Origin of the sequence: Mesorhizobium sp. M4B.F.Ca.ET.143.01.1.1 (assembly GCF_004792275.1) — a bacterium.
Lineage (GTDB): Bacteria > Pseudomonadota > Alphaproteobacteria > Rhizobiales > Rhizobiaceae > Mesorhizobium > Mesorhizobium abyssinicae.
Genome location: NZ_SRSR01000007.1, coordinates 280,235 through 392,914, shown reverse-complemented (window position 1 = coordinate 392,914; position 112,680 = coordinate 280,235). Strand labels below are relative to the sequence as shown.

Genomic DNA, 112,680 nt, shown 5'->3' with positions numbered 1-112,680 from the left:
CGATCGGCGTCGCCGCCGCCAACGCCGTGCTCGACGTCATCGAGGAGGAAAAGCTTTGCGACCGCGCCAATGCGCTGGGCAGCAGGCTGAAGCAGCGGCTGCAGTCGATCCGCGAGGACGTGCCGGAGATCGTCGACATCAGGGGGCCCGGCTTCATGAACGCGGTCGAGTTCAACGATGTGAAAAAGGGCCTGCCTTCGGCCGAAATGGCCAATGCGGTGCGCCTCAAGGCGCTCGACAAGGGCCTGATCCTGCTCACCTGCGGCGTCTACGGCAACGTCATCCGCTTCCTGTCGCCGATCACCATCCAGGATAGCGTCATGAACGAGGCGCTCGACATTCTGGAAAGCTCGATCCGCGAGGCGCGCGCCGCGTAGCGCCAACCCTGCCTCCCCCTTGTGGGGAGGTCGGACCGAAGGTCCGGGTGGGGCTGATGCCCCCCGTCGCTTCGCAGCGACCCTTCCACGGGGAGAGGTTGGAGCGTCTAGCCTGCAGCCCTGGCGGGCTCCTCCTGGAAGGCGGCAAGCGCCGCCTTCAGCGCATCGGGCCCGCCGGCAACGGCCTGCGGCGTCGGCGAGAAGCCGGCGCCGAGCATCTTGCGGCCAAGCATATGGTCGCCGGGGCGGTTGACGGATTCGATGCCGAGCAGCCGGCTGCCCGCATAGTGGTAGATCGAGAACTTGTTCTCGGCCAGGTCGCCCAGCACCACATGGCTGTCGCCGCCCGAGGTCAGCCCGACCATCTGCAGCTTCATGTCGCCGATATCCGACCAGAACCAGGGTACTGCCGAATAGGCGTCCGCGTGGTTAAGGATGGTGCGCGCGGCAAGCCGCGCCTGGTCGGTGGCGTTCTGCACCGATTCCAGCCGCACATCGGCGCCGGTGAACCAGTGCCGGTAGGAGGCGGCGTCGCCGATGGCGAGGATATCCGGTACCGAGCTGCGCATCTGCTGGTCGACGCGGATGCCGTTGGCGATCGCGATGCCGGCGGACTCGGCCAGTTCGACATTCGGCACCACGCCGATGCCGATGATGACCATCTGCGCCGGCAGCCTTTCGCCGCCGGATGTGATCGCGGCCGAGACACGGCCGCCTTCGCCTTCCAGGCCGGCAACGGTGGTGCCGGTAAGAATCCGCACGCCGATCGCTTCCAGGCGCTGCCTGACATGACTGGCGATGACCGGCGCCACCGCCCGCCCGAGCAGCCGGTCGACGGCTTCGACGACGGTGACATTGCGCCCTGCCGCCCTGAGCGTGGCGGCGATCTCGAGGCCGATGAAGCCGCCGCCGAGGATGACGACATCCTCGCTTTGGGCGCTGAACTCGCGGATCAGCCGCGCATCGGCCAGCGATCGCAGCGACACCACGCCGGAAAGCTCCGAGCCTTGCAGCTTGAGCAGGCGCGGCCGGGCGCCGGTCGCCAGGACAAGGTGATCGAAGGCGAGCGATCCGCCGCCCGATAGGTCCAGCCTCCGGGCGCCGGCATCGATGGCCTCGATGCGGACGCCCGGCCGGTAGTCGATGGCGCTGCCCGAATAGAAGGCTTCGCCGCGCAGGGGCTGCGGCTTTGCGTTCGGGTCCTTGATGAAGGTCTTCGACAGCGGCGGCTTGTGGTAGGGCAGTTCGCTCTCGTCGCCGATCAGGATGACCGGGCCGTCGTAACCTTCCTCGCGCAGGCTCGCCGCCGCTTGCACGCCAGCGTGACCCGCACCAACAATGACCACCCCGTTCTTCATCGCAGCCCTTTTTGCGTTCAAATCTAGGATCTTCCGCCAGGTGGCGATTGTCTGCCGCCGCCGCAATCGCCCCGGTCCGGGTCGCACCCGGAATGGTCACCTGTCAATCGCCGCATTCCACGATTACGTCGCGTCGGCAAAGGCTTAAAGTTGATAGTTACAGTTTAGAATTATTCTAAACAGTTGTTTCAATTGAATTTTCTTGGATAGGCCTGTTGACTTCCAACCCCTTCGCCGCTTTATGGGGGCTCGCGCGACGAGCGCATCCCTTTGATGTCTGGGCCTTGAACCCTTTCGATTGGAGGCATTTCGGTGTCTTTCTTCCACGAGCCGCGCAACGGCGCGGTCCATGTTGTGCCCGGCGGCATGCCCATGCCTCGGCGCGGGCTGGCACGCGCGCCCTTTAGCGAATTCCCAAGGAACTGGAGAACGATGATGACAGCACGTAATGGCGGCAGGCTCGCTGCTATCTGCGCGACTGCCGCGCTGACCGCTGCGGTGTTCGTGCTGCCGGCCAAGGCCGCAACCGACGCCAAGGCGGTCATCAAGACCTATGCCGACATCGCGCTCGCCAAATACGAGGATTCGCTGACCACCGCGCAGGCGCTCGACAAGGCCGTCGACGCGCTGCTCGCCAAGCCGTCGGCGGAGACGCTGAACGCCGCCCGCGAAGCCTGGAAGGCATCGCGCGTTCCCTACCAGCAGACCGAGGTCTACCGCTTCGGCAACAAGATCGTCGACGACTGGGAAGGCAAGGTGAATTCCTGGCCGCTGGACGAAGGCCTGATCGACGATGTCGCCAAGAGCTACGGCAGCGAGTCCGACACCAATTCGCTCTATACCGCCAACGTGATCGCCAACAAGGAGATCGAGATCGACGGCAAGAAGGTCGACGCCTCGAAGCTGACGCCGGAATTCCTGTCCGGCACGCTGCAGGAGGCGGGCGGCGTCGAGGCCAATGTCGCGACCGGCTATCACGCCATCGAGTTCTTGCTCTGGGGCCAGGATCTGCACGGCACCGGTCCCGGCGCCGGCGAGCGACCCTACACGGACTATGACCTCGCCAACTGCACCGGCGGCAATTGCAACCGCCGCGCTGAATATCTGAAGTCGGCGAGCGACCTTTTGGTCTCCGACCTGCAGGAGATGGTCGACAACTGGAAGGAAGGCGGCGCTGCCCGCAAGAACCTGGTCGATGGCGACGCCAATGCCGGCATCTCGACCATCTTCACCGGCATGGGCTCGCTGTCCTATGGCGAACTCGCCGGCGAGCGCATGAAGCTCGGCCTGCTGCTGCATGATCCGGAAGAGGAGCACGACTGCTTCTCTGACAACACCTACAACTCGCACCTCTATGACGCCGTCGGCATCCGCGCCGCCTACCATGCCAGCTACACGCGGCTCGACGGCACGGTGGTTTCCGGACCTTCCGTGTCCGACATGGTCAAGGCCGCCGACCCGGCGATCGGCAAGGAACTGTCGGACAAGCTCGACGTCTCCGTCGCCAGGATGGAGGCGATAAAGGCGCGCGCGCGCGCCGGCGAGGCCTATGACCAGCAGATCGCCGAGGGCAACGCCGAAGGCAACGCCACCGTGCAGGCGGCGATCGATGCGCTGATCGACCAGACCAAGTCGATCGAGCGCGCCGTCGGCTCCCTGAAGCTCAACGACATCGCCTTCGAAGGTTCCGACAGCCTCGACGCGCCGGACAAGGTGTTCAAGTAAGGCGCGAGCATGATCCCCAAAAGGGGTAGTCGGTTTTTGGACAAGATCATGCTCGAATGAGAAACAAGCCAAACGGCGCCGGAGCGGCGCCGTCAGCCAGGGCAAGTGAATGCTGATCTGCCATTGCAACATCATCACTGAGAAGGAGATCGAGCAGACGATCGTCGGCCTGCTGGATGAGGATCCCTGGCAGCTGATCGTGCCGGCGAAAGTCTACCATGCCATGCGCAAGCGCGGTCGCTGTTGCGGCTGCTTCCCAAATGTGGTGGAAACGATCATTCGGGTCACCGAGCACTACCACGCCCGTTCGGAGGCGAGCGGCGCCGACATCGTTTCACACCTGGACCGCGTCAGAGGCTTGCGCGGCCAATACGGGAGCAGAACCCATGAAAGGCGAACCGCAGGTCATCGAGCGGCTTAACGAAGCCCTGTTTCTGGAGCTGGGCGCCGTCAATCAGTACTGGGTCCATTACCGGCTGCTCGAGGACTGGGGCTACACCAAGCTGGCGAAGAAGGAACGGGCGGAATCGATCGAGGAAATGCAGCATGCCGACCGGCTGGTGGCCCGCATCATCTTCCTCGAGGGGCATCCGAACCTTCAGTCAGTTGCGCCGCTGCGCATCGGCCAGAACGTGAAGGAAGTGCTCGAATCCGATCTTGCCGGCGAGTATGACGCGCGCACCGCCTACAAGCGTTCGCGCGAGATCTGCCAGGAGGCCGGCGACTACGTGTCGATGAAACTGTTCGAGGAACTGCTTGCCGACGAGGAAGGTCACATCGACTTCCTCGAGACGCAGCTCGACCTGCTCGCCTCGATCGGCGAGGAGAAATACGGCCAGCTCAATGCCGACTCGGCCAACGAGGCGGAGTAAGGACATGCGGGAATGCGGCGCCGCCTAGATTTCCAGCGCCGCTCGCTGCGGGCCGAAGGCTCGCCTTCCTCGCTTTCCAGGAAAAGCTCGCTGGCCTGGCTGGTTCGCGGGCTTTCTTTCATTCCCGCCGTGGTGGCCACCGCTTCGGCGCTGGCTGGAGACCCGCTGCCCGCGGGCCTTGCCACCGCGCGCAGCGATCTGGCGCCGAAGGACCTGGCGCGTGTCATCGCCGTCACCAGGCCAACCGCGGATTTCTCCAAACCCGAGCCGTTCGAGCTGATGCAGGGTGGCGCCGGCACGTCGCGCAAGGACGTCAGCCGCGACGCCTTCTCGCAGCCCTCCGCCAACATCACCTTCGAGGAAGAAGGCACCTTCAGGCTCGGCAACGCGCTTTTCCGCAAGAACTGGGTGTCCTCACCCTCCTCGACCCAGGCATCGGACGGCCTTGGGCCGCTGTTCAACGAGCGCGCCTGCCAGAACTGCCATCTGAAGGACGGCCGCGGGCGGCCGCCGGAAGGCGGCGCCGGCACCACCTCGATGTTCCTGCGCCTGGCGCGCGATGCAAGCAGCGAGGAAGAGAGAGCCGAGCTTGCCGCCCGCAAGTTGCTGAACTTCCCCGATCCGGTCTACGGCTCGCAATTGCAGGGGCTGGCGGTTCCCGGCCTCAAGGGCGAAGGCCGCATGCGCGTCGACTACCAGGATGAGAAGGTGACGCTCGCCGGCGGCTCCGTGGTCTCGCTGCGCAAGCCGGGCTATTCCGTCGACGGCCTCGGCTACGGTCCGCTCGATCCGCGTACCACGCTGTCGCCGCGCCTGACGCCGCCGATGATCGGCCTCGGCCTGATCGAGCAGATCGCGCCCGCCGACATCCTCGCCCACGCCGATCCGGATGACCGCGATGGCGACGGCATTTCCGGCCGTCCCAACATCGTGGGCGATGGCGCCAGCGGCGGGCTCACGCTCGGCCGCTTCGGCTGGAAGGCCGAGACGCCGTCCATTCGCGAGCAGGCGGCGGACGCTTTCGCCGGCGACATCGGCATCTCGACGCCGGAGGCGCCGAAGCATTGGGGCGACTGCACCGCGGCCGAAAAGGCCTGCTTGGCCATGCCGAACGGCATGCAGCAGCGGCTCGGCCCGGTCGAGGCGCCGCCGCCGGTGATGGACCTCGTCACCTTCTATTCGCAGAACCTCGCCGTGCCGGCCCGGCGCGACATCGACGACCGCCAGGTGCTCGCCGGCAAGAAGCAGTTCTACGAGATGGGCTGCATTTCCTGCCACACGCCGAAATTCGTCACGTTGCGCGGCACGCCCAACAAGGCGCAGGCCTTCCAGCTGATCTGGCCCTATTCCGACTTCCTGCTGCACGACATGGGGCCGGGTCTCGTCGATGAACAGGCTGTCGGCGACGCGACCGGCAGCGAATGGCGCACGCCGCCGCTGTGGGGCATCGGCCTGACCGGAACGGTCAACGGCAATATGTTCTTCTTGCATGACGGGCGCGCCCGCACCATCGCCGAGGCGATCCTGTGGCATGGCGGCGAGGGTCAGAAGGCGCGCGACCGCTTTGCCGCCGCCGATGCGGCGACCCGCGATGCGCTGGTCAAATTCCTGGAGTCCCTGTGATGTCGAAGCGTCTTGCGTTTGCTCTCCTTCTTCCCTTGGCGATGGTCGGCGCATCCCCGGCATCGGCTGAGGTGAGGGCCTCCGCTGTCATCCAGCGGGCGATCGATGGTTTTATCCGTCCTGCCTATGCCAACCTGCGCGACCATGCCGGCAGCTTGACCAAGGCCGTGCGGGCGCTCTGCGATGCGCCGTCGCAAAGCAGCCTCGAGGCGGCGCGCGCCGAGTTTTCGGCCACGCTCGAGGCCTGGTCATCGGCTGAAATCATCGCTTTCGGGCCGATCAAGGAGAACAATCGGCTGGAGCGCATGCTCTACTGGCCGGACCGCAAGGGCATCGGCCTGAAGCAGGTGCAGGCGGCATTGGCCGGCAAGGACCCGACCGCCACCGATACGGCGCAACTGGCGGGCAAGAGCGTCGCCATGCAAGGGCTCGGCGCGCTCGAGTTCGTGCTTTACGGCGACGGCGGCGACGCCCTCGCCGGCAAGGACGATCCCTATCGGTGCGGCTATGGCGCGGCCGTCGCCGGCAATATCGAAACCATGGCCGCCGAGGTTGACGAGGCCTGGAGGAAGCCCGACGGATTTGCCGCGCTTTGGGCCAATCCGGGACCGCAGAACCCGCTCTACCGCGACGGCACCGAAGCTGTGACCGAACTTGTCGGTGTCTTCATCAACGAGCTGGAGATGGTCCGCGACGTGCGCCTCAAAGGGTTCCTGGGCGGCAAGCCGGAAGGCGACAAGCCAAGGCAGGCGATCTATTGGCGCTCGCAAAATACGACGAATTCCCTGGCCGGCAATTTGTCCGGTATCGATGCGCTGTTCGTGGCTTCGAAGCTTGGCGATGCGCTTCCGGCCGATGCGCAATGGATGGCCGAGTCCATCCACATCCAGCTCGCCAACGGCGTCGCGACCGCCAAATCCGTCACCGGTCCGATCGACAAGGCGCTCGCCGATCCGGTGCTGCGCGGCAAGCTCGATCATTTCGCGCTTATCACCTCCAGCCTGACCACCCTGATCGGCACCAGGCTGACCTCTGAGTTCGGCCTCACCGCCGGGTTTTCGTCCCTGGACGGAGATTGAGCCATGACTGCGGTACGCACGCCGCTGCTCGACCGTCGCGATTTCCTGAGGGCCGCCGGCGCCGGCTTCATGGCGGCGATGACGCCGCGTGCCTGGGCGAAGACGCTTGATGCCGACGCGGTCTTCGCCACCGCCTTCGTCAAGCGCGACGGCAGCTATGGCGCCGCCGTGCTGTCCGAGGCAGGCGATGTGCTGCATGCGATCGACCTGCCCGACCGTGGCCACGACGTCACCTTCGACCCGGTCTCGAAGCGCTCTGTGGTCTTTGCCCGGCAGCCCGGCACCTTTGCCGTGGTGTTCGACCACACCGGCCGCGACAAGCCGCTGACCATCGCCAGCGTCGCCGGACGGCATTTCTTCGGCCACGGCGTCTTCTCGCCCGACGGCGCTCTGCTCTATGCCACCGAGAATGATTTCGACAATGCCGCCGGCGTCGTCGGCGTCTATGACGCGCGCTCGGGCTTCAAGCGCATCGGCGAATTCCCGACCTACGGCATGGGGCCGCATGAGTTGCTTCTGCTCGGCGATGGCCGGACGATCGCGGTCGCCAATGGCGGCATCGAGACGCATCCGGACTACGGCCGCGCCGAGCTCAACATCGCCACCATGAAACCGTCCTATGTGCTGGTCGACCGCATCACCGGCGATCTGATCGAAAAGCACGAATTGCCGTCGGCGCTCCACCAGCTGTCGATCCGCCACATGGATTGCGACCAGGCCGGCACGGTCTGGTTCGGCTGCCAGTATCGCGGCCCGGCGGCCGACCGGCCGCTGCTGATCGGCCGCGCGGCGCGCGGCAAGGACCTGCAGTTGCTCGACATGCCGCAGGACGTGCTCGCGGGCTTCCGCAACTATATCGGCTCGGTCGCCGCCAATCCGGCTGCCGGCACGGTCGCCGTCACCTCGCCTGAGGGCAACTCGCTCGCCGTCATCGACGCCGCCAGCGGCGACGTCGTCGCCACCAGGGCGTTGGTCGAGGTCTGCGGCCTGGCGCCCGACGGCACCGGTTTCATCGCCAGCACAGGCGCCGGCGAGATCGTCGAGGACAATGGCGCCAGGCGCTCCGAGCCCGACTATGTCTGGGACAATCACATGCTGCGCATCGCAGAGCCGGCGTAGCCACCGCGAATCGTTGAAGGGACGTTCTCGACCCTGGCCATGCCAAGCCGCATAACAAATATCCACCTTGCCCCTTGCGGGGACGGGCCGTGGCGGGCACAGGGAATTGTTTTTCGACCCAGGGCGTTAACCGGCGAACCATGAAGCTGCTTGCCATCGACTGTGCCGCCACTCTCTGCGCCGCCAGCGTCTATGACGCCGCGGCCGGGCGCGAGCTTGGCCGCCAGGTGCTCGACCTCGGCAAGGGCCATGCCGAGCATCTCATGGCGGTCATCGACGCGGCGCTGAAAGCGGCCGGCACGGGCTACGCAGGCCTCGACGCCATAGCCGTCTCCGTCGGGCCCGGCTCCTTCACCGGCCTGCGCGTCGGCGTCTCCACCGCGCGCGGCCTGGCGCTGGCGCTGAAGATCCCGGCAATCGGCGTGACCACTCTCGAGGCCCTGGCGGCGGAGGCGGCCGAGTTCTTTCCCGGTCGTGCCGTGCTCGCCGCCCTCGACGCCGGGCGCGAGGAGATCCATGTTGCCGCCTATGACAAAGCGTTAGTTTTGACTTACGGTCCGGCGGTGGCCACGCTCGCGCAAGCCACCGCCATTGCCGTGGAGACGTCCACCGTGCTGGCCGGCACCGCCGCGGAGAAGATCGCCGCCTCGGCCGGCCGCGCCTTCGACATCGGGCCGACCGGCGCCACCGCCGACATCGCCGCCTATGCCCGGCTGGCCGCTGAAAAGGGCGTGGGCGACAAGCCCAAGCCGCTCTATCTGCGCGGCGCCGATGCCAGGCCGCAGGCCGGCTTCATTCTTCCAAGACAGGACCATGATCCCAAAAAGCGGGCCCCGGTTTTTGGGCAAGATCATGGTCCGGAAGGAAAAAAGAGCTGATGCGCATTCCCTTCTTTCAGCCGCGCCGCAGGGACTATGCGCTTCAGCCGCTGACGGTTGCCGACAGCGAGGCTGTCTCGGTGCTGCATCAGGAGGACTTTGTGCGGCCGTGGAGCGACGGCGAGTTCGCGGCTTTGCTCGAACAGGACACCGTATTCGGCTATGCCGCGCGCGAAACCGGACAGGGCGGCAAGCCACCGGTCGGCTTCGTGCTGGCGCGGCTGGCGGCAGGCGAGGGCGAGATTCTCACCGTAGCCGTCGCCCGCTCCCACCGCCGCCAGGGGCTTGGCTGGCAATTGATGGACGCGGTGCTGCGCGAATTGCACGCGCAGCGCGCCGAGGCGCTGTTCCTCGAGGTCGATGAGACCAATGTCGCGGCCATCGCGCTCTACCGGCGGCTCGGCTTCCGTGAGGTCGGCAAGCGCGCCAACTACTACAGATCGCCCGAGCGCGGCCCGACCGGCGCGCTTGTCATGCGCCGCGATCTTCGCTAGCGACACGCCGGGACAGGGCCTGCGCGCTGATGATCAAGAAATTACGGATTTTCCTGGCGCTTGCTCTGGTCGTCGCCGGCTCGCTGGTCTTGGTGCCGCTGCAGATCCTGTCGATGAAGACCGGGCTGTGGCCGGAAACCTTCATCCTCAAGATCTGGCACCGGATGATCGCCAGGGCGCTCGGCCTGCGCATCCACGTCAAGGGCGCGCTGTCGGCCAGGCGCCCCTTGCTGGTCGCGTCCAACCACATCTCCTGGACCGACATCATGGTGCTCGGCTCCAGGGTCGACGTGAAGTTCATCGCCCGCGCCGACATGGCGAACTGGCCGATGATCGGCATGCTGTCGAAGCTGCAGCGCACCGTCTTCATCGAGCGCGAGCGCAAGCGCAGCTCGGGCGACCAGGCCAGCGAGATCGCCGGGCGCATGGCCAATGGCGACGCCATGGTACTGTTCGCCGAAGGCTCGACCGGCGACGGCAACCTGCTTTTGCCCTTCAAGAGCACGCTGTTCGGCGCCGCCTCGATGGCGATTTCGGAAGGGGCGACCGAGCAGGTGTTCATCCAGCCGGTGGCGATCGTCTACACCAGGCTGCATGGCGTGCCGCTCGGCCGCCGTCACCGGCCGATCGCCGCCTGGATCGGTGACGAGGACCTGATGCCGCATCTCCAGGTGCTGCTCGCCGAAGGCGCGCTCGATGTCGAGCTGCATTTCGGCGAGCCGATTGCCTTCTCCAAGGGCTCGAACCGCAAGGAGACGGCAAGGCTGATGGAAAGCCGGGTGCGCGAGATGGTGCAGGCGGCGCTGGCCGAGCCGCGCCCGAGCCGCTGACGCGCCCGAGCCGCTGACGCGCCCCTTCGCGCATCCGGGACCCGGCGCCAAGGTTGAGAATCGTCTGTTTTTTGTCGCTGAAAGGCGTTAGAAGCCGCCCGATGGACCTGAACACGACAGAACGGAACGACATCGGCATCGCTGCCGACGGCCTGGCTGCCCCTCCGGCGGCGAAGAAAGTCTTCGTCAAGACCTATGGCTGCCAGATGAACGTCTACGACTCGCAGCGCATGACCGATGCGCTGGCGGCAGACGGCTATGTCGCGACCGATATGGTCGATGATGCTGACCTGGTGTTGCTCAACACCTGCCATATCCGCGAAAAGGCGGCGGAAAAAGTCTATTCCGAGCTTGGCCGCATCCGCGACCTGAAGGCCGAACGGGCCGGCACCGGCCGCGAGCTGCTGATCGGCGTCGCCGGCTGCGTGGCGCAGGCCGAAGGCGCCGAGATCATCCGCCGCGCGCCGGCCGTCGACCTGGTCATCGGCCCGCAGACCTATCACCGGCTTCCCGACGTGCTGGCAAGGGTGCGCGGCGGCGAGAAGATCGTCGAGACCGACTACGCCGTCGAGGACAAGTTCGAGCATCTGCCGCAGCCGAAGCGCGCCGAGGTCGCCAGGCGTGGCGTCACCGCCTTTCTCACCGTCCAGGAAGGCTGCGACAAGTTCTGCACCTTCTGCGTCGTGCCCTATACGCGCGGCTCCGAAGTCTCGCGGCCGGTGGCGAAAATCGTTGCCGAGGCCGAACGGCTGGCCGAGGCCGGCGTGCGCGAGGTGACGCTGCTCGGCCAGAACGTCAATGCCTGGCACGGCGAGGGCGAAAACGGCGAGGAATGGGGGCTGGGCCGCCTGCTGTTCAGGCTGGCCGAGATCCCTGGCCTGGCGCGGCTGCGCTACACCACCAGCCACCCGCGCGACATGGATGACGAGTTGATCGCCGCCCATCGCGACCTGCCGGCGCTGATGCCCTATCTGCATCTGCCGGTGCAGTCGGGTTCGGACAGGATCCTCAAGGCGATGAACCGCAGGCATACGGCGCGCGACTATCTGGCGCTGATCGATCGCATTCGCGCCGCGCGCGGCGATATCGCCATGTCCGGCGATTTCATCGTCGGCTTCCCCGGCGAGACGGAAGCCGATTTCGAGGCGACCATGCAGCTGGTGCGCGAGGTCGACTACGCCTCGGCCTTCTCGTTCAAATATTCGCCGCGTCCGGGCACGCCTGGCGCCGAAATGCCCGATCACGTGCCGGAAGCCGTCAAGGACGATCGCCTGCAGCGCCTGCAGGCCCTGCTCCTGAAGCAACAGCAGGATTTCGGCGCCAGCCTCGTCGGCAGGACCATCGGCACGCTGATCGAGAAGCCGGGCCGCCAGGCTGGCCAGAAGGTCGGCCGTTCGCCCTGGCTGCAGCCCGTTATTGTTGATGAAAAGGCCGGCGAAATCGGTGACATTATCGAGGTACGAATCACAAGGACGGGCTACAATAGCCTGTTCGCCGAGTTGGCCTGATGCATGTCGCTAGATTGTGCCCGCGGTTTTGGGACAACGAAATGCATAGCCACAAGCCTCGGCAGATGAGGAGAGACGGTTGAGCGCTGCTGAACTGAAGAACCTGCCCCCGAACCAGGCATCCGGGGCTTCCGACATGGCGCACATCGTTCTGACCTTCGACAACAACAAGCTTGCCAGCGCCCTGTATGGCCAGTTCGACGAGAACCTGGCGCGGCTCGAGCAGAAGCTCGGCGTCGACATCCGCTCGCGCGGCAACCAGCTGACGATCAAGGGCTCGGCCTCGGCCGCCGAGCAGGCGCGCCGCGCGCTGGACAACCTCTACGGCATCCTCCAGAAGGGCGTCGACATCGGCCAGTCCGACGTCGACGGCGCCGTGCGCATGGCGATCGCCGCCGACGACCAGCTGACGCTGCCGACGCTGGAGCGCAAGGGCAAGATGTCCGCCGCCCAGATAGCGACGCGCAAGAAGACCATCTACGCCCGCTCGCTCAACCAGGACGCCTATATGCGGGCGCTGGAGCGCTCCGAGCTCGTTTTCGGCATCGGCCCGGCCGGCACCGGCAAGACATATCTGGCGGTGGCGCATGCCGCGATGCTGCTCGAACGCGGCATGGTCGAGCGCATCGTGCTGTCGCGGCCGGCGGTCGAGGCCGGCGAGCGGCTGGGCTTCCTGCCCGGCGACATGAAGGAGAAGGTCGATCCGTATCTGCGGCCGCTCTACGACGCGCTTTACGATATGATGCCGGCCGACAAGGTCGAGCGGGCGATCGCCGCCGAAGTGATCGAGATCGCGCCGCTGGCCTTCATGCGCGGCCGCACGCTGGCACACGCCGCCGTCATCCTCGACGAGGCGCAGAACACGACGCCGATGCAGATGAAGATGTTCCTCACCCGTCTCGGCGAGAATTCGCGCATGATCGTCACCGGCGACCCGACCCAGATCGACCTGCCGCCGAACACCAAGTCTGGCCTTGTCGAGGCGCTGCGCATCCTCGACGGCGTCACCGGCATGGTGACGGTGCGCTTCAACGAGGGCGACGTCGTCAGGCATCCGCTGGTCGCCGAGATCGTCAAGGCCTATGACCGCGACGGCAAGCTGGCCAGGGGCCTGGGCGCGGAAAGCTGACGAAAAAGCCGCATGGCTGAAGACAGGAAACTTGGCGGCGGCCTGCCCGTCGACATCGATATTTCGATTGAGGCTGGCGATTGGCCCGACGAGGCGGGGCTGACGCGCCTGGTCGATCGCGCCGTGGCTGCCGCCTTTGCCGAAACCGGCGTCGACGGCGCTTCCGAGCTCAGCATCGTCTTTTCCGACGACGCCCACATCCGCACGCTGAACGCCGGCTGGCGCGGCAAGGACAAGCCGACCAACGTCTTGTCTTTCCCGGCTTTTCCGTTCCCGAAGGGCGGTCCGCTGCCGCCGATGCTGGGCGATATCGTGCTCGCCGCCGAGACGGTCGCGCGGGAAGCGGCACTGGAAGACAAGCCGCTGGCGAACCATATCACCCATCTCGTCATCCATGGCCTGCTGCATCTTCTGGGCCACGATCACGAGACCGACGCCGAGGCCGAGGAGATGGAAGCGATCGAGCGCGCGGCGCTCGCAAGGCTTGCCATTCCCGATCCCTACGCGTAACTAAAAAGACCAATTGACCGGACGACGATGAACGACAAACCAGAGACTGCCGCCCGCCCCGACGCCGGCAGTGCGGCCAAGCCTTCCGAAAAGACGGAAGAGGGCTCGAGTCCGAGTACCACGACCGGCAGCATCGCCAGCGAGCCATCGCCTGCCGGTCCTTCCCTGTTCGATCGCGTGCTCGGCCTGTTCAGGCAGCGCAACGGCACCAGCCTGCGCGAGGAGATCGCCGGCGCGCTTGCCGAAACGGCGAGCGATGCCGGCGCCTTCTCCCCCGGCGAGCGCGCCATGCTCAACAACATCCTGCGGCTGCGTGAAGTCCGCGTCGAGGACGTCATGGTGCCGCGCGCCGACATCGAGGCGGTGGAGATCACGACGACGCTCGGCGATCTGCTCGGTCTGTTCGAGCAGTCCGGTCATTCCCGCATGCCGGTCTACTCCGAGACGCTCGACGACCCGCGCGGCATGGTCCACATCCGCGACGTGCTCGCGCACATCACCAAGGTTGCCCGCGTCAAGAAGGGTCGCACCAGCCGCAAGACGCCGGCCGCGGCACTTCTCGACCTTGCCCAGGTCGATCTCGCCCGCACCATCGGCGACCTCAACCTGATCCGCCCGGTGCTGTTCGTGCCGCCCTCCATGCTTGCCTCCGATCTGATGGGCCGCATGCAGACGACGCGCACCCAGATGGCTTTGGTCATCGACGAATATGGCGGCACCGACGGCCTCGCCTCGCTGGAAGACATCGTCGAGATGGTGGTCGGCGACATCGAGGACGAGCATGACGACGATGAGCCGATGATCACCCAGTCCGGCGAGGGCAACTTCATCGTCGACGGCAAGGCCGAGATCGACGAGGTCGCCAAGATGATCGGCGAGGATTTCACCGCCGGTGAGCATGGCGAATATGTCGACACCATCGGCGGCATGATCTTCAACACGCTCGGCCGCGTGCCGGCCCGCGGCGAGGTGGTGCAGGCCATACCCGGCTTCGAGTTCCATGTCCTCGACGCCGATCCGCGCCGCGTCAAGCGCGTGCGCATCGTGCAGGTCCAGAAGGGCGAGCGCCGCCGCCGCGCCGCCCGCACCGAGCAGGCCTGAAGCCCGCCTGATGACGGTCGAGGATCCGTTCAAGCATGCCGTCCTTGGGTCCGGCATATTCTATAAGGACCCGCGTGCGGCTTTGACCTGGCTTGAAGCGGCCTTCGGTTTCGAGCCGAGCATGGTCGTCAGCGATGCCGAGGGCCGCCTCGTCCATTCCGAAATGCGCTTCGGCGACGGTTACATCGTCGTCGATTCAGAGTGGGCCGACCATGTCGCCAGCCCCGCTTCCGTCGGTGGCCGCAACACCCAGTCTGTCTATATCCGGCTGAAGGACGGGCTCGACGCCCATTGCGAGCAGGCGCGGCTGGCCGGGGCCGAGATCATCCAGGAACCGACCGAGCAGTTCTATGGCGAACGGCAATACCGCGCCCGCGACCCCGAAGGCCATGTCTGGACCTTCACGCAGACCTTGCGCGCGGTCCCGCGCGAGGAAGCCGAGCGGCTGAGCGGCCTCAGCATCGAGGGCTGGCACCGATAACATCAGATTGCGCTTATCGATGTTTGGAGCGCGGACCGCGGCCTGATAAATCTTTTGCCGTGATTCGCGCGACTCGGAAGCCTCAATGCAGCGCCTGGCCGGCCGGATAATTCTGCTCTGGGGGTGGCGACGGGCGCTGGTGGCGTTTCTCGCCGGAGCGCTGGCGGTCCTCGCCCAGGCGCCCTATGATTTCTTCGCCGTCTGCTTCATCTCGTTCCCGCTGCTGGTCTGGCTGCTCGACGGCGCCACCGGCGAGGCTTCCGACGGCTGGCTGAGGCGGCTGAAGCCGGCCTTCGCCATCGGCTGGTGGTTCGGCTTCGGCTATTTTCTCGCCGGCCTGTGGTGGATCGGCCAGGCGCTGCTTGTCGAGGCCGACAGCTTCGCCTGGGCCTTGCCCTTCGCGGTGGTCGGCATCCCCTTCGGGCTCGCCTTCTTCTACGGTTTCGTCACGGTCGTGGCGCGGCTGTTGTGGAGCAACGGCATCGGCCGCATCGCGGCACTCGCCTTCGGCTTCGGCCTGGCGGAATGGCTGCGCGATTTCCTGTTCACCGGCTTCCCCTGGAACGCCGTCGGCTATGCGGCGATGCCGGTTCCCCTGCTGATGCAGAGCGTCTCCGTGACCGGCATGATCGGCATGAACGCGCTCGCCGTCTTCGTCTTTTCGCTGCCCGCGCTGATCGCGGCGCGACGCCAGCTTCGGCTGGGCTTCGCGCTGCTCGGCATCCTCGTCGCCGCCCATGTCGGCTTCGGCTATGTCAGGCTCGCCGCTCCACTCGAGCCGGCGGCCCGTTCGGTCGATGTCCGCATCGTCCAGCCGGACGTCGACCTCAGCGAAAAATGGGACGCTTCGGTTCGCGACCGCATCTTCGCCACCTTGCTTGGCCTGTCGGGCAAGGCGCCGGAACCCGGCCATGCCAGGCCGCAGCTGATCCTGTGGCCGGAGACCTCGGTGCCGTTCCTGTTCACCGAGCGCCCGGACGCGCTGACGGCGCTGGGCGACATGCTCGGCGAAGGCCAGATGCTGATCGCCGGCGTCGTCCGCGAGGAGGGCGGCTCGGCGGCAGGCGCCGGCAGCCGCTATTACAATTCCGTGGTGGCGATCAACGACAAGGGCGAGATCGCCGACGCCGTCGACAAGATCCATCTGGTGCCGTTCGGCGAATATCTGCCTTTCGCCGACGTTTTCGACCGCTTCGGGGTCGAGCAGCTGGTCGCCGGCCCGATGAATTTCGCGCCCGGCAACGAGCGCCATCCGATCGTATTGCCGGATGGCGTCCGCGCGCTCCCCTTCATTTGCTACGAGGTCATCTTCCCCGACCTTGTGGCAGTTGACGCTACGTCATCTCAGCTTATTGTGAACGTCACGAACGATGCGTGGTTCGGTGATACGCCGGGCCCATACCAGCACTTCAGGCAGGCCCAGATTCGCGCGGTGGAGAATGGATTGCCTTTGTTGCGTGCGGCTAACAATGGCATTTCCGCCATTGTCGATCCGCGCGGCCGCATTGTCGACGCGCTCGCCGTCAATGCGCGCGGCGCAATCGATGCGCATGTGCCGATTTCTGGGCGCGCCCTCATTTCCGCCGGCCAGCGGCGAATTAACGGATTGATGATCATGTTCCTGTTCGCGCTGGGAGCACTCCTATCGAATGTAAGGCTACGGCTACGGGTGAATTGACAGCCGACACATTAGAAACTCATACTGTAAGCGCCTGAAATTTCTCGAAGTCGGTTGGAGGTTCTGTTGGGGCAGTTGGCTCCGGCTTCGTTTGGGCAAGAAAAAATAGAAAAAGCCGGAAAAATTCGGCGAGGAGAAAATGACAGAAGAAAATAAGAAAAAACCGAATCCGATCGACATCCATGTCGGAAGTCGCATCAGGCTTCGGCGCAATATGCTTGGAATGAGCCAGGAGAAGCTGGGTGAGAATCTCGGCATCACGTTTCAACAGATCCAGAAGTACGAGAAAGGCACGAACCGGGTCGGCGCCAGCCGTTTGCAGGCCATAGCGTCCATCCTCAGCGTGCCCGTAGCCTTCTTTTTCGAAGATGCCCCGGGTCAGGAGGCCGTGGGCAACCGAGGATTCGCCGAAGACCCGTCGATGGCATTCGCCGTCGAGTTCTGCGGCAGTCCGGAAGGGCTTCAGCTCAACCGCGCCTTCGTCAAGATTGCCGACGTCAAGGTGCGTCGCAGGATCATCGATCTGGTGAAATCGCTTTCTACCGACGACGCCGACTGATCCAGGGGACTTGTGCCACCGGCGGCGCCCCGCTGGTGGTGGCACAAGACAAACTGTGCTCACATTCATGCCGGAACCGCGGCAGCGCTTGACGAGCGGCGCCCGGCACCGCTAACACGTGGCGCGCCAAAAATCGGCAACCTGCCGATCTTTCTTCAAGAGGGGACACCCGTGACGCGGCTGAACTACTTCTTCACCTCGGAATCCGTTGCCGAGGGCCATCCCGATAAGGTTTGCGACCGTATCTCCGACGAAATCGTCGATCTCGTCTATCGCGAGGCCAAGAAGACCGGCATGGACCCGTGGAAAGTCCGTGTCGCTTGCGAGACCCTGGCGACGACCAATCGCGTCGTCATCGCCGGCGAGGTCCGGGTTCCAGAGACGCTGCTGAAGAAAGACAAGGCCGGCAACATCCTCAAGGACGCCGCCGGTCATCCGGTCGTCAATCCGGCAAAGTTCAAATCGGTTGCCCGCAAGGCGATCCGCGAGATCGGCTACGAGCAGGCCGGCTTCCACTGGAAGACGGCGAAGATCGATGTCCTGCTGCACGGCCAGTCGCCCGACATCGGCCAGGGCGTCGACAACGCCGCCGACCGCCAGGGCGAGGAAGGTGCCGGCGACCAGGGCATCATGTTCGGCTACGCCTGCCGCGAGACGCCGGACCTGATGCCGGCGCCGATCTACTACAGCCACAAGATACTCGAACTCCTGGCCGCCGCGCGCCATGAAGGCGACGGCGATGCCGGCAAGCTCGGGCCGGACGCCAAGAGCCAGGTCACCGTGCGCTATGTCGACGGCAAGGCCGCGGAAGCGACGCAGATCGTGCTGTCGACCCAGCATCTCGATGCGACCTGGGATTCCAAGAAGGTCCGCAAGGTCGTCGAGCCGTATATCCGCGAGGCCCTGGGCGATCTCAAGATCGCCGAGGACTGCAACTGGTACATCAATCCGACCGGCAAGTTCGTCATCGGCGGTCCGGATGGTGACGCCGGCCTCACCGGGCGCAAGATCATCGTCGACACCTATGGTGGCGCTGCGCCGCATGGCGGCGGCGCCTTCTCCGGCAAGGACACCACCAAGGTCGACCGCTCGGCAGCCTATGCGGCGCGCTACCTCGCCAAGAACGTGGTCGCCGCCAAGCTCGCCGACCGCTGCACCATCCAGTTGTCCTACGCCATCGGCGTCGCCCAGCCGCTGTCGGTCTATGTCGACCTGCACGGCACCGGCAAGGTCGACGAGGCGAGGCTGGAGGATGCGCTGCGCTCGGTCATGGACCTGTCGCCTTCCGGCATCCGCCGTCACCTCGACCTCAACCGGCCGATCTACGCGAAAACCTCGTCCTATGGCCATTTCGGCCGCAAGGCCGGCCGCGACGGTTCCTTCTCCTGGGAGAAGACCGATCTCGCCAAGGCGCTGAAGGACGCTGTCGCCGCCTGACGGCGACTGCAGACCTGTCCATGGATCCAAAAGACAGACCGAGCCGCGCGACCGAAGCTTTTTTCGGTCGCCGGCGCGGCAAAACCATCCGTCCGCAGCAGGCCGCGGCGCTCGAAAGCGGGTTTCGGACCTACAGGCTTGATCTGGCGGCCGCGCCGCCGGCCGAATTGCGGACGCTGTTTGACGCCGACGTTTCCGCCGTCCAGCTCGAGATCGGTTTCGGCGGCGGCGAGCACCTGCTGCATCGCGCGACGGCGGATCCGCAGACCGGCTTCATCGGCGTCGAGCCCTTCGTCAACGGCATGGCCAAGCTGATGATGGCGGTCCGGGAAAAGCCGCTGGCCAACCTCAGGGTTCATGACGACGACGCCACGCGGCTGCTCGACTGGCTGCCGCCGGCTTCACTCGACGGCATCGACCTGCTCTATCCCGATCCCTGGCCGAAGAAGAAGCACTGGAAGCGGCGCTTCGTCGGTCGGGTCAATCTCGACCGTTTCGCCCATGTGCTGAAGCCGGGCGGAAAATTCCGCTTCGCCTCCGACATCGACACTTATGTGAACTGGACGCTTTTGCATTGCCGGGCGCACGGCGCCTTTGCATGGCAGGCGCAGGAAGCGGCAGACTGGCATCGGCCCTATGATGGCTGGCCGGGCACGCGCTATGAGGCCAAGGCGCTGCGTGAGGGCCGGCGGCCCGCCTATCTGACTTTCGTCAGGACATAGGCCCGGCGCGATACGGTTGACCGCGCCAGGCGGGCAGCATCAGAAGCGCCCGATCTTTCAGAAGCGGCCCATCCTATCGAAGGCGGCCGGGTCCATGCCGAGCTTGCGCAGATCGTTGGCGCGCGGCCTGCGGCCGGCTTCGACGGACCGCGACGCGGCAACGGCGCTGCCGAATGTGGTGAAGATGTCGCCGATGGCGGAAAACAGCTTGCGGCTATCCATGATTTTCAACCTTTCGCGCGCCACCGCGCGCAATTTCTCTTGTTGTGCGATGCAACATAGATAGGCACGGCGCGCCTGGGATCACAGAGGCGTTGCCGCATGGACGCCATGCGCCCGGCGCAAGGCTGCTTGCGCCGGCCTCCATTGGCCGGGTAATCTGCAGCAAGAGCGCCGCGTTTGCCACGCTCCTCACGGCAGGCTTGAAACGCCGAGCGGGATCGTTTATATCAGCCTCAAATTCTTGGTCGGTATGACGAAGAGTGGGTCCACCCGGTCCCGCTCTTTTTTATTACCTGCCAGCCAGCCACGAAAAGAGCGACAGGGACCTGATGAGCGCAGCGGCAATCGACGCCGACGACCGTATCATCCGCGAAAGCGGGATCGATGCGCGCATAGCGCTGATCGTGCAGCCGGTGCTGCGCGGCATCGGCTTCCGCCTGGTGCGGGTGCATCTGTCGGGCCAGAACGGGCTGACGCTGCAGATCATGGCCGAACGCGAGGACGGCACCATGACCGTCGAGGATTGCGAGGAAGTCAGCCGCGCCGTGTCGCCCGCACTCGATGTCGAAGATCCGATCGAAAAGGCGTATCATCTCGAAGTGTCTTCGCCCGGCATCGACCGGCCGCTGGTGCGCAAGTCGGATTTCACCACCTGGACCGGCCATCTGGTCAAGATGGAGACCTCGGTTCTTGTCGGCGACCGCAAGCGCTTCAAGGGCAAGATCGCCGAGAGCGACGATGATGGCGTGCTGATCGCCCGCGACAAGGCGGCCTATGGCGAGGAGCCGACGGTGCGCGTGCCTTACGATGCGATCGCCGATGCCCGGCTGGTGCTGACCGACGATCTCATCCGCGACGCCCTGTCGAAGGACAACAGGGCGCGCAAGGAAGCCAAGAAGCGTCGCGGCGAAGCGGAAGACGCTGCCGCGGATACGGAAAACGAAACCGAACAGGACAATTGATTTGAGCCGCCCGGCGACAGGTCCGGCAACAGGCTCGGGAGAAAGACAATGGTTGTAAGCGCCAACAGACTGGAACTGCTGCAGATCGCCGACGCGGTCGCGCGTGAAAAGTCGATCGACAAGTCGATCGTCATCGCCGCCATGGCCGATGCGATCCAGAAGGCTGCGCGCTCGCGCTATGGCCAGGAGACCAACATCCGCGCCGACATCAACGCCAACACCGGCGAGATGAAGCTGCAGCGGCTGATGGAAGTGGTCGAGAAGGTCGAGGACTACGCCACGCAGATCGCCATTTCCTCGGCCCGCGAGCGCAACCCCGACGCCCAGCTCGGCGACTTCATCGCCGAACAGCTGCCGCCGATGGATTTCGGCCGCATCGCCGCCCAGTCGGCCAAGCAGGTCATCGTCCAGAAGGTGCGCGAGGCCGAGCGTGACCGCCAGTATGACGAATACAAGGACCGCATCGGCGAGATCGTCAACGGCACCGTCAAGCGTGTCGAATACGGCAACGTCATCGTCGATCTCGGCCGCGGCGAAGCGATCATCCGCCGCGACGAGCTGATTCCGCGCGAAAACTACAAATATGGCGACCGCGTCCGCGCCTATGTCTACGACGTGCGCCGCGAGCAGCGCGGCCCGCAGATCTTCCTGTCGCGAACCCATCCGCAGTTCATGGCGAAGCTCTTCACCATGGAAGTGCCGGAAATCTACGACGGCATCATCGAGATCAAGTCGGTGGCCCGCGATCCGGGCTCGCGCGCCAAGATCGCCGTCATCTCGCGCGATAGCTCGATCGATCCGGTCGGCGCCTGCGTCGGCATGCGCGGCAGCCGCGTCCAGGCGGTGGTCGGCGAATTGCAGGGCGAGAAGATCGACATCATTCCGTGGTCCCCGTCGGCCGCGTCCTTCATCGTCAACGCGCTGCAGCCGGCCGAGGTCGCCAAGGTGGTGCTCGACGAGGATGCCGAGCGCATCGAGGTCGTGGTGCCGGACGACCAGCTGTCGCTGGCCATCGGCCGTCGCGGCCAGAACGTCCGCCTTGCCTCGCAGCTCACCGGCTGGGACATCGATATCCTGACCGAGCAGGAAGAGAGCGAGCGCCGCCAGAAGGAATTCGTCGAGCGTTCGGCGCTGTTCATGGAAGCCCTCGACGTCGACGAGATGGTCGGCCAGGTGCTGGCCTCCGAGGGTTTCACCAGCGTCGAGGAAGTCGCCTATGTCGATGCCGGCGAAATCGCCTCCATCGATGGCTTCGACGAGGACACCGCTTCGGAGATCCAGACGCGCGCCCGTGAATATCTGGAGAAGATCGAGGCCGAGCATGACGACAAGCGCAAGGCGCTCGGCGTCGAGGACGAACTGCGCGAGATCCCCGGCATCACCACCGCCATGATGGTGACGCTCGGCGAGGACGGCGTGAAGACGATCGAGGATTTCGCCGGCTATGCCGCGGACGACCTGACCGGCTGGAAGGAACGCAAGGACGGCGAGACCAAGGTCTATCCGGGCGTGCTCGCCAGCCACGGCGTGTCGCGCGCCGATGCCGAGCAGATGGTTCTGGCTGCCCGCCTCAAGGCCGGCTGGATCACCGAGGACGAGCTTGCCGCGCAGGAAGCGCCGGCTGACGAAGCCGTCGGTGCGTGAGGTGAAACCGCATCGCACAGAACCCGCCCCCGGACGAGATGAACGATCGCACCTGCATCGTCACCCGCAAGCAGGCCGAACCGGATGAATTGATCCGTTTCGTCGTCGGCCCGGATTCGGCCGTCGTCCCGGACCTCAAGAGAAATCTGCCCGGCCGCGGTTGCTGGGTCAGCGCCGAGCGCCTACATGTCGACAAGGCAGCGGCGAAAAACCTGTTTGCCCGCGCCTTCAAGGCGCAGGTGAACGTTGCCGCCGATCTCGGCGGCATTGTCGACGGGCTGCTTTCCCGATCCGCGCTGGGTATGCTGGGCCTCGCCCGCAAGGCCGGCGCGGTCGTTCTCGGCGCTGCCAAGGTCGAGAACGCGGTGCGCGACGGTCAGGCTTTGCTGGTGCTTCATGCGACCGAAGCATCGGATGACGGCGTTCGCAAGATCAGCCAGGCGCGGCGGGCGACCGTTCATCTCGGCGGCCCCGCCATCCCTGCCTACAAACTTTTCCCCGAGGCCGAGTTGAGCTTGGCATTGGGGGGTACAAATGTGATACATGCTGCCGTCCTCGCGCAAGACGCGGGAAGGGCGGTTGAGAAGCGCATGGTTGCGCTCGACCGGTATCGGGGCGGTACCCCGGACGATCTGGCAATGCTTGCGGACGTTGCTGACGAAGATGATGCCGCAGAGGATATGGAATGAGCGATACGAAATCGGGCGACGACAAGACGTTGAGCGTTACGCCGAAGAAGACCTTGACGCTGAAGCGCCCCGGCATGGAACAGGGCACTGTGCGCCAGAACTTCTCGCACGGCCGCACCAAGGCGGTCGTCGTCGAGACCAAGAAGCGCAAGTTCTCGCTGCACGGCGACAAGCCGGAGCCGGCGGCCGCTCCCGTGTCCGTCTTCGCGCCGAAGCCCGCCGCCGCGGCGGCGCCCGCTGTCCAGGAAGCGCCGAAGGCGCCACCGCCGCCGCCTCCAGCCGAGCGTGGCGGCATGGTGCTCAACGAATTGTCGCGCGGCGAGATGGAAGCCCGCCGCAGGGCGCTCGAAGGCTCCAAGGCGCGCGAGATCGAAGATCGCCAGCGTGCCCAGGAAGATGCCAAGCGCCGCGCCGATGACGAGGAACGTCGCCGTCGCGAGCGTGAGGAATCCGCGCGCCGCCAGGCCGAGGAAGAAGCGCGGCTGCAGACCGAGGCCGAATCCCGGCGCCGCGCCGAGGAAGAGGCGCGCCGCCGCGCGCCGCAGGCCGCCGAGCTGGCGACGCCGGACGATGAGGAAGAGGTCAAGCCGAAGCGCACCAGTGGCGCAGGCGCCCCCGTGCGCCGCCTGGTTACGCCCGAAGTGGCGCGTCCAGCCAAGCCGACCAAGGGCGAGGAAGATCGTCGCCGCGGCAAGCTGACGCTGAATTCGGCGCTCTCCGACGAGGATGCGCGCGCTCGCTCGCTGTCGTCGATGCGCCGCCGTCAAGAGAAGTTCAAGCGCGCGATGCATAACGAGCCGCGCGAGAAGGTCATGCGCGAAGTGATCCTGCCCGAAACCATCACCATCCAGGAACTGGCGCAGCGCATGTCCGAGCGCGCCGTCGACGTGGTCAAGTTCTTCATGAAGCAGGGCCAGATCATGAAGCCGGGCGACGTCATCGACGCCGACACCGCCGAACTGGTGGCCACTGAATTCGGCCACACGGTGCGCCGCGTCGCCGAGTCCGACATCGAGGAAGGCCTGTTCAACATCGCCGACCGTGCCGAAGACCTGGTGGCGCGTCCGCCTGTGGTCACGATCATGGGCCACGTCGACCACGGCAAGACCTCGCTGCTCGACGCCATCCGCAACGCCAATGTCGTCTCCGGCGAAGCCGGCGGCATCACCCAGCACATCGGCGCCTACCAGGTCGAGAAGAACGGTCAGAAGATCACCTTCATCGACACGCCCGGCCACGCCGCCTTCACGGCGATGCGCGCCCGTGGCGCCCAGGCGACCGACATCGCCGTGCTGGTGGTTGCGGCCGACGACAGCGTGATGCCGCAGACGATCGAATCGATCAGCCATGCCAAGGCGGCCGGCGTGCCGATCATCGTCGCCATCAACAAGATCGACAAGCGTGACGCCGACCCGCAAAAGGTGCGTTCCGAACTGCTGCGCCATGAGGTTTTCGTCGAGTCCATGGGCGGCGAGGTGCTGGACGTCGAAGTGTCGGCGACCAAGGGCACCAATCTCGACAAGCTGCTCGAAGCGATCCTGCTGCAGGCCGAAATCCTCGACCTGAAAGCCAATCCGGACCGCACCGCCGAGGGCGTCGTCATCGAGGCGCAGCTCGACAAGGGCCGCGGCCCCGTCGCCACCGTGCTGGTGCAGACCGGCACGCTGATGCCGGGCGACATCCTCGTCGCCGGCAACGAGTGGGGCCGGGTGCGCGCGCTGGTCAACGATCGTGGCGAGCACGTCAAGGAAGCGCCGCCGGCGATGCCGGTGGAGGTGCTGGGCCTGCAGGGCACCCCGCAGGCCGGCGATCGCTTCGCCGTCGTCAACAACGAGGCCCGCGCCCGCGAGATCACCGAATACCGTCAGCGCCTGGCGCGCGAGAAGGCGGTGGCCAAGCATGCCGGCCAGCGCGGCTCGCTGGAGCAGATGATGTCGCAGTTGCAGACGAGCGGGCTGAAGGAGTTCCCGCTGGTCATCAAGGGCGACGTGCAGGGCTCGATCGAGGCGATCAGCGCCGCACTCGAGAAGCTCGGCAACGACGAAGTGCGCGCGCGCATCGTCCATGCCGGAGCCGGCGGCATCACCGAAAGCGACGTGTCGCTGGCGGAGACCTCCGGTGCCGCGATCATCGGCTTCAATGTCCGCGCCAATACGCAGGCACGTGCCGCCGCCGCGGCCGCCGGCATCGAGATCCGCTACTACTCGATCATCTACAATCTCGTCGATGACGTGAAGGCGGCTCTCTCCGGCATGCTCTCGCCGGAGCGTCGCGAGACCTTCATCGGCAATGCCGAGATCCTCGAGATCTTCGACATCACCAAGGTCGGCAAGATCGCCGGCTGCCGTGTCACCGAAGGCAAGGTCGAACGCGGCGCCGGCGTGCGCCTGATCCGCGACAACGTCGTCATCCACGAAGGCACGCTGAAGACACTGAAGCGCTTCAAGGACGAGGTTTCGGAAGTGCCGGGCGGCCAGGAGTGCGGCATGGCCTTCCAGAACTACGAGGACATGCGCGTCGGCGACGTCATCGAGTGCTTCCGCATCGAGATGGTGACCCGCACGCTCTAAGTTCGAGCATCGCATTGAGAAGTCCGGGCGGTGGTCGCAAGGCCGCCGCCCACATCACATGAGACATGCGGCGCGGTCCCATCCCGCGCATCACGATTTCAGGACCGAGGAAAATGTCCCGTTCAACCACGTCAGGCCCGTCCCAGCGCATGCTGCGTGTCGGTGAGCAGGTGCGCCACGCGCTGTCCGAAACCTTGCAGCGCGGCGAGATCATCGATCCGCTGATCGAGAACAGCGTGATCTCGGTTTCCGAGGTCCGCATGTCGCCCGATCTGAAGATCGCCACCGCTTTCGTCTCGCCGCTCGGCGCCAGCGACGACAATGCCGTGGTCGAAGCGCTCAACAAGCATGCGAAATTCATCCGCGGCCGTGTCTCGGGCGCGCTGAGGCAGATGAAGTACATGCCGGAGTTTCGCTTCCGGCTGGACACGTCCTTCGACAATTTCGCCCGCATCAACGATTTGCTGAAGTCGCCGGAAGTGGCGCGGGATCTCAGCAACGACGACGACAAAGACAAAGACGACAAGAAGGACAGCGAATAGTGGGCCGTCGCGGCAAGAAGAAGGGCAGGCCGGTTTCCGGCTGGGTGGTTCTGGACAAGCCGGTCGGCATGGGTTCGACCGAGGCCGTCTCCAAGATCAAATGGCTGTTCCAGGCCGAGAAGGCCGGCCATGCCGGCACGCTCGACCCGCTGGCGTCGGGAATGCTGCCGATCGCGCTCGGCGAAGCGACCAAGACCGTGCCCTACGTGCAGGACGGCGCCAAGGTCTATCGCTTTACCGTCGCCTGGGGCGAGGAGCGCTCGACCGATGATCTCGAGGGCCCGGTGACCAACAGCTCGGAGCGCCGTCCGGCCGAGGCCGAGGTGAAGGCGCTGTTGCCGAAATACACCGGCGTCATCATGCAAACGCCGCCGCAGTTCTCCGCCATCAAGATCGCCGGCGAGCGCGCCTATGACCTCGCCCGCGAGGGCGAGACGGTCGACATCCCCGCGCGCGAGATCGAGATCGGCCGCCTCGATATTGTCGAGCACGACGCCGGCCGCACCGTTTTCGAGGTCGAATGCGGCAAGGGCACCTATGTGCGTTCGCTCGCTCGCGACATGGGCCGCGACCTCGGCTGCTTCGGCCATATCGCGGAGCTGCGCCGTGTCGAGGTCGAGCCGTTCACGCCGGAGGACTTCGTCACCGTCGCCGAACTCGAAGCCGCCCGTTTCGGCGAACGCGGCGAGGTGGCGGGGGATGACGACGCATCCGACGCGCCGGTCGACTTCGATGCCATCGACGCGCTGCTGGTCGACACCGCGGCAGCGCTCGAGTGCCTGCCGCAGGTCACCGTCAGCGACGACGCGGCGACCAGAATCCGGCTCGGCAATCCGGTCATCATCCGCGGCCGAGACGCTCCGGTCGAGGCCGAGGAAGCCTGCGCCACGGTGCGCGGCAGGCTGGTCGCCATCGGCGCCATCGAGCAGGGCATGTTCAAGCCCAAGCGGGTCTTTGCCGGATGACGGCGCTCGGCTAGTTTCGGTTCGGCATTGGGGGCAGGGGGATATGGCGAAAGCTGAGACGGCAACGAAGCGCGGGCCGATGAAGACCCGCCGGCCACCGGTCGGCGCCTCGCCGGGCACACTGATCGCCGATCCGGCGGCACGGCGCAGCGAGCTCCGGCTGACGCTGATCTCGCCCGACAAATTCGAGACCATCGAGAACGCCAGTATCGATGATCTCAATGCCCATTGCGACCAGTGGCCCGTCGTCTGGCTGGATTGCACCGGCCTCGCCAACATCCCGCTGATCGAGGAGATCGGCCGCATCTTCAGCCTGCATCCGCTGGCGCTTGAAGATGTCGTCAACACTGGCCAACGGCCGAAGGTGGACTTCTTCGAGGACCATGCCTTTGTCGTCATGCGCATGATCGACGATGTCACGGCCCATCGCTACGAGCAGATCGCGGTCTTCTTCGGCAGCAACTTCGTCGTCACCTTCCAGGAGCGCGAGGGCGATCCGTTCAATCCGGTTCGCAAGCGCATCGCCAGCTCGGTGCCGAACCGGCTGCGCGCGCGCGGCGCCGACTATCTCGCCTATGCGTTGATCGACGCCATCGTCGACAGCTATTTCCCGCCGATCGAGGCCGCCAGCGAATTGGTCGACGGCATCGAGGACGAGATGCTGCGCGCGCCGCACAAGCAGCAGATGCGGCAACTGCACGAGTTGCGGCGCGACGCCAACGTGCTGAAGGGTGTGCTTTGGCCGATGCGCGATGCGCTGGCGACGCTGATCCGCAACGACGTGCCCTACGTGAAGGCCGAGACCAAGGTCTTCTTCAACGACACGCTCGATCATTCGCTGCGCCTGATCGAATTGGTCGAAACCCAGCGCGACATGCTGACCGGGCTGATCGAGATGCACCTGTCGCTGAGCCAGGCGCGCACCAACGACGTCATCTCCTATCTGACCATCGTCTCGGTGATCTTCATGCCGCTGACCTTCCTGGTCGGCGTCTGGGGCATGAACTTCGACCCCGATACCTCGCCATGGAACATGCCGGAGTTGAAGGCCTATTACGGCTACCCCACGGCGCTGCTGTTCATGGCCCTCGTTGCCGCCGGGCTGATTGCTTTCTTCAAGTGGAAGAAGTGGTTGTAGTCGAACGCAAATCTTCAGTTTTCAGGGAAAAGGCCTGCGACAAGCCGGCTTGTGATTTGGGCTGGCGTTTTCCGGGGAATTGCCCTATATGCGCCGCAGCTTCGCGCCGTGTCGCGTTGCTTGCACCGGCCCCTGCTGGACGACATCCCGGCTGAGGGCGACCCGTTTCCTCCAACAGATAAGGAAAAACACGATGTCGATTACTGCCGAGCGCAAAAAGGAATTGATGGGTGAATTCGCAACCGCCAAGGGCGATACCGGGTCTCCGGAAGTCCAGGTGGCCATCCTTTCCGAGCGCATCAAGAACCTGACCGACCACTTCAAGGACCACAAGAAGGATAACCATTCCCGCCGTGGTCTGCTCGCTCTCGTCTCCCAGCGCCGCAGCCTGCTTGATTATCTCAAGCGCAAGGACGACGCGCGCTATCAGACGCTGATCGAGAAGCTCGGTCTGCGCCGTTGACGAATTGACCGGCGGGCTTTCCTCGGGAGAGCCCGCCGGTCGCGCATTTGGTGCATCGGATCGCTCCAGTGCACCAATGACAGGATGAAGCGCCGCGCATCGATCGGATACGCAAACGGACGCTTCGCGAAGTTGGCATTTGCGCATGGCCGTTCCGAGAGCCGCGGCTTTCAGGTCATGCGCAAGGCCGGTCGGATCGATCGGCCAGACCCGGTTTCGAGCCAGCAAAGGGCTGCTTGGAACCGCCCATGGACGGTCATGGGGCAGGATTGCAGGATGCTCGTGCGGCCAGCGTGCCGGGATTGATGCGAGCGTCCCGTTGTCTTGCCCGTGGCTGCCCGAGAAAAGAAGCCAGGGGAAAGGGCATCCGCGCACGACAAGCCGCGCGACCCTTTCCGCATATGAAGGACAAGACATGTTCAATCACCACAAAGTGGAAATCGAGTGGGGCGGCCGTCCGCTCGTTCTGGAAACCGGCAAGATCGCGCGCCAGGCTGACGGCGCGGTGCTCGCCACCTACGGCGAGACCAAGGTCCTCGCCACCGTCGTTTCGATGAAGGAGCCGAAGCCCGGCCTCGATTTCTTTCCGCTGACCGTCAATTACCAGGAAAAGACCTACGCCGCCGGCAAGATCCCGGGCGGCTATTTCAAGCGCGAGGGACGTCCGAGCGAGAAGGAAACGCTGGTTTCCCGCCTGATCGACCGCCCGATCCGCCCGCTCTTCGCCGATGGCTACAAGAACGACACCCAGATCGTCGTCACCGTCGTCCAGCACGACCTCGAGAACGATCCGGACATCCTGTCGATCGTTGCCACCTCGGCCGCGCTGACGCTGTCCGGTGTCCCCTTCATGGGCCCGATCGGTGGTGCCCGCGTCGGCTACATCAACGGCGAGTACGTGCTTAACCCGCATATCGACGAGATGCAGGAATCCAAGCTCGACCTCGTCGTCGCCGGCACCACCGATGCCGTGCTGATGGTCGAATCCGAGGCCAAGGAACTCTCCGAAGAGCTGATGCTCGGCGCCGTCATGTTCGGCCACAAGGGCTTCCAGCCGGTGATCGAGGCGATCATCAAGCTGGCCGAGGTCGCCGCCAAGGATCCGCGCGACTTCACCGCCCCGGACTATTCCGCGCTCGAAGGCGAGATGCTGAAGATCGTCGGCGACGAGCTTCGCGATGCCTACAAGATCACCGACAAGCAGGCCCGCTATGCCGCCGTCGACGCCGTCAAGGCGAAGGTGAAGGCGGCGTTCGCGCCGGCCGAAGGCGAGGAAGCCAGGTACACGTCCGAGCAGATCGGCTCCGTGTTCAAGGAACTCCAGGCCAAGGTCGTGCGCTGGAACATCCTCGACACCGGCTCGCGCATCGATGGCCGCGACCTGAAGACGGTCCGCAAGATCGTCTCCGAAGTCGGCGTCCTGCCGCGCACCCACGGTTCGGCGCTGTTCACCCGCGGCGAGACCCAGGCGCTGGTCGTCGCCACGCTCGGCACCGGCGAGGACGAGCAGTATGTCGACTCGCTGACCGGCATGTACAAGGAGAAGTTCCTCCTCCACTACAACTTCCCGCCCTACTCGGTCGGCGAGACCGGCCGCATGGGCTCGCCGGGCCGCCGCGAGATCGGCCACGGCAAGCTTGCCTGGCGCGCCATCCGGCCGATGCTGCCCTCCGCCGACCAGTTCCCCTACACGCTGCGCGTCGTCTCGGAGATCACCGAGTCCAACGGTTCGTCCTCGATGGCGACCGTCTGCGGCACCTCGCTGGCGCTGATGGATGCCGGCGTGCCGCTGGCCAAGCCGGTTGCCGGCATCGCCATGGGCCTGATCAAGGAAGGCGAGCGCTTCGCGGTGCTCTCCGACATCCTGGGCGATGAAGATCATCTCGGCGACATGGACTTCAAGGTCGCCGGCACAGCCAACGGCATCACCTCGCTGCAGATGGACATCAAGATCGAGGGCATCACCGAGGAGATCATGCAGATCGCGCTGGACCAGGCCAAGGATGGCCGCCAGCATATCCTCGGCGAGATGGCGCATGCTCTGACCGGCGCTCGCCCCGAACTCGGTGAGTTCGCGCCACGCATCGAAGTCATGCACATCCCGACCGACAAGATCCGCGACGTCATCGGTTCCGGCGGCAAGGTCATCCGCGAGATCGTCGAGAAGACCGGCGCCAAGATCAACATCGAGGACGACGGCACGATCAAGATCGCTTCGGCCAACGCCAAGGAGATCGAGGCGGCGAAGAAGTGGATCCACACCATCGTTGCCGAGCCGGAAGTCGGCGAGATCTATGAAGGCACGGTCGTCAAGACCGCCGACTTCGGCGCCTTCGTCAACTTCTTCGGTCCGCGCGACGGCCTCGTTCACATTTCGCAGCTGGCCAACGAGCGCGTCGCCAAGACCTCCGACGTCGTCAAGGAAGGCGACAAGGTCTGGGTCAAGCTGATGGGCTTCGACGAGCGCGGCAAGGTCCGCCTGTCGATGAAGGTCGTCGACCAGGCCACCGGCAAGGAAATCGTGCGCGAGAAGAAGGCTGAAGGCGGCGAGGAAGACGCTGCCTGATCGGGCTGACCAGACAGTTGAGACGGGCGCGGCTTATGTCGCGCCCGTTTTCGTTTAGGGGGCGTGTTTCCCGCGGGGCAAGGAAATGTCGGCAGAGCCGCTGAAGACGCTGTTCCATTCGTATGAGGCTGAGGCCCTCGACTTGCCGAAAGAGGGCGAGCGCGTGCTTTTCCTCGGCGCCGAACCCGGTTTCCGCTTGCCCGGGGGCTTCGCAGCCGCGCTCCATCTCGTGCAGGGTTTTCGCCCGCATTTTCGCGCGCTGCAGGCGGCGGGTTTTCACGTCACGCCGCGAGCGGACGGCGCTGGCTTCGATGCCGCGCTCGTGCTCGCCGGCCGTCACCGCGGCCAGAACGAGCTGCGGGTCGCCGAAGCGATCGAACGCGTGGCGTCGGGTGGGCTGATCCTGGTCGCGGGCGGCAAGGAGGATGGTATCGCTAGCCTGCGCAAGCGTGTCGACGAGCTTGTGCCGCTCGACGGCCATTTGCCGAAGCATCACGGCGTCGCCTTCTGGTTCCGCCGGCCCGTCGACGTCGGCGCGGCGGCCGTGCTGCGCTCGGCCAATCCGGCGGTTGTGGTCGAAGGCCGTTTCCACACCACGCCAGGCATGTTCTCCTTCGATCGGGTAGATGCCGGCTCGAAACTGCTGGTGGATAGCCTGCCGGGCGACATCAGGGGCGCCGTTGCCGATTTCTGCGCCGGCTGGGGCTATGTGGCGGCCGAGGCGGCGTCGCGCTTCCCGGGGCTCACCGGGCTCGATCTTTTCGAAGCGGATTTCGAGGCGCTGGAGGCGGCGAAGGCCAATCTTGGCGGCACTTCGGTCGAGCCGCGCTTCTTCTGGACCGATCTGCTCGGCGAGCCTGTCGAGCGACGCTATGACGCTATTCTCATGAACCCGCCTTTCCACCGCGGCCGGGCGGCTGAGCCGGAGATCGGCGCCGGCATGATCCGGGCGGCGGCGAAGGCGCTGAAACCGGGCGGACGCTTGTTCATGGTGGCGAACCGCCAGTTGCCTTACGAAGCGGTGCTGGCGGCGGCCTTCTCAAGCCATGCCGAGATCGCCCGCGACGGCATGTTCAAGGTGCTGTCGGCGCGCCGATAACGGGCGCCTTAATGCATGCTGACGATGCGCGCCTCGCGCTTTTCGACGAAGCGCGCTTCGCCCATCCCGACCTTGAGCGGGGCCGGCCGGCCGAACAGGTAGCCTTGCACCACCTCGCAGCCGGCGGCCCTGAGCAGCGTCGCCTGGTTTTCGGTCTCGACGCCTTCGGCGATGATGCCGACGCCGAGCGCGCGCGACAGCCCGACGATGGTCGAGACCACCGCGCCCGAGTTGGAATCGGTGTCGATGCGGCTGACGAAGGAACGGTCGATCTTGAGCTTGCCGAACGAGAAATCGATAAGGTAGCTGAGATTGGAATAGCCGGTGCCGAAATCGTCGACGGCCACCGAGATGCCCATCTCGGCAAGCTGCTGCAGGATGACGGCCGCGCGGTCGCGGTCCTGCATCATTGCGGTTTCGGTGACTTCCAGCTCGAGCCGTGACGGCTTGATGCCGGTGGCGACCATCGTTTCGCGCACCAGGCCGACGAAATCCTTGGTCATGAACTGCACCGGTGAGATGTTGACGGCGACGAAGCAGTCCTCGTGCAGGTACTGGGCGTCGCTGCAGGCCTTGCGCAGCACCCATTCGCCGATCGGGTTGATCATGCCAGTCTCTTCGGCGATCGGGATGAACTCGATCGGCGGGATCATGCCGCGTTCCGGGTGCTTCCAGCGGATAAGCGCCTCGTAGCCGATGATGCGGCCGCTCGGAAGGTCGAGCTGCGGCTGGTAGTGGAGGTCGAAATCGCCGCGCTCGAACGCGGTATGCAGTTCGGATTCGATCCATTGCCGATAGTCGGCGACCCGGCCCATGTCGCTATGGAAGACCGACCAGTTGCCGACGCCGCCGGCGCGCGCATTCTGCAGCGCCAGATTGGAACGGCGCAGCACCAGGACGGGGTCGACGCCGTCCTTGGGCATCGCCACGATGCCGACCGACAGGCTGACCGACTGCTGATGTGAATTGAGCTGATAGGGCTCCATCATCTCGTCGATGAGCTTCTCGATCGTCTGCTCGACCGAGCCCTTCAGCTCGCGGTCCGCCAGCAGCACCGCGAACTCGCCGGCGCCGATGCGCCCAAGCACCGCGCCCTCCGGCATGCGGTCCTTGAGCCGCTCGGCGAAGGCGCGGATCAGCTCGTCGCCATAGCTGTAGCCGATGGCGTCGTTGATGTGCTTGAAGCGGTCGATGTCGATGTCGATCAGGAACACCGGCTCGCCGGTGCGGATCGTCGCCGATGCCGCCTCGGCAATCTTGCCGACCATCGCCGGACGCGCCAGCAGGCCCGTCAGCTTGTCGAAATTGGTCTCGTTGAAGACATACTGCTCCGATTCATCGACACCGGCGAAGAAGGAAAGGGCGGCACCCGCCGCCGCCAGCGCGCAAAGCGCAGCGATGATGCCGGCCATCGTTTCCGCCGGCATGCCGGCAAGACCGTCGCCGAAACCGAATTTCAGCCCCCAGATGCCGAGGATAAAGCTGCCCATGCCCGAGCTTGCTATGGTGAGCAGCCGGAACAACGGTGTTCGCTTCGGGTTGCTGGCAGCAGCAGACATGCAGAGTCCCTAAGTTGCGGGACGTTCTAGCGGAAATCTCCTTAAAATGAGTTTCCGCCAATGCATCCAATTTTACCGGAAGCCGAGTATTTCCCGCGGGATTATTCCCGGGCGCCGTCGGTCTGCTTCAATTCGTCGAGTGTCGGCATGGAAACGATGTGGTAGCCGGAATCGACGTAATGGATCTCGCCGGTGACGCCGGAAGAGAGATCGGACAGCAGATAGAGCGCCGAGCCGCCGACCTCGTCGATGGTCACCGTGCGGCGCAGCGGCGAGTTGCGCTGCTGGTAGGAGAACATGTGGCGGGCGTCGGAAATCCCGGCGCCGGCGAGCGTGCGCACCGGGCCTGCCGAGATCCCGTTCACGCGGATGCCGCGCGGGCCGTAGTCATTGGCGAGATAGCGCACGCTGGCTTCCAGCCCGGCCTTGGCGACGCCCATGACGTTGTAGTTCGGCATGACCCGCACCGAGCCGGCATAGGTCAGCGTGATCATCGAGCCGCCATCCGTCATCAGCGGCGCGGCGTTGCGGGCCACCTCGGTGAAGGAATAGCAGGAGATCACCATGGTGCGGACGAAATTGTCGCGGCTGGTGTCGGCGTAGAGGCCCTTGAGCTCGTTCTTGTCGGAAAAGCCGATGGCATGGACGACGAAATCCAGCCCACCCCAGGCCTTGCCGAGGGTCTCGAACGTGGCGCTGACCGAGGCGCTGTCCTCGACGTCGCAAGGCACCACCAGCGATGCGCCGAGCTTGTCGGCAAGCGGCTTGACCCGGCGTCCGAAAGCGTCGCCCTGATAGGTGAAGGCGAGTTCGGCGCCGTGTTCGGACAATTTCTTGGCGATGCCCCAGGCGATCGAATGATCGTTGGCGACACCCATGACAAGCCCGCGCTTGCCCTTCATCAGTCCGTCCATGACTGGCGATCCTTATGCGGAATAGCGCTGGAAAATCAGCGTTGCGTTGGTGCCACCGAAACCGAAGGAATTCGACAAAACGGTGTCGATCCTGGCGTTGTCGATGCGCTTGCGCACGATCGGCATGCCAGCGAATTCCGGGTCGAGCTCCTCGATATGGGCGCTCTCGCCGATGAAGCCGCCTTGCATCATCAGGATCGAGTAGATCGATTCCTGGACACCGGCGGCGCCCAGCGAATGGCCGGTCAGCGACTTGGTCGAGGTGATGAACGGCATCTTGTCGCCGAACACTTCGCGGATGGCGCCCATCTCCTTGGAATCGCCGACCGGCGTCGAGGTGCCGTGCGTGTTGATGTAGTCGACCGGCGTAGACACCGTGGCGAGCGCCTGGCGCATGCAGCGCACCGCGCCTTCGCCCGACGGCGCCACCATGTCGTAGCCGTCGGAGGTCGCGCCGTAGCCGACGATCTCGGCATAGATCTTGGCGCCGCGCGCCTTGGCGTGCTCCAACTCCTCCAGGATCAGCACGCCAGCGCCGCCGGCGATGACGAAGCCGTCGCGGTTGACGTCATAGGCGCGCGAAGCGGTGGATGCCTTGTCGTTGTACTTCGACGACATCGCGCCCATGGCGTCGAACAGGTCCGACATCGTCCAGTCGAGATCCTCGTGGCCGCCGGCGAACATCACGTCCTGCTTGCCCCACTGGATGAGCTCATAGGCGTTGCCGATGCAGTGCGCGGAGGTCGAGCAGGCCGACGAGATCGAGTAGTTGACGCCGTGGATCTTGAACCAGGTGGCAAGCGTCGCCGATGCGGTCGACGACATCGCCTTCGGCACCGCGAACGGGCCGATGCGCTTGGGGCTGCCGTTCTTGAGCGTGGTTTCGGCCGCCTCGACGATGGTCCGGGTGGAGGGGCCGCCCGAGCCCATGACGATGCCGGTGCGTTCGTTGGTAATGTCGCTCTCGCCAAGCCCGGCATCCGCAATCGCCTGGTCCATGGCGACGTGGTTCCACGCCGCGCCCTGCGACAGAAAGCGCATGGCGCGCCGGTCGATCATGGCCGACGGATCGAGCGTCGGCGCGCCCCAGACCTGGCAGCGGAAACCGTGTTCGGCGAAGGAATTGGAAAAGCTGATGCCTGATTTGGCATCGTGCAGCGAGGCCTGCACCTCGTTGGCGTTGTTGCCGATCGACGACACGATGCCGAGGCCCGTCACTACGACCCGTCTCATTCGCAACTCCTTCAGGCGCATGATGTCGAAAACCGTGATCGGAATTCGCAAACGATCATACGCAAAATCAAAGCGCCATGCGGTCCCGCATGCAAAGGGTGCATGGCGCGGTGGTGGCGCCGGTCAAGCCGCCGCCGATTGCTTGGACAGACCCACTTTCAGATCCGTCGCCGCGTATATGGGTTCGCCATCCGCCTTCAGCCAGCCATCGGCGATACCGAGCACCAGACGCCCGCGCATCACGCGCTTGAAGTCGATGCCGTATTCCACCTTCTTGACCGACGGCGTCACCATGCCCTTGAACTTCACCTCGCCGGTCGACAGCGCCATCCCCTTGCCCGGCTCGCCGAGCCAGCCGAGATAGAAGCCGGTCAGCTGCCACATGGCGTCGAGACCGAGGCAGCCCGGCATGATCGGGTTGCCGATGAAATGGCAGGCGAAGAACCACAGGTCCGGCTTGATGTCGAACTCGGCGCGGATGAAGCCCTTGTCGAAGGCGCCGCCGGTCTCGCTGATCTCGGTGATGCGGTCGAACATCAGCATCGGCGGGTAGGGCAACTGCGCGTTGCCCGGTCCGAACAGCTCGCCGCGGGCGCAGGCAAGCAGTTCCTCATACTCGTAGCTGGACTTCGAACCCGCCATGAATTTCGTCCCCGTGATCGTCCCGGGCGGTGGGGCGCCCTTGTCGTTGGCTTCCTAACACAATCTTTCCAAGGCCGGAAACCGGCGTTTGCGCTTAACCCGCCCGTCTGCCCGGGTCAATGCGCGCCTGCGCACAAGCGTCTTGCTCTATTGATCGCATTCGGCCGACAGAATATATGTCGGAACGTGTCCAGTTTCGGCCGATGACGTTTTTTCGCCACTCTGGACGTGTTTTTGGGCCGAAAGCGCGAGCTTCGACGGGATAGATGGATCAGGGCAGCCGGAAGGACAATGTCGCTGTGGACAAGCGGGTTCGCGAGGCCGGCCTGAGGCCGACACGTCAGCGCGTTGCGCTGGCCGATCTGCTTTTTGCCAAGGGCGACCGCCATCTTTCGGCCGAGGAGTTGCACGAGGAGGCGATCGCCGCCGGCGTGCCGGTGTCGCTGGCCACCGTCTACAACGCCCTTCACCAGTTCACCCAGGCGGGTCTGCTGCGCATCCTCGCCGTCGAGGGGTCGAAGACCTATTTCGACACCAACACCTCCGACCACCATCATTTCTACATCGAAGGCGAGAACAGGATCTTCGATATCGCCAGCGGCCCGGTGACTGTCTCCAACCTCCCGGACCCTCCGCAGGGCATGGAAATCGCCAATGTCGATATCGTGGTCAGGCTGCGCCCGAAGCGCCGCGACTGATCCGTTTGCGATGCGGCCTCTCGATCTCGCGGTAAAGCTGGAATGGTGGGTCGCCGCGGCGGCTTCCGTCGTCCTCTATGCGATGACTGGCGCTTCCTGGTGGCTGTTCGCGCTGCTCATCCTGGCGCCGGATCTGTCGATGCTGGGATACCTGGCGGGACCGCGTATCGGCGCCGTCGCCTATAACGCCCTGCACATGCTGATTGTCCCGCTCGTCCTGGCGCTGGCCGGCCACGTCCTCGGCAGCTCAATGACCACTGCGGTCGCGCTGATCTGGATCGCCCACATCGCCATCGACCGCGCGCTCGGCTACGGCCTGAAGCTGCCCAGCGGTTTTCAGGATACCCATCTCGGCCGTATCGGACGCCGCGAACTTCCGGCGCCTGTCACGCCGGATTAGTGTCAGGCCGGATCAGTTCTTGACCCGTTCGCCTGGATAGGCGCCCCAGACGACCGACTGCGGCAGCCAGCCGGTATGGCCCTCGAAGGTCATCTCGCACCATTGCCCGTCGCAGGCCTTGATCGCGCCCATGACGCCGGGTTCGACGATGGCCACCACGCCGGCGTCCTTGTCCTTGTCGTCGAGCAGGTTGATTCGGCCGCCCTTGCCGCGCTGCCAGGGCGCGACGATCGCCGTGCGGCGTCCCGACAGCAGCGACTGGTTGATCCAGCCCTCCGAGCCGTCGGCGTCGCGCACGCGCCGCCAGGTGTCGAACTCCTGGATGATTTCCATCGGCAGGCCGGCCTTCATGTACATCCAGTCGACCGAATAGTTGGCGCCGGGGCCGACGCGCGAATTGACGCGACCCGATTTCAGGCTGACGAAGCGCGGCAGCGGCAGGCCGCTCGGTCCGAGCGTGATCGTCTGCCCGGGAGCGGCGGCGCCCTGTGCCGACACTTGCTGCGGAGAGTAAAGAAGAGCGCCGAGGACTGCTGCGCTGAAAGCCAGGCGGAGCGTCGCGAAACCAGACACTTTGTTTCCTTTCGGCGCCTGCCCGTCGGCCCCGGCGCCCCTTTTTCTTTGTCTTCGGCAGCACCGCTTGTTACAGGAGTGGGCGGATACCGCGATTGGCTACAAGTTTCGCCTGTCTTGGTTAAAGAGGTCTCAACGAGATCGGTTTCGAGGAAGCTTCGGGGATAAAATGGCAGGCAAAAAACGGCCCCTCGTCGTCATCACGCGCAAGCTGCCCGACCCGGTCGAAACCCGCATGCGCGAGCTGTTCGACGCGCGGCTGAACGTCGAGGACCGGCCGATGACGCAGCCGGAGCTGGTCGCCGCGGTCAAGGAAGCCGATGTGCTGGTGCCGACGATCACCGATCATATCGATGCGGCGCTGATCGCCCAGGCCGGCGACAATCTCAAGCTGATCGCCAATTTCGGCAATGGCGTCGACAAGATCGACGTCGCGGCGGCGGCGAAGAAGGGCATCACCGTCACCAACACGCCGAACGTGCTGACCGAGGACACGGCCGACATGACCATGGCGCTGATGCTGGCCGTGCCGCGCAGGCTGGCGGAAGGCGCCAACGTGCTCACCGGCGACAAGAAATGGGCCGGCTGGTCGCCGACCTGGATGCTCGGCCGCCGCATCTGGGGCAAACGGCTCGGCATCGTCGGCATGGGCCGCATCGGCACCGCGGTTGCCAGGCGCGCCAAGGCCTTCGGCCTGTCGATCCACTATCACAACCGCCACCGCGTGCTGCCGGCGGTCGAGGACGAGCTGGAAGCGACCTATTGGGAGAGCCTCGACCAGATGCTGGCCCGCATGGACATCATCTCGGTCAACTGCCCGTCGACGCCGGCGACGTTCCATCTGCTTTCGGCGCGGCGGCTGGCGCTGATGCAGCCGTCGGCCTACATCGTCAACACCGCGCGCGGCGACATCATCGACGAGGAATCGCTGATCAAGCTGATCCATGACGGCAAGATCGCCGGCGCCGGTCTCGACGTCTACGAACACGAGCCGGCGCTGAACAGCAAGCTGCTGAAGCTCGCCGCCAAGGGCAAGGTCGTGCTCCTGCCGCATATGGGCTCGGCGACGCTCGAAGGCCGCATCGACATGGGCGAGAAGGTGATCATCAACATCCGTGCCTTCTTCGACGGCCACCGCCCGCCGGACCGCGTGCTGCCGCTGCGGACGTAGCTGGTTGCGGAGCGCTCAGACGGCGAGGGTGCCGTCGGCAGCGACTTTCACGATGCGCCCGCAATAGGTCTCGAACACGTTTCGAGCGAGCTGGATCGCCATCGGCGTTTCCCAGCCCATTTCCCTGGCGACGATCAGCCCGAGGAGGAGGATCGCGTCCGGCTCGTGCAGCACCAGTGCGGCCGGCGCCCGGCCATTGTGGACAAGCTCCATCAGCACGGCCGAAGCCGAGGACGAGCCGATCGTGCCCGGCAGGAACAGCACGCGGCCGGAAATCGTCTCGCCATGCTGCGGGTGGCGGACATCGGCGATGCGGCCGCTCTTCGGGTCGACGCCGCCCCAGAAGCTGATCGGCGCCGTCAGCACCAGCGCCTCGCCTTCGCCGCCCTTGCCAGGCACCAGGATCTCGGCTCGGGCGTTCATGCTGCGATATCCGTAAATCGTGGCTTACCAAGAACGGCGCTTTCGACGCAGTCGGCCAGCGAGGCGTAGAGCACGGAGTAGCCGGTGTTGCCCGGCGCGTAGTGCGCGAACTTGCCCGAATTCGTCATCAGCACCCCGTTGCTGAGCTCCGGCATGATCGGCGTCACCACCACGCAAGTGTCGGCAACGATGATCACCCCGCTTGCCTCGAGCGCCTTGCGCCGGCCGCTTTGCTCGAGTCCGGACAGCGCATGGCGGCCGGTGCAGGCATAGATCGGCACGCTGAGCGGGCGGCCGGCGAGCAGCCGCTCCAGCGCGTCGAATTCCGCGAGCGACAGGTGCGGGCTGCCGATTGCAACCGCATCGATCGTTTTCGATGCCGCCGCCGTCGACAGCCCGGCACGTGCCTTCGCGGCCATTTCAGACGTGACGCGGATCACCGTCTCCGGCGTCGCGCCGGCGAGAATCGTGTGCGCATAGGGCGCTTCCGGCGTCACGCCGGCAACGTGGAAAAGGCCGACCGCGCCGGACGAGGCCGCGGCGGCGCCGAATGCCTTGAGCGCATCCTCGCCGGGGTGCTTGGCCACGCCGGTGACGACGCCGACGGCGTTGCCGACCTCGCGACCATAGAGGCTGCCAAGCACCGGCCAGGCGATTTCCGATGCGAGGAAGGAAGGCGAGAGGCCGGAGACATCGAACACCAGCCGCGCCCGCCTGTTCTCAAGGCGATGCAGGCCGTAGTCCGGGGCTCGGCCGGTAATGGCGCAGGCGATGTCGAGGAAATCGCCATAGCGGTTGGTGCGCGCGCCCAGCACAGAATTGCAGAACACCACCGCGTTCGATTCGCCCCAGGCGACGTCGCTGCCCAGCGCTGGCCGGTGCCCGGCCTGGTAAGGCGCGCAGGTCCAGCTCTGCTCGCAGCCAAGCTTGCGATAGGCCTCCATCATCCGCCGCGCCATGCCGCGCGCCGGCTCCTCGAGGCGGATGCGCGCGCAGCCCATCAGGTCGAGCGCGCCGACATTGAGCGTCGAGCGCACGGCGACGCGCGCGCCGCCCTCGACCAGCCTCTCGGCGAACAGCGTGCCGGAATCGCCGTGATAGAGCGCCCCGTCTATATGCGTCGAGGCAATCGGGATCAGTCGCGGCGCGCCGAGCAGCCGGGCGCTTTCGGCGACGATACGCATCGCCATCGCGGCGCCGTCCTTGCCGGCGGCGATCGCCTGTTCTTCCGCGCTGAGGGCGAGGCTCATGGCAGCACCTTGCGCATGGTGATCGAGGTCGGCCGATCGTAGCCTTCATGCGCCGTGCGTTCGGTCTCGCCAAAGCCCAGCCGGGCGAAGGCGCTGTGATTTGTGGAGAGCTCGATGCGGGTCTGCAGTTCGATGGCGCCCTTGCCACGGCTCACAGCAATTTCCTCGGCGGCCCGCATCAGCAGCCTGCCGATGCCTTGCCCCTGAAAGTCCGGCTCGACCGCGAGCTTGCCGATGTAGAAATCGTCCTGCCTTTCCAGCATGAAAACGCAGCCGACGATCCTCGCACCTTGCAGGGCCAGGAAACCCGTCTCCTGTTTTGCCTTTTCCTTGAGCTTTGCCGCGGTCAGCAGATGCGCCGAGGACGGCCGATCGATGACGCCGTCCATATAGGCAAAGGCGCGCATGATCAGCGAATGCAACTCGTCCCATTGCCCGAAATCGGGAGGAATTTGCGTGACGAAGACGCCCGTCGGCCGGTCCATGCGATCAGGCTCTCTTGTAGCGGATCGTGTCGAAGCGCGCGCTGAGCGCGTCGTAAAGCAAAAGCCGGCCGACCAGCGGCTCGCCAATGCCGGTGATCAGCTTGATCGCCTCCATCGCCTGCAGCGTTCCGATCACACCGGTCAGCGCGCCGACTACGCCGGCGACGGCGCATGACGGCACCAGTCCTTCCGGCGGTGCTTCCGGGAAAAGGTCGCGGTAGCCGGGGTTAGGCTTGCCGTCGGCGCCGGTCTCGAACGGTTTCAGAACCGTCAGCGAGCCGTCGAAGCGGCCGACGGCGGCGTGCACCAGGGGCTTGCCTTCTGCGGCGCAGGCATCGGCCACCGCATAACGCGTCTCGAAATTGTCGGAGCCGTCGACCACGATGTCGTATCGTGCGACGAGGGCAGGGGCATTCTCCGCCGTCAGCCTAAGCTGATGCGGCTCGACCGCCACATTGGGGTTGATGCGCATGATCGCCGCGGACGCGCTGTCGGTTTTGGCAATGCCGATCGCGTCCGTGCCGTGGATCACCTGCCTCTGCAGGTTGGACAGCGAGACCGTGTCGTCGTCGGCGATGCCGAGCGTGCCGACGCCGGCGGCGGCGAGATATTCGAGCACCGGGGCGCCGAGCCCGCCGGCGCCGATCACCAGCACCCGCGCCCGCTTCAGTTTCTGTTGGCCGGCGCCGCCGATCTCCGGCAGCACGATGTGGCGCGCGTAGCGCTCGAGTTCTTCGTCGGAAAGCGTGGTCATGGCCAGACCTTATCGTGGCGCAAAAACCTTGTCAGGGGTCTTCGGTTGGCCCAACCGTGCCGTGGTCGACCGTCAGGAACTGCGCGCGGCCCTCGAGGCTGGAAAACAGCGCCGCGTCGGTTCCGGTCATGAACGCCTGGCAGTTCAGCTCCTCCAGGATCGAGAACAGGGCGGCGCGCCGGCCGGCGTCGAGATGCGCCGCGATTTCGTCGAGCAGCAGGATCGGCGTCATCCCCGACATCTCGCCGGTCAGCCTTGCATGCGAGACCACGATGCCGACCAGGAGCGCCTTCTGCTCGCCGGTCGAGCAGAGTTCGGCCGGCATTGCCTTGGGCCTATGCCGCACCACGAGATCGGAGCGATGCGGGCCGTCCAGCGTGCGGCCGGCGGCGCGGTCGCGATCGCGGCCATCGGCCAGCGCGCGGCGAAACCGCTCCTCGACATCGACCGCCGGCGCGCTGCCGAGCGCGTTTTCCAGATCGCCGTCGAGGCTGATGTCGGCTTGCGGAAACGGTCCGCTGGACGGCAGCCTCTCGATCATGGCGGCAAGCAGGCGCGCCAGCTCGGCGCGGGCCGCCGCGATCGCCACGCCGGTCTCGGCCATCTGCGTCTCGATGGCCTCGAACCAGCTGCCGTCGCGAGATCCTTCCGTAAGCAGGCGGTTACGTCCGCGCATCGCCTTCTCGTAGTCGAGCGCGCGCTGACCGTGGCCGGGATCGATCGCCAGCACCAGCCGGTCGAGGAAGCGCCGGCGGTCGGCCGCCGGCCCGGGGAACAGGCCGTCCATCGCCGGCGTCAGCCAGACGACACGCAGCCACTCCAGCATATCCTCGGACGACCGCGCCGCGGCGCCATTGATCCGCACCCGTCTGCCGCTCTCGCCGCTGTCGCCGCCCGCAATGCCGGTGCCGATCTCGGCCTGGCCTTCCGGCCCTTCGATGCGGGCGTGCAGCGCAAAACCGCCATCGCCGCCTTCACGCGCCAGGTCGGCATAGGGCGCGCGGCGCAGTCCGCGCCCAGGCGTCAGCAGCGAGATCGCTTCCAGCAGATTGGTCTTGCCGGCGCCATTGTCGCCGGACAGCACGACCGCTCCGGGCGACAGGCCGATGGATAGCGCCGCATAGTTGCGGAAATTCGTAAGTGTAAGCTTACTTATATGGGTTTGGTGCTGGAGCTGTGTTGCACCTGCGGTCACGGCGGCAAAATCGCCTCGTTGGCGGCCTAGAGCCGGATGACTTCAGGTCGAATCGACCTGAAATCTGAATCCGGCTCTAAATCAAAGAGATAGAGCATGATGTCGTCCGAAAACCGCTTCACACTTTTCGGCATCATGCTCTAGACCCGCATCGGCATCAGCACGTAGAGCGCGGTCTCGTCGGCCATGTCGTGGATCAGCGTCGGCGAGCCGGCATCGGCGAGCATGAATTTCGCCTCCGTGCCGGTTAGCTGCGCGGCGACGTCGAGCAGATACTTGGCGTTGAAGCCGATCTCGATCGGGTCGGCCGAATAGTCGGCGGCCAGTTCCTCGGTGGCGCTGCCGGAATCCGGATTGTTGACGGCCAGCGTCAGCTGGCCCTCGGCGATCGACAGTTTCACCGCCCGGCCGCGCTCAGACGAAATGGTCGAGACGCGGTCGACGGCCGCGGCGAAGCTCTGCCGGTCGATGATCAGCTTCTTGTCGTTGCCGGTCGGAATGACGCGCTGATAGTCCGGGAAGGTGCCGTCGATCAGCTTCGAGGTCAGAACCACGCTGCCGATGGTGAAGCGGATCTTGGTGTCGGAAAGTTCGGTGGTCACGGCCACATCCGGGTCGTCGACCAGCTTCTGCAACTCGCTCACCGTCTTGCGCGGGATGATGATGCCCGGCATGCCTTCGGACCCTGCCGGTGCGTCGATCTCGGCGCGCGCCAGGCGGTGGCCGTCGGTCGCCACCGAGCGCAGCTTCAGCTTGCCGCCGGCTTCATGCGTGTGCAGGTAGATGCCGTTGAGGTAGTAGCGCGTCTCCTCGGTGGAGATGGCGAATTGCGTCTTTTCGATCAGGCCTTTCAGGTCGAGCGAATCGAGCCGGAAGATGTGCGAGAAGGAACCGGCCGAAAGCTCCGGGAAATCGGACTGCGGCAGGCACTGCAGACGGAAGCTCGAACGGCCCGAGGTGACCGTCATCGCATTGCCGTCCTCGTCGGTCTTCAGCATCACCTCCGCCCCGTCGGCGAGCTTGCGCACGATGTCGTAGAGCAGATGCGCCGGAACGGTCGTCGCCCCGCCGCGCTCGACCTTGGCGGGCGTCGCTTCGGTCACTTCCAGGTCGAGGTCGGTCGCCTTCATCTCGAGGCTGGCGCCCTCGGCGCTGAGCAGCACGTTGGAGAGGATCGGTATGGTGTTGCGCCGCTCGACCACGCGGTGGACATGGTTGAGCGACTTCAGGAGATTTGACCGTTCCAAGATAACACGCATGACGAAACAGGCTCGCTTGAATGGATGAGCGGGTCTCCGGCGAGCGGCGCCCCGCGAAAGGTCTGAACAGGCTCAGAATCTGCTTAAGCTGACAGGAAAAAGCCTGCAAACGCAAGCCCGCGCCACCGGTTAGGACCGGTTGCGCGGGCTTTCTGGGGATAAAGCCGGCGAAGTCCCCGATCCGGCTTTTCCCGGGCGCTCAAGCCTGGTCGTTGATCAGCCTTCGCAAGAGTTCCAGTTCCTTCGCCAGCGTGTTGTCCGCGCCCGAAAGGTCCTCGATCTTGCGCACCGCGTGCAGCACCGTCGTATGATCGCGGCCGCCGAACCGCCGACCGATCTCCGGCAGCGAACGCGGCGTCATCACCTTCGACAGGTACATCGCGACCTGCCGCGGCTTGACGATGGTGCGTGTGCGCCGGTTGGACAGAAGCTCGGTCTTCGACACATTGTAGTGGCGCGCCACGATGCGCTGGATGTCCTCGATGCGCACCCGCTTCGGCTCGCCCGAGCGATAGATGTGGCCGAGGATCTCATCGATGCGGTCGATGCTGATCTGTGGCTCGAAGGACTGCCTGAACAGGAGCTGGTTGAAGGCGCCCTCCAGTTCGCGCCCGCTGCCCGTCACCGTGCGCGCGACATGGTTGAGGATCTCCTCCGAAATATCGAGCGAGGTGTCGTCGACCTTGGCCGTCGCAAGACGCAGCTTCAGCATGCCGAGCCGCATGGCGAAGTCCGGCGCCGACATTTCCAGCGCCACGCCGCCATTGAGGCGCGAGCGGACGCGCGGCTCCAGCGATTCCAGCTCCGACGGCGGCCGGTCGGCGGCGACCACCACCTGCTTGGCGCTGTCGAGCAGCATGTTGATGAGATGGCAGAATTCATGCTGGATCGACTTGCCCTGCAGGAACTGCATATCGTCGATGATCAGCAGGTCGATGTCGCGCAGCTGCTCCTTGAGCGTCAGCGCGTTGTTGTCGCGGATCGCGGTAGCGAAGCGCCACATGAAATACTCGGCCGTCAGATAGACGACGCGCGATTTCGGGTTGTGCATCAGCGATTCCGCCGCGATCGCCTGCAGAAGATGCGTCTTGCCGAGGCCGACCGTGGCATGAAGGAAAAGCGGGTTGAAGCGCACCGCGCTCGACTGCGATTCCGCCACCGCCTTTGCAGCGGCGAAAGCCACCCGGTTCGACGGGCCTTCGATGAAGGAATTGAACGTGTAGCGCGGATCGAGCGGCGACCCCAGCACATTGTGCCGGAACTCCGTTTCGGCGGGCGCGCCCTGGCGCGGCGCCGGTGCCCGCTCCACCCTGCCTGATCCGGCGGTGCCTGCCGCGAGCGCCGTTTGCGTCTGCCTGGTCATCCTGCGCGCCGGCGCCACTTCCGGCTCGGCGCCGTTGCGCGTCTGGCGCGTGGCGGTGCGCACCACGATCTCGATCTTCAGAACCTCGGGATCCTCGTGCTTCCACAGTTCGGCGATCAGATCGAGATAGTGGCCGTTGATCCACGACCGCAGGAAGGCCGTCGGCACCGAGATGCGGACAATGCCCCGGGACGCCTCGGCGACCTTCATCCGGCCGAACCAGCTAGAATAGACCTCGGCTCCCAAGCGCGCCTTCAGCTGGGTCTTGACCCGCTCGAACTTCTGTTCCGCGTCGCTGGATGCCACCATGTCGCCCCCTCCGACAAAAGTTGCTTGAAATGGGAGTTCGCTCGTTAGCTCCCTTTCGATGCCGCTCTGCATGACCGCGTTCCTTGCCTGTTTGTACCTGTTTTCCGCCGGGGATGCGCCTCCTGCATCCATGTTTCCGGCGACCGTATCTTCGCTGCGACACTGCCACCGCCGCTGGTGGTGAATGCCGCCTCGTTCTACACAAGGGACCGGTCCCGGCCCTTGCAAGCCGGGTCGTTTTTCTGAACAAGGCAAAGCTCTACCGCCCGGCGAAAACGCCGGCGCGCCATCGACCTGCCATGTAAAAATTACGCCAGTCCCCTACCCGCATCGAAAAGACAAATCAAACCCGTTCGCGGAATTGCTCCACGTCATGAATTCTGCCATTTTGTGGTGGCCAATTCAGGCTGGGTTTGGGGGCCAAGAGCCCGTCCCTTCGATGGATGGACATTACCGAAATCGCTGTGGATAGGGCAAGGCCACGACTAACGGATTTTTAACGAATCTGGTTAGCGGAGGCGGGTCTGCAACAGGTGCCGCAACGGCATATTTTGACAAAGCCATTGTGATTCAAACCCTTTTCCGGCGAATATGAAAAAGGCCACCCGGCAGGAAATTTTCTGAAATAATTCGCTTGACAGCTACTTGTCCCCCGCAGCTCGAACTCGATGTGAACAAGCTGTGGATCACCGTCTGCAAGTGACTGAAATGTATGGATAATTTCTGACAGCTGAATCTGGGTGCGCACCCGCTTTCGACATAACGGAATATCAGTGCGCATGTATATGCCGGCAAAACAATCTGGATTTTGAAATCCAGCCCGGATGCGATCTCCGGGCGTTCTTTTTAAGTACTTGCCGGCAAACGAAAAAACCCGGCGTCATCCGCCGGGTTCGAAGAACGCTAGTCTAGGGTAGGCGTATCAGGCGGTCAGTACCTTGACCCGGTGCGCCAGCCGCGAAACCTTGCGCGATGCCGTGTTCTTGTGGATCACGCCCTTGGTCGCGGCGCGCATCAATTCCGGCTCGGCGGCCTTGAAGGCGGCGAGTGCCGCGGCCTTGTCGCCCGAGGCCAGCGCCTCTTCGACCTGGCGCACATAGGTGCGGACGCGCGAGCGGCGGTTCTTGTTGATCGCGGCGCGGCGGGCGATCTTGCGCGTTGCCTTTTTGGCCGAGGAGGTATTGGCCATGATGCCTCTCTTCTGATCTGGTGGGCGCCAGCAGTATCGCAGGGCGCAAAAAACAAACGGGCAGCCACAGGCCGCCTCGGTTGGTGCGGCTTATAGTTCAGCTTTTCCGGCGCGTCAACGCCGCTTTGCCTTCTTTTTGAGGCTGGCGCCCGGCCATCTTATCGATTGGTGAAATTGGGCTTCCGCTTCTCGGCGAAGGCCGCCATGCCTTCCTTCTGGTCGTCCAGCGCAAACAGCGAATGGAACAGCCGCCGCTCGAACCGCAAACCCTCCGCAAGCGTCGTCTCATAGGCCCGGTTGACGGCCTCTTTCGTCATCATCACAGAGGGCAGCGAGAATTCCGCTATCTTTGCCGCGGCCTTCAGCGCCTCCTCGACGAGGTCGCCGGCGGGCACGACTCGCGAGACCAGCCCGCAGCGCTCTGCCTCCGCCGCATCCATCATCCGCCCCGTCAGGCACATATCCATGGCCTTCGACTTGCCGACGAACCGGGTCAGCCGCTGCGATCCGCCCATGCCGGGCATCACGCCGAGCGTGATCTCGGGCTGGCCGAACCTTGCGGTGTCCGCGGCGATGATGAAATCGCACATCATTGCCAGTTCGCAGCCGCCGCCAAGGGCGTAACCCGCGACCGCCGCGATGATCGGCTTTCGCACGCGCGTAAGTTCCTCCCAGCCGACGAAGAAGTCCTGCGTGTAGGCATCGACGAAGGCGATCGACTGCATCTGCTTGATGTCGGCGCCCGCGGCGAAGGCCTTCTCGGAACCGGTGATGACGATCGCGCCGATGCCGGGGTCGGCGCCGAACCCGTTCACCGCCTCGACCGCTTCTCTCATGACCTCGGTGTTCAGTGCATTGAGCGCCTTCGGCCGGTTCAGCGTGATCAGCCCGACCTTGCCGCGCGTCTCCACGATGATGGTTTCATAGGTCATGGCATCGCCTCCTCGTTCCGATTGAGGAGATCGGTCTAGCTCACCGCTGACAGGTCCGGCAATAGAAGGTCGAGCGGCCGCTCTGCACGATGCGCTCGACGTGGCCGCCGCAGCCAGGCTTCGGGCATGGCTCGCCTTCGCGGTCGTAGACGGCGAAGGAATGCTGGAAATAGCCGAGCGACCCGTCGGTCTGCACATAGTCGCGCAGCGACGATCCGCCGGCGGCGATCGCATCGGCGATGACCGACCGGATCGCCTCGGCCAGCCGTTCGGCCTGCTCGCTGGCCTTCTTGCCGGCCTTGGCGATGGTGCCTGCTTCGCGCAGCGGCGACAGGCCGGCGCGCCACAGCGCTTCGGACACATAGATATTGCCGAGCCCGGCGATCAGCCGCTGGTCGAGAAGCGCTGCCTTCAACGGCGATCTGCGGCCCTTGAGCAGCGAGGCGAGCAGGGCGCCGTCCAGCGCATTGCCTGTCGGCTCGACGCCCAGGCCGGTCAGCATCGGATGGGTATCGGGCACGCCTTCGGCGAACAGCATGAAGCCGAAACGGCGCGGATCATTGAAGATCACGCGCGAGCGGGCGCCCGCGGCCGTCTCGACATCGAAAACGACATGGTCGTGCGTGGAACTCTTCGACCGCTCGTGATGGAAGGTGCCTGGCGTCTCGTTGTCATCGGCGGCTTCGATGCGGAACGAGCCCGACATGCCGAGATGGCAGATCAGCACCGGGCCGCCATCCACATGCATGGTCAGGTATTTGGCGCGACGGCCGAGCGCGGTGATGGTTTTGCCGGTCAGGCGTTCGGAGAAACGCGCGGGAAATGGAAACCTGAGATCGGGCCGGCGCGCCTCGACCCTGACCAGGCGAGCGCCTTCCAGGACCGGCTGCAGCCCGCGCCGGACGGTTTCGACCTCAGGCAGTTCGGGCATGACCGCCGATCGCTCTAAGGAAGGAGGTGCCGTGACGGCCGGGCGCCAGCCCGAGATGCTCGGCGACGGTCTCGCCGATATCCGCGAAGGTCGGCCTGAGGCCGACGTCGCCGCCTGACAGCCCCGGTCCGGTGCCGATCACCGGGATGCGCTCGCGCGTATGGTCGGTGCCGCGCCAGGTCGGATCGTTGCCATGGTCGGCGGTGAGGATGAGCAGGTCGCCTTGCCGCAGTTTCGCCAGCGCTTCGGGCAGGCGCCGGTCGAACGCCTCCAGCGCCGCGGCATAGCCGGCGACATCGCGCCGGTGGCCGAACTCGGTGTCGAAATCGACGAAATTGGCAAACACCAGGTCGCCGTCGTCGGCATCGTCCATCGCGCCGAGCGCTTTGTCGAACATCGCCATGTTGCCGGCGGCCTTGCGCACCTCCGAGATGCCGCGATGCGCGAAGATGTCACCGATCTTGCCGACCGCGATGACCTTGCTGCCGCGCCCCGTCAGCCGGTCTAGCAGCGTCGGTTCGGGTGGCGGCACGGCATAGTCGCGGCGGTTATATGTCCGTTCGAAGGTGGCGACGGTTTCCCCGACAAAAGGCCGCGCGATTACCCGGCCGATGTTCAGCGGATCGGCCAGCCTGCGCACCGTCTTGCAGAATTCGTAGAGCCGTTCGAGGCCGAAATGCGTTTCGTGGGCGGCGATCTGCAGCACGGAATCGACCGAGGTGTAGCAGATCGGCTTGCCGGTCCGGATATGCTCCTCGCCGAACCGCTCGATGATCTCGATTCCTCCCGCGTGGCAATCGCCCAGAATGCCGGGCACCTTTCCCTCGCTGATCATCGCCGCGGTCAGTTCGGCCGGAAAGGCGGGCACCGTCTGCGGGAAATAACCCCAGTCGAAACGCACCGGCAGGCCGGCTATCTCCCAGTGGCCGGACGGCGTGTCCTTGCCGCTCGACACTTCTTGCGCCGCGCCATGGAAAGCCGCCGCGATCGGCGCCGTGCCGCCATTGCCGAAGCGGAACCCCGTCGCGGTTTCCGCCGCGCCCGCCAGCCCAAGCGAGACCATGTTGGGCAGGGCGAGCGGTCCCTTGCGCAGGCCCTCGCGATCCGCGCGCCCCTCGGCGCAGGCGAGCGCGATGTGACCGAACGTGTCGGCGCCGGCATCGCCATAGCGTTCGGCATCGGCGGCGCCGCCGATGCCGAACGAGTCGAGGACAAAGAGGAAAGCGCGCGCCATCAAAGGGGTCATTGTTGCCTGTCTGCGGGTCCAGACATAGGGTTCCGCATCGCCATTGGCAATTCGGAAACCAAACGGCAACCGCTCGGCGCGATAGTCGGGCGAGACGGGATGCCGGTACGGGCGGGGCAGGGATGGGAAGGCGCGGCGGATTTTCGGCAAGGCCTGCCTGCATGGCTGCTTTGGCATTGCTGGCCGCGTCCTGGCCGGATACGGCCAGCGCCGATTGGCGCGACGACATCGGCACATTCCGCGTCGGCATCGTCGCCGAACCTGGAGCCGGCAACGCCGTTCCGGGCCTGGCGCTGCTCACCGACGCCTACACCAAGGCACTCGGCATGAAGGTCGAGTTTGTCGTCGCCCGCGACTACCGGGCGCTGATCGAGGCGCAGGTGGAGGGACGGATTCAGTATGCCGTCTATTCAGCCGTCGCCTATGCGACCGCGTCCGAGCGCTGCGGCTGCGTCGAGCCGCTGGTGGCGCCGGTCGATACCGATGGCGCCGCCGGCATCCGCTCGCTCCTTGTGACGCGCGACGGCAAGGTGCCGGATCTCGCGGCCATGCCGGGCCATCGCATCGCCATGGCGCCTGCCGACAGCGTCGGCGGCTCGCTTTTGCCGCTCGCCGGCCTGACGGCGGCAGGCGTCGGGATCACCGAGGATTCACCCTATCTGCTGCATGCCGGCTCGGCGGCCGCCGCCGAGGCAATGCTGGTCGACGGGCAGGCCGATGCTTTGTTCGGCTGGGAAACGGCGCTGGCGGACGGCAATCCGGCCGCGGCCGACAGTCCGCCGGCCCTTCCGGCAGGCCAGCCGGCCGGCACGGGCGACCAGCCGGCCGATCCGAACGGCACGATGGCGCGGCTTGAGGCGGCGGGTGTTTCGAAGGCGGCGCTGCGGATCGTGTGGACGTCAGGCCTGCTCAGATACGGCCCGCATGCCGTGCGCAGCGATCTCGATCCCGAGGCCAAGCGCCGGCTCACCGTGTTTCTCACCAACCTGAAGTCGATGACGCCCGATGTCTACGATCTTCTGGAGACGACGCATTCGGGCGGCTTCACCGTCGCCTCGCAAAAGGACTATGCGATGGCGGCTGCGATCGTGCGCATGGTGTCGGGCAAAGAGGGCGGGCAATAATCCGGGGCGAAGCGGCGCCGTGCAATTCTCAGCAGTCGCTGCAAGGGATCGTCGTGCTCCGGCGCGGCCGCAGATAGTAGGTCTCGCTCATCGAAATGTGGCTGAAAGCCGAGGTCAGCCCAAGCCGCTCTTTGCTGTCCGCCGCCCAGGTGATGATCGGCTCATAGGCGAGGTCGCTCTCGACGCGGATGAGGAAGGTGCCCTTGACGTTGAGCGCGGTGGGAATCGTGGTGGTGCTGGTCTTCGCGGCATCGGCGCTGGTGGCCCCGTTGAGCAGCTTGCGCGACCAGACGACCTGCACCTTAGGCGTCGTATCGGTGGTGACCTCTATCGCCGTGATGACGATCTTGGGATCCGACCGGTTGTAGGGCTTCAGGGTCGAGTTGCCGATCTTCATGATCGCATCGAGATCGGCCTTGGTGATGGTGTTCTGCTGGGTGACGAGGTCCGCCACCATGCTGCCGATGCGGCTGACCTTCTTGCTGGTCTCGATGGCCTGGGAGGCCTCCATGGTCACGAAATACATCACGAGCAGCAGCGGCACGATGAAGGCAAACTCGATCGCCGCGATGCCGCGGCGATCGGCGCCAAACCGCACCGCTCGTGTCCAGACCGCCAAAATTCCCCGATGTGCCCCCGCACGATACATGCCCTTACCCCCGTTTTGCCGAAGCATGCCCGCAATCTCAGTTGTCGAACGGCTCGTTCTGCCACGTCACGGACGCGAAGTGCAGCGCGGTGCCGTCGGTCATATTGGTCATCGACTTGGACATGAAGTCGGTCATGACCGGCCATTTGTAGAAGACGCGCAACATGTTCTTCGTTTCCGCCAGCCCGGGCGATACGCCGAAAGCCGTCGAGTTCGCGCCTTGAGTCAGCACGATCTGGTTGTTCACGATCTTGTAGCTCGCCGTAGCGGCGTCCGCGAAGGTCGCATATTCGCGCAAGTCCACGGATAGTCCCGGGCACTTGTTGGCGACAATGATTTCCAGCTTGGCGCAGATCATGTCCTGCAACTTGGTGCCGCTCACGTCGGCCGGCCTCAGCTGGCCGGTGCGCAACTTGCGGGCGATGTCGTCGGTGATGTTGGCCATCACTTCCTGGCCGGCAAATGAAATGCAGCTTTCGAGGATGGCGAAGACGAGGAGGGCGAAAGGCAAGGCAAGCATCGCGAATTCCATCGCCGTGCTGCCGCGCCGATCACCAAGAAAGCGGGCGCGGAGCCGTGTCCACCCGTTGCCGCGATTGTCGTCCTCGGGCGCTCGCTTCCTGTTCATGCCCACTCCCTGCCGATCCTTGTGATGTCGGCCGGGACATTAACGAAAACCCATTGAAGCCCGGTTTGGATGACCGTTAAATTCGTCGAAGCGCCGTTAGCCGGCCGCTAACCGTAGTCGCCGAAAAGGCGGGCAGCTCAGTGGCCGGCGCTCATCTCGGCTTCCGAGGCCTTCTCGCTGTCGCTCTTGTAGGAGCTTTCGCAATACGGGGTGCAGGACATGGTCTGGATTTCGGAGCGCCTGTAGATTCTGACCGAGGATGCATCCTGCCGCACGACGGTGACCTGTTCGTCGATGATCGGGCTGCCGTCCTGGTCGAGGACGACCAGATTGGTGACGCCGAATCCCTTGCCGGTCAGCACGATGGTCGAGGCATCCTGCACGGAGGCGTCTGCAATCGCCGGATTGCCGATGACGATGGTGTCGGCCGAACGGGACAGCTTGACGATCTTGGCCTGGTTCATGGTGACTTCGATGCCGGGCCCAGCCTTGGCCGGCAGGACGAAGGCAGCGGCGGCGACAAGCACGGCAACTGGAAACGACGATCTCAACCCGGTCATCTGGACGCTCCAAGGCGGCAAACTGTTCAACGGAACATGAACGAGATTGGTGAACCAACGGTTAAGCCCGTGCTCAGCACGATTAAGGCCGGCGTTCGACTGCCTGCCGCGGCGGGCGATGGCCCTCCCTGCGACAGTCGCCGGGAATCCGCCTCTGCCGCTGCTTTGCGGGCGGCGAGGCGGCTCGCCGGTACTTTAGCTGACGGTTAACCAAGCAACGGGTTCGAGACCGGAAAGGAATCGGTAAGGCTGTTTATTAAGCCGATCGAAAGGCCTTCTCCCTAGATTGGCAGCATCCGATCAACCGGCAAGAGAAGTTGACGGAAGTGCTGTAACACGTGGAGTAGGAGCTCTCGAATGTCTAACCTCATTGCACGTTTTGTGAAGAACGAGTCCGGTGCGACCGCCATCGAATATGGCTTGATCGCCGCTCTCATCGCGCTCGCCATCATGGTCGGCGCCGGCGCCCTCGGCAATGCGCTGAACAACAAGTTCGACGCCATCGCCAACAAGGTTGAAGGTTCCTGATACCTGAAGCGAATTAGCTTCTTCAAGGGAAAGGGCCGCCTCTTCTGGCGGCCCTTTTTTCGTCATTCACGTTTTCATCAAGCCGGGCGATTTTGACTGGCCCGCCTCATCAATCGTTAATCGAACATGCCTAGGCTGCACTGGCTAGAACTCGACCGCAGGCACCGCGCCCATGCTTGAAGCCCTCATCTTCGTCGTCTTTCCGTTCTGCATGCTGTTTGCCGCGATCTCCGACATGCTGTCGATGACGATCGCCAATCGCGTGTCGGTGCTGCTGGTGGTGGTCTTTGCCTTGGTGGCGCCGCTGACGGGGATGGATTGGGCCGCCTATGGCTGGCATTTCGCGGCGGGCTTCCTGGTGCTGGCCGTGACCTTTGGCCTGTTCGCGCTCGGCGGCATGGGCGGCGGCGATGCCAAGCTGCTGGCCGCCACCGCGCTGTGGATGGGCTTCAACATCCATCTTGTCGAATACCTGGTGATTTCGACCTTCATCGGCGGGCTGCTGACGGTCGCCATCCTTGCTTACCGGAAATCGGCACTGGCGGACTTTACCGGGCACAATCCCTTCCTGCGCCATTTCGCCGACCAGACGACCGGCGTTCCCTACGGCATCGCGCTGGGCATCGGCGGTCTGATCGTCTTTCCGGATTCTCCGCTCATGGTATGGGCGCTGGAAAGGCTGGCCGCCTAGCCCCTTGCCATCGCGCGTACGAGTTATCCGGTTTTGGACTGGGCGGCTTGGCCGCCCTTTTCGCATCCCGGAGGGCGGTTCGTTCTAATTTATGTAAACCTTAAATTAATCACGATCGTAAGCATTGCATTAACCTTGTTTTGACGATTGCGGCTGCAAAGTCCGCCCTGGCTAGGTGGTTTGCCATAGGCGAGGGTTCGGACAGATGCCAGCATCCCGACTTATAATACTGAGCGTGGCGGTGGCCGCGGCGGGCGGCGCGGGTTATGTCGCGAAGAACATGGTGGCGGTTCCGCCGCCCCGGGTCGTCGTCGATAGCCCCCAGGCGCCGGCCATAGCGCTGCAGGACGTGCTCGTCCTGTCCGGCGATGTCGCCATGGGCAGCCCGCTGGAGAACAACATCAGCTGGGAGTCGTGGCCGGCCGACGGCATCAACGCGAATTTCATCACCCGCGCCGCGGAGCCCGATGCCGTGGACAAGCTGAAGGGCTCCGTTGCCCGCGTGGCGATGTACACGGGCGAGCCGCTCAGGCGCTCCAAGCTGATCGGCGAGGGCCAGAGCTTCATGTCGTCGATCCTGCCCAGCGGCATGCGCGCCGTCGCCACCGCGATATCGGCCGACACATCAGCCGGCGGCTTCATCCTCCCCAATGATTTCGTCGACGTGATCATGACCCGCCGTTCCGACACCGGAACGGGCGGCAGCGGGTTCACCACCGAGACCATCCTGAAGAACATCCGCGTCCTGGCGATCGACCAGACCATCCAGGAGGATGAGGAAGGCAAGAAGACCAGGGTCGGTCAGACCGCCACGCTTGAGCTGTCGCCGCAGCAGGCCGAAATCATCACGGTCGCGCAGCAGATGGCCGATCGCCTGACCCTGGCGCTGCGTCCGATCACGGACGCTCACGAAAAGAATCTGGGCGAGGCCGACTATCTCGTTTCCGGCAACGGCCGGCGCGGCACGGTGCGGATGATCAAGTCGGGCGAAGTTTCCGAAGTGGGAGCAAGGAAATGAGGCTAAAGGGTAAACTGCCCTTCATGGCGGCAGCGGCGATCGGCCTGTTCCTGCTCGGCACCAACGCGCCCGGCATGGTCGAGGCGAAGGCCGCGAACCGGAACGCCCAGGTGTCGGCGTCCACCGCCACACAACGCGTCAAGCTCGGTCTCAACAAGTCGGTGGTCATCGACCTGCCGAGCGATGCCTATGACATCCTGGTCGCCAATCCCGCGGTCGCCGATGCGGTCACCCGCACCGCGCGGCGCATCTATCTGTTCGGCAAGGCCGTGGGCGAGACCAACATTTTTGTCTTCGGCCCCAATGGCGAGCAGATCGTCAGCCTCGATCTGGCGGTCGAACGCGACGTCGCCGGGCTGGAGGACTACCTCAAGCGCTTCCTGCCGACGTCCGAGATCAAGGTCGAACTGCTGAACGACAACGTCGTTCTGACCGGAAGCGTGGACACGCCTCTCGACGCCAAGCGCGCCGTCGACCTGGCGACCATCTTCGTGTCCGGCGGTGAAGCCACGACCGGCCAGTATTCGCAGACCGCCGCCGGCGGATCGGCCAATGGCGGCGTCGACATCAACAACCCCGACCAAGACCGCCGCGTCTCGAAGATCGTCAACCTGCTGCAGATCATCGGCGACGACCAGGTGACGCTGAAGGTGACCGTGGCGGAGGTCAGCCGCTCGGTGATGAAGCAGCTCGGCGTCAACATGGTCGGCAGCGGCGGCAGCAACGGCATTTCCTGGGGCGCGCTGGGCGATACGTTCAGCGGCCTCGGCAAGCCGATCTCGAACTCGGGTTTCAATGTCGGCACCTCGGCGATCCAGGCCTACATCAATGCCATGGAACAGGCCGGTGTCATGAAGACCCTGGCCGAGCCGACGCTGACCGCCGTGTCCGGCGAGAAGGCGACCTTCAAGGTCGGCGGCGAGTACAACATGGTCAACAGCGTCAGCGCCAACGTTTCGACCGACAACCAGACGGGCAACAGAACCTATTCGATCGAGAAGATCGAATACGGCATCGGCCTGGAATTCCAGCCGGTGGTGCTGTCGCCCGGCCGCATCAGCCTAAAGGTCAGGACCTCCGTATCGGAGCCGACCACGGAGGGATCGGTGTCGCTGTCGGCCGGCGGAAGGAGCCAGGGCATGAATGCGCTTTCGCTGCGCAAGCGCCTGGCGGATACGACGGTGGAACTGCCGTCCGGCGGGTCGATGATGATCGCCGGCCTCGTCCGCGACGACGTCAGGCAGGCCGTCAACGGCTTGCCTGGCCTGACCAAGATCCCGGTGCTCGGCACGCTCTTCCGCAGCCGCGACTTCGTCCGCAACGAGAGCGAACTCGTCATCATCATCACGCCCTATCTGGCCAAGCCGGTCGCGCGCAACGAACTTGCCAAGCCGGACGACAACTTCAACGCCCCGAGCGACGGCGCAGGCATGTTCCTTGGCCGCGTCAATCGCGTCTACGGCACCATGCAGACCGACAGACCCGCCGGCCGCTATCACGGCGTTGTCGGGTTCATCTACAAGTGAGCGGGGAAGCGGACATGTTTCAGTCGACATCGAACACCACCACGGCGCCGGCAAGGTCCGGTCGCGAGCGGATCCGCCGCTCCGTAGCCCCGGTCCTGGCGGTCCTGCTCGCCGCATCGCTCGCCGGCTGCGCCGGCTGGAAACGCGACAGCGTCACGGTCGGCGCCATCCCCGACGACTATCGCACCAGCCATCCGATCGTCATCGCGGAAAAGAACCAGAAGATCGATCTTCCCGTCGGCGCCGGCGATCGCGGCATGACCGGCGCCCAACGCGACACGCTGCTCGGCTTCCTCGACGGCTATGACAAGAGTGCGGCCCCGTCGCTGACCATCGCCGTCCCGAGAGGCTCGGCCAACGAGGTGGCGGCCTTGGTGGCCGGTCGCGATTTCGCCCGGGTCGCCGCCGCCTCCGGCGTCAAGCGCGGCCGCATCGTCATGACGTCCTATCAGTCGGCGGTTCCGGAAGCTTCGGCCCCGGTGCGCGTCGCCTTCGTGGCGGTGAGGGCGCAGACGGACAGATGCGGCCGCTGGCCGGAAGACCTGCTGCAGAATTCGGAAAACAAGCACTACGCCGACTTTGGCTGCTCGTACCAGAACAACCTTGCCGCCCAGATGGCCAATCCCAACGATCTGCTCGGGCCGCGCAAGCAGTCCGACATCGACGCCGAAAATCGCGGCGCGGTGATCGACCTTTACCGCTCGAGAGGCATTTCGAACGAATTCCTCGGCAACTCGGAAGTGACCTACTGAGTGGCGCAAGTCAGGAAGAGAGCATGACAATGAGCAATCTTGCCTATGACGCGCCTGTGGATGGCGGCGATACATCGCAACAGGACATCGCCGCGATGCAGGCATTGCGGCCGGTGCCGCGCATCTCGATCCAGGCATTTTGCGAGACCGAGGGCGTCGCCAGTCCGGTCCGCCTCGCCGGCGACGACCGGCGCATGGCGAAGGCCCATCTGAAGGTTCATATGGGCGGCATCGCCACGGCGATCGAGTTCTACCAGTCGGCGCCGACGCCGAACCTGATCCTGCTGGAATCGCGCAGCGAGCCGAAGCAGCTGCTGGAGCAGCTCGCCCAGCTTTCCGAATATTGCGATCCGTCCTCGAAGGTCGTGGTGATCGGCCATTACAACGATGTCGGCCTCTATCGCGAACTCATCCGCTCCGGCATTTCCGAATATGTCATCGCGCCGGTGTCGATGACCGACATCGTCAGCGTGGTCTCGTCGATCTTCGTCGATCCGGAGGCCGAACCGATCGGCCGCTCGATCGCCTTCATCGGCGCCAAGGGCGGCGTCGGTTCCTCGACCATCGCGCACAATGTCGCCTGGGCGATGTCGTCGCTGTTCAAGTCCGAGGTGGTCGTCGCCGATCTCGATCTTGCTTTCGGAACCGCCAACATCAATTTCGATCAGGATCCGGCGCAAGGTATCGCCGAGGCGGTGTTTTCGCCCGAGCGTGTCGACGAGGTCTATCTCGACAGGCTGCTTGCGCAATGCGCCGAGCACCTGTCGCTGCTCGCCGCTCCGTCCACGCTCGAACGGGTCTACGACTTCGATCCCGATGCCTTCTCGCAGCTCATCGACACCGCCCAGCGCAGCGCACCGCTCCTGGTCCTCGACGTGCCGCATATCTGGTCAGGCTGGAGCAAGAGCATCCTCGTCAAGGCGGATGAGGTGGTCATCACCGCGACGCCGGAACTGGCCAATCTGCGCAACACCAAGAACATGGTGGACATGCTGAAACGGCTGCGCCCGAACGATCCGCCGCCAAGGCTTGTCATCAATCAGGCAGGCGTTCCGAAGCGTCCCGAGATCGGACCGACGGACTTTTCCGAACCGCTCGGCATCACGCCCATGGCGGTCATCCAATTCGAACCGCTGCTGTTCGGCAACGCCGCCAACAACGGCCGCATGCTGGGCGAGATGGACGCCAAGAGCCCGGTCGTCGGCATCATCGACGAGATCGCGCATGTGCTGACCGGGCGCAGCGAAATCAAGATCAAGAAGAAGGCGGGCCTCGGCTCGCTTCTCGGCAAGCTCTCGCGCAACAAGAAGTGACGCACCCAGAGGCGGATGATTTCAGGTCGAATGGACCTGAAATCTGAATCCGGCCTCTAAATCGAAGAAAGTAGAGCATGATGTCGTCCGAAAGCCGCTTCACACTTTTCGGCATCCTGCTCCGGGCGGAATTGGTAGTCGATCATGTTTGGTAAGAGAGGCTCTGACGACGGCAACCGGTCCAAGCCGGAATTTCGCCAGCCGGCACCGGGCCCCGCGGCGCCGGGATCGGCGGATACGGCTGTTCTTGCGCGCCCCGCCGCGCCGGCGCAGTCGGGAGAGTTGGCCGCCCAGCCCGCCCGTCGCCCGGTCGAGCCGCCGCCGCTGGCGCCGGAGCCGAAGAAGATCCAGCGCGAGCGCAGCGAGACCTACTACGACACCAAGAGCCAGGTCTTTTCCGCTCTCATCGACACGATCGACCTGTCGCAGCTCGCCAAGCTCGATCCCGAAAGCGCGCGCGAGGAAATCCGCGACATCGTCAACGACATCATCGCGATCAAGAATTTCGCGATGTCGATCGCCGAGCAGGAACAACTGCTCGAGGACATCTGCAACGACGTGCTCGGCTACGGTCCGCTGGAGCCTCTGCTTGCCCGCGACGACATCGCCGACATCATGGTCAACGGCTCCAAGAACGTCTACATCGAAGTCAACGGCAAGGTCGAACAGACCAGCATCCGCTTCCGCGACAATCAGCAGCTCCTCAACATCTGCCAGCGCATCGTCAGCCAGGTTGGTCGCCGTGTCGACGAATCGAGCCCGATCTGCGACGCCCGCCTTCCCGACGGTTCGCGTGTCAACGTCATCGCGCCGCCGCTCTCCATCGACGGCACCGCGCTCACCATCCGCAAGTTCAAGAAGGACAAGCTGACGCTCGACCAGCTGGTCAAGTTCGGCGCGATCTCGCCGCAGGGCGCCGAGGTCCTCAAGATCATCGGCCGCGTCCGCTGCAATGTCGTCATCTCGGGCGGCACCGGCTCGGGCAAGACGACGCTGCTCAACTGCCTGACCAACTACATCGATCGCGAGGAGCGGGTCATCACCTGCGAGGACTCGGCGGAACTGCAGCTGCAGCAGCCGCACGTGGTTCGCCTCGAAACCCGTCCGCCGAATCTTGAAGGCGAGGGCGAGGTCACCATGCGCGACCTGGTCAAGAACTGCCTGCGCATGCGGCCCGAGCGGATCATCGTCGGCGAAGTGCGCGGACCGGAAGTGTTCGACTTGCTGCAGGCGATGAACACCGGCCACGACGGCTCGATGGGAACGATCCACTCCAACAGCCCGCGCGAGTGCCTGAACCGTATCGAATCGATGATCGCGATGGGCGGCTACTCGCTGCCGCAAAAGACCGTGCGCGAAATCGTCGTCGGCTCCGTCGACGTGATCATCCAGGCGGCCCGCCTGCGCGACGGATCGCGGCGTATCACCCACATCACCGAGGTGATCGGCATGGAGGGTGACGTCATCATCACCCAGGACCTCATCCTCTACAACATCAAGGGTGAGGACGCGAGCGGCAGGCTTATCGGCGAGCACGTATCGACCGGCATCGGCCGCCCGCATTTCTGGGATCGTGCCCGCTATTATGGCGAGGAGCAGCGCCTCGCGACCGCGCTCGAGGCCATGGAGAAAAACGCTGGCTGAGGTATCTGGAGGCGTAGGGGCTCTGGTCGATGTTCGGAATTGACAGCACCGTATTGGCGTTTGTCGTGCTGGCCGGCTTCAGCGCCGGGGCGGTGGCCTATGCTTTCCTGTTCAACCGCATCAGCAACGAGAAGCAGGTCGGCAAGCGGCTTGAGACCATCAAGACCGCCGAAACCGACCGCTCCGTCGTCAAGGCCTCGCGCGACCGCGCCGCCGAGGCGGTCAAGCGGCGAAAATCCCTCCAGGATTCGTTGAAGCAGCTCGACGAGAAGCAGCGATCCAACGATCGCATCGTCAAGAAGCCGCCGCTGAAGGTGCAGATCCGCCAGGCCGGCATGCAGGTTTCCATCGAGCGCTTCTACATCTACTCGGCGATCTGCGGCATCGTGCTCACGGTGCTCGCCTATCTGGCCACCGCGCCCTTGCTGGTGCTGCCTGGCGCATTGCTGGCTGGCGGCCTCGGCCTGCCGCGCTGGTTCGTCTCGTTCCGCCGGACCCGCCGGGTCAAGGCATTCCTCAACGAGTTTCCCAACGCCCTCGACATCATCGTGCGCGCCGTCAAGTCGGGCCTGCCCCTCAACGACGCCATCCGTCTGATCGCCAACGAATCTCCGGAGCCGGTCAGGACCGAGTTCCGCCGCATCATCGATTCGCAGCAGATGGGCATGTCGATCCCCGATGCCACCATGCGCATGTCCGAAACCATGCCGTGCGCGGAGGCTGGCTTCTTCGGCATCGTCATCCAGATACAGTCGCAGGCCGGCGGCAACCTCTCCGAGGCGCTGGGCAATCTCTCTCGCGTGCTGCGCGACCGCAAGAAGATGAAGGCCAAGGTGCAGGCGCTGTCGATGGAGGCGAAAGCTTCGGCCGTCATCATCGGCGCCCTGCCTTTCGTCGTTGCCTTCCTCGTCTATCTGTCGAGCCCGAACTACATCATGCCGCTGTTCACCACCAGCACAGGCAACCTGATCATCGGCTGTTCCCTGGTCTGGATGTCGATCGGCATCCTGGTGATGCGCAAGATGATGAACTTCGAAGTCTAGGGGGCGTCCATGACGGACCAGGTCGTCAAATCGCTTACCGATCCCGCCTTCCTGATCGCCTTGCTGGTCGGCATCGCGGTGTTCGCGACTGTCTTCACGCTGTTGCCCGCGCTCGGCGGCAACCAGCTCAAGTCGCGCATGAAATCGGTGGCGCTCGAGCGCGAGGAGTTGCGCGCCAAGCAGCGCGTGCGGCTGGCCAACGAAGCCGATCGCCGCCGCAAGGGCCTGCGCGAGGAACAGTCGATCGGCATGCGCAACATCGTCGAGCGGCTGGATCTCAGGCGCGCGCTGGCCGATGAGGGAACGCTGCAGAAGCTCAAGGTGGCGGGTTTTCGCGGCCAGAATCCGCTGACGCGCTTTCTCTTCTTCCGCCTGGTTCTGCCCTTTGTCGGTTTCGCCCTGGCGGCCGTCTACCTTTTCGTGCTCGGCGGCCTGCCGCTGCAGCCGCCCTTCATCAAGCTGTTCGTCTGTGTCGTGGTTGCCTATGGCGGCTTCTACGCGCCGATCCTTTACGTCAACAACCGCGCCACCAAGCGCAAGCAGTCGATCCAGCTGGCCTGGCCCGACGCGCTCGACCTGATGCTGATCTGCGTCGAGTCGGGCATGTCGGTCGAGGCGGCGCTGCGCAAGGTCGCCGACGAGATCGGCGGGCAGTCGGTGGCGCTCGCGGAAGAATTCGTGCTTACCAACGCCGAGCTCTCCTATCTGCAGGAGCGCAAGGTGGCTTACGAGAATCTCGCCAGCCGCACCGGCCTGGAATCGGTCAAGTCGGTGACGCAGGCGCTGGTCCAGGCCGAACGTTACGGCACGCCGGTCGCGCATGCGCTGCGCGTGCTGGCTTCGGAAAGCCGCGACATGCGCATGAATGCGGCCGAGAAGAAGGCCGCCGCCCTGCCGCCCAAGCTCACCGTGCCGATGATCCTTTTCTTCCTGCCGGTGCTGTTCGCCATCATCCTGGGGCCAGCCGGCATCCAGGTCAGCCAGCGCGGCATCTTCGGCGATCAGCACAACACCAGCAGCCAGTAAGGCAGCCCGGACGCTGACGAAAAAGCTGCGCTTGACGCCGGCAATGGCCGCTGGCGTGACTGACAGGCTTTGGGAGATCAGTGATATTGTCGCGCTGATCGAGAAGAAGGCAGCCGAGACGCCGGCTGCGCGCGCCGAAGCAAACGGGACAGCCAATGATTGTGAGGATAGCGGAGCTGGAGATCGACGCCGACTGTCTCGACGCCTACGCCGCCCTTATCGCTGAAGAGACTGAAGCCTCCGTGAGGCTGGAGCCCGGGGTGCTTTTTCTGTTCGCGGTTTCGGTCAGGGAAAGCCCGCATCTCGTCCGCGTCATTGAGGGCTATGCCGATCAGGCGGCTTATGAAATGCACCTGACCACGCCGCATTTTCTCAAATACAAGGCCGAGACCGCCGGTATGGTGAAGACTCTCCGTCTCATCGAAACCGATCCGATCTCGCTGAAAGCCAAAGCTCAAATCTGGAACTGACCCACTGCCGATGACCTTGAAGAATCGGCTGACGCGCTGGCGTTGCCGTCAGTTGGTCGCGGCCTTGTCCTTGTCCTGGTCCTTCAGCTGGCTCCAGGCGTTCTGCTGGGCGAGCATCTGGCGCAGATAGGCGACATTGGCTTGCGCCTGGTCGGGTGAGAGTTCCTGTGAGGCGATCTTCTCGGCCTCGTCGAAGCGGCCTTGCAGGCCGACGACCAGCGCCAGGTTCTGGCGCACGCGGCTGTCGGCGTTGGGCTGCTGGGCCGCCGAGCGCATGTAGGTCTCGGCCGTGCGCAAATCGCCTTCCAGCACATAGGACATGCCGAGGTTGGACAGGATCGAGGGTTCGTTCGGCTTGAGGTCGAGCGCCTTGCGATAGTCCTGGCGCGCCTCGTCCCGCTGGCCGAGCTGGTCTAGGATCGCGGCCTCCGCCGACACCAGCCGCCAGTCCGGATATTCCGGCGTCTGCGCGCGGCGCACGGCGTCCAGCGCAGGCTCGAACTGCCCGTTGGCGGCGAGCGCCTTGCCGTAGGCGGCGAGCACGTCGCGGTCCTTGGGCAGCGCGATCGCCAGCTTGCGCATGACGGCAAGCGACTGGTCGGCATCGCCGTCCATCTGCAGCGCCGCCGCGTAATTGGTGGCGATCCGTTTGTCGGTGGGGTTCTTGGCATAGGATTCGCCAAGCCTGGTCGTTGCGCTGTGCAACTCGGTCGCCGACATGGTCTCCAGCGGCTTGCTGTTGGAGCGCGTGATCGAGCCGGTGGTGAACTTGCTGGTCCCGCAGCCAGCGACACTTGCCGCGAGTGCTGCCATGAAGACCGTGGTGATCAGCCGCTTGCCCGTGGTGTTCATCAAACCGTTGATCAGCATCGGCCTGCGGCCTCCATCCATCTGCGGCCTTGCGTGGCCGTCTTCCCTCCCGAAGAAATATTCTGTTAACCCTAACGGACAGTTAAGAAAGGCCCCTGAAGCTCCCATTGTCCCTGCTGTTAGGGCAGGCCCACCGTTGCGCGGGGTCGAACGGACGACACGCTGGCTGGCGCCGTCGCCCGAATTCTCGTTGGATTTTTCTGACGCTTCTGCCAGTGAACAATGACCAAGCGTCCTTAGCCGGAGTCCATCGAATGCCAGTCGAACTCGTCGAGACGAAATCCACGGCCGCGCTGCCGGTTCATCTGGTCACCGGCGGCGGCCTCGAGGCCGCCGGCCTCGCGCCGGCCGCGATTGCCTGGGCCAGGGCCAACGGCTTTTCCGGCGAGGCCGGCAGGACGCTGACCTTGCCCGGCGAAGACGGCGCGCTCGCCGGCGCCTTGTTCGGCCTTGGCGACGGCGAGGGCACGCTTGCCGTTGGCGCCCTGGCGAGGGCGTTGCCCGAAGGCGACTGGCATTTCGCCACCGAGCCGGCCTGGCCGGATCTGGCCGCGACCGGGCTGGTGCTTGGCGGCTATGCCTTCACCCGCTACGGCAAGAAGCCCGGCAAGGCGCTGCGCTTCGTGCTGCCGGCGGGTGCCGATGCCGCGCATGTCCGCCGCATCGCCGATGGCGTTTTCCTGACCCGTGATCTGGTCAACACGCCGACCAGCGACATGGGGCCGGACGAGCTGGAAAAGGCGGCGCGGACGCTGGCCTCGGCGCACGACGCCGAAGTGTCGGTGATCGAGGGCGACGATCTCTTGAATCAGAATTTCCCGATGATCCATGCCGTCGGCCGCGCCTCATCCGGCGCGCCGCGGCTGATCGACCTGCTCTGGGGCTCGCCGGATGCGCCGAAGGTGACGCTGGTCGGCAAGGGCGTCTGCTTCGACACCGGCGGCCTCGACATCAAGCCGTCCGCGGGCATGCTGTTGATGAAGAAGGACATGGGCGGCGCGGCCAACGTGCTTGGGCTGGCGTCGATGATCATGGCTGCCAGGCTCAACGTGCGGCTGCGCGTCTTGATCCCGGCGGTCGAGAATTCGATTGCCGGCAACGCCTTCCGGCCGGGCGACGTGCTGACGAGCCGCAAGGGCATCACCGTCGAGATCGGCAATACCGATGCCGAAGGGCGGCTGGTGCTGGCCGACGCGCTGGCGCTCGCCGACGACGAGCAGCCCCAGTTGCTGGTCGACATGGCGACGTTGACGGGTGCCGCCCGCGTCGCGCTCGGCCCGGACCTGCCGCCTTTCTACACTGGCGACGATACGCTGGCGTCCGAGCTGTCGGCGGCCGCAGTCGCCGTGGAGGATCCTCTGTGGCGCATGCCGCTGTGGCGGCCTTACGATGCAAAGCTGTCGTCGAAGATCGCCGACATCAACAACGTCACCACCGACGGCTTCGCCGGTTCGATCACGGCGGCGCTGTTCCTCAAGCGCTTCGTCGAGAAGACGCCGCGCTGGGCGCATTTCGACATCTTCGCCTGGAACCCGTCCGATCGCCCATACGGCGTCACCGGCGGCGAGGCGCAAGGCATCCGGGCGCTGGAGCGGATCATCTCGAAGCGATTTGCGTGACGCATCCGGGACGGCCGGCAAGATGCCGCCACTGAAACGGAACCGAAACAATTTGCCGGCATGCTGGCGCGATGTCGATCTCGATGCGCCCGAGCCAGGCCCTCAGACTGTGGCAGCAGGTGATGCTGTCGCAGGTGCGCGACGGCTCGCCCGATCTCACCATGCGCCAGACGGCGATCCTGTTCACCATCTATCTCGACCCGCCGCCGCATACGGTGCGTGGGCTGGCCGCCCGGCTCAACGTCACCAAGCCGGTCATCACCCGCGCGCTCGACACGATGGGGGCGCTGAAGCTGGTGTCGCGCCACCGCGACGAGCTCGACAAGCGCAACGTCCTGATCCGGCGCACGGTCGAGGGCGCGCTCTTTGTCGAGCGTTTCGGCGATGGTATCATCGCCAGGGCCCATGAACTGCCCATCTGACCGATTGTCCATCTGACCGAGTGCTCGATTTGACCGCCAGGGATGCCCGCCTTCACGCCTTCCGTTCCGATCTCGCCGATGCCAGGCTGAAGGGAGAGGTCTCAGCCGATCGTTTCGTCGCCGGCCGGCCGGCGCGGATTTCGGTGTCCGTCGCCGACCTGCGCAAGGCGCCGCGCCCGGATGCCGGCGTCAACACGCAGGCCCTGTTCGGCGACGACGTGCTCGTTTTCGAGGACAGCGCAGGCTGGGCCTGGATCCAGGCCGAGCGTGACGGCTATGTCGGCTATGTCGCCGACACGGTGCTCGGTCCACGCGAGCAGGCGCCGACCCATATCGTTTCGGTACCGCGCACCTTCCTCTATCCGGGGCCGGACCTGCGCTTTCCAGTGAGCGGCCAATTGTCGATGGGATCGGCGGTGACGGTGACCGGCGCCGCCGAAACGCGCGGCACGCACTATGCTCTCTTGTCGTCGGGCCAGGCGCTCATCGCGGCCCATCTGCAGCCTGCCGGCGAGACTGCGGCCGACTATGTTTCGGTGGCGGAAAGTTTTCTCGGCACGCCCTATCTCTGGGGCGGGGTCTCGGGCTTCGGCATCGATTGTTCCGGCCTCGTGCAGTTGGCGATGCGCATGGCCGGCAGGGACGTGCTGCGCGATTCCGATATGCAGGCGGCCTCGATCGGCAAGCCGCTCGATCCGGGCCCGGACTTCACCGGCATGCGGCGCGGCGACCTAGTCTTCTGGAAAGGCCATGTCGCGATCATGACCGATGCCGACACAATGATCCATGCCAACGGCCACACCATGCTGGTCTCGCGCGAGGGACTGAAGGACGCCGTCGCCCGCATCGGCTATCTCTATGGCGGGCCGACGGGGTTCCGGCGACCGTGATCTTTCCTTCTCCCCGTTCACGGGGAGAAGGTGCCCGAAGGGCGGGTGAGGGGCGGCGCGAACCCCTGATTGTTCGCGCTGACGGCCAACCTCTGATCGCCGGCGCGGCCCCTCACCTGCCTGCCGGCATCCTCCCCCCGTAAACGGGGCGAGGAAGGATGATCCCCTTTTGTTCCGATTTTCCTTGGCGTTCGCGCGCCGTCGCGCTACCTCTGGCGGGTGACAGAGCAGCCGCGCCTCGCCGAACAGAATGCCGCAGTGGTCCTGCCCGAACCATTCGTCAGATGGTTCGCTGAAAAGGGCTGGGCGCCGCGTGCCCATCAGCTCGAGCTTTTGGCGCGGGCTCAGGCCGGCCAGTCGGTGCTGCTGATCGCGCCGACCGGCGCCGGCAAGACGCTGGCCGGCTTCATGCCCTCGCTCACCGAGCTCGCCAACCGTCCCAGGCGGAAACCCGGCCAGGCGCATCGCGGCATCCACACGCTCTACATCTCGCCGCTCAAGGCGCTCGCCGTCGACATCGAGCGCAATCTCGGCAAGCCGGTCGAGGAGATCGGCCTGGGTGTAACTGTCGAGACGCGCACCGGCGACACGCCCTCGCACAAGCGCCAGCGACAGAAGCTGGCGCCGCCCGACATCCTGCTCACCACGCCCGAACAATTGGCGCTGCTGATCGCGGCCGGCGACGCCCGGCGCTTCTTCGAGGATCTGCGCTATGTCGTGCTCGACGAGCTGCATTCGCTGGTGACTTCGAAGCGCGGCCATCTCCTGGCGCTCGGCCTGGCTAGGCTGCGCAACTTTGTGCCCGGACTGCAGACGATCGGATTGTCGGCAACGGTGGCCGAACCGGACGAGTTGCGGCGCTGGCTGGTCAGCCAGAATCCACCCGATGACATGGCCGAATTGATCGTCGTCACCGGCGGCGCCAAGCCGGAAATCTCCATCCTCGATTCGGAAGAGCACGTGCCGTGGGCGGGACATTCCGCCCGTTACGCCACGCCGGAGATCTATCGCGAGATCAAGCGCCACAAGACGACCTTGCTGTTCGTCAACACCCGTAGCCAGGCCGAGCTGCTGTTCCAGGAATTATGGCGGGTCAATGAGGACACGCTGCCGATCGCGCTGCACCACGGTTCGCTGGATGTCGCGCAGCGCCGCCGCGTCGAGAAGGCGATGGGCGAGAATGCGCTGCGCGCCATCGTCGCCACCTCGACGCTCGATCTCGGCATCGACTGGGGCGATGTCGATCTGGTCGTTCATGTCGGCGCGCCGAAGGGGGCCAGCCGGCTGGCGCAGCGGATCGGCCGCGCCAACCATCGCATGGACGAACCGTCGAAAGCGATCCTGATCCCCGCCAACCGCTTCGAGGTGCTGGAGTGCCGGGCGGCCCTCGACGCCAACTATCTTGGCGCGCAGGACACGCCGCCGCTGGTCGATGGCGGGCTCGACGTGCTGGCCCAGCATGTCCTGGGTTGCGCCTGTGGCGCGCCATTCCACGCCGACGCGCTGTTCGAGGAGGTCAGATCGGCGGCGCCTTATGCCAGCCTCGACCGACCGACATTCGACCGGGTGATAGATTTCGTCGCCACCGGTGGCTACGCCTTGAAGAACTATGAGCGCTACGCCCGCATCCGCCTGAACAAGGACGGGATGTGGCGCGTATCCAATCCTCGCGTCGCCCAGCAGTACCGGCTGAACGTCGGCACCATCATCGAGGTGCCGGCCCTCAACGTGCGCTACGTGCAGGCCGGCAGCAAAGGGTCGGCTTCGCGTGGCGGCCGGGTTCTCGGCAAGATCGAGGAGGCGTTCCTGGAGACGCTGACCCATGGCGATACCTTCATGTTCGCCGGCAAGGTGCTGCGCTTCGAAGGCATTCGCGAGAATGAATGCTTCGTGTCGAACGCGCCCGGCAGCGATGCCAAGGTGCCCTACTACGGCGGCGGCAAGTTTCCGCTTTCGACCTATCTCGCCGAGCAGGTGCGCGCCATGCTGGACGATCCACAGCGTTGGAAGAAGCTGCCGGAGCAGGTCGCCGACTGGCTGCGCTTCCAGGCCGACAAATCGGTGCTGCCCAAACGCGATGACCTTTTGATAGAAACCTTTCCGCGCGGCAACCGCCACTATCTCGTCGCCTATCCGTTCGAGGGCAGGCTGGCGCACCAGACGCTCGGCATGTTGCTCACCCGCCGGCTCGACAGGGCGGGCGCCAGGCCGCTCGGCTTCGTCGCCACCGACTATGCGCTTGCCATATGGTCGCTGGCCGACATGGGCATGATGTTCAGGGCGAAAAGACCTTCCTTGCCCACCCTCTTCGACCAGGACATGCTGGGTGACGATCTCGAGGCGTGGTTCGCCGACAGTTGGCTGCTGAAACGCACCTTCCGCAATTGCGCGCTGATCTCGGGACTGATCGAGAAACGCCACCCGGGCAAGGAGAAGAGCGGCCGTCAGGTCACCGTATCGACCGATCTCGTCTATGACGTGCTGCGCAGCCACGAGCCCGACCATATCCTGCTGCAGGCGACGCGTGCCGATGCGGCGACCGGTTTGCTCGATGTCAGCCGGCTTGCCGAGATGCTCTCGCGCATCAAGGGTCGAATCGTGCATAAGAATCTCGAGCAGATATCGCCGCTTGCCGTGCCGATCATGCTCGAGATCGGCAAGATGCCGGTGCATGGCGAAGCGGACGAAACACTGCTGATGGATGCGGCGACGCTGGTCGAGGAGGCCATGGGGCCGGGAATGAGCGAGGCATGAATTATTCGCTGACACGCGCATCGCTGATCGCCGAGGCCGATCTTGTCGGCATCGCCGGCGAACGCGCGGTCTGCGATCCCCGCGGCGTGCTCTACTTCCCCGATCTGCGGCTGCTCGCGGTGTCGGATCTGCATCTGGAGAAGGGCTCCTCCTTCGCCAGGCGCGGCGCGCTGATCCCGCCCTACGATACCGGTGCTACGCTGCTCAGGCTGCAGGCGGTGATCGCCGATTACCAGCCGGCGATCGTCATCAGCCTTGGCGATTCTTTCCACGACGGCGGCGGCGCGGCGCGTATGCATGAAAGCTTTCGCGAGCGACTGGAAAGCCTGATCGCCGGCCGCGACTGGTTCTGGATCGCCGGCAACCACGATCCGGACGCGCCGGCCGACCTGCCCGGCGAGACCGTGCGCGAGCTTGCCATCGGGTCTCTCCTCTTCAGGCACGAGCCGTCCAAGGTGCGCGTGGAGGGCGAGATATCAGGCCACCTCCATCCTTGCGCCCGGATCGTCCAGCAAGGCCGCTCGGTGCGGCGGCGCTGCTTCGCCGCCGACGGCGGCCGCATGATCATGCCGGCCTTCGGCGCCTATACCGGCTCGCTCAACGTGCTCGACCGCGCCTATGCCGGCCTGTTCCGTCGCGAGACGCTGATGGCCTATATGCTCGGCGCCGAGCGCATCTTCGCCATTGCCGGCTCGATGCTGCGGCCGGGCTGAGCTGAAGATTGCTTTAGGGAAGCATCACGGTTGCGCCGGTCGTCTGCCGCGCTTCGAGCCGGCGATGCGCTTCGGCCAATTCGGCGAGCGGCATCCGGGCGTGCACGGGGATTTTCACGGCACCGCTCAGCACGACGCGGAAGAGTTCTTCGCTCATGGCGACGACGTCCTCGCGCCGGGCGAGATGATGGAACAACAACGGCCAGGTGGCCAACAGCGAGCCTTTCTGCATCAGCAGCATGATGTCGAACGGCGGGATCGATCCTGACGCCGTGCCGAAGCTGACGAAGGTGCCAAAGGGCCGCAGGCAATCGAGCGAGGCGGGAAAGGTCGCCTTGCCGACGCCGTCGTAGACGACGTGACAGCCGTCGCCTCCAGTGATCTCCCTCACCCGCGCGGCAAAGTCTTCCCTGCCATAGTCGATGACATGGTCGCAGCCATTGGCGCGCGCGAGCTCGGCCTTCTCTGGCGAACCGACCGTGCCGATGACGGTGGCGCCGAGATGCTTCGCCCATTGTGTCAGGATGAGGCCGACGCCGCCCGCCGCGGCCTGCACGAGGATGGTGTGGCCCGCCTCGGCGCGAAACGTGCGGCGCAGCAGATATTGCGCCGTCAGCCCCTTCAGCATCATCGCCGCGCCGGTCTCGAAGTCGATGGCGTCGGGCAGGTGAACGACAAGATGCGCCGGCACGATGCGTTCCTCGGCATAGGCGCCCAGCGTCTCGACATAGGCGACACGATCGCCGGGCGCAAAGCCGCTCACCCCTTCGCCGACGGCGACGATCTCGCCGGCGCCTTCATTGCCCGGCGTGAATGGCAAAGCGGGCGGCGCATATTCGCCGGTGCGGAAATAGATGTCGACGAAGTTGAGGCCGACCGCCCGGTTGCGCACGCGGACCTCGCCGGGTCCGGGCTGGCCGATGTCGACATCTTCATAGGCAAGCACATCTGGGCCGCCATGGCGGTGGACGCGGATCGCTTTCATGGATTTCTTCCTTGCGCTGTCTCGTGGCAGGGAGATAGCGCGTGGCGCGATATCATTGTAGGTTGATATCCATGACATCAGAGTTCAAGGATCATGATATCTGACCAGATTGGCATCGACCTTCTTCGCACCTATGTGGCGGTCTGCCGGCAGGGCAGCCTGAGCAGGGTCGCGGCGCAGACCGGCAGAACCCAATCGTCGCTGAGCATGCAGATGCGGCGGCTCGAAGGATTGCTGCAACGGCACCTGTTTCAACGCACCGGCCGCGGCGTCGTGCCAACCGCGGAGGGGGAACTTTTTCTGGGATACGCGACCCGCATCCTGGCTCTGGGCGATGAGGCGGTGGCGCGTCTGCAGCAGGCCGGCATAGGCGGCGGGGTGCGCATCGGCCTCGCCGAGGAGGTCACGACGGCGGCGCTGTCGGCAGCGCTCGGGCGGCTTCATCGCACCTATCCCGACATCAGCATTGACGCGACGGTCGAGCACAGCGTCGCGCTGGGACGGCTTTGGAGTGAGGATGCGCTGGACGTCATGATCGCCCCGACGTCCGTCGTCGCGGCCGATGCCCTGACGACGTGGAACGTCGAACTGCAGTGGGTCTGCGCCCAGGACTACGAACTGGATGCGGAGCGGCCGCTCGATCTCGTCGCCTTTGGCGCGACCTGCCCTTGGCGCAGGCGCATGATCGAGGCGCTGCTTGCCGTCGGCAGGGAGCACAGGATCGGCTTGTCGTGCCAGAGCGTCACCGGCCTGCAGGCAGCGATCGAGAATGGGCTGGGCGTCGGGCTGCTTCCGCCCGAATCGGTGCGCACTGCTTCGATGCGGGTGCTGAAGACATCGGCTGGCGTTCCCGAGACGCTCACAGTCCAATACGGTCTTTACGCACACGACCGACGGACAGCCGTCGTCGATGCCGCGATCGAGATCTTGCTGAAGGACTTGCCGGCGGCGTCACGGGCACGGGCCGCATGACGGAGAGAACGCGCTACCGGCCGTAATAGAGGGTGACCGTGTGCTTCGCCTCGGCGAAGAACAGCCAGCGCTCGACCAGCATGCCGGCGAGCTGCAGCAGAGCGGCGATCACCGACGCCATCATGGCGAAAGGCCATGGCAGGACGAATGCCATGGCGACCAAGATGGCCGGCAAGGCGAAGGCCAGGGCCTGCGCGATCCGCCGCAGCTTGGCGGCATGCTTGCGCGCGATGCGAAAACCCATTTCCTTGAGCAGATAGTTTTCCTCGGTATGCGGCCACTCGAGCGAGCGCACCGTGCCGCCGGCAAGGCCGGTTGCGGTGTTGGCCGTGGTCGGGATTTCCAGTTCGTCGTTGTGCCGCCACGTCGCCAGCTTCCAGCCCCAGCCGAGCAAGGTTAGGACCAGCGCGAACGCCAGCACGGCTCTCGATCCGCCACCGAAACCCTGCAGCAACGCGTTGAAAAGCACGCCGCCGGTCATCGCCGAGAAGATCAGATAGCCGGGCAGGGTGAAGCGGCTATGCCACTGCGCGATCGGCTTCAGCGAGGCATAGATCATGCCTGTGGTGCAGACCGTGGCGACCGCGCCGACAGCCGCCAGCAATCCGGCGACCGCCACCCAGCCGCCGCTGCGGCCCAAGAACACCCAGCCGATGCCGAACAGTCCCGCCGGGATGAAAGTCGCCACCGATGAGACCCCCTCGCGCGACAGCCAGGAACTGCGCCATTGCGAGAACGCCCGCCAGGCGCGCTCCGGTCGGCCGAGATGGCCGGTCGACGACAGAAGGCCGGCCGCGATCAGGCCGAGCGCCAGTCCGATGCCGACGAGCCCGAGCCAGAAGTCGGGTTCGACAAAGCCCAGCCCGCCGAGCACGCCAAGCAGCGCCAGCAGGCCGTAGCCGGCGCCTGTGGCAGTGGTGAAGAAGACGACGGAGAAAGCGGGATGCATGGCCGGGATGCTAGTTCGAAAGCATGCGGTCGATCCAGCCGAGGAAGCCGCCTTCGGCCCGCACCGGCTCCAGCGCCGGCGCCGGCACCCTGGCGGCGCGTTCCGTATGGGCGCGCGGCGGCAGATACTTGTTGGTCGGGCGGTAGCCGAGTTCCGGCATCAGGTCGACGCCGCCGCGCGCCGTCACCAGCTGCGACACGGCTGACGCCGGATCGCCGAGATCGCCGAAATGCCGGGCGCTGGTCGGGCAGGCCGCCACGCAGGCCGGCACGCGATCCTCCTCGGCCAGATTGTCGTTGTAGATGCGGTCGACGCACAGCGTGCATTTCTTCATCACGCCGACCTGCGTGTCGAACTCGCGCGCGCCGTAGGGGCAGGCCCAGCTGCACAGTTTGCAGCCGATGCATTTGTCCTCGTCGACCAGCACGATGCCGTCCGACGCCCGCTTGTAGGAGGCGCCCGTCGGGCAGACGGTGACGCAGGCCGGCGTCTCGCAATGCAGGCAGGAACGCGGGAAGTTGACGGTGCGCCCGCCCATCTCGGTCGTGTGCTCATAAGCGTGCACGCGGTTGAACCAGACGCCGTCGACATGCCCGCCATAGGGATCGATATCGGTCAGCGGCGCCATATGGCCGCCGGTGTTCCATTCCTTGCAGGCGGTGACGCAGGCCTGACAGCCGACGCAGGTGTCGAGGTCGATCACCAGGCCGAGTTTCTTGTCGGTTTGCGCGGGAAGGCAGGTCATTCGGCGGCTTCCCTCTTCATGCGGAATTCGGCGCCGAACTGAAGCATGTCAGGCGAGGGCTGGAAGCGCGGCGGCTCTCGGAAGCGTTCGAACTGCGGCTCGGTGAAGCCCGCTTCCTCGGCCGCGCATTTGACGATCCGCACCCGGACGTCGAACCATGCCGCCTGTCCCGTCACAGGATCGGAGTTCGAATAGCGCTTGCCGCTGGCGTCCGCCGCGGTCTGGTCGCCGATGATGTGGTTGAGCAGGAAACCGCGATTGCTCTCCGCCGCATCGTCCTTCAGCCCCCAGCTGCCGCGCCGCTTGCCGATGGCGTTCCAGGTCCACACCGTGTCGGGGTTGACGCCGTCGACCAGCTTGATCTGTCCCTTCACCCGGCCGTTGACGCTCTCGATCCATACCCAGTCGTCGTCGACAAGGCCGAGATCGGCGGCGGTCTTTGCATGCATGAACAGCCGGTTCTGGCTGGTGATCTGCCTCAGCCACGCATTCTGCGAGCCCCAGGAATGGTACATGTGCATCGGCCTCTGCGTCAGCGCATGCAGCGGATATTGTTCGAGGTCGACGGCGTCTTCCTCGAATGGCGCGTACCAGAACGGCAGCGGGTCCATGTAGGCTTCGATGCGGTCGCGTTCCGCCTCCGGCGGCTGCACGTTCCCATGGCCGCGCGCGGCAATCCGGAAGCGCTGCATCGGCTCGGAATAGAGCTGGAAGACGATTGGCTCGGCCTTGGCGATGAAGCCCATCTCAGCCGCGAAGTCGAGATAGGCGCGGTTGCCCATCTTGTAATAACGCTGGTCGGCGGAAAAATCGTGGTGCCAGAAGCCGCCATTGTCGATGTAGCGCTGCAATTGATCGGGATTGGCTTCGCCTCTGCCGATCGAGCTTCCGTCCTTGCCGCGCCAGCCGGCGAGCGGACCGATGCCCGGCGTGCGCTCGTGGTTGACGATGTAGTCGGCATAGTCGCGGTACTTGGGCGAGCCGTCGGCGTTGACGAAACCGGGCAGGCCGAGCCGCGCGCCGAGCTCGATCATCACCGACTGGAACGGCCTGACGTCGCGATCCGGCTCGACGACGGGATGGCGGATCGCATCGCCCGGCCCGTCGGCATGGCTGATCGGCCGGTCGAGCAGGCTGATGCAGTCATGCCGCTCGAGATAGGTGGTGTCCGGCAGCACCAGGTCGGCGAACGGCACGGTCTCCGAGTAGTAGGCGTCGGAATAGATGATGAAGGGGATCTTGTAGTCGCCCGACGCATCCTTGTCGGTGAGCATGCGAATCGTCTCGACCGTGTTCATCGAGGAATTCCAAGCCATGTTCGACATGTACATCAATAGCGTGTCGATCGGGTAGGGATCACCCGCCCAGGCATTGCGGATGACCGAGTGCATCAGGCCGTGCGCGGCTAAAGGCGCCTCCCAGGAATAGGCCTTGTCGATGCGTGTCGGCGTGCCGGCCCCGTCGACCAGCAGGTCGTCCGGCCCGCAGACGAAGCCGAGCGGCATGCCTTCCAGCGGGGTCATCGGGCGGACGTCCTTGCCCGCCGGCTTCGGCCCCGGCGGCGCCGGGCGCGGATAGGGCGGCTTGAAGCGGAAGCCGCCCGGCACGTCCACGGTGCCGAGCAGCACCTGCAGCAGATGGATGGCGCGGCAGGTGTGAAAACCGTTGGAATGGGCCGAGATGCCGCGCATGGCGTGCATGGAGATCGGCCGCCCCTTGATCGTCTCGTGCCTGCGCCCGGCCCAGTCGGTCCAGGCCACCGGTAGTTCGATCGCCTGCTCGAAGGCGACATGCGCCAGCTCCGCCGCGATCCGGCGGATCGTGTCGGCGCTGACGCCGCAGCGGCCGGCGACCGCGTCGGGCGAATAGCTGTCGTTGAGATAGCGGTCGGCAAGGAGCTGGAACACCGGAACGCAGCGGCGGCCGTTGACCGTATGGCTGCCGGTCAGCGCCGGTTTCGCGTTGGGGTCGGCAGCCCGGACCGGTGTCTTCGCAACCCTGTCCCAGGCGAGCGGATGGCCGGCGGCGTCGCGAACGAAGAGCCCGTCATCGGAGGTTCCCGGCTCCTGGATGACGAGCACATGGGCGTTGGTGTAGCGCAGCAGATAGTCGAGATCGACGCGGCCGGCCTTGAGCAACTCGTGGACAAGCGCCAGCACGAACAGGCCGTCGGTGCCCGGCCTGATGCCGATCCAGTCGTCGGCGATCGCATTGTAGCCGGTGCGGCACGGATTGATCGAGACGACCTTGGCGCCGCGCGCCTTGAGCTTGCCGAGGCCGATCTTGATCGGGTTGGAATCGTGGTCTTCGGCGACGCCGAAGAGCATGAAGTATTTCGTGTTGTCCCAGTCGGGCTCGCCGAACTCCCAGAACGAGCCGCCGATCGTGTAGAGGCCGCCGGCCGCCATGTTGACCGAGCAGAAGCCGCCATGGGCGGCGAAGTTCGGCGTGCCGAACTGGCTTGCCCACCAGCCGGTCAGGGATTGCGACTGGTCGCGTCCGGTGAAGAAGGCGAGCTTCTTGGGATCGCTCCGGCGTATCGCCGAGAGCCGCTCGGTCGCGATCGAGAAGGCTTCCTCCCATTCGATCTGACGGAATTCGCCCGAGCCGCGCGGGCCGCTGCGCAACAGCGGCTTCTTCAGCCGCGCCGGACTGTAGTGCTGCATGATGCCGGCGCTGCCTTTGCCGCAGATCACGCCGCGATTGACCGGATGGTCCTTGTTGCCGTTGATATAGCGGACCTTGCCGTCCTTGATATGGACGTCGATGCCGCAGCGGCAGGCGCACATATAGCAGGTGGTCTTGGCGATCCGGTCGGAGACGCCTGGCGAAGTGTCGACGCCGTCGCCCTCGTCGGGCGCGCGCGTGTCGGCCAGCGGCCGCTGCGACGGGGCGGAATTTGCGCCGCGCGGCGCGCCGTGGCTCATTGTTCCCGGATGCTCTGGCGGCTCGCGATCTTGGCTTTCGTCTTCGGCCCGGGACCGCGCATATAGTGCTGTTCAGGGTGGTAGCGATCGCTGGCGAGCCGCCGCTTCAGGCCACGGGTCCAGTGCGCGAACAGCGATTTGAAGCGCCCCATCATTTCCAACTCTTGCGGCGCGGCCGCCAATTTTTTCCAACATCCAGTGAAAACTTAGAACAAAGCAATCGATCTGTCTAACAAGTTGCTCTTGTAATTCCGATCGATTTTGCTTCTTAATTGCACATGACCCTTGAACAGTTGCGCATCTTCGTCGCCGTCGCCGAGCGCGGCCACATGACCAAGGCGGCCGAGCTTCTGGGTATCTCGCAGTCGGCCGCCTCGGCTGCCATTCGCGCGCTCGAGCAGCAGCATGGGGTGCGGCTGTTCGACCGCGTCGGCCGCAACATCGAGCTGGCGCAGACCGGGCGCAGGTTCCTGCCCGAGGCCAAGGCGGTGCTGGAGCGCGCTGCCGCCGCCAGCAATGTGCTGGAGCATGTCTCTCAGACGGTCACCGGCAGCCTGTCGATCGCTGCCAGCCAGACCATCGCCAGCTACTGGCTGCCACGACGGCTGGCTGCCTTCCACGAGGCCTATCCTGCCGTCAGGCTGAATGTCAGCATCGGCAACACCAGCCAGGTCGAGACCCATGTGCTCGACGGCACGGCGGATTTCGGCCTGGTCGAGGGGCGCACCGAATCCGACATCCTGCGGCGCGCCAAGGTCGATGTGGATCGGCTGCTGCTGGTCGTCGCCTCCACGCACCCGAAAATCGCCGAACATGGGCGCGGCCACCCCGATATCAGGGAGCTGCGCTGGATCATCAGGGAAGGCGGCTCCGGCACGCGCGAGGCGCTGGAAGACCTCGCGCGCCGCGAGGCGGTGCCGTTCGCCGATCTCAGGATATTCCTCGTCCTGCCGAGCAACGAGGCGATCCGCCAGGCGGTCGAGGCGGGCGCCGGCGCCACCATCATCTCGGAACTCGTCGTCGGCCGCGCCGTGGCCGAAGGCAGCTTGCGGTCGGTGCCGATCGACCTGCCGAAGCGCGACTTCGCCATCATTACCCACCGCGACCGCCAGCCGAGCCTCGCCCAGATGGCGCTGCGGGCGCATCTGGGTGGAAAGGCGGACTTGCCGCCGCTGAGCAGGGGCTGATCGGGAAGAAGCGTCTCAGGCGAATTTCCGCTGCGCATCCAGCGCCAGCCCGAGCCCGACCGAGCCGAACATGTCGCCCTCGATGACGGAGGCCTGCGGCACCAGCGAAAGGATCTGGCGTTTGGCGAGCGGGATCGCGGTCGAGCCGCCGGTCAGGAACACGGCGGTTATGGCGGAGGCGTCGACACCGGCGTCGGCGATCGTCTGCCGGACCGTCGCGGTCACCCGCTCGATGTCGTCCCCGATCGTCGCCTCCAGTCCGCCGCGCGTGATCTCGGGCGCGAAGCGTGCGCCGGGCAGCGAGACCCTCACCTCGGCTGAGGACTGATCCGTCAGCGCGATCTTGGCCCTTTCGACCAGGCCTGCGATCGCGTGTCCGTAGCGGTGCTCGACGATATGGATGAATCGGCCGACGAGATCGGCGCGCTCGGCCTCGAAGCGGATCTGCCTCAGGTCCGTCATCGCCTTCGCTGTATAGACGAGATTGATGCGCTGCCAGGTCGCCAGATCGATGAAATAGCTCGCCGGCAGGTTGCGCTTGCCGTCCTTGGTCGGCGTCAGATAGCCGAGCTCGGGCATGACATGGGCGATGCTAAGCAGCCGGTCGAAATCGGTGCCGCCTATATGGATGCCGCGATTGGCCAGGATGTCGCCCTTGCGATCGGCCGAGCGCGCGCGTTCGGGCGAGACCCGGACCACCGAGAAGTCGGACGTGCCGCCGCCCATGTCGACGATCAGCGCCAGTTCCTCCCGGGCAACCTTCTGTTCGTAGTCGAGCGCCGCCGCGATCGGCTCGAACTGGAAGGCGATGTGCTTGAACCCTTGCGCCCGCGCCGCCTTTTCAAGCTCGCCCTGCGCCCTCGCATCGGCCTCGGCGTCATCGTCGACGAACTGTACCGGGCGACCGAGCACGATCGTCTCGACCGAAGTGCCAGCGTCCTCTTCCAGCCGCTGCTTCAGATGGGCGATGAAGAAGCCGATGATGTCGGTGAAGCCGATCAGGCGCGCCTTGATCCGCGTCTTCTCGTGAGCGAGCGAGCTGCCGAGCACGCTCTTCAGGGACCGCATCAGCCGTCCCTCGATGCTGTCGGTGTAGTCGCTGATGGCGCGGCGGCCGAAATAGGTATGGCCGTCCTCGAAGTTGAAGAAGACGGCGCTTGGCAATGTAGGCTGTTCACCTTCCAGCGCCACCAGTCGCGCCTGCCCGTTCCGGATCACGCCCACGGTGGAATTGGACGTGCCGAAATCGATGCCGCCGAATGCTGATTGCATAGCAGCCTCCTGTCATTGGTTTCGCCGCCGGCATCGGAAAACGCGCCGTCATCCGGGTGGCCGGACCGCTCTGCCAAAAAATGAATGTGTGTGCTTGCCCCTGACTTGGGAGGCGGCGATTTATCGCAAAACCGGGAAAAGGGAAAGCCCCTTTCCCGCGTCTGTATCAATCCTTGCGGAAGACGAGCCGCCCGAGCCAGCCGGTGAGCATGGCGAGCGACACGGCGAACACGCCGTACAGGAAGGAATAATCGTGCGCGACGCGGAAGATCGACTGCTCGAAACCGGATTTGCGGATTTCGAGCTGGGCCGAGCTTTCCTTGATGAACATGCCGCTCTTGAACAGGAAGGCGCGCGCCTTGTGGGTGCCGACCGGAACGTCGGGCGCCAGCCTCACCGTGGCGCGGAACAGGTTCTGCGACAGGAACTGCACGCCGCCGACATTTTCGCTGTAGAGCCCGGTCGCCTTCTTGCGATCGCGAAGTGCGGCGGTGAACTCCTCGATCGTCGCCGGGCTGTCGGTCTCGTCGGCGGGCTTCATGTAGAGGTTGGCCGAGCCGAGCGACAGCTGCTTGTAGCTGTTCGGTTCGGTTATGTCCTGCAGCGGCCGCGTCGTGGCCACCGAATAGGACACCGGCACGTTCTCGAACGTCTCCGACTCCAGATTGATCCAGACGCCGAGCACCCGGTCCTTGCGCCGCACCACCACCGGTCGCGGCGGGCCCTCGAGCACGACGATGACGTCGTAGCGCCCCTGGCGCGCAACCAGCGGATCGGGGTTTTCCAGTGACCCGAAGATGGTGAGGTCGGCGCCGGAAAACCCGGCGGTGATCGAGACGGCGTCGGTCGACAGGCCGATCTGGATGCCTTCGACCGGCGGGGTTTGCGCCGCCGTCGGCGACGCGGCAGCGACGAGCAGAAGCAAGGCGGCGGCCGCAAACCCCTTCCTCCCCGCCATCAGTTCAGGCCCGCCGCGGAAAGCGAATAGAGATTGGGCGGGGTGACGAAGAGATCGATCGCCAGGCGGATGGCAACGGCGAGAACCAGCAGCGCCAGCAATGCCCTGAGCTGCTCGCCGCGCAGCTTCTGGCCGGCCTTGGCGCCATATTGCGCGCCGGCGACACCGCCCGCCATCAGCAGGAAGGCGAGCATCACGTCGACCGTCTGGTTGGTGGTGGCGTGCACCAGGGTGGTGTAGGCCGAGGTGAAGATGATCTGGAACAGCGAGGTGCCGATGACGACGTTGGTCGGCACTTTCAAGAGATAGATCAGCGCCGGCACCATGATGAAGCCGCCGCCGACGCCCATGATCGACGACAGGAAGCCGATGCCGGCGCCGAGCCCGAGCACCGGGATGACGCTGACGAACAGCTTCGAGGCGCGGAAGCGCATCTTCAGCGGCAGCCGGTGGATCCAGTTGTGCTGGCCGGACTTCTTCAGCACTGGCGCGGCGCCGCTGCGGGTGGCGCGCAGCGCATTGACGCTCTCGACCAGCATCAGCCCGCCGACGGTGCCCAGCAGCGCGACGTAGAGCAGCGAGATGAAGAGATCGAGCTGGCCGAGCCGGCGCAGCACGGCAAAGACATAGACGCCGCCGGTCGAGCCGACGATACCGCCCGCGAGCAGCACGCCGCCGAGCTTGAAGTCGAGCGTGCCGCGCTTCATGTGCGACAGCGCGCCGGAGAAGGAGGAGGCGATGACCTGGTTGGCGCCGGTGGCGACGGCGATCGCCGGCGGGATGTTGTAGAAGATCAGCAGCGGCGTGATGAGGAAGCCGCCGCCCACCCCGAACATGCCCGACAGGAAGCCAACCGCCGCCCCCATGGCCAGCAGCACGAAGACGTTGACGGAAATTTCCGCGATCGGGAGATAGATGCCCACCCGTCAGTCTCGATCAGTTTGCCTGTCGGCGATGCAGCCGCAGCGTGCAGTCTCGCACCGAAAAGCCAATTTTTTCTTGCGCCGACGCGGCGGCGGGGAGCAAACCCCGCCGCCGCGTCGAAACAAAAAAGCATCTCAATCAGTTAACAGGCAAATGTGTGGCAAGGCATCGCGGAAGCGACGCATCTGCCGTTATTTGCGCGCCAGCAGCGCCTTGACCAGTTGTTCGTCGACCTCGCCGGTCGGTTTCATCTTGTTGTCGGTCTGGAAGGCCATGATCGCGGTCTTGGTCTTGTCGCCCATCACGCCGTCGGCGCCGCCGGCCTCATAGCCGTTCTTGTTGAGGATCAGCTGGATGTTCTTGACCGCCTTCTTCATGTCGATGCTGGCGGTCGTCTGCGGCGTGCCGTCCTGCCAGGATTCGGGGATGTCGGCCGAGTTGGCCGCCTGGTCGATCGGCTTCGGCTTCCACAATTCCGTGGCGGCGCGCGCCCGCTCCAGCTGCTCCGGACGCAGCGCATTGGCGATCTCGTCGCGCTTGGAAGCAGCATCCTTGTCGCCGGTCTTGGCGACGAGCGCGAACCATTTGTAGGATTCCTCCAGGTTCTGCTTCATGCCGACGCCCTTGGCCGCCAGGATGCCGAGGTTGAACTGGCTGTCCTTGACGCCGAGGTCGGCCGCCGCCTGGAACCAGTGCGCCGCCGATTCATTGTCGGTGACGCCATCCGCCGCCATGGCGAACAGCACGGCGAGATTGTGCATGGCGCTGGCGTTACCCTGTTCGGCGGCAAGCTGGTAGAAGGTCTTGGCCTTCTTGATGTCGCGGGTGACGCCGATCCCCTTCTCGTAGAAATTGCCGATGCGGTATTCGGCCGGCGCGAAGCCGAGCTCGGCGGACTTCTCATACCACTTGGCCGCGGCCTTCATGTCCTCCTTGACGCCACGCGATTCGGCATAGCGCGAGCCAACCTCGAACAGCGCCTTGGCATCGCCGCCGGCGGCGGCGTCGCGCAGAGCCGGCGGACCGGCGTCGGCCGGAATGTCGATCTTCGCAGCGGCCTGGGGCGTGCTGCCGGCGGGCGGAACCGCGCCTGTGGTCTCGGGGACCGTCGGCGTGGCGGCCGGCGCCGTGGCCATCGGCGCGGTGTCGGCATCCGCATCCGTAGCCGGCATCGCAGGCGCCGAGGCGGTGACATCCGGCGCTGGGGCCGTGGTAGCAGCCGGCGCGGCCGAAGCCATCGGCGCCGGCGCCGGTTCAGCGGCGGCGGGCGCGGCATCCATCACCGTATTTGCGTCCATCGGCAACGCGGTAGCGGTCTGCGCCGGCGCTGCATCCTTTAGCGGTTCCGCTTGCCGCACGGCGCGTGCCGGAGCGTCCTCGGCGGCGGTCTCCATCTTCGGCGCGGCGTTGGTCTTCGGTTCGGCCGTGGCATTGAGCGAAGCCGTCTCCACCGGCTGCGCGGCAACGATCGGCGCGGCGTCGTTGCTGGCGACCGGCGCGGGATCGGAGAAGAAGGCCTTGCCAAGCTGCAGGCCGGCAAGCGCCAGCATGATCGCGGCCGCTGCCATCAGGATCGGCTTGCGCCGCGCCTTGAGCAGGTCGCCGATCCTGAGCGCCTTGACCGGGCCGCCCATCGTCGACTGGCGCTTCAGCGCGTCGGCCTCGGCGGCGGCGGCTTGCGCTGCGCGCCTTGCCGCGGCGATGAAGTCGGACTTTGCCGCATCGCTCTCGTTGCGCTTGACCGGCGGACCCCGCTCATCGCGCACGCGCTTCATGATGGCGGTGAGATCGGGTGCGCCGGAACCGGGTTCCAGCGGGCGGTTGGCGAATTTCGGATCGAGCGGTTCGTCGAGGTCGACGCTCGGGGCGTCGACGTCGGGCGCCGAACCGGCAAGCGGCGGCGTCTCCGCCTGCTTCTTGCCCCTGAAGGCGCGCGCCAGTCCGCCGAACATCGACTTCTTGCCGGCCTTCTCGCTCTTTTCGGTGATCGTGTCCGAACCGAGCGCCGCCATGGCGGCGGCCGCCGCCGCTTCAGCCGGCGAACGTGGCGCCGGCTCTTCGCGCGCAACCGGTTCGTTGCGCAGGATCGCGGCGGCGCGGGTGTCGAGATCCGCGATATCTCCGGACAGTGGCAGCGGCTGGTCGATATCCATCGACGGCGCATCCTGCACCGCAATCTTGGAACCGCGTCCTGCGCGCTTGCCCATCGGCTGCGGATCGATGAGCTCGCTGACGGCTTCCACCGGCTCGCTGGTCTCCAGCGAGCCCAGCCGGTCGACGATCTTGAGCAGCGTGTCGTGGATGGCCTCGAAAGTGCGCGAATTGCGTTCGTCGGAACGGCGCGTCAGGGCTTCGAGCGTCTTCAGGTCCTGCGCGAGGCCGCTGACCGCCGCCGTGTTGGCGCTGGTGTCAGCCATCGAACGCACAGCACTCTCGGCCGCCTCGCGGGCCGCGCTGAGGATCGAATCGCGCGTCCCGGCCAGCGACTTCTCGATCTCGTTGAGGCGCGGGCTGATGTCCTCGAATTCCGGCAGCGGCGTGCCAGGCTTGGTGAGATGCGCCGAAAGCCCGGAAACTTGCGCCTCCAGGCTGCGGATCAGCGCTGGGTCGATGCCAGCGACCTGCGCGGCGGATGTTTCCAGCCGGCTGGAGATGTCTTCGAGCCGGCTTTCCAGGCCCCGGATCGCCAATTCGCTGGCGGGGTCTGGCGTGCGCGTCTCCAGGCGCTTGGCGAGCGCGGTGAAGCGGGCATCGATGGCGTCCATGATGCCGGCGCTGTCGGCCTGCGGCATGCGCTGGTCGAGCCTGTCGGCAACTTCGTCCAGCCGCCGTTCGAGATCGCGAAACAGCATGTTGCCCTGCTCGATCGCGTCGCCCTGCCGGCGTTCCATCATCCCCGACAGCGCGTCGAAGCGCTGTTCCAGCCCCTGGAAGATGTAGTCGGCGTCGGGCATGGCCGGCGCGTGGTCGATCTTGTCGGCGATCATCGCGATCTGCTTGCCGAGCCGGTCCATCGCCTGCTCCGGCAGGTTGGCGCGGGCGGCCAGCTCATCGACGCGGCTCGACAGGAGATTGAGCCGATCCATCACCTCCCGGCCCGGCTGAGCCTGGGTGACTTCCTCGATCTGCTGCGCCAGCGAGGCGATCCGCTTCTCGATGCGCTCGAAGGGTTCGGGGTCGAAGACATTGGCCTGCGCGGCTACGGTCGAGGCGACGATGGCGCGCGAGATCTCGTCCAGCCGCTCGTCGATCATGCCGAACGTGTCGCTGGCGCGATTGCCCTGCTGGCTGGCGAACTGGTCGACGGCGCCGGCAAGCGTGCGCACCTTTTCCTCCAGCGAGCGCAGCGACAGCGATTCCGGCAGGTTGTTGACGGCAGTGCTGATCTGCTCGAGCCGGTCGGTCAGAGCCGACAGGCCCGGATTGTCCGAGCGCTGGCGCTGGTCGGCGTCGACGCGATCCTCGAAGGCGCTCCACCGGCGGTCGAAATCGTCCCAGCGGCGGTCGACCGCGCGCACGCTTTCCTCGCGCGCCAGCGTGTCCAGCGCGCCCTTGACCTGCTCCAGCTCGAGCCTGAGCAGGTTGACGCTCCGGTCGTCGCTCTTCTCGGCCAGCGTCTGGATGGCGCCGGACAGCCGCTCGAATTCGAGGCCGAGCTCGGCGCTGCCCTTGCCTGCCTGGCCATTTGCCTGGAAGGCGCGCTCGATGTCCTGGCGCAGCGCGTCGAATTCGCGCTTCAGCCCGGCGGTCATCTGGTGACGCAATTCCTCGCGCAGGCCGCGCAGCTCGCCGGCGATCTTGCCGACCACGGCGACGCTGTCCTCCTGGCCGCGCACGCGGTCGATGTCGCGGGCGATCGCCTGGTAGTTCTGTTCGAAGGCGGGCGCCGCCGGCGCCGGCGCTTTTGGCCGCGGTGCCGGCTGCGGGTCGTCATACCAGCGCGGCTGTTGGCCAAAGGGCTGGGCGCTGGCGTAGCGCGGTTCCGGCTGGCGGCGAGGGTCGACGCGCTCGGCCGTGTCCTCGCGCGTCCGCTCCAGCCGCTGCTCCAGCGTTTCCAGCGAGCGGTTCAGCTGCTCGAGCGTGGTGTGCGGCCTGCGCTGCCTGCCGGCATTGAGAGTATCGAGATAGGACCGCTTGCTGTTCATCGATGCGCCCGTGTTCAGAATGGCCGGCTCCTGGCCGGATTCCCCAAAGTCCCGCCGGGACGAAGGCGACCGCGCGGTTCTGCTGCGGCGGAGGCCAAGCCTCCCGGGCCTTTCGCCCGCGCTTCGAAAACCGTGAAAAATTCGCTACAGGATAACCACGGGTGACCGACATGCGCACATTTCACCCAACGTGGTAAACAACGCGTTAACCAAGCTTAAGAACTTGCATATGCCTTTCCGTTCCCGGAGCGCCTCCTCAAAAACCGTTCCGGATTTCAGGATCGCCCGCCAATGGGTGCGGCATAACGTTCTTAGCCTAGAACGCCCTTGCGTCATGAGCCGGCAATCGGTATAGAATTGACGTAAACGTAAGAGGTGCGCAGATCCCGCCTTTTGCGATTTTTTTGTTGAAACCACGACTGGAAGCACGCCCCCGCTTCCACTCAGGCGACGCAAGGTCCGGGACCGCGGCGCCACCAGACGGGGAAAGCCAGTGACCATGAAACTTGTTTCGGCCGGCGAAGCCGCGGCCAACACCAATGACATATCGACTGAAACCGGCGAGGACCTTGTCCGCATCGGCGAGATGGCCAAGAAATACGGCGTGACGTTGCGCACGCTGCGTTTCTACGAGGACAAGGGCCTGCTCAACCCGAAGCGCGACGGTTCGACCCGTCTCTACACGCGCCGGGACAGGGCACGGCTGAAGCTGATCCTGCTCGGCCGCAAGGTCGGGTTCTCGTTGCGCGACGTCAAGCAGATGATGGATCTCTACGATCCGACCGGCTCCAACACCAAGCAGTTGCGGCTGGCGCTCGACAAGTCCGAGAAGCAGCTCGCCCGCTTGCAGAAGCAGCGGGCGCTGATCGATGACGCCATCAACGAATTGAGCACGTCGATGACGGCGGTGCGCCAGATGCTGATGGATCGCGCGCCGCAGGCGAGCGCCGCCGGTTAATCGCTTCGCCGCTTTCCGGCAAAGCAGATGACGAATGAGAGCCGCGCGACCTGGGTCGCGCGGCTCTTTATCTTTTGCTGGCCACGCATCGAAAATTTTCCGGCTGCGACAAGATTGACGTTTACGCAAACGTCAATATTTGCTATCGGGGCGTCGACATTGGCTCAGCCTCCGATCTGCGCTTTGATCGAGAACTTGCTAGGCAGGGCCAGACCGCAAGGGTGGAGGAAGGCATGACGATCTACAGGGCGCCGATCCAGGACACGCTGTTCGTGCTCAACGACGTGCTGGGCTATCAGCGCTATTCCAACCTTCCCGGCTTCTCCGACGCGACGCCGGATGTCCTCGAGGCGATCCTTGCCGAAGGCGCCAAGCTTGCCGAGAACGTCATGCATCCGCTGAACCGTGTCGGCGACATGGAAGGCTGCGTGCGCCATGACGACGGCTCGGTGACGACGCCCAAGGGCTTCAGGGAGGCTTTCGACCAGTATCGCGAGGGTGGCTGGATGGGGCTCGCCGCGCCTGCCGAGTTCGGCGGCCAGGGCCTGCCCTACACGGTCCACACGGCGGTCTCCGAATATATGGTCTCTGCCAACATGGCGCTGATGATGTATCCGGGCCTGACGCAAGGGGCCATCGCCGCCATCATCACCCACGGCACCGACGAGCAGAGGGCGACCTGGCTGCCGAAGCTGGTCGAGGGCGCCTGGACCGGCACCATGAACCTCACCGAGCCGCATTGCGGCACCGATCTCGGCCTGCTGCGCTCCAAGGCGGTGCCGAACGGCGACGGCACCTACAGGATCTCCGGCCAGAAGATCTTCATCTCCGCCGGCGAGCACGACATGTCGGACAATATCGTCCACCTGGTTCTGGCCCGCATCGAAGGGGCGCCGGAAGGCGTGAAGGGCATTTCGCTGTTCATCGTGCCGAAGCTGAAGCTCGATGCCTCGGGCAACCCCGGCCAGAGGAATACCGTCTCCTGCGGCTCGATCGAGGAAAAGATGGGCATCCACGGCAATTCGACCTGTGTCATGAACTATGACGAGGCCGAAGGCACGCTGCTCGGCGAGGCCAATGGCGGGCTGAAGGCCATGTTCACGATGATGAACGAGGCCCGGCTCGGCGTCGGCCTGCAGGGGCTTTCGCTGTCGGAGATCGCCTACCAGAACGCCGTCTCCTACGCCAAGGACCGGCTGCAGGGCCGTTCGCTGTCCGGAGCCAAGGCGCCGGACAAGAAGGCCGACCCGATCATCGTCCATCCCGACATCCGCCGCTCGCTGATGACCATGAAGGCTTTCAACGAGGCCGGCCGCGCGCTGGCGCTGTGGACCGCGATCAAGTCGGACGTCGCCCATCGCGCCGGCGACGACAAGGACCGCCAGGCGGCCGACGACTACACCGGCCTGCTGACGCCGGTGGTCAAGGGCGTGCTCACCGACAAGGGCTTCGACCACGCTGTGATGGCGCAGCAGGTCTTCGGCGGCCATGGCTACATCGAAGAGCATGGCATGAGCCAGTTCGTGCGCGATGCCCGCATCGCCATGATCTACGAGGGCGCCAACGGCATCCAGGCGCTCGACCTCGTCGGCCGCAAGCTGGCGCAGAATGGCGGCCGCGCGGTGCAGGCCTTCTTCAAGGAGGTCGCCGAGTTCTGCGAGGAGAACCGCGCCGACGAGAAGCTGGCGCCCTTCACCAAGGCGCTGAAGAAAGGTCTCAACGACCTGCAGGCGGCGACCATGTGGCTGGTGCAGAACGCCATGGCCAAGCCTGACAATGCGGGCGCCGCCTCGACCGACTATATGCATCTCTTCGGCCTGGTGGCGCTGGGCTATATGTGGGCGCAGATGGCCAGGGCCGCGGGCGTCAAGCTGGCGGAAGGCGCCAATGGCGCCGCGTCCTTCTACGACAACAAGCTGGTGACCGCGCGCTTCTTCATGGAGCGGATCATGCCGGAGACGGCGACGCGGCTTGCCCGCATTTCCAGTGGCGCGGACACGCTAATGGCGCTGCCGGCGGAAGCGTTCTAGAAATCGTGGGGCGTCCCCCTCCCCCTTGAGGGGAGGGTGGCTGCGAAGCGGCCGGGAGGGGTCGCCCGCGACAAGCTCGACGCCAATTCTGACGACGCGTATTGGGAGGAGGACTACAGCAATGCCTCGGACGCGAGTGAGTTTCGAGATGCGGCAGAAGGCACGTTCGCTTCGTCTCCACGCGACGAAGGCGGAGTCCTTGTTATGGTATGAATTGCGCGAGTTTGCCGCTGATGGCCTGAAGTTCAGACGGCAGTCGCCGATCGGCCCATATATTGTCGATTTCGTTTGTCCGAGGGTCAAACTGATCGTCGAGGTCGACGGCGATCTGCACGAAACTGAAGCAGGAAAGCGCCATGACATCAATCGCGATGCCTATCTGCAATCTCTCGGCTACGTCATCGTCCGAATCGACGAACCTGATGTCATCAACAGTGCATGGCATGTGGCGCAGCTTGTTAAGGACAAGGCCGAGCGTGTCACCGGCGACCCCTCCCGACCGCTTCGCGGCCACCCTCCCCTCAAGGGGGAGGGGGACGCCAGCGCAACGGAGGAAGTAGCATGACAAATCCAGCCGAAATTCTTGGCTTGCCAAAACCCGCCTGGGCGGCGGACGAGGTCGGCATGCTCTACGACATGGCGTCGCGCTTCATGTCGGAAGAGATCGCGCCGCGCTACGACGAGTTCGAGAAGAACGAGATGGTCGACCGCGAGAGCTGGCTGAAGGCAGGCGCGGCCGGCCTGCTCTGCGCCTCGATGCCGGAGGAGTATGGCGGCTCCGGCGGTACCTTCGCGCATGAAAGCGCCATCATCGAGGCGATCGGCCATGTCGGCGTCGACGGTTTCGGCATCGGCCTGCACAATTCGATCGTCGCCCCCTACATCCTCCATTACGGCTCCGAGGAGCAGAAGAAGAAATGGCTGCCGAAGCTCGCGACCGGCGAGCTGATCGGCGCCATCGCCATGACCGAGCCCGGCGCCGGCTCCGACCTGCAGGGCGTCAAGACGCGCGCCGAGAAGGACGGCAACCACTACAAGATCAGCGGCTCCAAGACCTTCATCACCAACGGCCAGCTCGCCAACCTGATCATCGTCGTCACCAAGACCGATCCGGAAAAGGGCGCCAAGGGCACCTCGCTCATCGTCGTCGAGACCGACGAGGTCGAAGGTTTTCAGCGCGGCCGCAACCTCGACAAGATCGGCCTGAAGGCCAACGACACCTCCGAACTGTTTTTCAACGACGTGCGCGTGCCGACCTCGAACCTGCTCGGCCATGAGGAAGGCAAGGGCTTCGTCCAGCTGATGCAGCAACTGCCGCAGGAGCGGCTGCAGATCGGCACCGGCGCGATCGCAATGATCGAACGCGCGCTCGCCTTGACCATCGACTACGTCAAGGAGCGCAAGGCCTTCGGCAAGGCGGTCATCGATTTCCAGAACACCCAGTTCAAGCTGGCCGAGCTGAAGACCGAGGCCACGATCGGTCGCGTCTTCTACAATGACTGCGTCGCCCGCCACATCGATGGCGGCCTCGACCCGGTCACCGCCTCGATGGCCAAATACTGGCTTAGCGACCTGCAGGGCAAGGTGGTCGACGAGTGCCTTCAATTGCACGGCGGCTATGGCTACATGAATGAATACCCGATCGCCCGCATGTACCGCGACGCTCGCGTCCAGCGCATCTACGGCGGCACCAACGAGATCATGAAATTGCTGATCGGCAGGAGCCTTTAGGATAGCAATTATGGGCGCATGGGGTTTCAAAATATTCGAAAACGATGACGCAGCCGATTTCGTGGCCGAATTTGAGAACAGTGGCGCCGTCGCCGTTGCGGATGCGCTTGATGCGGCTTGCAGCAATCCTGACTACATCGAGGCGCCGGATGGCTCGGTCGCACTGGCCGCCGCCGCAATTGTCGCCGCAGCCAACGGGAAGTCCGAGTTCTTGTCTGAACCCGCAGGAACAGCGTTGCGAACTGTCTCGAACTGGCAGGCTTTGAGTGGATTGAAGGGCAAGGCAATCCAGGCAGTCGAATGCGTGAGCGGCCCTAACTCTGAACTGATGGAACTCTGGGCTGAAGCCGCTCCAGCTGACGCAGCCAACTTCAAGAACGAACTGAATCGCCTGCGTGCGGCTTTGCGTTAAAGCAAGCCTTAGACGGCACCACAAGGAAGGAACCGAAAATGGCCGAAGCTTACGTCTATGACGCCGTGCGCACGCCGCGCGGCAGAGGCAAGAAGGATGGCTCGCTGCACGAGGTGCCGGCGGTGCGGCTCGCCGCCAAAACGCTCGAGGCTCTGCGCGACCGCAACGGCCTCGACACCGGCACTGTCGACGACATCATCTTCGGCTGCGTCGATCCGGTCGGCGAGGCGGGCTCGGTAATTCCGCGCGCCGCCGCCTTCGAGGCCGGCTACGACACCAAGGCGCCCGGCATGCAGATCTCGCGCTTTTGCGCTTCCGGTCTCGACGCCATCAATTTCGGCGCTGCCAAGATCGCGCAGGGTGCCGACGAGATCGTCATCGCCGGCGGCGTCGAATCGATGTCGCGCGTCGGCATGGGCATGTCCGGCGGCGCCTGGTTCATGGATCCGTCCGTCGGCCTGCCCGGCTGGTTCGTGCCGCAGGGCATTTCGGCCGACCTGATCGCCACCAAGTATGGCTTCAGCCGCGACGATGTCGATGCCTATGCCGTCGAGAGCCAGAAGCGCGCCGCCAAGTCCTGGTCCGAGGGCCGCTTCAAGAATTCGGTGATCCCGATCAAGGACCAGAATGGGCTGACCATCCTCGACCATGACGAGCACATGCGACCGGCGACCGACATGCAGTCGCTGGCCTCGCTCAACCCGTCCTTCGTCATGCCCGGCGAAATGGGCGGCTTCGATGCGGTTGCCGTGCAAAAGCACCCGGAAGTCGAAGAGGTCAACCACGTCCACCATGCCGGCAACTCGTCCGGCATCGTCGATGGCGCCGCTGCCGTCCTGCTCGGCTCCAAGAAGGCCGGCAAGGCGATGGGCATCAAGCCGCGCGCCCGCATCCGCGCCTTCGCCAACATCGGCTCCGAGCCGGTGCTGATGCTGACCGGCCCGGTCGACGTCACCGAAAAGCTCTTGCAGCGTGCCAAGATGAAGCTGTCGGACATCGACCTGTTCGAGCTCAACGAGGCCTTCGCCTCGGTGGTGCTGCGCTACATGCAGGCCTTCGAGATCCCGCACGACAAGATCAACGTCAACGGCGGCGCGATCGCCATGGGCCATCCGCTCGGTGCCACCGGCGCCATGATCTTCGGCACCGTGCTCGACGAGCTCGAGCGCCGTGACCTGAACACCGCGCTGGTCACGCTCTGCATCGGCGCCGGCATGGGCACCGCCACCATCATCGAACGCGTCTGACGGGGAGAGAGAAGATGAGCTACACCAATTTCACCCTCGACATCGACGCCGACGGCGTTGCGCTGGTCACCTGGAACATGCCGGATCGATCGATGAACGTCTTCACCGAAGAGGTGATGCGGGAGCTTAACGCCATCGTCGACCATGTCGCCGGCGGCGCGGCCATCAAGGGCGCGGTCATCACCTCCGGCAAGGATACATTCTCCGGCGGTGCCGACATCACCTTGCTGCAGAAGATGCTGGGCGCCTTCGCCGCCGACAAGGCGAAGGATTTGGGCAAGGCGACCAAAGCCCTGTTCGACAATGCCGGCGTCATGACCGGCCTGTTCCGCAAGATCGAGACTTCCGGCAAGCCGTGGGTGTCGGCGATCAACGGCACCTGCATGGGCGGCGCCTTCGAGATGTCGCTCGCCTGCCACGGCCGGGTCGCTGCCGATTCCGACAAGGTGAAGATGGCGCTTCCGGAAGTGAAGATCGGCATCTTCCCGGGTGCCGGCGGCACCCAGCGCGTGCCGCGGCTGACCGACCCGCAGCAGGCGCTGCAGATGCTGACCACCGGCCAGACTCTCACGCCGCAGAAGGCCAAGGCAATGGGCCTGATCCACGAGATCGCCGAGCCTTCGAAGCTGGTCGAGACCGCCAAGGCGATGATCAAGAACGGCCTGAAGCCGGTGGCGCCCTGGGACGAGAAGGGCTTCAAGCTGCCCGGCGGCCCGGTCTATTCGGCGGCGGGCGCCAATCTCTGGCCGCCGGCCATCGCCATCCTGCGCCGCGAGACCTTCGGCAACTATCCGGCCGCCGCGGCGATCCTGAAATGCGTCTATGAGGGCCTGCTGGTGCCGTTCGACACCGCGCTCAGGATCGAGCAGCGTTATTTCACCGAGATCATGCAGACCAGGGAAGCGGCGGCGATGATCCGCTCGCTGTTTGTGTCGCTGCAGGAACTGAACAAGGGCGCGCGTCGCCCGACCGGCGTGCCGGACACCAAGTTCAAGAAGATCGGCATCCTCGGCGCCGGCTTCATGGGCGCCGGCATCGCCTATGTCACGGCCAAGGCCGGCATTCCCGTCGTGCTGCTCGACCGCGACATGGAGTCGGCAGAAAAGGGCAAGGCGCATTCCGACAGCCTGATTTCTGATCAGGTCAAGAAGGGCCGCGCCAAGCCCGAAGAGAAGGACAAGTTGCTGTCGCTGATCACGCCGACGGCCGACTATGCCGACCTCGCCGGCTGCGATCTGGTGGTCGAGGCCGTGTTCGAGGATTCCGCCGTCAAGAAGGGCGCCACCGAAAAGGCGGAAGCGGTGCTGAAGTCGTCGGCGATCTTCGCCTCCAACACCTCGACCATCCCGATCACCTCGCTGGCGAAGAATTCGGCGCGACCGAAGAATTTTGTCGGCATCCACTTCTTCTCGCCGGTCGACAAAATGATGCTGGTCGAGATCATCCTCGGCAAGAAGACCGGCGACAAGGCGCTGGCGACCGCCATCGATTTCGTCCGCGCCATCAAGAAGACGCCGATCGTGGTCAACGACACGCGCGGCTTCTACGTCAACCGCTGCGTCCTGCGCTACATGTCGGAAGCCTACAAGATGCTGATCGAGGGTGTCCCGGCACCGATGATCGAGAACGCCGCCAAGGCGGCCGGCATGCCGGTCGGTCCGCTGGCGCTGACCGACGAGACGGCGATCGACCTTGCCCAGAAGATCATGAAGCAGACGATCAGGGATATCGGCGAGAAGGCAGTCGATCCGAAGCAGATGGCGCTGATCAACACCATGGTCGACACGCATGGCCGCTTCGGCCGCAAGAACGGCAAGGGCTTCTACGACTATCCGGCCAAGCCGGCGAAGAAGAAGCTGTGGCCGGGCCTCAAGGATCTCTACCCACAGCTCAAGCCGGAGAAGATCGACTATGAGGAGCTGAAGCAGCGCCTGCTGGTCACCATCGCACTGGAAGCGGCGCGGGTGATGGAAGAGGGCATCGTCACCGATCCGCGCGAGGCCGATGTCGGCTCGATCCTCGCCTTCGGCTTCGCCCCCTTCACCGGCGGCGCACTGTCCTACATCGACGGCATCGGTGCGCAGCAGTTCGTCAAGATCGCCAAGGGCCTGCAGAAGAAGTACGGCGCCGAGTTCAAGGCGCCCAAGCTGCTGCTCGACATGGCCGAGAAAGGCGAAACCTTCTACCAGCGCTTCGACCCGTACGCGAAGGGCGAGGTCAAGCAGGCAGCCTGACGGCCGACGCGGATGTATGTCTGGGCGCGCATGGCGCGCATGATGGCCACGGCGCGAAGCCGTGGCCCTTACCTTATCGGCGGCGACAGCCGGCTTGCCTTCCGCTGCCTGCCGACCGACATCGATTTCAACCTGCATCTCAACAATGCCCGCTATATGATGCTCGCCGACCTCGGCCGCATCGACATCTTCCTGCGCGCCGGCCTGATCGCGCTGGCGCGCAAGAACGGCTGGGCACCGATGATCGGCGGGCTGCAGGTGGCCTATGTGCGCGAGATCCGGCTGTGGCGGCGCTTCGAGGTCATATCCTCGATCGAGACCTGGGAGGGAACCTCGGTGATCGGCAGGCACCGCTTCGTCCTCGACAGCGGCGATACGGCCGCGCTGATCATGACCACCGGCGGCGTCTACGACCGCCGCAATCGCCGCTTTCTCGACATCGCCGAGGTTGTCGCCGCGCTTGGCCGTTCTGCTCAGTCGCGCCCACCGACCGAGGCCGAGCAGGCATTCATGGCCTCGCACCGGAATTTGCGGGAACTTGCCAAAAAGGCCTGATCGTTGGCGATCCCGCGCTTCCTCGGTGGACATTGGGGCGGTTGCGCGGTAGACAGGAAGAGGCATTTTTTCCTGTTTTGAAGGAGAGCTCGATTGCTCTCGCACGACCGTGTCTGGGCTGCCATCGACGCACTCGCCGAGCGTTATTCGCTGTCGGCGTCAGGTCTGGCAAGGCGCGCCGGTCTCGACTCCACCGCCTTCAACAAGTCGAAGCGCCTGTCCTCGGACGGGCGGCCACGCTGGCCCTCGACCGAATCGCTGGCCAAGATCATCGAGGCCACCGGCGCCTCGCTTGAGGAGTTCACCGGGCTGGTCGAAGGCCTCGGTGGGACCGCTTCGCAGCCACGCAGGTCTTCGGTGCCGCTGCTCGGCTTTGCCCAAGCCGGCGCCGGCGGCTTTTTCGACGATGCCGGCTATCCGGCGGGGCAGGGCTGGGATCTGGTGGAATTGCCGGCGCGGGCGACCGCGACCTCCTATGCGCTGAAAGTGCAGGGCGATTCCATGCTGCCGCTCTACCGCAACGGCGACGTACTGATCGTCGAGCCGGGAGCGGCCACTCGCAAGGGCGACCGCGTCGTCGTGAAGACCGCCGCGGGCGAGGTGATGGCCAAGGTGCTCGATCGCCAGACCGCGAAGTCGATCCTGCTGGTCTCCCTCAATCCCGATCATCCCGACCGCGATATTCCGATGCGCGACGTCGAATGGGTGGCGCGCATCGTCTGGGCCAGCCAGTAGGTGCGGCTGCCTCACCTTGCCGTGGCGGTTCTGGCGGTGCCGGCGATGGCGGCGCTCGTCGCCGCCGGAGGCCGCACGCTGCAGGGCAACGAAAGCGTCGTCACGATTGACCGGATCGATCCGGCCGCCGGCACGATCGCCGGGCAGGGCGCCGACATGCAGCCCGAAGCACCGGCCACGGCAGCCATTCCGGCACCGCAGCCGGTGAGGACTCCCGCCCATTCCAGGGCGATCGATCCCGATGTCGTGGCGCCGCCGCAGCTTTCCGCCGAAGAGCTCGAGCGGGTCGAGCCCCGCGCGCCGCTCAGCGATCTCGCGCTCGCCGGCCCGCTCAAGCCGCCCAAGTTGAAGATGCCGGACGACTGGAACGGGACCAAGCTGTTCCAGCCCGTTGCCGCCGCCGCGGGCCTGATCGAAGCGAAAGGCTACGCCGTTGCCGTCTCGGGCGTCGAGGTCCTCGGGCAGGACGAGACCTGTGGCGAGGAGGGCAAATCCTGGGCCTGCGGCATCCGCGCCAGGACGGCGTTCCGCTCTTTCCTGCGCGGCCGCACGGTGGTCTGCACGGTGCCGCCCGAGGGCGGCCGCGACACCATTTCCGCCGAATGCCGCGTCGGCAATCAGGATGTCGGCCAATGGCTGGTGCAAAACGGCTGGGCGCGTGCCGCCGCAGGCGGGCCCTATGTCGAGGCGGGCGAGAAAGCGCGCACCGCAAGGAAAGGCATCTTCGGCGCGGCTCCGGATCTTTCGGGCGTGCCCTCACTCCCTGCCGCCCTGCCCCCGGCGCCCTCCGCGCCGAGTTCGATCCTGCAGGAAGAGGATGGGATCCTTACGCCGCTAGCTGACCAGCCAGCGCCCGCTCAATGAGCGCCCGCGTCTCGGCGATGCCGTAGAGGGCGGCGAAGGAACCGAAGCGCGGACCGCGCTCCTGTCCGATCAGCACCTGGTAGATCATCTGGAAGAAGGCGACCGAAACGCCGGGCCCGCCTTCCGGGCTCTGCTTGGAATGGTCCTGATAACGCTCGATCCGCCGCGCCACGTTGAGCGCCGCGTTCTGGATCGCTTCGCCGTCGGCGCCCTGCGGCAGCGCGCCGAGCGCGTCCGAAAGCTTCGCCAGTGCGTCGCGCTCCACGTCGTCGGCGGCGCGGAAAACCTTGGTCGGCTTCACGAAATCGTCGAAATAGCGGATCGCGTAGCCTGTCAGCCGGTCGAGCTCGGGATGCGTCGCCGGCGTCACGCCAGGTGCGTGGCGCGAAATGAAGCCCCACAGCACCGCCTTGTCATGCGCATTGGAGGCGCTGACCAGATTGAGCAGCAGCGCGAACGGCACCGGCAGGTCGATGGCCGGCGGGTTGCCGTCATGCATGTGCCAGACCGGATTGCCGAGCCGTTCCTTCCAGTCCTGCCGCGGATAGGCGCCGAGGAAGGTGTAGTACTCGTCCACGGCCCTCGGAATGACGTCGAAATAGAGCTTCTTGGCCTGCCGTGGCCGCTGATACATGTAGAGCCCGAGGCTCTCGGTCGGCGCATAGGTCAGCCACTCGTCGATGGTCAGCCCGTTGCCCTTCGACTTCGAGATCTTCTGGCCGTTCTCGTCGAGGAACAGCTCGTAGACGAAATGCTCCGGCGCGCGTCCGCCGAGGATGTTGCAGATGCGGTCGTAGATCACGGCGTTGGTCTGGTGGTCCTTGCCGAACATCTCGAAGTCGACGCCGAGCGCCGCCCAGCGCATGCCGAAATCAGGCTTCCACTGCAGCTTCACCTTGCCGCCCTTGATCGAGAGCGTGGTCTCGGTGCCGTCATCGTGGAAGGTTATGGTGCCGGCCTTGGCGTCGACATGCTTCATCGGCACGTAGAGCACGCGGCCGCTCTTCGGCGAGATCGGCAGGAACGGGCTGTAGGTCGCCTGGCGCTCTTCGCCGAGCGTCGGCAGCATGACGGCCATGATCTCGTCGTAGCGCTCGGCGGCGCGCAGCAGCACCTCGTCAAAGCGGCCCGCCTTGTAGTACTGCGTCGCGCTGGCGAACTCGTAGTCGAAGCCGAACGTGTCGAGGAAGCGGCACAGCATCGCGTTGTTGTGGTCGGCAAAGCTCGCATAGTCGCCGCCGAACGGATTCGGAACCGACGACAGCGGCATGTGCAGATACGGCTCCAACGCCGCGCGGTCCGGCACGTTGTCGGGGATCTTGCGCATGCCGTCCATGTCGTCGGAGAAGCAGAGCAGCTTGGTCTTGACCTTGTCTTCCGTCAGCACGCGGAAGGCGTGCCGCACCATGGAGGTGCGCGCCACCTCGCCGAACGTGCCGATATGCGGCAGGCCGGACGGGCCATAACCGGTCTCGAACAGGACGGTGTCCGGAAACGCGGCGTTCTTGTAGCGCGCGATGATCTTCTTGGCTTCCTCGAACGGCCAGGCCTTGCTCTCCGCGGCGGCCGCAAGCATCTCGGGATTGAGATCGATGGTGTTTGATCCCGTCATGTCAAAAGTTCCAGCTATCGGCCGGCTTGCCGGCGGAGGTAAGATTTTCACCCGGTCCTCTAGGCGCGACAGGCCGGAGCGTCAACGATTTGCGGCGGTTTTCCTTGCGGCGTCCACCTGGCGACCCTACCTTCGGGGCGCATTATCAAGGAGTTTTGAATGCCTTTGACGCCACACGAAGCCCTGATCTACCTGATGGTCATCACTTCGGCTTCCGACCGCGACATGACCGATGTCGAGCTTGCGCGCATCGGCGACGTCGTCCGCTCATGGCCGGTGTTCGTGGATTTCAACCAGGACAGGCTGGTTGCCGTCGCTCAGGCCTGCCAGAAGGCGTTGAACGCCGAGGACGGACTGGAAGGCGTGCTCGAACTTGTCGAAGGGGCGCTGCCCGAACGGCTGCGCGACACCGCTTATGCCGCCGCTTTCGAGGTCGCCGCCGTCGATCTCGAAATGCGCATGGAAGAAGTGCGGGTGCTGCAGTTGATCCGTCTCAAGCTCGATCTCGACACGCTGACCGTCGCCGCGATCGCCCGCGCGGCGAAGGCGCGTCTGCGCACGCTGACTTAGGTTTGGTCGATATTCAGGTGAGGCCGGCCTGCGAATGGCGGTCTCCAGCGCTTCCGGTGCTCAGGTACTCAAGTACGCTCCGCTCCGGTTCTCGGAAGCCACCACTTTCGGCGCGGCCTGAGCTCAACCTCAACAAGCCCTGGCCGTGCTGCGGTCCTCAGAAGAAGCTGACCGGGAAATAGCGGAGGTAGAATTCGGCGAAGGTGCCCTTCACCGAGATCTCCTGCAAGGCGTAGTCCATGGCCGCCGCCAGCGCCGGATCGCCGGCGCGGGTGGCGATCGCCATGCCCGAGCCCAGATATTCCGGGGCCAGATAGGGTCCGCCGGCGAAGCGGCAGCAGCCGGAGGCATCGGTGCCGCCCAGCCAGAAGGCAAAGCGCATGCCGTCGCCGAAGGCGGCGTCGATCTTGCCGGACTTGAGGTCGCCATAGAGCGCTTCCGGCGCGTCGAAGGGCACGACCTGAACGGTGCCGAAATACTCGCGCAGCATCTTCTCATGCGCCGAGCCGGCGATGACGCCGACCCGCTTGCTGCGCAGCTTGTCGAGGATCGGCTCCGCGAAGGCTTTCGCTTTCGGCATGATGAAGCGCGCCGGGAATTGCAGATAGGAGCGCGAGAAGGCGTATTTCGTCCGCGTCTCCGGCGTCGCGGCGATGCCGGCGATGATCGCCTCGCCTTCGCCCTTCTGCAGCGCCTCGTCGAGCTCGCCCCAGGGCAGCGCCTGGATCTGGCACTTTTCGGCGATGCCGAGCTCGGCGCAGATCGCGCGCGCCAGATCGACATGGAAACCGGACAGCTTGCCCGCGCTGTCGAGGAAGTTGAACGGCGGAAAGTCGGTGGTGGTGAGGAACCTAAGGCGCGGCAACGCCGAGAGGTCGGGCTTCGGCAACCGCTCCTTGGCGTCCCACAGCACCGGCACCTGCGGCTCGGCGGCAAATGTAATGCCGGCAAAAAACTGCGCCGCCGCCAGCATCGACAGGGCGATGACCATCCGTCGCAATGTCACAAGAAGGCTCCGCCCAGTCATGTCCTTGGGCTTTTCGTACGAAAATAGCGCCGGCACAATGGTTTTTGATTTCAACCTGCGAATTTAAGCGTATGGTTTAGGTAGTTTGCAAATACGCTCCGCGGCGCCGGCTGAAAGGGGGTCAATCACCCGGTCGCTAAAGCGGTGCAGCTTTGCAATCCGGGGTTGATGGCGAAGCGCGGGTCAGGCATCTACCATCGATCTCTGATGCGGACGGCAACATGGGGTAGATGTTGCGATGGGTCATTTTGATCGCACACTGGAATACATCGATCAGCTGCAGCACGCCAACACGGCGGCCGCGGTCTGCGAAAGGCTGCTTGGCGTCACGTCGAATTTCGGCCTGACGGCGCTGATGGCCGGAACCGTGCCGCATCCGGGCACGCCGCGCGGCCAGCAGAAGGACCACGTGCTGCTCTGCGACTGGCCGGGCGAATGGCTGGAGCGCTATGTGGCGCGCAACTACGTCGACCACGATCCCGTCGTCAGCCACATGAAGCAACTTCAGGCGCCGTTCCAGTGGCGTGAGGCCTCGGAAAGCATCCGCATCGACAAGAGCAGCGGCGAGGTAATGGGCGACGCCAGGGAGTTCAAGCTGCGCGACGGCCTGGCATTCCCGCTGATCACGCTCGACGGACAGATCGTCATGGTGTCGCTAGGCGGCGAGGCGGTCGAGCTGTCGGAAGCGGAGTTCGGGATGGTGTCGCTGGCGTCGACCTATGCGATCGGCCGCGCCATGCAGCTCCATACGATGGCCGCCAAGACCATCGATCACATCGAATTGACGCCGCGCGAGCGCGAATGCCTGCAATGGGCTGCCGTCGGCAAGTCCGAATGGGAAATATCTCAAATTCTAGGCATTTCGGAACACACTTCCGAGAAACACCTTCTTAACGCCAAAAGCAAACTCGGTGCCGTCAACAGGGTGCAAGCAGTCGCCGAAGCGATTAGGCGCGGCTATATTAGCTAGGTCGGCCGAGCTGGCCTAGAAGTTCTTGCCTACGCGATCGCGTAATTTTTTCGGGAAAGCCCGGCCGTATCTTCCTATTCAAACCAGGAGACGGCTAATGCTTTTTTCCCTAACAACCCAGGAATTGATGGAGCGTCCCGACCTTTGGGAAGCCGTCCATCGGTTGCGCTACAGGATCTTCGTCGAGGAGATGGGCTGGACCGATCTCGAGCGTCCCGACGGCCTCGAGATCGACCAGTTCGACCACGACGAAGCGGTGCATCAACTCGTCATCCGCAATGGCGAGCTTGCCGGCTATCAGCGGATGCTGCCGACGACACGGGCACATCTGCTGACCGACGTGCTGCAGGACCTCTATGAAGGCACCCCGCCCTCGGGGCCAGGTGTCTGGGAATTGACCCGCTACGCGGTCGCGCCAGGCTTCCGGGACGGCAAGCGCGGCGTGTCGACGGTCGGCACGGAGCTGATCGCCGGCTTCGTCGAATGGGGCCTCAAGCGCAACATCAACCAGGTCATCATCGAGTTCGAGCCGATGTGGGTGCTGCGCGCGCTGCAGCTGCACTTCCTGGCGACACCCCTCGGTTACCAGCGCACCTACGGCAACCAGCAGGTCGTCGCCACGCTGCTCACCTTCACCGAACACACGTTGGACGTGGTCCGCGCGCGCCGCAACCATTTCGCCCCTGTGCTGGCCAGAGGATATCCCGACAGGCTCGGCCTGCGGCAGGCATCGTAATTGGAGTTTTGTTATGAGTATCCACCCGCAACCAGAATTACGCGGCCACACGCTGGTCGTCACTGTCTCCTCGCACGACGGCCGGCCGGTGCTGGACAGACGCGCCTATGCCAGCCTGGCCAGGACCTTCCACGAAGCCGCCGTGAACGATGATGTGCGTGTCGTCGTGCTGCGCGGCCTGGCAGGCTGTTTCTGCCTTGGCGGCGACTTTTCCGAGTTCCTCGACGCCACCAAGCATCGAGAGCTGATCGCCGCCGTCACCGACATGTTCCGCACGCTGGCGACCTTTCCAAAACCCGTCCTTGCCTGTGTTGACGGCGATGCCGTCGGTGTCGGCTGCACCATCCTGTTCCACTGCGACATGGTGATCGCCTCGCGCGCAAGCACGTTCCGGGTGCCGTTCGTCGATTTCGGCCTGGTGCCTGACGCGGCAACCAGCATCCTGGCGCCGCAGAAGCTCGGCTATGCCGGCGCCTTCCGCTTCTTCTGCCTGGGCGACACGCTGCATGCCGAGGATGCCAAGGCGCTCGGCCTGGTCGGCGAGATCGTGGCCGACGGCAGCGCCGAGGAAGCGGCCCTTCTCAGGGCGAGGCAGCTTGCCAAGAAGCCGGTCGCGGCACTCCTGCAGACGCGCGGCCTGCTCAAGGGCGACACCGGCGCGCTCTGCGACCGCATCGACCAGGAGATATCGCTGTTCCAGCAGGCGCTGCAGGACGATACGACCCTGAAGCGGCTGCAGCGCATTGCCAGGCTGGCGGCATAGGGCCCGCCAGCCCCTGTATCGTCGGCGAAACGGGGCCTACTTCTCCAGGAATGATGGCCCTTCGCCGATGATCTTCTTGTCTTCCTTGCCGACGATTTCGAGGTCGCGCCCGTCATAGGGCAGCGACGACAGGATGCGCCTGATCACAGCCAGCCGCGCCCGTCGCTTGTCGTTGGCCCGCACGACGATCCAGGGCGCGAACTCCTTGTGCGTGCGTTCGACCATGAGGTCGCGCGCCTTCGTGTAGTCGTCCCATTTGTTGATGCCGGCGACGTCGATCGGCGAGAACTTCCAGTTCTTCAGCGGGCTCCAGCGGCGGTCGTGGAAGCGTTCGAGCTGGGTTTCCCGGCCGATGTTCAGCCAGAATTTGAAAAAATGGATGCCTTCGTTGCAGATCATCCGCTCGAAATGCGGTGTCTCGTCGAGGAATTTCGCGTGCTGCTCGGGCGTGCAGAAGCCCATCACCGGCTCGACGCCGCCGCGATTGTACCAGGAGCGGTCGAAGGTCACGAATTCGCCCGACGTCGGGAAGTGGGCGACATAGCGCTGGTAATACCACTGTCCGATCTCGGTCGGCGTCGGCTTGGTCAGCGCCACATTGCGCGCGGTGCGCGGGTTCATGTACTGGCGCAGCACGAAGATCGTGCCGCCCTTGCCGGCCGCGTCGCGGCCCTCGAACAGCGCCATCACCCGCTTGCCGCTCGCCTGCAGCCAGGCCTGCGCCTTGACCAGCTCGATCTGCAACTGCTCGAGCGTCTCGTCATACTCCTCGCTCTTCATCTTCTTGTCGTAAGGATAGCCGCCGGCGGTCAGCTTGTTGTCCTCGATCCAGTCGGGAAGCACCGGGTTCTCGATGTCGAACTCCCGCTCCTTGCCGCCAATCCTGATTTTCAGCGGGCCCTGTGTCGGTGCCGGTGCCGGTGCCGGTGCCGGGGCGGGGCTTTCCTTGGCTTTTTTCATCGAGACGAACCTTTCCAGCTTGCGGACTCATGCTATTGGGAGCCTCAACGGCGCCGCGCCCCCGTCTGGATGCGCAAATGACGCTGTAGCACTCCAGACCGGTCGAGCGGAAGTTTCGCGACCGGCGACAGGGGGTAAAGGCATGGGGCGCGAGCGCGCGAATGGCTGAGCTGAACGCGGAGCACAGAGGCACGGCGCAACCGGCGGCCGCGCGGCTGTGGGCGAACCGCTGGCTGCTCGCCGCCGGCATCGTCGCCGTCCTCGCCGTTCATGGTCTAGCCGGCGCTTCGGCCTATGTGGTGCTGGCGGCGATTGTCCTGCTGCTGGCGGCGGCGCTGCTGCCGTCGGGCGGCGCCCGTCGATCGATCGAGGACGCCGCGGCCATGGAGGCGGGCGGGCTGCAGCGCCTTTCCGGCGAGTATCTCGCCGCCGCCGTCGCCGATCCCCTGATCATCTTCGACCGCACCGCCACTATCGTCCATGCCAACGCCGCCGCTTTCGCCGCCTTCGGCGGCCTCGCGCCGGGCATGTCGCTGTCGCTGAAGTTCCGCGCCCCGGAAATGCAGGCCTTGCTGGACAGCGTCCTGTCGGGCACGGTCGCATCCGAAATTGTCGACTACACCGAAAAGCTGCCGGTCGAGCGCGCCTACCGCGTCAGCGCCTCCTCTGTCGGTCATGCCACCGACCTCTATGTGCTGGTGTTCAAGGACCAGAGCGAGGCGCGCCGGATCGACAGGATGCGGGCCGATTTCATCGCCAACGCCAGCCATGAGCTGCGCACGCCGCTTGCCTCGATCTCGGGCTTCATCGAGACGCTGCGCGGCCCGGCCCGCGGTGATCCCGCCGCGCGCGACCAGTTCCTGCAGATCATGCAGAACCAGACCGGCCGCATGGCGCGCCTGATCGACGATCTCCTGTCGCTGTCGCGGCTGGAGATGAAGCCCTATCTGAAGCCGGGAACCGAGGTCGATCTGCGCCAGACCATCGACAGCGTCATCGACTCGCTGGCGCCGCTTGCGCGCGAGAACGGCGTCGCCATCGAGCGCGATTTCGTCGATGGCCCGCTCGACGTGCCGGGCGACCGCGACGAGCTTTTCCAAGTCTTCGAGAACCTCCTGGAGAACGCCTGCAAGTATGGCCAGTCCGGCGGGCGCGTCACGGTGTCGATCGAGCGCGACGGGACCGGCCCCGAACCGGGGATCGACGTCACCATCACGGATTACGGTCCAGGCATTCCCGAAGAGCACATCCCGCGCATCACCGAGCGGTTCTACCGGGTCGATGTCGAGAGCAGCCGCACCCAGAAGGGCACCGGTCTCGGCCTGTCGATCGTCAAGCACATATTGACGCGCCACAACGCCAGGCTGTCGATCAAGTCGGAAGCCGGCAAGGGCGCGGCGTTCTCGGTCCATTTGCCGGCCGCCTGAGGTCGTACTATCTACTAACCGGCCATTTCTTTTTTCTGTCATCCGGCTAGCGTATCAGCGCAGGATTCGAGGAAACGACTCGGTCGCAAGACCATGGGGAAGGCATTTCGTCTATGCAGTCCGTGCACATCGTCAGCGCCTATGACGAAGAGCTGAAATACCTGTCGAAGCGGATCGCTGCGATGGGTGGACATGCCGAGCGCATGGTCGAGCAGGCGATCACCGCCTTGGTCAATGCCGATCCCGGCCTCGCCCAGAAGGTCATCCGGGACGATCAGGTCCTCGATGAAGGGCAGCGCGAGATCGACGACAAGGCGATCGTCATCATCGCCAAGCGTCAGCCGATGGCAACGGACCTGCGCGAGATCGTCGGCGCGATCCGCATATCGGCCGACATCGAGCGCGTCGGCGACCTCGGCAAGAATGTCGCCAAGCGCGTGGCTGCCGTCATCGACGGGCGCCAGCCGACCAGCCTGTTCCGCGGCCTCGAGGCGCTCGCCGACCTCGCCTTGACGCAACTCAAGGAAGTGCTCGACGTCTATGCCTCGCGCTCGGTGGAGAAGATCGGCTTCGTGCGTGACCGCGACGACCAGATCGACGCCATGTACACCTCGCTGTTTCGCGAGCTTTTGACCTACATGATGGAAGATCCGCGCAACATCACGCCCTGCACGCATCTTTTGTTCTGCGCCAAGAACATCGAACGCATCGGCGACCACGCCACCAACATCGCCGAGACCATCTACTACATCGTCACCGGCGACCAGATGCCGGCTGAGCGGCCGAAGGGCGACAAGACGGACAAGATCGTGCTTCCCGGCACGCTGCCGGTGAAGTGAACGGCCGCCTCTCGAACACCGCGCTAATTTAGGCTAAGCTCCCGCGAACGTTCCTGAATCCTGCTCAGTGGCCGTGCCTCAGGAGGTTGCCATGGAAAACGTTCGGAACCTCACGCCGGCTCCTGCGCCGACGTCCGGCATTATCGCGTCAAGCGTCTATACGGCCGGCCGCCGCGTCGCGGACATTCCGATCGAGGAGGCCGGCGACTGGGCCAAGAAGCCGGACCATGTCGTCTGGATCGGACTTCTGGAGCCGGACCGCAATCTTCTGCTGCGCGTCCAGGCGCAGTTCCATCTGCATGATCTGGCGATCGAGGATGCCGAGCATCCGCATCAGCGGCCGAAGATCGAGCAATATGGCGATGCCCTGTTCATCGTCGCGCGCACCGCCCAGCTCATCGACGGCCGCGTCACCTTCGGCGAGACGCATCTGTTCGTCGGCGCCGGCTACATCGTCAGCGTCAGGCATGGACCCTCGACATCCTATGCCGCGGTCCGTCAGCATTGGGAAACCTGCCCGCATTCGCTCGCCAAAGGCGAGGATTTCGTCCTCTATGCCATTCTCGACTTCATCGTCGACAACTACATGCCGGTGCTGGAGCAGATCGAGGACGAGGTCGAGGCGATCGAGGACAAGGTCCTGCTGAGGCCGATGACCGGCTCCGACATCGAGCGGCTCTATATGCTGCGCCGCGATCTCCTGCGGCTGCGCAACGCGGCTCTGCCGCTGGTCGAGGTCTGCCGCCGGCTGACCAGCGCCGATCTGCCGCAGATCAATGCTTCGATGCACCCGCTGTTCCGCGACGTGACCGACCATATCCGCACGGTCCAGGAAAAGATCGACAGCCTGCGCGAGGTGCTGGCCTTCGCATTCGAAGCCAGTCTTCTGGTCGGCCAGAGCCAGGAAACGGCGATCTCGAAAAAACTCGCCTCCTGGGCCGCCATCCTGGCGGTGCCGACGGCCTTCGCCGGCATCTACGGCATGAATTTCAACGACATGCCGGAACTGCATATGGAGTATGGCTACCCGACCGTGCTGGTTGCGATCGCGCTGATCTGCTCGTTCCTGTACTGGCGGTTCAGGAAGAATGGATGGCTGTGAAGGCAGAGCGAACAGCGAACAGGAAGTAGCGAATAGAGAACACCGAAAACGGCTTGCTCCCTGTCACGGAAGCCAAGCCGTTCCTATTCGCTATTCGCTATTCGCTATTCGCTCAGCGGCTTCTGCGCCGCTCCGCCGCCGGCTGGAACGCGACGCGGGAGTGGTATTTGCAGTACGGGCCGGTCTCGGCGGCGTCGTTGCCGCAGAAGTTGAAGTCTTCCGACAGCGGGTCGCCATTCGGCCATTTGCAGGTGCGCTCGGTCAGCTCGACCAGCTGCAGGTGCCGCGAGATCGGCACGACCACGTTTTCCACCGGTCGGATATAGTGCCGCGCCACCGGCTCGGCGTCGAACTGCGCCTGCAGCGCGGTCGCGCCGATCGAGGTGGTGACGTGGCGCGTGGCGGTCGCCGCCCGCGATACCGATTTCTGGATGGACGATCCCTGCACGGTCTTCTTCTGGCGCGCCGGGCTTGCCGTCGCGCGGCCGCGGCCCGACAGCTTCAGGCGATGCACCTTGCCGATGACCGCGTTGCGGCTGACGCCCCCAAGCTGTGCGGCAATCTGGCTGGCGCTCAGCCCTTCCGACCACAGTTTCCTGAGAAGTTCTACCCGCTCGTCAGTCCAGTTCATGAGACCGCGCTCCTGCTGAGGCGTGCGGCGATCGGAATCCCTTCCCGTCCCGGCTCCCGCCGGGCAGACAACACCACATATATCGGGTGATTAGGTCCGCCGCACGAAATCTAGTTATTTCTCGACTACAAATACCTCATGCGCTGACTCGGTGACAAGAGTCCCCAGGGCAACACGAATCGGTTTTTCCGGTTTTCCCCAACTTGCCGGCTGCTTATGTACCGGCATCCCGTCGGGGGCGTGCCGCGCGCCTATGCGCGACGTTTTCGTTGACTTCATGGCCGAAAAACACGATAAGCCGCAAAGGCCGCCGCTTTGGCGGCTTTTTTGATTTTCCGGTTCCGGAGACGCATATAATGAGCGGTTCGGCGCTTTACGAGACCTTTGCTCGCGCACCCCTGGCCTTCGACCGCGGGGAGGGGACCTGGCTGGTCACCGACAAGGGCGAGCGATATCTCGATTTCGCCGGCGGCATCGCCGTCAATTCACTTGGCCACAGCCATCCGCATCTGGTTGCCGCGCTGACCGAGCAGGCGGCGAAGCTCTGGCATGTCTCCAACCTCTACGAGATTCCGGAGCAGCGCCGGCTCGGCGAGCGGCTCGTCGAGGCGACCTTTGCCGACAAGGTGTTCTTCACCAATTCGGGCGCCGAGGCGCTGGAATGCGCCATCAAGACGGCGCGGCGCTACCATTTCGTCAAGGGCCATCCCGAGCGTTTCCGCATCGTCACCTTCGAAGGCGCCTTCCACGGCCGCACGCTGGCGACGATCGCCGCCGGCGGCCAGTATAAATATCTGGAAGGCTTCGGCCCCAAGGTCGAAGGCTTCGACCAGGTCGGCTTCGACGACATCGACGCGGCCGAGAAGGCGATCACGCCGGAGACGGCCGCCATCCTGATCGAGCCGGTGCAGGGCGAGGGCGGTATCCGCCCGGTGCCGACGCAGTCGCTGAAGCGGCTGCGGCAGCTTTGCGACCAGCATGGCCTGCTTCTGATCTTCGACGAGGTCCAGTGCGGCATCGGCCGCACCGGCAAGCTGTTTGCGCATGAATGGTCCGGCGTCACCCCGGACCTGATGGCGATCGCCAAGGGCATCGGCGCCGGCTTCCCGTTGGGCGCGTGCCTCGCCACCGACGAGGCTGCGGTCGGCATGACCGCCGGCGTGCACGGCACCACCTTCGGCGGCAATCCGCTGGCGATGGCGGTCGGCAACGCGGTGCTCGACGTGGTGCTGGAGGAAGGCTTCCTCGAGGATGTCCAGCGCAAGGCACTGCTCCTGAAGCAGGGATTGGCCGGCGTCGCCGACGAGTTCCCCGAGGTCCTCGAAGGCATCAGGGGAACTGGCCTGATGCTCGGCCTCAAATGCGTGATGCCCAACACCAAGGTCAACATGGCGCTGCGAGACCAGCATCTGCTCGCAGTTCCGGCCGGCGACAACGTCATTCGCCTGCTGCCGCCCCTCACCGTCACCGATGCCGAGATCGGCGAAGCGCTCGACCGCATCCGCGCCGGCGCCCAGGGCCTGGCGGATGCCATCGCCTCGGCCGCCGCGAAGTAGTTCCGGAACCATTGCCGATGTCCGTTCGCCATTTTACCGACCTGTCCGCCGTTTCCGAAGGCGATTTGCGCGTCATGCTGGACGACGCGATGGTGCGAAAGGCCAGGCTCAAGGCCGGCGAGCACACCAAGCCGCTCGAGGGCAAGGTGCTGGCGATGATCTTCGACAAGCCCTCGACCCGCACGCGCGTGTCCTTCGACGTCGGCATGCGCCAGCTCGGCGGCGAGACCATCATGCTGACCGGCACCGAGATGCAGCTCGGCCGCTCCGAGACCATCGCCGACACCGCCAAGGTGCTGTCGCGCTATGTCGACGCCATCATGATCCGCACCACCTCGCATGAGCGGCTGCTGGAGCTGACCGAGAACGCCACCGTTCCGGTCATCAACGGGCTGACCGACGACACCCATCCGTGCCAGCTGATGGCCGACATCATGACCTTCGAGGAGCATCGCGGTCCGGTGGCCGGCAAGACCTTCGCCTGGACAGGCGACGGCAACAATGTGCTGCATTCGCTGCTCGAAGCCTCGGCGCGTTTCCGCTTCAACCTCAACGTCGCGGTGCCGGAAGGCAGCGAGCCGGACGAGAAGCACATCGGCTGGTCGAAGGCCAATGGCGGCAAGCTCAACTTCACCCGCTCGGCCGAGGAGGCCGTCCATCAGGCCGACTGCGTCGTCACCGACTGCTGGGTGTCGATGGGCCAGGAACATCGCGCGCGCGGCCACAACGTCTTCCTGCCCTATCAGGTCAATGCGGCGCTGATGGCGAAGGCAAAGCCGGACGCGCTGTTCATGCACTGCCTGCCGGCGCATCGCGGCGAGGAGGTGACCGACGAGGTCATCGACGGGCCGCATTCGGTGGTGTTCGACGAGGCCGAGAACCGCCTGCATGCCCAGAAGGCGGTTTTGGCCTGGTGTCTGGGAGCTTGATCTCCGGAGGTGTGATGCCTATCTGCGGCGCATCACGCAAATCGAGCGCGTTTGGACGCATGCACCCCAAAGGGTGGCATGGCCGCGCCCCGGAGCTTTGTCATGTTGGAAACCCGTCAAGTGACTGAACATCACCCGCAACTCGGCGAATTCGGCTACGCCGGCGACGATCACGTCGTGCCCTTCGAGGTCGCGCCGCTCGACGTGCGCGGCCGCACCGTGCAGCTCGGGCCGATGCTCGACGCCATTCTTGCCCGCCACGACTATCCCGAGCCGGTCGCGCGCCTGCTGGCGGAAGCCTGCGTGCTGACGGTTTTGCTCGGCACCTCGCTCAAGTTCGAGGGCAAGTTCATCCTGCAGACCCGCACCGACGGGCCGGTCGACATGCTGGTGGCAGATTTCTCAACCCCGCATGCGCTGCGCGGCTATGCGCGCTTCGATGCCGACCGGTTGCAGGCGCTGGCCGCCGCCGGCGAGGTCTCGCAGCAGACGCTGCTCGGCAACGGCGTGCTGGCGCTGACCATCGATCAGGGCGTTCACACGCAGCGCTATCAGGGCATCGTCCAGCTCGACGGCTCCTCACTGGAGGAGGCCGCGCGCACCTATTTCCGCCAGTCGGAGCAGATCCCGACCGACATCAGGCTGTCGGTGGCCAAGCTGGTTACGCCCGGTCCCGGTGGCGCCCGCGAGCAATGGCGCGCCGGCGGCCTTCTGGCGCAGTTCCTGCCGAAGGCGCCGGAACGCATGCGCGTGCCGGACATTTCCGGCGGCGACGGCGATCCGCGCGAAGCGGTCCATGAGCCGGCCGACAATTCCTGGCAGGAATTGCTCGCGCTGCTCGGCACCATCGAGCCGACCGAGCTGATCGATCCGACTGTCGGTGCCGAACGCCTTCTCTACCGGCTGTTCCACGAACACGGCGTGCGCGTCTTCGGCGGCGTGCCGGTTGCCGACCAGTGCTCGTGCTCGCGCGAGAAGATCCGCGGCATCCTCGCCGGCTTCTCCGCCCAGGAGATCAAGGACAGCACCGAGGAGGGCGGCATCCATGTCGCCTGCGAGTTCTGCTCGACGCAGTACGACTTCGACCCGGCAGAGTTCGCCGCGGCTCAATAGGGTCACTTTCCAGACCAAGCGCGTCGCCTGATCTATTTCAGCGCGACGCGCTCTAGGCGCCGCACCGATCTCCGCGTCAAATGAATTCCTGGAGGTGCCTGCGGACATCCGAGGCTCGTTCGACGGGAGCCATGTGGGTTTCGTTTCCGAGCACCATGAGCTTCGCGCCGCTGATCGCGCTCGCGGTGGCTTCCATCATCCCGCCGAAGAACTGGTCCCTTTCACCGCCGAGGATCAGAGTCCTCGCCGAGATGTTGCGGAGGTCTTCTTCCGTCACATCGTCGTCGAGCATTGCTTCGAGATAGCGGACGATCGTGCTCGGCGCCCCCATCCGCGCAACCAGGCTGCGTGCTTCGAACCTCAGTCGAAGACGCAAAAGAAGGTTCAACCAGGGTCGCCGGAACACCGTCGTGAATTCCTTCAGCAAAGCGTGAAATTGTCCGGCCTGTGCGAATTGGATCTGTTTCCTGAGCCGCCTTTTTCCATCGGCCGAAAAGCCATGCGCGCTCGCCAGCAGGATCAGCTTGCCTACAAGGTCCGGGTACCGCGCGGCCACCTGCGTGGCGACAACGCCGCCATAGGAAATACCCATCAGGCTCGCTGGCTTCTTGAAGTCGGCGTCGATGATCTCCGCGATGTCTCTGGCCATGCCCTCGAGCGAAGGATCGGCTTTTGGAGCGGGATCGTAGCCAATCAGCACGAAGCTCGTGTTGGGTGGAAGGATACGGATGAGCCGTCCGGCATCCTTCTCCAGTCTTGATGGCCGGGGTTTCATCATGAACCCCTGACCGCCGTTGATGATGAGAAGACTTTCCGGTCCTTGTCCAACTCTTGCGAACGGCAGCCGGCCCAGAAACAACCCTGTTTCAATTCTGTCCATCAAGCCGCTGCCTGGCGTGCGGTTGGGGCAGTGGCGGCCAAGCGTACGCGGCCACTAGTTCACCGTCCGCCGCGTGCCCGGCAGGTCGAGAGAGAAGGCGGGGATGGCGACATTGAACGTCTCGCCGCGCTTGTTGCGCATCGTATAGTGGCCGACCATGATGCCCGACGGCGTCGAGAGCGGGCAGCCCGAGGTGTACTGGTAGCTGTCGCCGGGATTGAGTTCGGGCTGGTCGCCGACGACGCCGGCGCCGCGCACCTCCTCCACCCGGCCGCTGCCGTCGGTGATGTGCCAGTAGCGCGAGAGCAGCTGCACGAATTCGTCCGAGCGGTTGTCGATTGTCACCTGGTAGCCCCAGACATAGCGGTTCTCCGAAGGATCGGAGCGATCCTCCAGATAGAACGGCCTCACCTGAACTTCGATGTTGCGCGTGACGGCGCGATACATGAGCTACCCCAACAATTCGGGAACTTTCGGCGCACTCCGCTGTCGGGTCAACGATGCGTGACGCCTGTCCCTTCCGCCTTATGCGCACGTGCCGGCAAACAATGTCATTTAAGTGACACACGACAATGATGGTGTGCACGGACCGTGCTGGGCGACTCAAGCGCTCTGTCGACCTGTTCAAA

Annotated in this window: 107 protein-coding genes (1 of these 107 running past the window's edge); 70 read left to right on the top strand and 37 right to left on the bottom strand. The window is 65.0% G+C overall.

The features are described 5' to 3' along the window. A protein-coding gene (locus EN786_RS20090) for a 4-aminobutyrate--2-oxoglutarate transaminase (RefSeq protein ID WP_127286946.1) crosses the window boundary here: on the top strand, positions 1-377 show its 3' portion. It extends 901 nt beyond the left edge of the window; the window shows 377 of its 1,278 coding nt (coding positions 902-1,278); its start codon lies off the left edge, out of view; the stop codon is at positions 375-377. Positions 378-484: 107 nt separating this feature from the next. On the opposite strand, the gene EN786_RS20085 is transcribed toward EN786_RS20090, so the two are convergent. Then, positions 485-1,735, bottom strand: a complete 1,251-nt coding sequence (locus EN786_RS20085) for an FAD-dependent oxidoreductase (RefSeq protein ID WP_127390858.1) — start codon at positions 1,733-1,735, stop codon at positions 485-487. A gap of 435 nt (positions 1,736-2,170) precedes the next feature. Between EN786_RS20085 and EN786_RS20080 the strand changes: the two genes are divergently transcribed. The 18 genes from EN786_RS20080 to EN786_RS19995 all read left to right on the top strand — a co-directional run bounded on the left by EN786_RS20080 (position 2,171) and on the right by EN786_RS19995 (position 19,480). Next, positions 2,171-3,460 (top strand): imelysin family protein, encoded by a 1,290-nt coding sequence (locus EN786_RS20080; protein WP_127310849.1) that lies wholly within the window; start codon positions 2,171-2,173, stop codon positions 3,458-3,460. A 109-nt stretch (positions 3,461-3,569) separates the two neighbouring features. Then, the gene (locus EN786_RS20075; protein ID WP_126056686.1) at positions 3,570-3,881 is read left to right on the top strand and encodes a (2Fe-2S)-binding protein; all 312 of its coding nucleotides are present in this window, start codon (positions 3,570-3,572) and stop codon (positions 3,879-3,881) included. Further along, positions 3,847-4,332: a bacterioferritin gene (gene bfr / locus EN786_RS20070; RefSeq protein ID WP_126056685.1), complete on the top strand. Its 486-nt coding sequence runs from the start codon at positions 3,847-3,849 to the stop codon at positions 4,330-4,332. The genes EN786_RS20075 and bfr overlap by 35 nt, the downstream gene beginning before the upstream one ends. Positions 4,333-4,344: 12 nt before the next feature. Further along, the gene (locus EN786_RS20065) at positions 4,345-5,955 is read left to right on the top strand and encodes a di-heme oxidoredictase family protein (RefSeq protein WP_127282745.1); all 1,611 of its coding nucleotides are present in this window, start codon (positions 4,345-4,347) and stop codon (positions 5,953-5,955) included. Next, positions 5,955-7,034, top strand: coding sequence for an imelysin family protein (locus EN786_RS20060; RefSeq protein ID WP_127282746.1), 1,080 nt, complete (start codon positions 5,955-5,957; stop codon positions 7,032-7,034). Before EN786_RS20065 ends, EN786_RS20060 begins: the two co-directional genes overlap by 1 nt. A gap of 3 nt (positions 7,035-7,037) precedes the next feature. Further along, on the top strand, positions 7,038-8,153 hold the full coding sequence (locus EN786_RS20055; RefSeq protein WP_127282747.1) for a DUF1513 domain-containing protein: 1,116 nt from the start codon (positions 7,038-7,040) through the stop codon (positions 8,151-8,153). Positions 8,154-8,293: 140 nt separating this feature from the next. Next, entirely contained in the window at positions 8,294-9,031 is a 738-nt protein-coding gene (gene tsaB / locus EN786_RS20050; protein ID WP_127282748.1) for a tRNA (adenosine(37)-N6)-threonylcarbamoyltransferase complex dimerization subunit type 1 TsaB, read from the top strand. Continuing rightward, positions 9,031-9,525, top strand: coding sequence for a ribosomal protein S18-alanine N-acetyltransferase (rimI, locus tag EN786_RS20045; protein ID WP_127282749.1), 495 nt, complete (start codon positions 9,031-9,033; stop codon positions 9,523-9,525). Before tsaB ends, rimI begins: the two co-directional genes overlap by 1 nt. 29 nt (positions 9,526-9,554) lie before the next feature. Then, positions 9,555-10,355 (top strand): 1-acyl-sn-glycerol-3-phosphate acyltransferase, encoded by an 801-nt coding sequence (locus EN786_RS20040; RefSeq protein WP_127282750.1) that lies wholly within the window; start codon positions 9,555-9,557, stop codon positions 10,353-10,355. 101 nt (positions 10,356-10,456) lie between these two features. Further along, positions 10,457-11,863: a tRNA (N6-isopentenyl adenosine(37)-C2)-methylthiotransferase MiaB gene (gene miaB / locus EN786_RS20035; protein ID WP_135908749.1), complete on the top strand. Its 1,407-nt coding sequence runs from the start codon at positions 10,457-10,459 to the stop codon at positions 11,861-11,863. Positions 11,864-11,942: 79 nt separating this feature from the next. Next, on the top strand, positions 11,943-12,992 hold the full coding sequence (locus tag EN786_RS20030) for a PhoH family protein (RefSeq protein WP_126056677.1): 1,050 nt from the start codon (positions 11,943-11,945) through the stop codon (positions 12,990-12,992). 12 nt (positions 12,993-13,004) lie between these two features. Then, entirely contained in the window at positions 13,005-13,502 is a 498-nt protein-coding gene (ybeY, locus tag EN786_RS20025) for an rRNA maturation RNase YbeY (RefSeq protein ID WP_127282752.1), read from the top strand. 27 nt (positions 13,503-13,529) lie between these two features. Then, positions 13,530-14,603 (top strand): hemolysin family protein, encoded by a 1,074-nt coding sequence (locus tag EN786_RS20020; protein ID WP_127282753.1) that lies wholly within the window; start codon positions 13,530-13,532, stop codon positions 14,601-14,603. Positions 14,604-14,613: 10 nt separating this feature from the next. Beyond that, positions 14,614-15,084: a VOC family protein gene (locus tag EN786_RS20015; RefSeq protein WP_127282754.1), complete on the top strand. Its 471-nt coding sequence runs from the start codon at positions 14,614-14,616 to the stop codon at positions 15,082-15,084. An 85-nt stretch (positions 15,085-15,169) separates the two neighbouring features. Then, positions 15,170-16,762 (top strand): apolipoprotein N-acyltransferase, encoded by a 1,593-nt coding sequence (gene lnt / locus EN786_RS20010; protein ID WP_127309470.1) that lies wholly within the window; start codon positions 15,170-15,172, stop codon positions 16,760-16,762. A 139-nt stretch (positions 16,763-16,901) separates the two neighbouring features. Further along, positions 16,902-17,321 (top strand): helix-turn-helix domain-containing protein, encoded by a 420-nt coding sequence (locus tag EN786_RS20005; RefSeq protein ID WP_127282756.1) that lies wholly within the window; start codon positions 16,902-16,904, stop codon positions 17,319-17,321. Between the two features lie 171 nt (positions 17,322-17,492). Further along, positions 17,493-18,758, top strand: a complete 1,266-nt coding sequence (gene metK, locus EN786_RS20000; RefSeq protein WP_127282757.1) for a methionine adenosyltransferase — start codon at positions 17,493-17,495, stop codon at positions 18,756-18,758. Between the two features lie 20 nt (positions 18,759-18,778). Further along, entirely contained in the window at positions 18,779-19,480 is a 702-nt protein-coding gene (locus EN786_RS19995; RefSeq protein ID WP_127282758.1) for a tRNA (guanosine(46)-N(7))-methyltransferase TrmB, read from the top strand. Positions 19,481-19,537: 57 nt separating this feature from the next. Here EN786_RS19995 and EN786_RS19990 read toward each other — a convergent pair whose 3' ends face one another. Then, complete coding sequence (locus tag EN786_RS19990) at positions 19,538-19,702, bottom strand: hypothetical protein (protein WP_127282759.1); 165 nt, start codon at positions 19,700-19,702, stop codon at positions 19,538-19,540. A gap of 329 nt (positions 19,703-20,031) precedes the next feature. Between EN786_RS19990 and rimP the strand changes: the two genes are divergently transcribed. The 10 genes from rimP (at position 20,032) to EN786_RS19940 (ending at position 32,340) form a co-directional block, all read left to right on the top strand. Further along, positions 20,032-20,664, top strand: a complete 633-nt coding sequence (rimP, locus tag EN786_RS19985) for a ribosome maturation factor RimP (RefSeq protein WP_127282760.1) — start codon at positions 20,032-20,034, stop codon at positions 20,662-20,664. 48 nt (positions 20,665-20,712) lie between these two features. Next, positions 20,713-22,308, top strand: a complete 1,596-nt coding sequence (gene nusA / locus EN786_RS19980) for a transcription termination factor NusA (RefSeq protein ID WP_127282761.1) — start codon at positions 20,713-20,715, stop codon at positions 22,306-22,308. Positions 22,309-22,346: 38 nt separating this feature from the next. Then, the gene (locus EN786_RS19975; protein WP_127282762.1) at positions 22,347-22,997 is read left to right on the top strand and encodes an RNA-binding protein; all 651 of its coding nucleotides are present in this window, start codon (positions 22,347-22,349) and stop codon (positions 22,995-22,997) included. Next, positions 22,994-25,567 (top strand): translation initiation factor IF-2, encoded by a 2,574-nt coding sequence (gene infB, locus EN786_RS19970; protein ID WP_127282763.1) that lies wholly within the window; start codon positions 22,994-22,996, stop codon positions 25,565-25,567. Before EN786_RS19975 ends, infB begins: the two co-directional genes overlap by 4 nt. A 113-nt stretch (positions 25,568-25,680) precedes the next feature. Further along, a complete protein-coding gene (rbfA, locus tag EN786_RS19965) occupies positions 25,681-26,109 on the top strand; it encodes a 30S ribosome-binding factor RbfA (RefSeq protein WP_127282764.1) in 429 nt (142 codons plus the stop codon). Continuing rightward, complete coding sequence (truB, locus tag EN786_RS19960) at positions 26,109-27,074, top strand: tRNA pseudouridine(55) synthase TruB (protein ID WP_127282765.1); 966 nt, start codon at positions 26,109-26,111, stop codon at positions 27,072-27,074. The genes rbfA and truB overlap by 1 nt, the downstream gene beginning before the upstream one ends. Positions 27,075-27,117: 43 nt before the next feature. Next, positions 27,118-28,212, top strand: a complete 1,095-nt coding sequence (gene corA / locus EN786_RS19955) for a magnesium/cobalt transporter CorA (RefSeq protein ID WP_127282766.1) — start codon at positions 27,118-27,120, stop codon at positions 28,210-28,212. A gap of 88 nt (positions 28,213-28,300) precedes the next feature. Then, a complete protein-coding gene (gene rpsO / locus EN786_RS19950) occupies positions 28,301-28,675 on the top strand; it encodes a 30S ribosomal protein S15 (RefSeq protein WP_281033866.1) in 375 nt (124 codons plus the stop codon). Positions 28,676-29,090: 415 nt separating this feature from the next. Continuing rightward, positions 29,091-31,241, top strand: a complete 2,151-nt coding sequence (pnp, locus tag EN786_RS19945; RefSeq protein WP_127282767.1) for a polyribonucleotide nucleotidyltransferase — start codon at positions 29,091-29,093, stop codon at positions 31,239-31,241. Between the two features lie 85 nt (positions 31,242-31,326). Further along, on the top strand, positions 31,327-32,340 hold the full coding sequence (locus EN786_RS19940) for a class I SAM-dependent methyltransferase (protein ID WP_127282768.1): 1,014 nt from the start codon (positions 31,327-31,329) through the stop codon (positions 32,338-32,340). Positions 32,341-32,348: 8 nt separating this feature from the next. Here the strand turns inward: EN786_RS19940 and EN786_RS19935 are convergent, their stop codons facing one another. The 4 genes from EN786_RS19935 to fabA all read right to left on the bottom strand — a co-directional run bounded on the left by EN786_RS19935 (position 32,349) and on the right by fabA (position 36,688). Continuing rightward, complete coding sequence (locus EN786_RS19935; RefSeq protein ID WP_135908747.1) at positions 32,349-33,899, bottom strand: bifunctional diguanylate cyclase/phosphodiesterase; 1,551 nt, start codon at positions 33,897-33,899, stop codon at positions 32,349-32,351. A gap of 101 nt (positions 33,900-34,000) precedes the next feature. Beyond that, on the bottom strand, positions 34,001-34,813 hold the full coding sequence (gene fabI, locus EN786_RS19930; RefSeq protein WP_127282770.1) for an enoyl-ACP reductase FabI: 813 nt from the start codon (positions 34,811-34,813) through the stop codon (positions 34,001-34,003). A 12-nt stretch (positions 34,814-34,825) separates the two neighbouring features. Further along, positions 34,826-36,046: a beta-ketoacyl-ACP synthase I gene (gene fabB, locus EN786_RS19925; RefSeq protein WP_127312204.1), complete on the bottom strand. Its 1,221-nt coding sequence runs from the start codon at positions 36,044-36,046 to the stop codon at positions 34,826-34,828. 123 nt (positions 36,047-36,169) lie between these two features. Beyond that, positions 36,170-36,688, bottom strand: a complete 519-nt coding sequence (fabA, locus tag EN786_RS19920; protein ID WP_127390837.1) for a 3-hydroxyacyl-[acyl-carrier-protein] dehydratase FabA — start codon at positions 36,686-36,688, stop codon at positions 36,170-36,172. A gap of 266 nt (positions 36,689-36,954) precedes the next feature. Between fabA and irrA the strand changes: the two genes are divergently transcribed. Continuing rightward, positions 36,955-37,386 (top strand): iron response transcriptional regulator IrrA, encoded by a 432-nt coding sequence (irrA, locus tag EN786_RS19915; RefSeq protein ID WP_127286513.1) that lies wholly within the window; start codon positions 36,955-36,957, stop codon positions 37,384-37,386. Between the two features lie 10 nt (positions 37,387-37,396). Further along, a complete protein-coding gene (locus tag EN786_RS19910) occupies positions 37,397-37,786 on the top strand; it encodes a DUF4260 domain-containing protein (RefSeq protein ID WP_127286512.1) in 390 nt (129 codons plus the stop codon). A 12-nt stretch (positions 37,787-37,798) separates the two neighbouring features. On the opposite strand, the gene EN786_RS19905 is transcribed toward EN786_RS19910, so the two are convergent. Then, positions 37,799-38,359: an SH3 domain-containing protein gene (locus tag EN786_RS19905; RefSeq protein ID WP_127286511.1), complete on the bottom strand. Its 561-nt coding sequence runs from the start codon at positions 38,357-38,359 to the stop codon at positions 37,799-37,801. A 169-nt stretch (positions 38,360-38,528) separates the two neighbouring features. Here EN786_RS19905 and EN786_RS19900 point away from each other — a divergent pair, with 169 nt between their 5' ends. Next, a complete protein-coding gene (locus EN786_RS19900; protein ID WP_127286510.1) occupies positions 38,529-39,530 on the top strand; it encodes a D-glycerate dehydrogenase in 1,002 nt (333 codons plus the stop codon). A gap of 15 nt (positions 39,531-39,545) precedes the next feature. Here EN786_RS19900 and EN786_RS19895 read toward each other — a convergent pair whose 3' ends face one another. The 11 genes from EN786_RS19895 to EN786_RS19845 all read right to left on the bottom strand — a co-directional run bounded on the left by EN786_RS19895 (position 39,546) and on the right by EN786_RS19845 (position 50,854). Further along, positions 39,546-39,953, bottom strand: a complete 408-nt coding sequence (locus tag EN786_RS19895; protein WP_127286509.1) for a DUF126 domain-containing protein — start codon at positions 39,951-39,953, stop codon at positions 39,546-39,548. After that, on the bottom strand, positions 39,950-41,203 hold the full coding sequence (locus tag EN786_RS19890) for an aconitase X catalytic domain-containing protein (RefSeq protein ID WP_127286508.1): 1,254 nt from the start codon (positions 41,201-41,203) through the stop codon (positions 39,950-39,952). Before EN786_RS19890 ends, EN786_RS19895 begins: the two co-directional genes overlap by 4 nt. After that, on the bottom strand, positions 41,200-41,688 hold the full coding sequence (locus EN786_RS19885; protein WP_127286507.1) for a GNAT family N-acetyltransferase: 489 nt from the start codon (positions 41,686-41,688) through the stop codon (positions 41,200-41,202). The genes EN786_RS19890 and EN786_RS19885 overlap by 4 nt, the downstream gene beginning before the upstream one ends. Before the next feature lie 4 nt (positions 41,689-41,692). After that, a complete protein-coding gene (locus tag EN786_RS19880; RefSeq protein ID WP_127286506.1) occupies positions 41,693-42,442 on the bottom strand; it encodes a molybdopterin-synthase adenylyltransferase MoeB in 750 nt (249 codons plus the stop codon). Positions 42,443-42,473: 31 nt separating this feature from the next. After that, on the bottom strand, positions 42,474-43,637 hold the full coding sequence (recF, locus tag EN786_RS19875) for a DNA replication/repair protein RecF (protein ID WP_127310747.1): 1,164 nt from the start codon (positions 43,635-43,637) through the stop codon (positions 42,474-42,476). A gap of 140 nt (positions 43,638-43,777) precedes the next feature. Beyond that, positions 43,778-44,896, bottom strand: a complete 1,119-nt coding sequence (gene dnaN, locus EN786_RS19870) for a DNA polymerase III subunit beta (RefSeq protein ID WP_127287223.1) — start codon at positions 44,894-44,896, stop codon at positions 43,778-43,780. A 199-nt stretch (positions 44,897-45,095) separates the two neighbouring features. Continuing rightward, positions 45,096-46,568 carry a chromosomal replication initiator protein DnaA gene (gene dnaA / locus EN786_RS19865; protein ID WP_245478334.1) on the bottom strand — a complete coding sequence of 491 codons (1,473 nt, stop codon included), beginning with the start codon at positions 46,566-46,568 and terminating at the stop codon, positions 45,096-45,098. Positions 46,569-47,490: 922 nt separating this feature from the next. Then, positions 47,491-47,757 carry a 30S ribosomal protein S20 gene (rpsT, locus tag EN786_RS19860; RefSeq protein ID WP_127285914.1) on the bottom strand — a complete coding sequence of 89 codons (267 nt, stop codon included), beginning with the start codon at positions 47,755-47,757 and terminating at the stop codon, positions 47,491-47,493. A 158-nt stretch (positions 47,758-47,915) separates the two neighbouring features. Beyond that, positions 47,916-48,689, bottom strand: a complete 774-nt coding sequence (locus tag EN786_RS19855; RefSeq protein WP_127285913.1) for an enoyl-CoA hydratase — start codon at positions 48,687-48,689, stop codon at positions 47,916-47,918. A 40-nt stretch (positions 48,690-48,729) separates the two neighbouring features. Continuing rightward, complete coding sequence (gene mutM / locus EN786_RS19850) at positions 48,730-49,620, bottom strand: bifunctional DNA-formamidopyrimidine glycosylase/DNA-(apurinic or apyrimidinic site) lyase (protein WP_127285912.1); 891 nt, start codon at positions 49,618-49,620, stop codon at positions 48,730-48,732. Continuing rightward, the gene (locus EN786_RS19845) at positions 49,604-50,854 is read right to left on the bottom strand and encodes a phosphopentomutase (RefSeq protein ID WP_127310749.1); all 1,251 of its coding nucleotides are present in this window, start codon (positions 50,852-50,854) and stop codon (positions 49,604-49,606) included. The genes mutM and EN786_RS19845 overlap by 17 nt, the downstream gene beginning before the upstream one ends. 173 nt (positions 50,855-51,027) lie before the next feature. On the opposite strand from EN786_RS19845, the gene EN786_RS19840 reads away from it, so the two are divergent. Further along, positions 51,028-51,990, top strand: coding sequence for a PhnD/SsuA/transferrin family substrate-binding protein (locus EN786_RS19840; protein ID WP_127285910.1), 963 nt, complete (start codon positions 51,028-51,030; stop codon positions 51,988-51,990). A gap of 28 nt (positions 51,991-52,018) precedes the next feature. Here EN786_RS19840 and EN786_RS19835 read toward each other — a convergent pair whose 3' ends face one another. The 3 genes from EN786_RS19835 to EN786_RS19825 form a co-directional block, all read right to left on the bottom strand. Continuing rightward, positions 52,019-52,639 carry a TadE/TadG family type IV pilus assembly protein gene (locus EN786_RS19835; protein WP_127285909.1) on the bottom strand — a complete coding sequence of 207 codons (621 nt, stop codon included), beginning with the start codon at positions 52,637-52,639 and terminating at the stop codon, positions 52,019-52,021. 37 nt (positions 52,640-52,676) lie between these two features. Then, positions 52,677-53,267 carry a TadE/TadG family type IV pilus assembly protein gene (locus EN786_RS19830; protein ID WP_127285908.1) on the bottom strand — a complete coding sequence of 197 codons (591 nt, stop codon included), beginning with the start codon at positions 53,265-53,267 and terminating at the stop codon, positions 52,677-52,679. Positions 53,268-53,404: 137 nt separating this feature from the next. Further along, a complete protein-coding gene (locus EN786_RS19825; RefSeq protein WP_127285907.1) occupies positions 53,405-53,827 on the bottom strand; it encodes a pilus assembly protein N-terminal domain-containing protein in 423 nt (140 codons plus the stop codon). A gap of 357 nt (positions 53,828-54,184) precedes the next feature. On the opposite strand from EN786_RS19825, the gene EN786_RS19820 reads away from it, so the two are divergent. The 10 genes from EN786_RS19820 (at position 54,185) to EN786_RS19775 (ending at position 63,838) form a co-directional block, all read left to right on the top strand. Continuing rightward, positions 54,185-54,355 carry a Flp family type IVb pilin gene (locus EN786_RS19820; RefSeq protein ID WP_127285906.1) on the top strand — a complete coding sequence of 57 codons (171 nt, stop codon included), beginning with the start codon at positions 54,185-54,187 and terminating at the stop codon, positions 54,353-54,355. Positions 54,356-54,527: 172 nt separating this feature from the next. After that, entirely contained in the window at positions 54,528-55,046 is a 519-nt protein-coding gene (locus tag EN786_RS19815) for a prepilin peptidase (protein WP_127285905.1), read from the top strand. A gap of 205 nt (positions 55,047-55,251) precedes the next feature. After that, complete coding sequence (gene cpaB / locus EN786_RS19810; RefSeq protein WP_127285904.1) at positions 55,252-56,064, top strand: Flp pilus assembly protein CpaB; 813 nt, start codon at positions 55,252-55,254, stop codon at positions 56,062-56,064. Continuing rightward, positions 56,061-57,590, top strand: a complete 1,530-nt coding sequence (locus tag EN786_RS19805; protein ID WP_127309939.1) for a type II and III secretion system protein family protein — start codon at positions 56,061-56,063, stop codon at positions 57,588-57,590. Before cpaB ends, EN786_RS19805 begins: the two co-directional genes overlap by 4 nt. A 14-nt stretch (positions 57,591-57,604) precedes the next feature. Beyond that, positions 57,605-58,342 carry a CpaD family pilus assembly protein gene (locus tag EN786_RS19800; RefSeq protein ID WP_127309938.1) on the top strand — a complete coding sequence of 246 codons (738 nt, stop codon included), beginning with the start codon at positions 57,605-57,607 and terminating at the stop codon, positions 58,340-58,342. 29 nt (positions 58,343-58,371) lie between these two features. After that, on the top strand, positions 58,372-59,655 hold the full coding sequence (locus tag EN786_RS19795; protein ID WP_189340443.1) for a CpaE family protein: 1,284 nt from the start codon (positions 58,372-58,374) through the stop codon (positions 59,653-59,655). A gap of 144 nt (positions 59,656-59,799) precedes the next feature. Continuing rightward, positions 59,800-61,299: a CpaF family protein gene (locus EN786_RS19790; RefSeq protein WP_127309937.1), complete on the top strand. Its 1,500-nt coding sequence runs from the start codon at positions 59,800-59,802 to the stop codon at positions 61,297-61,299. Between the two features lie 29 nt (positions 61,300-61,328). After that, complete coding sequence (locus EN786_RS19785; RefSeq protein WP_127285595.1) at positions 61,329-62,342, top strand: type II secretion system F family protein; 1,014 nt, start codon at positions 61,329-61,331, stop codon at positions 62,340-62,342. A gap of 9 nt (positions 62,343-62,351) precedes the next feature. Beyond that, a complete protein-coding gene (locus EN786_RS19780) occupies positions 62,352-63,368 on the top strand; it encodes a type II secretion system F family protein (protein WP_127285596.1) in 1,017 nt (338 codons plus the stop codon). Positions 63,369-63,523: 155 nt separating this feature from the next. Next, positions 63,524-63,838, top strand: coding sequence for a putative quinol monooxygenase (locus EN786_RS19775; protein ID WP_127285597.1), 315 nt, complete (start codon positions 63,524-63,526; stop codon positions 63,836-63,838). Positions 63,839-63,886: 48 nt separating this feature from the next. Here EN786_RS19775 and EN786_RS19770 read toward each other — a convergent pair whose 3' ends face one another. Further along, on the bottom strand, positions 63,887-64,708 hold the full coding sequence (locus EN786_RS19770) for a tetratricopeptide repeat protein (RefSeq protein WP_127285598.1): 822 nt from the start codon (positions 64,706-64,708) through the stop codon (positions 63,887-63,889). Between the two features lie 254 nt (positions 64,709-64,962). Here EN786_RS19770 and EN786_RS19765 point away from each other — a divergent pair, with 254 nt between their 5' ends. The 5 genes from EN786_RS19765 to pdeM all read left to right on the top strand — a co-directional run bounded on the left by EN786_RS19765 (position 64,963) and on the right by pdeM (position 71,106). Further along, positions 64,963-66,327: a leucyl aminopeptidase family protein gene (locus EN786_RS19765; RefSeq protein WP_127285599.1), complete on the top strand. Its 1,365-nt coding sequence runs from the start codon at positions 64,963-64,965 to the stop codon at positions 66,325-66,327. Between the two features lie 71 nt (positions 66,328-66,398). After that, positions 66,399-66,749 carry a MarR family winged helix-turn-helix transcriptional regulator gene (locus tag EN786_RS19760; protein WP_127285600.1) on the top strand — a complete coding sequence of 117 codons (351 nt, stop codon included), beginning with the start codon at positions 66,399-66,401 and terminating at the stop codon, positions 66,747-66,749. Between the two features lie 29 nt (positions 66,750-66,778). Continuing rightward, positions 66,779-67,639 carry an NlpC/P60 family protein gene (locus tag EN786_RS19755; protein WP_189340441.1) on the top strand — a complete coding sequence of 287 codons (861 nt, stop codon included), beginning with the start codon at positions 66,779-66,781 and terminating at the stop codon, positions 67,637-67,639. A gap of 219 nt (positions 67,640-67,858) precedes the next feature. Then, positions 67,859-70,393 carry a ligase-associated DNA damage response DEXH box helicase gene (locus EN786_RS19750; protein WP_135908745.1) on the top strand — a complete coding sequence of 845 codons (2,535 nt, stop codon included), beginning with the start codon at positions 67,859-67,861 and terminating at the stop codon, positions 70,391-70,393. Then, complete coding sequence (gene pdeM, locus EN786_RS19745) at positions 70,390-71,106, top strand: ligase-associated DNA damage response endonuclease PdeM (protein WP_135860457.1); 717 nt, start codon at positions 70,390-70,392, stop codon at positions 71,104-71,106. The genes EN786_RS19750 and pdeM overlap by 4 nt, the downstream gene beginning before the upstream one ends. Positions 71,107-71,119: 13 nt before the next feature. Here the strand turns inward: pdeM and EN786_RS19740 are convergent, their stop codons facing one another. After that, positions 71,120-72,091 (bottom strand): quinone oxidoreductase, encoded by a 972-nt coding sequence (locus EN786_RS19740; protein WP_127311898.1) that lies wholly within the window; start codon positions 72,089-72,091, stop codon positions 71,120-71,122. A 93-nt stretch (positions 72,092-72,184) separates the two neighbouring features. Between EN786_RS19740 and EN786_RS19735 the strand changes: the two genes are divergently transcribed. Next, positions 72,185-73,063 carry a LysR substrate-binding domain-containing protein gene (locus tag EN786_RS19735; protein WP_135908743.1) on the top strand — a complete coding sequence of 293 codons (879 nt, stop codon included), beginning with the start codon at positions 72,185-72,187 and terminating at the stop codon, positions 73,061-73,063. A gap of 13 nt (positions 73,064-73,076) precedes the next feature. On the opposite strand, the gene EN786_RS19730 is transcribed toward EN786_RS19735, so the two are convergent. Genes EN786_RS19730 through EN786_RS19715 form a run of 4 tightly spaced genes read right to left on the bottom strand, consistent with a single transcriptional unit; the run spans position 73,077 to position 77,866 of the window. Then, entirely contained in the window at positions 73,077-74,012 is a 936-nt protein-coding gene (locus tag EN786_RS19730) for a DmsC/YnfH family molybdoenzyme membrane anchor subunit (protein WP_127309928.1), read from the bottom strand. A 10-nt stretch (positions 74,013-74,022) separates the two neighbouring features. Continuing rightward, positions 74,023-74,757 (bottom strand): 4Fe-4S dicluster domain-containing protein, encoded by a 735-nt coding sequence (locus tag EN786_RS19725; protein ID WP_127309929.1) that lies wholly within the window; start codon positions 74,755-74,757, stop codon positions 74,023-74,025. Continuing rightward, positions 74,754-77,684, bottom strand: a complete 2,931-nt coding sequence (locus tag EN786_RS19720) for a molybdopterin oxidoreductase family protein (protein ID WP_127309930.1) — start codon at positions 77,682-77,684, stop codon at positions 74,754-74,756. Before EN786_RS19720 ends, EN786_RS19725 begins: the two co-directional genes overlap by 4 nt. Next, positions 77,681-77,866: a hypothetical protein gene (locus EN786_RS19715; protein ID WP_127285692.1), complete on the bottom strand. Its 186-nt coding sequence runs from the start codon at positions 77,864-77,866 to the stop codon at positions 77,681-77,683. The genes EN786_RS19720 and EN786_RS19715 overlap by 4 nt, the downstream gene beginning before the upstream one ends. Positions 77,867-77,962: 96 nt before the next feature. Between EN786_RS19715 and EN786_RS19710 the strand changes: the two genes are divergently transcribed. After that, entirely contained in the window at positions 77,963-78,871 is a 909-nt protein-coding gene (locus tag EN786_RS19710; RefSeq protein ID WP_127309931.1) for a LysR substrate-binding domain-containing protein, read from the top strand. A gap of 15 nt (positions 78,872-78,886) precedes the next feature. Here EN786_RS19710 and EN786_RS19705 read toward each other — a convergent pair whose 3' ends face one another. The 4 genes from EN786_RS19705 to EN786_RS19690 all read right to left on the bottom strand — a co-directional run bounded on the left by EN786_RS19705 (position 78,887) and on the right by EN786_RS19690 (position 86,170). Then, complete coding sequence (locus EN786_RS19705) at positions 78,887-80,143, bottom strand: Hsp70 family protein (RefSeq protein ID WP_127309932.1); 1,257 nt, start codon at positions 80,141-80,143, stop codon at positions 78,887-78,889. A gap of 166 nt (positions 80,144-80,309) precedes the next feature. Continuing rightward, positions 80,310-81,101, bottom strand: coding sequence for a TIGR02186 family protein (locus EN786_RS19700; RefSeq protein ID WP_127309933.1), 792 nt, complete (start codon positions 81,099-81,101; stop codon positions 80,310-80,312). Next, positions 81,101-82,024, bottom strand: coding sequence for a sulfite exporter TauE/SafE family protein (locus EN786_RS19695; protein WP_126056615.1), 924 nt, complete (start codon positions 82,022-82,024; stop codon positions 81,101-81,103). The genes EN786_RS19700 and EN786_RS19695 overlap by 1 nt, the downstream gene beginning before the upstream one ends. A gap of 192 nt (positions 82,025-82,216) precedes the next feature. After that, positions 82,217-86,170, bottom strand: a complete 3,954-nt coding sequence (locus EN786_RS19690; protein WP_127309934.1) for a peptidoglycan-binding protein — start codon at positions 86,168-86,170, stop codon at positions 82,217-82,219. A gap of 499 nt (positions 86,171-86,669) precedes the next feature. Between EN786_RS19690 and EN786_RS19685 the strand changes: the two genes are divergently transcribed. The 10 genes from EN786_RS19685 (at position 86,670) to EN786_RS19640 (ending at position 96,936) form a co-directional block, all read left to right on the top strand. Further along, a complete protein-coding gene (locus tag EN786_RS19685; protein WP_127285335.1) occupies positions 86,670-87,128 on the top strand; it encodes a MerR family DNA-binding transcriptional regulator in 459 nt (152 codons plus the stop codon). 233 nt (positions 87,129-87,361) lie between these two features. Continuing rightward, positions 87,362-89,158 carry an acyl-CoA dehydrogenase gene (locus EN786_RS19680; protein ID WP_127285336.1) on the top strand — a complete coding sequence of 599 codons (1,797 nt, stop codon included), beginning with the start codon at positions 87,362-87,364 and terminating at the stop codon, positions 89,156-89,158. Between the two features lie 148 nt (positions 89,159-89,306). Continuing rightward, entirely contained in the window at positions 89,307-89,723 is a 417-nt protein-coding gene (locus EN786_RS19675; protein ID WP_245494592.1) for an endonuclease domain-containing protein, read from the top strand. Beyond that, a complete protein-coding gene (locus EN786_RS19670) occupies positions 89,720-90,889 on the top strand; it encodes an acyl-CoA dehydrogenase family protein (RefSeq protein WP_127310798.1) in 1,170 nt (389 codons plus the stop codon). Before EN786_RS19675 ends, EN786_RS19670 begins: the two co-directional genes overlap by 4 nt. A 10-nt stretch (positions 90,890-90,899) precedes the next feature. Further along, positions 90,900-91,301, top strand: a complete 402-nt coding sequence (locus tag EN786_RS19665) for a DUF4259 domain-containing protein (RefSeq protein WP_126085967.1) — start codon at positions 90,900-90,902, stop codon at positions 91,299-91,301. Between the two features lie 38 nt (positions 91,302-91,339). After that, a complete protein-coding gene (locus tag EN786_RS19660) occupies positions 91,340-92,548 on the top strand; it encodes an acetyl-CoA C-acetyltransferase (protein ID WP_127310797.1) in 1,209 nt (402 codons plus the stop codon). 14 nt (positions 92,549-92,562) lie between these two features. After that, complete coding sequence (locus EN786_RS19655) at positions 92,563-94,782, top strand: 3-hydroxyacyl-CoA dehydrogenase NAD-binding domain-containing protein (protein WP_127310796.1); 2,220 nt, start codon at positions 92,563-92,565, stop codon at positions 94,780-94,782. A gap of 12 nt (positions 94,783-94,794) precedes the next feature. Further along, entirely contained in the window at positions 94,795-95,337 is a 543-nt protein-coding gene (locus EN786_RS19650) for a thioesterase family protein (RefSeq protein WP_127285342.1), read from the top strand. A gap of 93 nt (positions 95,338-95,430) precedes the next feature. Next, positions 95,431-96,072, top strand: coding sequence for a helix-turn-helix transcriptional regulator (locus tag EN786_RS19645; protein ID WP_127285343.1), 642 nt, complete (start codon positions 95,431-95,433; stop codon positions 96,070-96,072). Next, a complete protein-coding gene (locus EN786_RS19640; RefSeq protein ID WP_245478342.1) occupies positions 96,073-96,936 on the top strand; it encodes a thermonuclease family protein in 864 nt (287 codons plus the stop codon). Here EN786_RS19640 and EN786_RS19635 read toward each other — a convergent pair. Next, complete coding sequence (locus EN786_RS19635; RefSeq protein WP_127310795.1) at positions 96,899-98,548, bottom strand: lysine--tRNA ligase; 1,650 nt, start codon at positions 98,546-98,548, stop codon at positions 96,899-96,901. The genes EN786_RS19640 and EN786_RS19635 overlap by 38 nt on opposite strands. A 159-nt stretch (positions 98,549-98,707) precedes the next feature. On the opposite strand from EN786_RS19635, the gene EN786_RS19630 reads away from it, so the two are divergent. Next, complete coding sequence (locus EN786_RS19630) at positions 98,708-99,118, top strand: tellurite resistance TerB family protein (protein WP_127222598.1); 411 nt, start codon at positions 98,708-98,710, stop codon at positions 99,116-99,118. A 157-nt stretch (positions 99,119-99,275) separates the two neighbouring features. On the opposite strand, the gene EN786_RS19625 is transcribed toward EN786_RS19630, so the two are convergent. Further along, positions 99,276-100,109 (bottom strand): transporter substrate-binding domain-containing protein, encoded by an 834-nt coding sequence (locus EN786_RS19625; RefSeq protein ID WP_245494711.1) that lies wholly within the window; start codon positions 100,107-100,109, stop codon positions 99,276-99,278. 274 nt (positions 100,110-100,383) lie between these two features. Here EN786_RS19625 and EN786_RS19620 point away from each other — a divergent pair, with 274 nt between their 5' ends. From EN786_RS19620 to EN786_RS19610, 3 genes are all read left to right on the top strand, one after another. Next, complete coding sequence (locus tag EN786_RS19620) at positions 100,384-101,115, top strand: LuxR family transcriptional regulator (protein WP_127286296.1); 732 nt, start codon at positions 100,384-100,386, stop codon at positions 101,113-101,115. 97 nt (positions 101,116-101,212) lie between these two features. Further along, the gene (locus EN786_RS19615) at positions 101,213-101,851 is read left to right on the top strand and encodes an acyl-homoserine-lactone synthase (protein ID WP_127286297.1); all 639 of its coding nucleotides are present in this window, start codon (positions 101,213-101,215) and stop codon (positions 101,849-101,851) included. Positions 101,852-101,864: 13 nt separating this feature from the next. Continuing rightward, on the top strand, positions 101,865-102,614 hold the full coding sequence (locus EN786_RS19610) for an enoyl-CoA hydratase-related protein (protein ID WP_127286298.1): 750 nt from the start codon (positions 101,865-101,867) through the stop codon (positions 102,612-102,614). Positions 102,615-102,650: 36 nt separating this feature from the next. On the opposite strand, the gene ppk2 is transcribed toward EN786_RS19610, so the two are convergent. Then, positions 102,651-103,574, bottom strand: a complete 924-nt coding sequence (gene ppk2, locus EN786_RS19605) for a polyphosphate kinase 2 (protein ID WP_127311952.1) — start codon at positions 103,572-103,574, stop codon at positions 102,651-102,653. 161 nt (positions 103,575-103,735) lie between these two features. Here ppk2 and EN786_RS19600 point away from each other — a divergent pair, with 161 nt between their 5' ends. The 3 genes from EN786_RS19600 to EN786_RS19590 all read left to right on the top strand — a co-directional run bounded on the left by EN786_RS19600 (position 103,736) and on the right by EN786_RS19590 (position 106,942). Further along, entirely contained in the window at positions 103,736-105,001 is a 1,266-nt protein-coding gene (locus tag EN786_RS19600) for an ATP-binding protein (protein ID WP_135908741.1), read from the top strand. 113 nt (positions 105,002-105,114) lie between these two features. Next, positions 105,115-105,840 carry a phosphate signaling complex protein PhoU gene (gene phoU / locus EN786_RS19595; RefSeq protein WP_127285238.1) on the top strand — a complete coding sequence of 242 codons (726 nt, stop codon included), beginning with the start codon at positions 105,115-105,117 and terminating at the stop codon, positions 105,838-105,840. A 91-nt stretch (positions 105,841-105,931) separates the two neighbouring features. Beyond that, positions 105,932-106,942: a magnesium and cobalt transport protein CorA gene (locus EN786_RS19590; RefSeq protein ID WP_127285237.1), complete on the top strand. Its 1,011-nt coding sequence runs from the start codon at positions 105,932-105,934 to the stop codon at positions 106,940-106,942. 112 nt (positions 106,943-107,054) lie between these two features. On the opposite strand, the gene EN786_RS19585 is transcribed toward EN786_RS19590, so the two are convergent. Continuing rightward, a complete protein-coding gene (locus EN786_RS19585; protein WP_126056595.1) occupies positions 107,055-107,573 on the bottom strand; it encodes a GcrA family cell cycle regulator in 519 nt (172 codons plus the stop codon). Between the two features lie 356 nt (positions 107,574-107,929). Here EN786_RS19585 and EN786_RS19580 point away from each other — a divergent pair, with 356 nt between their 5' ends. The 3 genes from EN786_RS19580 to EN786_RS19570 all read left to right on the top strand — a co-directional run bounded on the left by EN786_RS19580 (position 107,930) and on the right by EN786_RS19570 (position 111,171). Next, positions 107,930-109,129: an aspartate aminotransferase family protein gene (locus tag EN786_RS19580; RefSeq protein WP_127285236.1), complete on the top strand. Its 1,200-nt coding sequence runs from the start codon at positions 107,930-107,932 to the stop codon at positions 109,127-109,129. A 17-nt stretch (positions 109,130-109,146) separates the two neighbouring features. Next, entirely contained in the window at positions 109,147-110,058 is a 912-nt protein-coding gene (argF, locus tag EN786_RS19575) for an ornithine carbamoyltransferase (protein WP_127285235.1), read from the top strand. Between the two features lie 78 nt (positions 110,059-110,136). After that, positions 110,137-111,171: an Hsp33 family molecular chaperone gene (locus tag EN786_RS19570; protein ID WP_127285234.1), complete on the top strand. Its 1,035-nt coding sequence runs from the start codon at positions 110,137-110,139 to the stop codon at positions 111,169-111,171. Positions 111,172-111,247: 76 nt separating this feature from the next. Here the strand turns inward: EN786_RS19570 and EN786_RS19565 are convergent, their stop codons facing one another. Further along, a complete protein-coding gene (locus EN786_RS19565) occupies positions 111,248-112,051 on the bottom strand; it encodes an alpha/beta hydrolase (RefSeq protein WP_127285233.1) in 804 nt (267 codons plus the stop codon). A gap of 54 nt (positions 112,052-112,105) precedes the next feature. Next, positions 112,106-112,498 carry a Co2+/Mg2+ efflux protein ApaG gene (apaG, locus tag EN786_RS19560; protein WP_127285232.1) on the bottom strand — a complete coding sequence of 131 codons (393 nt, stop codon included), beginning with the start codon at positions 112,496-112,498 and terminating at the stop codon, positions 112,106-112,108. Positions 112,499-112,680 lie beyond the last annotated feature (182 nt).

What these genes read in the sequence shown, in the direction of transcription:
- EN786_RS19775 (WP_127285597.1), top strand. Translation starts at nt 63,524, where the DNA reads ATGATTGTGAGGATAGCGGAGCTGGAGATCGACGCCGACTGTCTCGAC.
- EN786_RS19610 (WP_127286298.1), top strand. Translation starts at nt 101,865, where the DNA reads ATGAGTATCCACCCGCAACCAGAATTACGCGGCCACACGCTGGTCGTC.
- rimP (WP_127282760.1), top strand. Translation starts at nt 20,032, where the DNA reads ATGAGCGCAGCGGCAATCGACGCCGACGACCGTATCATCCGCGAAAGC.
- rpsO (WP_281033866.1), top strand. Translation starts at nt 28,301, where the DNA reads ATGCGCCGCAGCTTCGCGCCGTGTCGCGTTGCTTGCACCGGCCCCTGC.
- EN786_RS19685 (WP_127285335.1), top strand. Translation starts at nt 86,670, where the DNA reads ATGAAACTTGTTTCGGCCGGCGAAGCCGCGGCCAACACCAATGACATA.
- EN786_RS19765 (WP_127285599.1), top strand. Translation starts at nt 64,963, where the DNA reads ATGCCAGTCGAACTCGTCGAGACGAAATCCACGGCCGCGCTGCCGGTT.
- EN786_RS19940 (WP_127282768.1), top strand. Translation starts at nt 31,327, where the DNA reads ATGTCGGCAGAGCCGCTGAAGACGCTGTTCCATTCGTATGAGGCTGAG.
- argF (WP_127285235.1), top strand. Translation starts at nt 109,147, where the DNA reads ATGTCCGTTCGCCATTTTACCGACCTGTCCGCCGTTTCCGAAGGCGAT.
- EN786_RS20060 (WP_127282746.1), top strand. Translation starts at nt 5,955, where the DNA reads ATGTCGAAGCGTCTTGCGTTTGCTCTCCTTCTTCCCTTGGCGATGGTC.
- EN786_RS19895 (WP_127286509.1), bottom strand. Translation starts at nt 39,953, where the DNA reads ATGAACGCCCGAGCCGAGATCCTGGTGCCTGGCAAGGGCGGCGAAGGC.
- EN786_RS19650 (WP_127285342.1), top strand. Translation starts at nt 94,795, where the DNA reads ATGTATGTCTGGGCGCGCATGGCGCGCATGATGGCCACGGCGCGAAGC.
- EN786_RS19795 (WP_189340443.1), top strand. Translation starts at nt 58,372, where the DNA reads ATGAGCAATCTTGCCTATGACGCGCCTGTGGATGGCGGCGATACATCG.
- EN786_RS19660 (WP_127310797.1), top strand. Translation starts at nt 91,340, where the DNA reads ATGGCCGAAGCTTACGTCTATGACGCCGTGCGCACGCCGCGCGGCAGA.
- EN786_RS19975 (WP_127282762.1), top strand. Translation starts at nt 22,347, where the DNA reads ATGAACGATCGCACCTGCATCGTCACCCGCAAGCAGGCCGAACCGGAT.
- corA (WP_127282766.1), top strand. Translation starts at nt 27,118, where the DNA reads ATGGCGAAAGCTGAGACGGCAACGAAGCGCGGGCCGATGAAGACCCGC.
- EN786_RS19600 (WP_135908741.1), top strand. Translation starts at nt 103,736, where the DNA reads ATGGCTGAGCTGAACGCGGAGCACAGAGGCACGGCGCAACCGGCGGCC.
- EN786_RS19780 (WP_127285596.1), top strand. Translation starts at nt 62,352, where the DNA reads ATGACGGACCAGGTCGTCAAATCGCTTACCGATCCCGCCTTCCTGATC.
- EN786_RS20015 (WP_127282754.1), top strand. Translation starts at nt 14,614, where the DNA reads ATGACGGTCGAGGATCCGTTCAAGCATGCCGTCCTTGGGTCCGGCATA.
- EN786_RS19620 (WP_127286296.1), top strand. Translation starts at nt 100,384, where the DNA reads ATGGGTCATTTTGATCGCACACTGGAATACATCGATCAGCTGCAGCAC.
- irrA (WP_127286513.1), top strand. Translation starts at nt 36,955, where the DNA reads ATGGATCAGGGCAGCCGGAAGGACAATGTCGCTGTGGACAAGCGGGTT.
- EN786_RS19740 (WP_127311898.1), bottom strand. Translation starts at nt 72,091, where the DNA reads ATGAAAGCGATCCGCGTCCACCGCCATGGCGGCCCAGATGTGCTTGCC.
- EN786_RS20005 (WP_127282756.1), top strand. Translation starts at nt 16,902, where the DNA reads ATGACAGAAGAAAATAAGAAAAAACCGAATCCGATCGACATCCATGTC.
- EN786_RS19805 (WP_127309939.1), top strand. Translation starts at nt 56,061, where the DNA reads ATGAGGCTAAAGGGTAAACTGCCCTTCATGGCGGCAGCGGCGATCGGC.
- EN786_RS19725 (WP_127309929.1), bottom strand. Translation starts at nt 74,757, where the DNA reads ATGACCTGCCTTCCCGCGCAAACCGACAAGAAACTCGGCCTGGTGATC.
- dnaN (WP_127287223.1), bottom strand. Translation starts at nt 44,896, where the DNA reads ATGCGTGTTATCTTGGAACGGTCAAATCTCCTGAAGTCGCTCAACCAT.
- EN786_RS19580 (WP_127285236.1), top strand. Translation starts at nt 107,930, where the DNA reads ATGAGCGGTTCGGCGCTTTACGAGACCTTTGCTCGCGCACCCCTGGCC.
- mutM (WP_127285912.1), bottom strand. Translation starts at nt 49,620, where the DNA reads ATGCCCGAACTGCCTGAGGTCGAAACCGTCCGGCGCGGGCTGCAGCCG.
- EN786_RS19800 (WP_127309938.1), top strand. Translation starts at nt 57,605, where the DNA reads ATGTTTCAGTCGACATCGAACACCACCACGGCGCCGGCAAGGTCCGGT.
- EN786_RS19570 (WP_127285234.1), top strand. Translation starts at nt 110,137, where the DNA reads ATGGCCGCGCCCCGGAGCTTTGTCATGTTGGAAACCCGTCAAGTGACT.
- EN786_RS19700 (WP_127309933.1), bottom strand. Translation starts at nt 81,101, where the DNA reads ATGGCGGGGAGGAAGGGGTTTGCGGCCGCCGCCTTGCTTCTGCTCGTC.
- EN786_RS20055 (WP_127282747.1), top strand. Translation starts at nt 7,038, where the DNA reads ATGACTGCGGTACGCACGCCGCTGCTCGACCGTCGCGATTTCCTGAGG.
- EN786_RS19710 (WP_127309931.1), top strand. Translation starts at nt 77,963, where the DNA reads ATGACCCTTGAACAGTTGCGCATCTTCGTCGCCGTCGCCGAGCGCGGC.
- fabA (WP_127390837.1), bottom strand. Translation starts at nt 36,688, where the DNA reads ATGGCGGGTTCGAAGTCCAGCTACGAGTATGAGGAACTGCTTGCCTGC.
- EN786_RS19630 (WP_127222598.1), top strand. Translation starts at nt 98,708, where the DNA reads ATGCCTTTGACGCCACACGAAGCCCTGATCTACCTGATGGTCATCACT.
- EN786_RS19760 (WP_127285600.1), top strand. Translation starts at nt 66,399, where the DNA reads ATGTCGATCTCGATGCGCCCGAGCCAGGCCCTCAGACTGTGGCAGCAG.
- lnt (WP_127309470.1), top strand. Translation starts at nt 15,170, where the DNA reads ATGCAGCGCCTGGCCGGCCGGATAATTCTGCTCTGGGGGTGGCGACGG.
- EN786_RS19690 (WP_127309934.1), bottom strand. Translation starts at nt 86,170, where the DNA reads ATGAACAGCAAGCGGTCCTATCTCGATACTCTCAATGCCGGCAGGCAG.
- EN786_RS19790 (WP_127309937.1), top strand. Translation starts at nt 59,800, where the DNA reads ATGTTTGGTAAGAGAGGCTCTGACGACGGCAACCGGTCCAAGCCGGAA.
- pdeM (WP_135860457.1), top strand. Translation starts at nt 70,390, where the DNA reads ATGAATTATTCGCTGACACGCGCATCGCTGATCGCCGAGGCCGATCTT.
- EN786_RS19655 (WP_127310796.1), top strand. Translation starts at nt 92,563, where the DNA reads ATGAGCTACACCAATTTCACCCTCGACATCGACGCCGACGGCGTTGCG.
- nusA (WP_127282761.1), top strand. Translation starts at nt 20,713, where the DNA reads ATGGTTGTAAGCGCCAACAGACTGGAACTGCTGCAGATCGCCGACGCG.
- rbfA (WP_127282764.1), top strand. Translation starts at nt 25,681, where the DNA reads ATGTCCCGTTCAACCACGTCAGGCCCGTCCCAGCGCATGCTGCGTGTC.
- EN786_RS19890 (WP_127286508.1), bottom strand. Translation starts at nt 41,203, where the DNA reads ATGAGCCTCGCCCTCAGCGCGGAAGAACAGGCGATCGCCGCCGGCAAG.
- EN786_RS20065 (WP_127282745.1), top strand. Translation starts at nt 4,345, where the DNA reads ATGCGGCGCCGCCTAGATTTCCAGCGCCGCTCGCTGCGGGCCGAAGGC.
- ppk2 (WP_127311952.1), bottom strand. Translation starts at nt 103,574, where the DNA reads ATGAAAAAAGCCAAGGAAAGCCCCGCCCCGGCACCGGCACCGGCACCG.
- EN786_RS19900 (WP_127286510.1), top strand. Translation starts at nt 38,529, where the DNA reads ATGGCAGGCAAAAAACGGCCCCTCGTCGTCATCACGCGCAAGCTGCCC.
- apaG (WP_127285232.1), bottom strand. Translation starts at nt 112,498, where the DNA reads ATGTATCGCGCCGTCACGCGCAACATCGAAGTTCAGGTGAGGCCGTTC.
- EN786_RS19820 (WP_127285906.1), top strand. Translation starts at nt 54,185, where the DNA reads ATGTCTAACCTCATTGCACGTTTTGTGAAGAACGAGTCCGGTGCGACC.
- EN786_RS19990 (WP_127282759.1), bottom strand. Translation starts at nt 19,702, where the DNA reads ATGGATAGCCGCAAGCTGTTTTCCGCCATCGGCGACATCTTCACCACA.
- EN786_RS19995 (WP_127282758.1), top strand. Translation starts at nt 18,779, where the DNA reads ATGGATCCAAAAGACAGACCGAGCCGCGCGACCGAAGCTTTTTTCGGT.
- EN786_RS19680 (WP_127285336.1), top strand. Translation starts at nt 87,362, where the DNA reads ATGACGATCTACAGGGCGCCGATCCAGGACACGCTGTTCGTGCTCAAC.
- EN786_RS19815 (WP_127285905.1), top strand. Translation starts at nt 54,528, where the DNA reads ATGCTTGAAGCCCTCATCTTCGTCGTCTTTCCGTTCTGCATGCTGTTT.
- EN786_RS20080 (WP_127310849.1), top strand. Translation starts at nt 2,171, where the DNA reads ATGACAGCACGTAATGGCGGCAGGCTCGCTGCTATCTGCGCGACTGCC.
- dnaA (WP_245478334.1), bottom strand. Translation starts at nt 46,568, where the DNA reads ATGGTGGCATCCAGCGACGCGGAACAGAAGTTCGAGCGGGTCAAGACC.
- EN786_RS19910 (WP_127286512.1), top strand. Translation starts at nt 37,397, where the DNA reads ATGCGGCCTCTCGATCTCGCGGTAAAGCTGGAATGGTGGGTCGCCGCG.
- EN786_RS19880 (WP_127286506.1), bottom strand. Translation starts at nt 42,442, where the DNA reads ATGACCACGCTTTCCGACGAAGAACTCGAGCGCTACGCGCGCCACATC.
- tsaB (WP_127282748.1), top strand. Translation starts at nt 8,294, where the DNA reads ATGAAGCTGCTTGCCATCGACTGTGCCGCCACTCTCTGCGCCGCCAGC.
- EN786_RS19670 (WP_127310798.1), top strand. Translation starts at nt 89,720, where the DNA reads ATGACAAATCCAGCCGAAATTCTTGGCTTGCCAAAACCCGCCTGGGCG.
- EN786_RS19675 (WP_245494592.1), top strand. Translation starts at nt 89,307, where the DNA reads ATGCGGCAGAAGGCACGTTCGCTTCGTCTCCACGCGACGAAGGCGGAG.
- EN786_RS20020 (WP_127282753.1), top strand. Translation starts at nt 13,530, where the DNA reads ATGAACGACAAACCAGAGACTGCCGCCCGCCCCGACGCCGGCAGTGCG.
- EN786_RS19770 (WP_127285598.1), bottom strand. Translation starts at nt 64,708, where the DNA reads ATGCTGATCAACGGTTTGATGAACACCACGGGCAAGCGGCTGATCACC.
- EN786_RS20040 (WP_127282750.1), top strand. Translation starts at nt 9,555, where the DNA reads ATGATCAAGAAATTACGGATTTTCCTGGCGCTTGCTCTGGTCGTCGCC.
- EN786_RS19885 (WP_127286507.1), bottom strand. Translation starts at nt 41,688, where the DNA reads ATGGACCGGCCGACGGGCGTCTTCGTCACGCAAATTCCTCCCGATTTC.
- infB (WP_127282763.1), top strand. Translation starts at nt 22,994, where the DNA reads ATGAGCGATACGAAATCGGGCGACGACAAGACGTTGAGCGTTACGCCG.
- EN786_RS19840 (WP_127285910.1), top strand. Translation starts at nt 51,028, where the DNA reads ATGGCTGCTTTGGCATTGCTGGCCGCGTCCTGGCCGGATACGGCCAGC.
- EN786_RS20085 (WP_127390858.1), bottom strand. Translation starts at nt 1,735, where the DNA reads ATGAAGAACGGGGTGGTCATTGTTGGTGCGGGTCACGCTGGCGTGCAA.
- EN786_RS19845 (WP_127310749.1), bottom strand. Translation starts at nt 50,854, where the DNA reads ATGGCGCGCGCTTTCCTCTTTGTCCTCGACTCGTTCGGCATCGGCGGC.
- fabI (WP_127282770.1), bottom strand. Translation starts at nt 34,813, where the DNA reads ATGGACGGACTGATGAAGGGCAAGCGCGGGCTTGTCATGGGTGTCGCC.
- rimI (WP_127282749.1), top strand. Translation starts at nt 9,031, where the DNA reads ATGCGCATTCCCTTCTTTCAGCCGCGCCGCAGGGACTATGCGCTTCAG.
- EN786_RS19835 (WP_127285909.1), bottom strand. Translation starts at nt 52,639, where the DNA reads ATGTATCGTGCGGGGGCACATCGGGGAATTTTGGCGGTCTGGACACGA.
- EN786_RS19585 (WP_126056595.1), bottom strand. Translation starts at nt 107,573, where the DNA reads ATGAACTGGACTGACGAGCGGGTAGAACTTCTCAGGAAACTGTGGTCG.
- EN786_RS19830 (WP_127285908.1), bottom strand. Translation starts at nt 53,267, where the DNA reads ATGAACAGGAAGCGAGCGCCCGAGGACGACAATCGCGGCAACGGGTGG.
- EN786_RS19665 (WP_126085967.1), top strand. Translation starts at nt 90,900, where the DNA reads ATGGGCGCATGGGGTTTCAAAATATTCGAAAACGATGACGCAGCCGAT.
- rpsT (WP_127285914.1), bottom strand. Translation starts at nt 47,757, where the DNA reads ATGGCCAATACCTCCTCGGCCAAAAAGGCAACGCGCAAGATCGCCCGC.
- EN786_RS19855 (WP_127285913.1), bottom strand. Translation starts at nt 48,689, where the DNA reads ATGACCTATGAAACCATCATCGTGGAGACGCGCGGCAAGGTCGGGCTG.
- EN786_RS19720 (WP_127309930.1), bottom strand. Translation starts at nt 77,684, where the DNA reads ATGAGCCACGGCGCGCCGCGCGGCGCAAATTCCGCCCCGTCGCAGCGG.
- EN786_RS19625 (WP_245494711.1), bottom strand. Translation starts at nt 100,109, where the DNA reads ATGGTCATCGCCCTGTCGATGCTGGCGGCGGCGCAGTTTTTTGCCGGC.
- ybeY (WP_127282752.1), top strand. Translation starts at nt 13,005, where the DNA reads ATGGCTGAAGACAGGAAACTTGGCGGCGGCCTGCCCGTCGACATCGAT.
- EN786_RS19635 (WP_127310795.1), bottom strand. Translation starts at nt 98,548, where the DNA reads ATGACGGGATCAAACACCATCGATCTCAATCCCGAGATGCTTGCGGCC.
- EN786_RS19825 (WP_127285907.1), bottom strand. Translation starts at nt 53,827, where the DNA reads ATGACCGGGTTGAGATCGTCGTTTCCAGTTGCCGTGCTTGTCGCCGCC.
- EN786_RS20075 (WP_126056686.1), top strand. Translation starts at nt 3,570, where the DNA reads ATGCTGATCTGCCATTGCAACATCATCACTGAGAAGGAGATCGAGCAG.
- EN786_RS19565 (WP_127285233.1), bottom strand. Translation starts at nt 112,051, where the DNA reads ATGGACAGAATTGAAACAGGGTTGTTTCTGGGCCGGCTGCCGTTCGCA.
- EN786_RS19785 (WP_127285595.1), top strand. Translation starts at nt 61,329, where the DNA reads ATGTTCGGAATTGACAGCACCGTATTGGCGTTTGTCGTGCTGGCCGGC.
- EN786_RS19615 (WP_127286297.1), top strand. Translation starts at nt 101,213, where the DNA reads ATGCTTTTTTCCCTAACAACCCAGGAATTGATGGAGCGTCCCGACCTT.
- bfr (WP_126056685.1), top strand. Translation starts at nt 3,847, where the DNA reads ATGAAAGGCGAACCGCAGGTCATCGAGCGGCTTAACGAAGCCCTGTTT.
- cpaB (WP_127285904.1), top strand. Translation starts at nt 55,252, where the DNA reads ATGCCAGCATCCCGACTTATAATACTGAGCGTGGCGGTGGCCGCGGCG.
- phoU (WP_127285238.1), top strand. Translation starts at nt 105,115, where the DNA reads ATGCAGTCCGTGCACATCGTCAGCGCCTATGACGAAGAGCTGAAATAC.
- miaB (WP_135908749.1), top strand. Translation starts at nt 10,457, where the DNA reads ATGGACCTGAACACGACAGAACGGAACGACATCGGCATCGCTGCCGAC.
- EN786_RS19935 (WP_135908747.1), bottom strand. Translation starts at nt 33,899, where the DNA reads ATGTCTGCTGCTGCCAGCAACCCGAAGCGAACACCGTTGTTCCGGCTG.
- EN786_RS19730 (WP_127309928.1), bottom strand. Translation starts at nt 74,012, where the DNA reads ATGCATCCCGCTTTCTCCGTCGTCTTCTTCACCACTGCCACAGGCGCC.
- EN786_RS19590 (WP_127285237.1), top strand. Translation starts at nt 105,932, where the DNA reads ATGGAAAACGTTCGGAACCTCACGCCGGCTCCTGCGCCGACGTCCGGC.
- fabB (WP_127312204.1), bottom strand. Translation starts at nt 36,046, where the DNA reads ATGAGACGGGTCGTAGTGACGGGCCTCGGCATCGTGTCGTCGATCGGC.
- EN786_RS19705 (WP_127309932.1), bottom strand. Translation starts at nt 80,143, where the DNA reads ATGCAATCAGCATTCGGCGGCATCGATTTCGGCACGTCCAATTCCACC.
- pnp (WP_127282767.1), top strand. Translation starts at nt 29,091, where the DNA reads ATGTTCAATCACCACAAAGTGGAAATCGAGTGGGGCGGCCGTCCGCTC.
- EN786_RS19735 (WP_135908743.1), top strand. Translation starts at nt 72,185, where the DNA reads ATGATATCTGACCAGATTGGCATCGACCTTCTTCGCACCTATGTGGCG.